This is a genomic window from Citrobacter sp. Cf132 (genome assembly GCF_030333885.1).
Lineage (GTDB): Bacteria > Pseudomonadota > Gammaproteobacteria > Enterobacterales > Enterobacteriaceae > Citrobacter > Citrobacter freundii.
In genome coordinates, this window is sequence record NZ_JAOWFA010000049.1 from 1 (window position 1) to 115343 (window position 115343).

Consider the following 115343-nt stretch of genomic DNA (forward strand, 5'->3'; position numbering starts at 1 on the left):
AACGGAACAGGCTTCAGTGAAATAGCGAATATCCTGGGTTCAAAACCCGGAACGATCTTCACTATGTTAAGGGATACTGGCGGCATAAAACCCCATGAGCGTAAGCGGGCTGTAGCTCACCTGACACTGTCTGAGCGCGAGGAGATACGAGCTGGTTTGTCAGCCAAAATGAGCATTCGTGCGATAGCTACTGCGCTGAATCGCAGTCCTTCGACGATCTCACGTGAAGTTCAGCGTAATCGGGGCAGACGCTATTACAAAGCTGTTGATGCTAATAACCGAGCCAACAGAATGGCGAAAAGGCCAAAACCGTGCTTACTGGATCAAAATTTACCATTGCGAAAGCTTGTTCTGGAAAAGCTGGAGATGAAATGGTCTCCAGAGCAAATATCAGGATGGTTAAGGCGAACAAAACCACGTCAAAAAACGCTGCGAATATCACCTGAGACAATTTATAAAACGCTGTACTTTCGTAGCCGTGAAGCGCTACACCACCTGAATATACAGCATCTGCGACGGTCGCATAGCCTTCGCCATGGCAGGCGTCATACCCGCAAAGGCGAAAGAGGTACGATTAACATAGTGAACGGAACACCAATTCACGAACGTTCCCGAAATATCGATAACAGACGCTCTCTGGGGCATTGGGAGGGCGATTTAGTCTCAGGTACAAAAAACTCTCATATAGCCACACTTGTAGACCGAAAATCACGTTATACGATCATCCTTAGACTCAGGGGCAAAGATTCTGTCTCAGTAAATCAGGCTCTTACCGACAAATTCCTGAGTTTACCGTCAGAACTCAGAAAATCACTGACATGGGACAGAGGAATGGAACTGGCCAGACATCTAGAATTTACTGTCAGCACCGGCGTTAAAGTTTACTTCTGCGATCCTCAGAGTCCTTGGCAGCGGGGAACAAATGAGAACACAAATGGGCTAATTCGGCAGTACTTTCCTAAAAAGACATGTCTTGCCCAATATACTCAACATGAACTAGATCTGGTTGCTGCTCAGCTAAACAACAGACCGAGAAAGACACTGAAGTTCAAAACACCGAAAGAGATAATTGAAAGGGGTGTTGCATTGACAGATTGAATCTACAATGGCGATGATGAACAGGATCTGAATCGTCGCCAGACTGTTAATCAGCGGAACCAGGTCTTTGCGATCGAGGTTGTAGGTCAGATAATAAACAATGGTTGTGGACCGCTGTTGCAGGGCAATCCAGAAGATCAGATTGGCCAGCACCATCAGGATCCATGGCCAGTTACCTTTCATTGCCGTGAAACTTTTTTTCATCGGCAGTTTGGGTTCTTGCTGTATTTTATCCGCATCCATTTCGCGGATATTTTTAAAGGCGAAAAGCGTTAGCGAACAGGATATCACAGCAAACAGAATCGCCGTGTAAATAAATCCGGCATGATCATTTCCGTTACCTAAAAATGCAACCAGGGGTAATGCTGTGGCATTCATTAATAAAACACCAATTTGTCCCCCGGTCATTCTCCAGGAATTTAATACCAGCCGTTCCTTAGGGGACAGAGTCATTAGAGGTAATATTGCGCTGAGCGGTGTGTTGAGTCCGGTAAATAAAATGCTGGCAATCATGTAGGATATTGCTGCATATATGGCTTTTCCTGTCATGCTGATATCTGGAGACCAAAATGACAGCGCGCTGAATACACCAAAAGGCAGCGGTAGCCATAAGAACCAGGGACGACATTTACCGTAACGTGAACGTGTTTTATCGATAATGATCCCCCAGATTGGGGCATCTATACCATCTACGATACGCGCCAACAGCAGGATGACACCTGCTACGGCGAGACTAATACCCGCAACGTCAGTGTAGAAATATAAGATGTAGGTTGAGCCGAAACAGTACAGTAGATTACCTGCCACATCCAAAGAGCCGTAGCTAATACGCTGTAGTAAAGATAATGATGCTGACCCGCAAGACTGGGTATCCTCAATAACAGAACTCATAATAATAACTCCGATATTGGTGCGATACGCCCAGAAAAACAACTTTTACTTTCCAAGCAAGTTTTAAATATTATTTTTTATGTCGTTACTGAATTTAACCTCAGATTAAAATGAGTGAGTAAGGTGTACATGGAAAGTAGTTGACCCTACCGCAGCAATCAATTATCAAATCTTACATCAGGATTGCGTTTATTCGTTTTTGAATGAGAGATGTTTCTATTTGCTAAGGTGGTCACAGTTTTTTTAATAATGAAATAAAAAAAGGAAAACAGTGAAAGAAAATAACTTTCAAGTATTACGCGACGCGACTAACTAAGGGAGGGATAGCTGAAAAAACAGGCTGGTCAGGAAGAGCGTGGGCGAGTGAGAACAACATCAGTGGTTGAAGAGAAAAACGCCAGATAGCAAGCATAAAAAAACCCGCTTTCGCGGGTTTTTTTACAAAGCGTCAACAAGCAGGCGATTAAGCCAGTTTGTTGATCTGTGCAGTCAGGTTTGCTTTATGACGTGCAGCTTTGTTTTTGTGGATCAGACCTTTAGCAGCCTGACGGTCCACGATTGGTTGCATTTCGTTAAATGCTTTCAGTGCAGTAGCTTTGTCGCCAGCTTCGATAGCTGCGTATACTTTCTTGATGAAAGTACGCATCATAGAGCGACGGCTAGCGTTGTGCTTGCGGGCCTTTTCAGACTGAACGGCGCGCTTCTTAGCTGATTTGATATTAGCCAAGGTCCAACTCCCAAATGTGTTCTATATGGACAATTCAAAGGCCGAGGAATATGCCCTTTTAGCCTTCTTTTGTCAATGGATTTGTGCAAATAAGCGCCGTTTAAATTCCAGCACTCGTTGCGTAGTGATGGCGCAGGATTCTACCAGCTTGCGTGGCGTGAATACAGCTTTTCGACGAGAAAAATTGTATTGGTGTACCCGTGAAGGGCGTCAATTTGTTTCATAACAATGAAAACCATCCTCTTTCTGTTTCGTAGAAACAATCGCCGGTTAACCTTGACCGCGGTACAGGGTATACTTTCACGATTTTCACTGTTTTGAGCCAGACATGAAGCTGATACGAGGCATACATAATCTCAGCCAGGCCCCGCATGGGTGTGTGCTGACTATTGGTAATTTCGACGGTGTGCACCGTGGCCACCGTGCGTTGCTGCAAGGCTTACGGGAAGAAGGGCGCAAACGCAATTTACCGGTGGTGGTAATGATTTTCGAGCCACAGCCGCTGGAACTTTTTGCGACGGACAAGTCACCTGCGCGCCTTACCCGCCTGCGGGAAAAACTGCGTTATCTGGCCGAATGCGGTGTGGACTACGTGCTGTGTGTGCGTTTTGACAGGCGTTTCGCCGCATTAACGGCGCAGACCTTCATCAGCGACCTGCTGGTGAAGCGCCTTGGTGTACAATTTCTTGCCGTTGGCGATGATTTCCGCTTTGGCGCTAGCCGTGCGGGCGATTTCTTGTTATTACAGGAAGCGGGCGCTGAGTATGGTTTTGATATCACCAGCACCCAAACCTTCTGTGAAGGCGGTGTGCGTATCAGCAGCACCGCAGTACGTCAGGCGCTGGCCGAAGATAACCTGCAACTGGCCGAAAGCCTGCTTGGGCATCCTTTTACTATCTCAGGACGCGTCGTTCACGGTGATGAGTTAGGGCGCACCATCGGTTTTCCGACGGCAAACTTACCGCTTCGTCGTCAGGTTTCTCCGGTGAAAGGTGTTTATGCGGTTGAAGTGATGGGACTGGGTGACAAACCGTTGCCCGGCGTCGCCAACATCGGCACCCGCCCGACGGTAGCAGGCGTACGCCAGCAGTTGGAAGTGCATCTATTGGACGTTGTAATGGACCTGTATGGTCGCCATATAGATGTAGTACTGCGTAAAAAAATACGCAGCGAACAGCGATTTGCCTCGCTGGATGAACTAAAAGCGCAGATTGCGCGTGATGAGTTGACTGCCCGTGAATTTTTTGGGCTAACAAAACCGGCTTAATGCCTATACGAGTTTTAAATACGGAACCGAGAATCTGATGAGTGACTATAAATCAACCCTGAATTTGCCGGAAACAGGGTTCCCGATGCGCGGCGATCTCGCCAAGCGCGAACCGGGAATGCTGGCGCGTTGGACTGATGATGACCTGTACGGCATCATTCGTGCGGCCAAAAAAGGCAAAAAAACCTTCATTCTGCATGATGGCCCTCCTTATGCGAATGGCAGCATTCATATTGGTCACTCGGTTAATAAGATTCTGAAAGACATTATCGTGAAGTCCAAAGGACTCACGGGCTATGACTCGCCGTACGTTCCGGGCTGGGACTGCCACGGTCTGCCGATCGAGCTGAAAGTAGAGCAGGAATACGGCAAGCCGGGCGAGAAGTTCACCGCTGCTGAGTTCCGCGCCAAGTGCCGTGAATACGCAGCGACCCAGGTTGATGGTCAGCGTAAAGACTTTATCCGTCTTGGCGTACTGGGCGACTGGTCGCATCCGTACCTGACCATGGACTTCAAAACTGAAGCCAACATCATTCGTGCGCTGGGTAAAATCATCGGCAACGGTCACCTGCACAAAGGTGCGAAGCCGGTACACTGGTGCGTTGACTGCCGTTCCGCGCTGGCGGAAGCGGAAGTTGAGTATTATGACAAAACCTCCCCGTCCATCGACGTGGCGTTCCACGCTGCCGATCAGGATGCGGTGAAAGCGAAATTTGGCGTTTCTGACGTCAACGGCCCGATCTCTCTGGTTATCTGGACCACTACCCCGTGGACGTTACCGGCGAACCGCGCAATCTCTCTGGCACCTGATTTTGACTATGCGCTGGTGCAGATTGACGGCCAGGCTGTGATTCTGGCGAAAGACCTGGTTGAAAGCGTCATGCAGCGTATTGGCGCGGCTGAATACACCATTCTCGGCACCGTGAAAGGCGCTGAGCTGGAACTGCTGCGCTTTACCCATCCGTTTATGGGCTTTGACGTGCCGGCTATCCTTGGCGATCACGTTACGCTGGACGCGGGTACCGGTGCGGTCCATACCGCTGGCGGTCACGGTCCGGATGACTACGTCATCAGCCAGAAATACGGTCTGGAAATCGCTAACCCGGTTGGCCCGGACGGCGCATACCTGGCGGGTACCTATCCGGATCTGGACGGTGTGAACGTCTTTAAAGCCAACGACAAAATCGTTGCGCTGCTGAGCGAAAAAGGCGCGCTGCTGCACGTTGAGAAGATGCAGCACAGCTACCCATGCTGCTGGCGTCACAAGTCACCGATCATCTTCCGTGCGACCCCGCAGTGGTTCGTCAGCATGGATCAGAAAGGCCTGCGCGCGCAGTCGCTGAAAGAGATCAAAGGCGTACAGTGGATTCCGGACTGGGGCCAGGCGCGTATTGAATCGATGGTTGCCAACCGTCCTGACTGGTGTATCTCCCGTCAGCGTACGTGGGGTGTGCCGATGTCTCTGTTTGTTCACAAAGACACCGAAGAGCTGCATCCGCGCGCTATCGAACTGATGGAAGAAGTGGCTAAACGCGTTGAAGTTGACGGCATCCAGGCGTGGTGGGATCTCGATCCGAAAGATATCCTCGGCGACGAAGCTGACCAGTATGTCAAAGTCCCGGATACGCTGGACGTGTGGTTCGACTCCGGTTCAACCCACTCATCCGTCGTGGATGTGCGTCCTGAGTTTGCGGGCCATGCGGCAGATATGTATCTGGAAGGTTCTGACCAGCACCGTGGCTGGTTCATGTCTTCCTTGATGATCTCCACCGCCATGAAAGGCAAAGCACCTTATCGCCAGGTACTGACCCACGGTTTCACCGTTGATGGTCAGGGCCGTAAGATGTCCAAATCTATCGGTAACACCGTTTCTCCGCAGGACGTGATGAACAAACTGGGCGCGGATATTCTGCGTCTGTGGGTTGCTTCTACCGATTACACCGGTGAAATGGCCGTTTCTGACGAAATCCTGAAACGTGCTGCCGACAGCTATCGTCGTATCCGTAACACCGCGCGCTTCCTGCTGGCGAACCTGAACGGGTTCGATCCGGTTAAAGACATGGTGAAACCGGAAGAGATGGTGGTGCTGGATCGTTGGGCGGTAGGTTGTGCGCAAGCGGCGCAGGACGAAATCCTGAAAGCCTATGAAGCCTATGACTTCCACGAAGTGGTACAGCGCCTGATGCGCTTCTGCTCCGTAGAAATGGGTTCGTTCTACCTCGACATCATCAAAGACCGTCAGTACACCGCGAAAGCGGACAGCGTGGCGCGTCGTAGCTGCCAGACTGCGCTGTTCCATATTGCAGAAGCGCTGGTTCGTTGGATGGCGCCGATCATGTCCTTCACCGCCGATGAAATCTGGGGCTACCTGCCGGGCGATCGTGAGAAGTACGTCTTTACCGGTGAATGGTACGAAGGTCTGTTTGGCTTAGGCGAAACCGAAGCGATGAACGATGCCTACTGGGACGAGCTGCTGAAAGTGCGCGGCGAAGTGAACAAGGTTATCGAGCAGGCGCGTGCGGATAAGAAAGTCGGCGGTTCTCTGGAAGCAGCAGTGACCCTGTACGCTGAACCTGAGCTGGCGGCGAAACTGACCGCGCTGGGCGAAGAGTTGCGTTTTGTACTGCTGACCTCTGGTGCGACGGTTGCGGATTATGCGGCTGCTCCTGCTGATGCTCAGCAGAGCGAACTGCTCAAAGGTCTGAAAATCGTACTGAGCAAAGCCGAAGGTGAGAAATGCCCGCGCTGCTGGCATTACACTACCGACGTCGGCCAGGTGGCGGAACATGCAGATATCTGCGGACGCTGTGTCAGCAACATCGCCGGTGATGGCGAACAACGTAAGTTTGCCTGATGAGTAAGCCTCTTTGTTCAACAGGACTACGCTGGCTGTGGCTGGTGGTAGTCGTGCTGATTATCGATTTAGGCAGCAAATACCTGATCCTCCAGAACTTTGCTCTGGGGGATACGGTGTCGCTGTTTCCGTCGCTTAATCTGCATTACGCGCGTAACTATGGTGCGGCGTTTAGCTTCTTAGCTGATAGCGGTGGCTGGCAACGCTGGTTCTTTGCCGGTATCGCCATCGGTATTTGCGTCATCCTGATGGTGATGATGTATCGCTCGAAGGCGACGCAGAAGCTGAACAACATCGCGTATGCGTTAATCATTGGCGGTGCGCTGGGCAACTTGTTCGATCGCCTGTGGCACGGTTTCGTGGTTGATATGATTGACTTTTACGTCGGCGACTGGCATTTCGCGACCTTCAATCTGGCCGATACAGCTATTTGTATCGGGGCGGCATTGATTGTTCTCGAAGGCTTCCTGCCGTCGAAAGAGAAAAAAGCCGCATAAAAAAATGCCGGATGGCGCTATGCTAATCCGGCCTACAATTTACTGCGATCCTTGTAGGCCCGGTAAGCGTAGCGCCACCGGGCAGACAGGCGGCAGCAATTTTAAAGAGCAACCTGCATGTCTAAATCAGTACAGAGTAACAGTGCGGTGCTGGTGCACTTCACCCTTAAGCTCGACGATGGCTCCACCGCAGAGTCAACCCGCAATAACGGCAAGCCTGCGCTGTTTCGCCTGGGCGACGGTTCTCTGTCTGAAGGACTGGAGCAACACCTGCTGGGGCTAAAAGAAGGCGATAAAACCACCTTTGCTCTGGAGCCGGATGCCGCCTTTGGCGTATCAAGTCCGGACTTAATTCAGTATTTCTCGCGTCGGGAATTTATGGACGCGGGCGAGCCAGAAATTGGCGCTATCATGCTCTTTACCGCAATGGACGGCAGTGAGATGCCTGGCGTGATCCGTGAAATCAACGGTGACTCGATCACGGTTGATTTCAACCATCCGCTGGCTGGGCATACCGTTCATTTTGATATTGAAGTGCTGGAAGTCGAACCGGCACTGGAGGCGTAAAATGCAGATCCTGTTGGCCAACCCGCGCGGTTTTTGCGCTGGTGTAGACCGCGCTATCAGCATTGTCGAAAACGCGTTGGCTATTTACGGCGCGCCGATTTATGTCCGTCATGAAGTGGTACATAACCGTTATGTGGTGGATAGCCTGCGCGAGCGCGGCGCTATTTTTATCGAGCAAATCAGCGAAGTGCCGGATGGCGCGATCCTGATTTTCTCCGCTCATGGCGTGTCTCAGGCGGTGCGTAACGAAGCCAAAGGCCGCGACCTCACGGTTTTTGATGCAACCTGTCCGCTAGTCACGAAAGTGCATATGGAAGTTGCTCGCGCCAGCCGTCGTGGCGAAGAATCCATTCTGATTGGTCACGCCGGACACCCGGAAGTTGAAGGCACGATGGGCCAGTACAGCAACCCGCAAGGCGGAATGTATCTGGTTGAATCACCAGATGATGTGCTGAAACTGAATGTGAAAAATGAAGGCAAATTATCCTTCATGACGCAGACCACGCTCTCCGTTGACGATACTTCTGACGTTATTGATGCTCTGCGTCAACGCTTCCCGAAAATTGTCGGACCGCGCAAAGACGATATCTGTTATGCCACCACCAACCGTCAGGAAGCGGTCCGTGCGCTGGCGGAACAGGCTGATGTTGTGCTGGTGGTCGGCTCGAAGAACTCCTCTAACTCCAACCGTCTGGCTGAACTGGCACAGCGAATGGGGAAAGCGGCGTATTTGATTGACGATGCGACCGACATCCAGGAAGCGTGGGTGAAAGAGGCGAAGTGCGTAGGCGTGACGGCCGGAGCCTCGGCGCCGGATATCCTGGTGCAAAACGTGATTGCTCGTCTGCAGGAACTTGGCGGTGGGGAAGCTATTCCGCTTGAAGGCCGCGAAGAGAACATCGTTTTCGAAGTGCCGAAAGAGCTGCGTGTGGATGTTCGTGAAGTAGAGTAAGTCTTTCCGGTTACGATTATGAGAAGATGCCAGACTTAACGTCTGGCATTTTTTATGGAGAAACCATGCGCTTACCGATCATTCTTGATACCGATCCCGGCATTGATGATGCCGCCGCCATTGCCGCCGCGCTGTTTGCCCCTGAGCTGGATCTGCAACTGATGACCACGGTAGCAGGCAATGTGTCGGTGGAAAAAACTACCCGTAATGCGTTGCAACTGCTGCACTTCTGGAATGCGGATGTTCCACTGGCGCAGGGAGCATCGATGCCGCTGGTGCGGCCGCTGCGTGATGCCGCTTCCGTGCATGGTGAGTCCGGTATGGAAGGGTATGAATTTGTCGAACACGACCGCCAGGCGATGGCAAAACCCGCCTTCCAGGCGATTCGTGATGCACTGATGCATGCCCCGCAGCCCGTGACGCTGGTGGCAATTGGCCCGCTGACCAACATTGCGCTGCTGCTGACCCATTATCCTGAATGCGTATTCAACATTCACCGTCTGGTGATTATGGGCGGCTCTGCCGGGCGCGGGAACTTCACACCCAACGCCGAGTTTAATATTGCTATCGATCCCGAGGCTGCCGCGAAAGTCTTCCAGAGCGGGCTGGATATTGTGATGTGTGGGCTGGATGTCACTAACCAGGCCATGCTCGCCCCGGACTATCTGGCGACGCTCCCCCAGCTTAACCAGACGGGAAAAATGCTGCACGCGCTATTTAGCCATTACCGTAGCGGCAGTATGAATACGGGGCTGCGAATGCACGATCTGTGTGCCATTGCCTGGCTGGCGCGCCCGGAACTGTTTACCCTGCAGTCGTGTTTCGTGGCGGTTGAAACCCAGGGCGAATATACCTCGGGTACGACGGTGGTGGACATCGAAGGACGTCTGGGGCATCCAGCAAATGCGCAGGTTGCGTTGGGCCTGAACGTTGAAGGTTTCCAGCAGTGGGTGGCAGAGGTACTGGCGCTGGCCCCTTGATCTCCACGCTTTATAACCCGATGACGCTGCTTATTCCGTGGCGTCATGCCTTTTACTGATATCTCTGCCTGTTTATCATTAAATTCTAATTATCGACGTTTTCGGCTGGCGGCGCAGCGTTGCGCTGGTTAATCTGAAAACGATTTACGTAAAATTAACAAAAGAGAATAGCTATGCATGATGCACAAATCCGCGTTGCCATCGCGGGAGCCGGAGGACGCATGGGGCGTCAGTTGATTCAGGCCACTCTCGGCATGGAAGGCGTACAGCTGGGCGCGGCGCTGGAGCGCGAAGGTTCCTCCTTATTAGGAAGCGATGCCGGAGAGTTAGCGGGAGCCGGGAAAACGGGCGTTACCGTACAAAGTAGCCTTGAAGCGGTGAAAGATGATTTCGATGTTTTCATCGATTTTACCCGCCCGGAAGGCACGCTGACGCATCTGGCGTTTTGCCGCCAACACGGTAAAGGGATGGTGATTGGCACCACCGGCTTTGATGACGCGGGTAAACAGGCTATTCGTGATGCCGCGCAGGAGATTGCTATCGTTTTCGCCGCGAACTTTAGCGTCGGCGTGAACGTTATGCTTAAGCTGCTGGAGAAAGCGGCGAAAGTGATGGGCGATTACACTGATATTGAGATTATTGAAGCCCACCACCGCCATAAAGTTGATGCGCCGTCAGGCACTGCGCTGGCGATGGGCGAGGCGATTGCCTGGGCGCTGGATAAAGATCTGAAAGACTGCGCAGTCTATTCACGTGAAGGTTACACTGGCGAGCGCGTACCGGGCACGATCGGCTTTGCCACGGTGCGGGCGGGGGATATCGTTGGTGAGCATACCGCGATGTTTGCTGATATTGGCGAGCGTATTGAGATCACGCATAAAGCGTCCAGCCGCATGACCTTTGCTAACGGTGCGGTGAGATCGGCAATTTGGCTAAAATCAAAGTCAAATGGTCTTTTTGATATGAAAGATGTGCTTGATTTACGTAATTTATAGCTTTTTCTACCCTTCGTGATGTGGTTATTGTAATCATAATTAATTGATTACATGGGGCAATATTTTATTGCCCTTTCATTTTTTCGCTTTTAAATGTGTTTTTTCTTTTAAATGAGTGTTTGTATATATTTTGTTGGGTGTTTATGTTATCTCAATGTAAATTTTGACCAAATGGTCCACTTTTTTCTCTCCCGTATTCTGTTTTTACACTCTTTGCCTACCGCAAGCGTTTTCCACCCCGAGTTAGCTGATCTTTTTGCCTGTTAAATCGTGTGATTTATCCCAGTGGCGCAAAATAATAATAAAAATTACCCTTTTGGGTAGACTTTTACGTGGGCTATCTCTAGAATGCCGCCGTTTGCCAGAAATCCATAGGTAAGCAAATTTGCATTGATTCATGAAGTGTTAATGAATTAATATGCAAATAAAGTGAGTGAATATTCTCTGGAGGGTGTTTTGATTAAGTCAGCGCTATTGGTTCTGGAAGACGGAACCCAGTTTCACGGTCGGGCCATAGGGGCAACAGGTTCGGCGGTTGGGGAAGTCGTTTTCAATACTTCAATGACCGGTTATCAAGAAATCCTCACTGATCCTTCCTATTCCCGCCAAATCGTCACTCTTACTTATCCTCATATCGGTAATGTCGGCACCAATGAAGCCGATGCAGAATCTTCACAGGTACATGCGCAAGGCCTGGTCATCCGCGACCTGCCGCTGATTGCCAGCAACTTCCGCGATACCGAAGACCTCTCTTCTTACCTGAAGCGCCATAACATTGTGGCGATTGCTGATATCGATACTCGTAAGCTGACGCGTTTGCTGCGTGAAAAGGGCGCACAGAACGGCTGCATCATCGCGGGCGATAACCCGGATGCGGCGCTGGCACTGGAGAAGGCAAAAGCTTTCCCTGGCCTGAACGGTATGGATCTGGCGAAAGAAGTGACCACCGCGGAGCCTTATAGCTGGACGCAGGGGAGCTGGACGCTGGCGGGTGACCTGCCGGAAGCAAAATCTGCCGATGAACTGCCGTTCCACGTTGTGGCTTACGATTTCGGCGCTAAACGTAACATTCTGCGTATGTTAGCGGACCGCGGCTGCCGCCTGACGGTTGTACCGGCGAAAACCTCAGCAGAAGACGTTCTGAAGATGAATCCGGACGGTATCTTCCTGTCCAACGGCCCTGGCGACCCGGCGCCGTGCGACTATGCGATTACCGCGATTCAGAAATTCCTCGAAACCGATATTCCGGTATTTGGCATCTGCCTCGGCCATCAGCTGTTGGCGCTGGCGAGCGGTGCGAAGACCATTAAGATGAAGTTTGGCCACCACGGCGGCAACCATCCGGTAAAAGATATTGATAACAACACCGTGATGATCACCGCGCAGAACCACGGTTTTGCTGTAGATGAAGCCTCCATGCCTGCCAACCTGCGCGTGACCCACAAGTCACTGTTCGACGGCACCTTGCAGGGGATTCATCGTACCGACAAACCGGCATTCAGCTTCCAGGGGCACCCTGAAGCGAGTCCGGGTCCGCACGACGCTGCACCGCTGTTCGACCACTTTATCGAGTTAATTGAGCAATACCGTCAGTCCGCGAAATAATCAGGAGTAAAAGAGCCATGCCAAAACGTACAGACATAAAAAGTATCCTGATTCTGGGCGCGGGTCCGATTGTTATCGGTCAGGCGTGTGAGTTTGACTATTCCGGCGCACAGGCGTGTAAAGCCCTGCGTGAAGAGGGTTACCGCGTTATTCTGGTGAACTCCAACCCGGCAACCATCATGACCGACCCGGAAATGGCCGATGCCACCTACATCGAGCCAATTCACTGGGAAGTAGTACGCAAAATTATTGAGAAAGAACGTCCGGACGCGGTGCTGCCAACCATGGGCGGTCAGACGGCGCTGAACTGTGCGCTGGAGCTGGAGCGCCAGGGCGTACTGGCTGAATTCGGCGTGACCATGATTGGCGCAACGGCGGATGCCATTGATAAAGCGGAAGACCGTCGTCGCTTCGATATCGCGATGAAGAAGATTGGTCTCGACACCGCGCGTTCAGGTATCGCTCACACCATGGAAGAAGCGCTGGCGGTTGCCGCTGACGTTGGCTTCCCGTGCATTATCCGCCCTAGCTTCACCATGGGTGGTACCGGCGGCGGTATCGCCTACAACCGCGAAGAGTTCGAAGAAATCTGCGAACGCGGTCTGGACCTTTCCCCAACCAACGAGCTGCTGATTGATGAATCGCTGATTGGCTGGAAAGAGTACGAGATGGAAGTGGTGCGTGATAAAAACGACAACTGCATCATCGTCTGCTCCATCGAAAACTTCGACGCGATGGGCATCCATACCGGTGACTCCATCACCGTAGCACCTGCCCAGACGCTGACCGACAAAGAATATCAAATCATGCGTAACGCCTCGATGGCGGTACTGCGTGAAATCGGCGTGGAAACCGGCGGTTCTAACGTCCAGTTTGCGGTAAACCCGAAAAACGGTCGCCTGATTGTCATCGAGATGAACCCGCGCGTATCCCGCTCCTCGGCGCTGGCGTCCAAAGCTACCGGCTTCCCGATTGCGAAAGTCGCCGCCAAGCTGGCCGTAGGTTACACCCTCGACGAACTGATGAACGACATCACCGGCGGCCGTACTCCGGCCTCGTTTGAGCCGTCCATCGACTACGTTGTGACGAAAATTCCACGCTTCAACTTCGAGAAATTCGTTGGTGCTAATGACCGTCTGACCACGCAGATGAAATCTGTTGGTGAAGTGATGGCGATTGGCCGCACCCAGCAGGAATCGCTGCAGAAAGCGCTGCGCGGTCTGGAAGTGGGCGCGACCGGCTTTGACCCGAAAGTCAGCCTGGACGACCCGGAAGCACTGACTAAAATCCGTCGCGAACTGAAAGACGCTGGCGCTGAGCGTATCTGGTACATCGCCGATGCCTTCCGTGCTGGCCTGTCCGTCGATGGCGTGTTCAACCTGACCAACATCGACCGCTGGTTCCTGGTGCAGATTGAAGAGCTGGTGCGCCTGGAAGAAAAAGTCATTGACCTTGGCATCAACGGCCTCGACGCTGACTTCCTGCGCGTACTGAAGCGCAAAGGCTTCGCTGATGCGCGTCTGGCAAAACTGGCTGGCGTTCGCGAAGCGGAAATCCGCAAACTGCGTGACCAATATAACCTTCACCCGGTCTACAAGCGCGTGGATACCTGTGCGGCGGAATTCGCGACCGACACCGCTTATATGTACTCCACTTATGAAGATGAGTGTGAAGCGAATCCGTCCGTCGACCGCGATAAAATCATGGTGCTGGGTGGTGGTCCAAACCGTATCGGTCAGGGCATTGAGTTCGACTACTGCTGCGTACACGCCTCTCTGGCGCTGCGCGAAGACGGTTACGAGACCATCATGGTCAACTGTAACCCGGAGACCGTCTCTACTGATTACGACACTTCCGACCGCCTGTACTTCGAGCCGGTCACGCTGGAAGACGTACTGGAAATCGTGCGCATTGAGAAGCCGAAAGGCGTCATCGTACAGTACGGCGGCCAGACCCCGCTGAAGCTGGCGCGTGCGCTGGAAGCGGCAGGTGTACCGGTTATCGGCACCAGCCCGGATGCCATCGACCGCGCGGAAGACCGTGAGCGTTTCCAGCAGGCGGTTGACCGTCTGAAGCTGAAGCAACCGGCGAACGCTACCGTAACGGCTATCGAACAGGCTGTTGAGAAGGCGAAAGAGATAGGCTACCCGCTGGTGGTGCGTCCGTCGTATGTTCTTGGCGGCCGCGCGATGGAAATCGTCTACGATGAAGCCGACCTGCGTCGCTACTTCCAGACTGCGGTCAGCGTTTCTAACGATGCGCCGGTACTGCTGGACCGTTTCCTTGACGATGCGGTTGAAGTGGACGTGGACGCTATCTGCGACGGCGAAATGGTGCTGATTGGTGGCATCATGGAGCACATCGAACAGGCGGGTGTACACTCCGGTGACTCCGCATGTTCACTGCCAGCGTACACCCTGAGCCAGGAAATTCAGGATGTGATGCGTCAGCAGGTGCAGAAACTGGCCTTCGAACTGCAGGTTCGCGGTCTGATGAACGTTCAGTTTGCGGTGAAGAATAACGAAGTTTACCTGATTGAAGTGAACCCGCGTGCGGCGCGTACCGTTCCGTTCGTCTCCAAGGCAACTGGCGTACCGCTGGCGAAAGTTGCGGCGCGCGTGATGGCCGGGAAAACGCTGACACAGCAGGGCGTAACCAAAGAAGTTATCCCGCCGTACTACTCAGTAAAAGAAGTAGTGCTGCCGTTCAACAAATTCCCGGGCGTTGACCCGCTGTTAGGGCCAGAAATGCGCTCTACCGGGGAAGTGATGGGCGTGGGCCGTACCTTCGCGGAAGCGTTCGCCAAGGCACAGCTGGGCAGCAGCTCCACCATGAAAAAACAGGGGCGTGCGCTGCTCTCTGTTCGCGAAGGCGATAAAGAGCGCGTGGTTGACCTGGCGGCGAAACTGCTGAAGTTTGGTTTTGAGCTGGATGCAACGCACGGCACGGCGATTGTGCTGGGCGAAGCGGGTATCAATCCACGTCTGGTGAACAAGGTGCATGAAGGGCGTCCGCACATTCAGGACCGTATCAAGAATGGTGAGTACACTTACATCATCAACACCACCGAAGGTCGTCAGGCGATTGAAGACTCTAAGCTGATTCGCCGTAGCGCCCTGCAGTACAAAGTGCATTATGACACTACCCTGAACGGCGGTTTCGCGACGGCGATGGCGCTGAATGCCGATGCCACTGAGAAGGTGACCTCGGTACAGGAAATGCACGCGCAGATCAAAAAGTCATAAACAAAGAGTCCGGTGATAATTGCGTTAACCGGACCTGCAATATAATCTTGAAAGGGTTTCTGTAAAGAAACCCTTTTTTTATCTCTCGTAAGGTCATTCCTGGCCAAATGCAGTTTCATAACCACATTTTCAATGTAATAAGCACGATATTGCTCACACTAATCAACATTCAAGTCGCATACTATCTTTTATATCCACAATTTTAATATGGCTTAGTTTTTATTAATTTGGACAGGCCGTAGCCAGATTTTTAATTTGTGAAATGGTGTGCTTATGTGTGAAAAATATGTTGAAAGACCGCTTTATTTGTTAATTGCTGACTGGATGATGGCTGAAGATCGTTGGATCACCGCAAAAGAAATTTCCCGCCATTTTGATATTGAACACTGCAAAGCAATTAATACGCTCTCTTATATTCTGTCGGAAGTGGGAGAAATTGTTTGTGAAGTTAAGATGATCCCTAATCAGATTGCAGGCCGGGGCTGCCAGTGCCAGCGTCTGGTAAAAGTCATCAGTATTGATTCTCACCTCTACAACCGATTGAGCCACAATTTGCAGGAAAAAAAGGTGAGTGTGGCGAAAACGCCGCGGCTGTCTGCCGTTCCCCCAACAGAGCTCAACCGTGAGCAGAAATGGCAGATGATGCTCTCCAAGAGTATGCGTCGCTAATTGTCAGTTGCCTGATGGCGGCATAAACGGTGGTTGACGCGTAGGCCGGATAAGCGTGAGCGAATCCGGCATCAATTACTGTGCTGATTTGGGTTTTACGTCCGTCGTGCCTTTCAGGCGCGGCCGGTGTTCTTCGACCCGCGTTAATGGCTGCGTTTCGCGTAAACCTGCCCGGCAGCGGACCGCAAGATCCTGATACTCTTTGGTGTTTAACCGTTTCCAGTGCAGTTCCTGGTCCGTGACTTCACGCAATACGCGAGCGGGTGAGCCCACCAGCATCTGCCTTGCCTCCCCCTGAAATCCGGCTTTGACAAAGCTCATGGCGGCGACAATGCTCTCTTCACCAATCACTGCGCCGTCCATAATGACGCTGTTCATGCCGATCAGCGCATCTCTGCCCACCACGCAACCGTGCAGGATTGCGCCATGGCCGATATGCCCATTCTCATGCACGATGGTGTCAGTGTCGCAATAACCGTGCATGATGCAGCCATCCTGCAAGTTAGAACCTGCCTCCAGAATCAGTCGACCATAGTCACCGCGCAGTGAGGCATGCGGGCCGACGTAGACGCCAGCCCCCACGATTACATCACCAATCAACACGGCGCTGGGATGAACATACGCCTCTGGATGCACTACCGGAATCAGGCCTTCAAAGGCGTAATAGCTCATCGGTTATCAGCGTCCTTTCCACTCCGGATCGCGTTTTTCTGCAAACGCCTGCGGTCCTTCAAGCGCATCTTCGGAGTGCAGCACTGACGGATAGTGCTTCAGCACGCCGCTGCGGATGTAGCGGTAGCCTTCTTCCACCGGCATTTCGCTGGTCGCACGATAAATCTCTTTCAGCGCGGCGATCGCCAGCGGGGCGCTATTCACTAGCTGCTGCGCCAGTTCGCGCGCACTATCCATCAGTTCGCTCTGGCTGACAACGCGGTTGACGATACCCCAACGCAGCGCTTCTTCGGCACTCATTCGTCTGCCGGTCATCATCATTTCGTTGACGATAGCCGGTGGCAGTAGCTTCGGCAGACGCAGAACGCCGCCGCTGTCAGGCACGATCCCGAGCTTGGCTTCCGGTAGCGCGAAGCTGGCATTTTCCGCGCAGACGATAAAATCCGCCGCCAGCGCCAATTCAAAACCACCGCCAAACGCATAGCCGTTTACCGCAGCGATGACCGGTTTATTGAGGTCGAAAATTTCGGTTAAACCGGCAAAGCCGCCTGGGCCAAAATCGGCATCCGGCGCTTCACCTTCAGCTGCCGCTTTTAAGTCCCAGCCCGCAGAAAAGAATTTCTCACCGCCGCCGGTGATTATCGCTACGCGTAATTCCGGGTCATCACGAAAATTAAGAAACGCTTCACCCATGGCAAAACTGGTTTTTGCATCAATGGCATTGGCTTTAGGCCGGTCGAGGGTAATTTCCAGAATCGGGCCGTTACGGGTCAGATGTAATGATTCACTCATAGTTCATCTCCAGATAAATAGATTTCCCGGCAGGAGGAATTCCTACCGGGAGGGTTATTTCAGATTTTTTTTGATTATTTTTCCTGAACAATTGCGCGGCAGGTCGGTTCTTATCTCCATAAACGAGGGAACCTTGAATTTCGCCATATTGTTTTCGCAGAAGCTGAAGAACTCGGCTTCGCTTAATGTTTCACCCTCATTAAGGACGATAAATGCTTTAATGGCTTCATCACGGATTGAATCTTTAATACCGACAACCACAATGTCCTGAATTTTCGGATGCGCGGAAATAATATTTTCCAGCTCGACGCAGGAGACATTTTCTCCGCCGCGTTTAATCATGTTGCAGCGTCTGTCGACGAAATAAAAATAGCCATCCGCATCCTGATAGCCCGAATCTCCGGTATGTAACCAGCCTTCAGGTTCCAGCGCTTTGGCGGTAGCCTCCGGCTGGGCATAGTACTCTTTGAAGATTGTTTTGCCCGGCACGCCTTTAATACAGATTTCGCCAATTTCTCCGGCGGGCAGGGGACGGTTGTGATCGTCACGGATTTCGGCTTCATAGCTAAATCCCACGCGGCCAATGGAGGGCCAGCGTCGTTTGTCACCGGGACGGTCGCCGATAATACCGACGATGGTTTCAGTCATACCGTAGGAGGTCAGCAGCCTGACGCCAAAGCGTTCGGTAAAGGCGTCTTTTTCCTGTGCGGATAAATTGAGATAGAACATCACTTCGCGCAGGTGATGCTGTCTGTCGGTTGGCGCGGCAGGTTGTACCATCAGCGTTCTGATCATCATCGGAATGCATTCGGTAACTGTCGCCTTATATCTATGCACCTGATTCCAGAACGCCCTGGCACTGTACTTCTCTAGCAGCACAAAGGTGCTGCCAGCGGAGAATGCGGGCATTGCGGCGGTACACTGACAGTCGATATGAAAAGCGGGCATCACCGTCATGTAGACGTCATCATCGCGCAGAGCGATTTGCCAGGAAGTGTAGTAGCCTGCAAAACGCAGGTTGTAGTGGGTAATCACCACCCCTTTAGGCCGTGAAGTGGTGCCTGAAGTAAACAGAATTTCCGCCGTATCGTCAGTGGATAACGCAGGTGTATAGCACAGCGTGGCGGACTGGCGGGATTGCAGTTGGGTAAAGTGGCTCACGCCGTCGTCAGCCGGAAGCTGTTCGCCAATCAGACAGATATGATTAAGCGGCGTGGTATTTTCCAGCCGTATCTGGCGGTACATAGGATAAAACTGGGCGCTGGTGACCAGCAGGCTTACCTGGCTGTTTTGCAGGATCCAGGCACTTTCTTCGCCCAGTAAGCGGGCATTAATCGGTACCATAATGGCGCCAATTTTTGCCAGCCCAAACCAGCAAAAAATGAATTCCGGACAGTTATCCAGATGCAATGCGACCTTATCGCCCTTGCGGATCCCTAAGGAATGGAACAGGTTTGCCGTGCGGTTAATCTCTTCATTGAGCGAGGCATAGCTAAACTGCCGAACGACTCCTTCGCAGGATTCGAAAATTAACGCCGTTTTATCTCCGTACACCCCGGCCAGGTCGTCCCACATCTGACGTAAGTTTTGTCCGCCAACGATATCCATATTGCTTTATCCACTGAAATCAGGCGTGAGCGCTAACCAATGAGCGGTCAGCGCGTCGCGTTTATTCCTCAACTCTGGCCAGGCCTTTGCCGACCAGCTCATTTATGTCTGCTTCGCTATAACCAATGTTTTTCAGAATGGCGGCAGTATCCATGCCATGTGACGGCATGCCACGCCAGATTTTCCCCGGGTTGTTTTTAAATTTCGGCATGATGTTCGGACCTTTGCAGGTGCGACCGTCCATCGTTTGCCACTGAGTAATGGATTCACGGGCAACGTACTGCGGGTTGCCTTCCAGTTCCGGAATGGTCAGCACCTTCGCGCAGGCGATATTCAGCTCAGCAAAACGCGCCTGGACTTCGGCGATGGTGTGTGTTGCCAGCCACGCGTCCAGTTTCTCTTCCACGAGCGGGCCGTAAGGGCATTCCACGCGATGGATAAGCTGGGTGCCTTCCGGGACTTCCGGTGTGCCAAGAATGTGGGCGAGGCCAATATCTTTGAAGCACTCGTTGATTTGCGTGATGCCGACCAGCTCCATGACGATATAGCCATCGGCGCATTTATACAGGCCGCAGCCAGCGTAATACGGGTCTTTGCCTTTGGTCATACGTGGGCAAATTTCGCCGCCGTTGAAGTAATCCATCATGAAATACTGACCCATGCGCAGCATCACCTCGTACATGGCGATATCGATGCTTTCACCTTTACCCGTTTCGCGGACTTTGTGCAGAGCCGCCAGCGCCGCTGTCGTCGCGGTCATCCCGGAGAAGTAATCGGCGGTGTACGGGAAGGCTGGCATTGGCTGATCCACGTCACCGTTTTGGATCAGATAGCCACTGAACGCCTGTGCGATGGTGTTATACGCCGGAAGATTGGTGTACTCCTCGGTACCAAACTGGCCGAAGCCGGAAAGGTGGGCGATAACCAGTTTCGGGTTATGTTCCCACAGCACTTCATCGGTAATACCGCGGCGGGCAAAGGCCGGGCCTTTACTGGCTTCAATGAAAATATCGGTGGTTTCCATAAGCTTCAGAAACGCTTCCCGGCCTTCATCTTTGAAAATATTCAGCGACAGGGCATGCAGATTACGGCGTGAGAGCTGCGGATAGTTAGGTTGCACACGGATGGTATCGGCCCATGCGACGTTTTCAATCCAGATAACCTCAGCACCCCATTCGGCGAACATCTGTCCGGCGAACGGACCGGCAATTTCGATCCCTGAAAAGACAACGCGTACCCCGGAAAGCGGGCCGAAGGCTGGCATTGGTAAATGATTCATCATTTTTCTCCTGGCATTTTTTTTGTAGGCCCGGTAAGCGCAGCGCCACCGGGCATATTGCCGGATGGTGGCGTAAACGCCTTATCCGGCCTACGAAACGAACGAATCAACGGTATTGCTTCAATACCGCACGACCCAACGTCAGGATCTGCATTTCGTCAGAACCACCAGAAACACGGTCAACGCGCAGGTCACGCCAGAAGCGCGTGATGCGATGGTTACCCGCGATACCCACGCCACCCAACACCTGCATGGCGGTGTCTACCACTTCAAATGCCGCGTTGGCGCAGAAGTATTTGCACATGGCCGCGTCGCCCGAGGTAATAGTGCCGTTATCCGCTTTCCATGCGGCTTCCAGCAGCATGTTTTTCATGGAGTTCAGTTTGATCGCCATGTGCGCGAACTTCTCCTGAATCAGCTGGAAACGGCCGATCGTTTCGCCAAACTGTACGCGTTGGTTGGCATAACGCGCTGCGTCTTCAAAAGCGCACATTGCCGTACCGTAGTTGGTCAGTGCGACGAGGAAGCGTTCATGGTCAAACTCTTCTTTCACACGATTGAAGCCATTACCTTCCCGACCGAACATGTCTTTCTCGTCCAGTTCAACGTCATCAAAGGTGATTTCACAGCAGCTATCCATGCGCAGACCGAGTTTCTCCAGTTTGTTGACCTTGATACCCGCCTTGCTCATGTCAACAAACCACTCGGTATAAACAGGTTTATCCGGCGATGCACCATCTCTCGCCATCACTACGATGTACGGGGTATAGGCGCTACTGGTGATAAAGCACTTACTGCCATTAAGATAAACCTTACCATTTTTGCGTGTATAAGTGGTTTTCAGACTGCCAACATCCGATCCCGCTCCCGGTTCGGTAATTGCAGAGTTCCACATCTGCTTACCTGTTCCCTGGAACGCCATGATTTTATCGATTTGTTCCTGAGTCCCTTCACGCAGGAAGGTGTTAAAACCCCCCGGTAACTGGTACAGCACATAGGTTGGCGCGCCCAGGCGGCCGAGTTCCATCCAGACGGCGGCAACGGTGACAAAACCGGCTTCCAGCCCGCCGTGTTCTTCCGGGATCAACAGGCTATCGATGCCCATATCTGCCAGTGCTTTTACAAAACGCTCAGGGTAGACGCTGTCGCGATCGCACTCGGCAAAATAAGCTTCCCAGTTCTCACTGGCCATCAGTTCACGAATACCGGCGACAAACAGTTCCTGCTCGTCATTTAAGTTGAAATCCATCTTTCAGCCTCTTGATCAATTGGGTTAATAAGAATTACTTGTCTTTCCAGTGCACTTTGGCGTCTTTAATAAAGGACAGCGTCACCATGATGTTGACGAAGAACAGCGGACATCCTCCGGCGATAATTGCGGTCTGAATGGGCTTCAGCCCACCCAGCGCCAGCAGAACGATGCCGATGACGCCGACCAGAACGGACCAACCGATACGCACCAACAGCGGCGGTTCTTCACCATCGCGAACTTCGCGACAGGTGGACATCGCCAGGGTGTAGGAGCAGGCGTTAATTAGCGTGACGGTGGCAATAAAGCAGAGGATAAAGAAGCCCCACATGGTGGCGGTGCTGAATGGCAAGGCGGCCCAGGTTTCGATAATGGCGCGCGCCACGCCGTGTTGTTCAATCAGCTGCGGGATGTTGAGAATGTTTTTATCCATCAGCAGCAGCGTGTTGCTGCCAAGGACTGTCCACAGGATCCAGGTGGAAGCGGTCAGGCCCAGCACCATCCCAAAGCACAGTTCACGTACGGTACGACCTCGAGAAATACGCGCCAGGAAGATACTCATCTGGATGGCGTAAATGACCCACCACGCCCAGTAGAAAACAGTCCAGCCCTGCGGGAATCCGCCTTTGCCGATGGCATCGGTATAGAACAGCATGCGCGGCAGATACATCAGCAGCATGCCGACCGAGTCGGTGAAGTAGTTCATGATGAAGCTGGCGCCGCTGACGATAAACACCCAGCCCAGCATCAGGAAGCTCAGGTAGCTACGCACGTCGCTGGCGATTCTGACTCCTTTTTGCAGGCCACAGGCTACGCAAATGGCGTTCAGAATGATCCAGCAGGTAATGATGATGGCATCTAATTGCAGCGTATGCGGAATACCGAACAGCCATTGCATACACTCGGTTACCAGCGGCGTCGCCAGACCGAGGCTGGTACCCATCGCGAAGATCAGCGCCACCAGGTAGAAGTTATCAACGATGGTGCCGAACAGCCCTTTCGCATGCTTTTCGCCCACTAACGGTACCAGCGTAGAGCTGGGACGGATGACGTCCATCTTGCGCACAAAGAAGAAATAGGCGAAGGCCACAGAAAGGAAGCTGTAGGTTGCCCACGGCAACGGCCCCCAGTGGAACAGGCTGTACGCCAGACCGATCTCTTTCGCACCCGTGGAATTGGGCTCCAAAGCGAACGGCGGGGTAGAGATATAGTAGTAGATCTCGATGGAACCCCAGAACAGCACCGCGGCGGATGTACAGGAGGCGAACATCATAAAAATCCAGCTGGCGGTACTAAACTCGGGTTTTTCGTCGCCTAATTTCTTTTTGGCATACGGGCCAAAGACTAACCAGAACCATCCGAAGAGCATGACGACCATATACCATTCGAATGCCCAACCCCAGACGTTGGTGACATAACTGAATACCGCATTAATAACGACGTTAGCGGCATCAAGATCTCTTACTGTTAGCCAACAAAGTATCCCAACAATTATTAATGGCGGAAAAAAAACCTTCGGTTCAATTCCCGATTTTCTCTTTTCATTTTTCATAAGTGAATTCCAGTGTGAAAACGAAATTTATTTAGCGTGCCCGTATGTGATCGTTTGTTTATTTATTATTAATGATTTGTTGATGACTTTTTAACCTCTGGGGCGCCTCAGTGAGTAACTCATAATGGGTATTCATTTCCGGCTATTCTGTTATCTTTGTCACACTTTTTTATGCTGGTTATTTTGTCTGGAAATCTAGATAATTTCTTTATTAATCATGATATTGGCATTTGTTTTTTAACTTTTTTAAGTGACTGGCGTTCAATATTGTTGAACCAGCAGACAATATTGAAAATTTTCATATTTGACGTGATTCTTTCAATATTGGTGAGGCATGTAACACTATTGAAAGTTACGAATTTCAATGTGTGACATTTTCAATATTGGTGATTAAGGTTTTATTTCCGAATTAAAGAGCGTGATATCTGTATTTAACACCGCCGATATAAATACGTTTCCTTCATGATTTCTGGAGATGCAATGAAGATAATTACTTGCTACAAATGCGTACCTGATGAGCAGGATATTGCGATTAATAATGCTGATGGAACACTCGATTTCAGCAAAGCAGATGGCAAAATCAGCCAATATGATCTGAATGCGATCGAAGCGGCTTGCCAGTTAAAACAGCAGGTGGGAGAGGCTCAGGTTGTGGCCATGAGCGTCGGAGGCAAAGCGCTGACCAATGCAAAAGGGCGCAAAGATGTGCTTTCCCGTGGCCCTGATGAACTGATTGTTGTCATTGACGATCAATTTGAACAGGCGCTGCCGCAACAAACTGCCACTGCGCTGGCTGCCGCCGTGCAAAAATCCGGTTTTGATCTGCTTATTTGCGGCGACGGTTCTTCCGATCTTTATGCTCAGCAGGTTGGTCTGCTGGTGGGCGAAATGCTGGACGTGCCGGCGATAAACGGCGTGAGCAAAATCCTCTCTCTTACCGACAGCACTCTGACGGTAGAGCGTGAACTGGAAGATGAAGTTGAAACCCTGAGTATCCCGCTTCCGGCGGTTATCGCGGTCTCTACTGACATCAACACCCCTCAAATCCCTTCCATGAAAGCCATTCTTGGTGCGGCGAAAAAACCGGTTCAGGTTTGGTCACCTGCAGACATTGGGCTGAACAGCGTGCAGGCGTATTCCGCACAACAGGTTGCTGCGCCGAAACAGCGCGAGCGCCAGCGCGTTGTAATTGAAGGTGACGGTGAAGAACAGATTGCCGCGTTTGTCGAGAATCTTCGCAAAATCATTTAATTATCAGGGGATGTTATGAACAAATTTTCCAGTATCTGGGTATTCAGCGATACCCCTTCTCGTCTGCCGGAACTGATGAATGGTGCGCAGGCTTTAGGTGAAAAAGTTAACACGTTTGTGCTCAGCGATGCGGACAGCGCAACGGCATGTCATTTAGGCGCGGATCATGTCTGGCTGCTCAGCGGCAAACCAGAAGACCGTATGGTTGAAGACTACGCCGATGTGATGGCTCAGACCATTCGTCAGCACAGCGAGGGCGGCGCGGTGCTGCTGCCGAATACACGTCGGGGCAAGCTGTTAGCGGCAAAGCTGGGCTTTCGCTTGTCGGCTGCAGTCTCAAATGACGCCAGCGCAGTCGCGGTGCAGGATGGAATAGCGGCGGTCAAACATATGGTCTACGGTGGCCTGGCGATGGGAGCAGAAACAATCGCTTCACCGTTTGCCGTGATAACTCTCAGTAGCGGAACGTTTGACGCGCAGCAACCGGATACCACCCGCAGCGGCGAGATGCATACCGTACAGTGGCAGGCTCCGGCCATTGTCGTGACCCGTACGGCAACTCAGGCGCGTCAGAGCAACAGCGTCGATCTCGACAAAGCCCGTCTGGTGGTCAGCGTGGGACGCGGTATTGGTAGCAAAGAAAATATCTCGCTGGCAGAAGCGCTGTGCCAGACGATTGGCGCTGAGTTGGCCTGTTCCCGTCCGGTGGCGGAAAACGAGAAGTGGATGGAGCATGAACGCTACGTCGGCATCTCCAACCTGATGCTTAAGCCTGAACTGTATCTGGCCGTGGGGATCTCCGGGCAGATCCAACATATGGTCGGTGCCAACGGCGCACAGACGATTTTCGCCATCAACAAAGACAAAAATGCGCCGATTTTTCAGTATGCAGATTATGGCATTGTTGGCGATGCGCTGAAGATCCTGCCTGCGCTGACGGCTGCCTTAGCGCGTTAAACCATTCGGGCAGGATGCGAAGGTATCCTGCCGCTGACAGGAGTACGTATGTCCGAAGATATCTTTGATGCCATCATCGTGGGTGCAGGTCTGGCTGGTTCGGTTGCGGCGCTGGTGCTGGCTCGGGAAGGTGCACAGGTGCTGGTTATCGAGCGCGGCAATTCTGCTGGCGCGAAGAATGTCACCGGTGGGCGCATGTATGCGCATAGCCTGGAGCGCATCATTCCCGGTTTTGCTGAGCAGGCCCCCATTGAACGCATAATCACCCACGAAAAGCTCGCCTTTATGACCGACAAAGGGGCGATGACCATCGACTATTGCAATGGTGAAGAGGCCGCATCGTCGCAGGTTTCTTATTCCGTCTTACGTAGCAAATTTGACGCCTGGCTGATGGAGCAGGCCGAGGAGGCTGGCGCCCAGCTTATCACCGGTATTCGTGTGGATAACGTTGTGCAGCGCGAGGGTAAAGTCGTGGGCGTGGAAGCCGACGGCGATATTCTGGAAGCCAAAGTGGTGATCCTCGCCGACGGGGTGAATTCTCTGCTGGCTGAAAAGCTGGGTATGGCAAAGCGCGTCGAGGCATCGCATGTTGCCGTCGGCGTAAAGGAGCTGATCGAACTGCCAAAATCGGTAATTGAAGATCGTTTCCAGTTACAGGGGAACGAAGGTGCAGCTTGCCTGTTTGCCGGATCGCCAACCGATGGATTGATGGGCGGTGGCTTTCTCTATACGAATGAAACGACCCTTTCTCTGGGGCTGGTCTGCGGCCTTCATCACCTGAAAGACGCGAAAAAATCGGTTCCGCAAATGCTGGAAGATTTCAAACAGCATCCGGCGGTTGCCCCACTGATCGCCGGTGGCAAGCTGGTGGAATATGCCGCGCACGTGGTACCTGAAGCCGGTATGAATATGCAACCTGAACTGGTGGGGGACGGTGTGCTGATTGCCGGTGACGCTGCCGGAATGTGTATGAACCTCGGCTTTACCATTCGCGGTATGGATCTCGCCATTTCCGCAGGCGAAGCGGCGGCGAAAACGGTGCTTTCAGCGATGAAGCGCGACGACTTTAGCAAGCAGTCGCTGGGTGAATACCGTCAGCATCTGGACGATGGCCCGATTCGCGATATGCGTATGTACCAGAAGCTTCCTGCTTTTCTTGATAACCCGCGCATGTTTACCGCCTATCCCGAAATGGCGGTCAGTATCGCACGCGACCTGTTCACCGTAGATGGTTCCGCCCCGGTGCCAATGCGTAAAAAAATCCTGCGCCATGCGAAGAAAGTGGGCTTCATCAACCTGATGAAAGATGGCCTGAAAGGAGTGACCGTATTATGACATCTCCCGTCAATGTGGACGTCAAACTGGGCGTCAATAAGTTCAATGTCGATGAAGACAGCCCACATATCATTCTCAAAACCGATCCTGATAAACAGGCGCTGGAAGTGCTGATTAAGGCCTGTCCAGCGGGGCTGTATAAAAAGCAGGACGACGGCAGCGTACGGTTTGATTACGCCGGATGTCTGGAGTGCGGAACGTGCCGTATTCTCGGGCTCGATACAGCGCTGGAAAAGTGGGAATACCCGCGTGGGACATTTGGCGTGGAGTTTCGCTACGGTTAATAAGTACGAGGTTGTGCACCCGTAGGCCGGATAAGACGCGCTAGCGTCGCCATCCGGCAATCATGTGACGCCAGTGCCGGATGGGGGCGTAAACGCCTTATCCGGCCTATAGATGACGCTTTGCCCGTGTTGAAACAGGAAGTCGCTATGCAGCAGCCCAGGAACTTTGATGACATCAAATTTACCTCTATTCACCGCCGGATAATGCTGTGGGGAAGCGGTGGGCCATTTCTGGATGGTTATGTGCTGGTGATGATTGGCGTGGCGCTGGAACAGCTCACGCCAGCATTGAAACTGGACGCACAGTGGATTGGTCTGCTGGGCGCCGGCACGCTCGCCGGTCTGTTTGTGGGGACGTCGCTGTTTGGCTACATTTCCGATAAGGTCGGGCGGCGCAAAATGTTCATCATCGATATTATCGCCATTGGCGTGATATCGGCAGCAACCATGTTTGTTTCCTCGCCCGTTGAGCTGTTGGTGATGCGCGTGCTGATCGGCATTGTGATTGGTGCCGATTATCCGATTGCTACCTCGATGATTACCGAGTTCTCCAATACCCGCCAGCGCGCTTTCTCCATCGGTTTTATCGCCGCGATGTGGTATGTCGGCGCCACCTGTGCCGATCTGGTCGGTTACTGGCTGTATGATGTTGAGGGAGGGTGGCGCTGGATGCTGGGCAGCGCGGTGATCCCCTGTATTTTGATCCTGATTGGGCGCTTCGATCTTCCTGAATCGCCGCGCTGGCTGCTGCGTAAAGGTCGGGTGAAAGAGTGTGAAGCGATGATGATTAAACTGTTCGGCGAACCGGTGGTGTTCGACGAAGAGGCGCCGCAGGAGACGCGTTTTCTCCAGCTGTTTAACCGCCGTCATTTCCCGTTTGTCCTGTTTGTTGCCGCTATCTGGACCTGTCAGGTGATCCCGATGTTCGCCATTTATACCTTTGGTCCGCAGATTGTTGGACTGTTGGGGCTTGGTGCCGGGAAAAGCGCCGCGTTGGGCAATGTGGTGATAAGCCTGTGCTTTATGCTGGGGTGCATTCCGCCCATGTTCTGGCTCAATAGCGCGGGTCGCCGACCGCTGTTGATTGGCAGTTTTATTATGATGACGCTGGCGCTGGCTGTACTGGGGTTAATTCCTGATATGGGGGCGTGGCTGGTAGTGCTGGCGTTTGCCGTGTACGCGTTTTTCTCGGGGGGACCGGGAAACCTGCAGTGGCTATACCCAAACGAGCTGTTCCCTACCGACATTCGCGCGTCTGCCGTCGGGGTGATTATGTCCTTAAGCCGCATCGGTACTATTGTTTCAACCTGGGCGCTGCCGGTATTCATCACCAAATACGGTATCAGCAATGTCATGCTGATGGGCGCAGGAATTTCGCTGATTGGCCTGCTTGTGTCCATCGCTTTCGCCCCGGAAACGCGAGGTCTGACGCTGGCGCAAACCAGTCAAATGACGATTCGCAGTAAGCCCGTGACCAGGGCGGGCTATTAGGAGTGTTCTGTATTTTCCCTGCAACTCAGTCAGTTAGCCTACAGTTAACTGGGTATATCACTGAAAACAACTGAAAAGCAGGGAGAACACCATGCAAAAACATATCCTGATCACCTCAATTTTTACCGCAGCAGCACTGTTTACCGTGGTCGGTTGTTCCTCAAACCAGGCGGTTAAAACCACCGATGGTAAAACAATCGTCACTGACGGCAAACCGCAGGTTGATGATGATACTGGTCTGGTGTCGTACAAAAATGCCCAGACGGGTAAGACGGAACAGATTAACCGCGATCAGGTTAAGGATATGAGCGAACTGGACAACTAGTTCAGTTTTCTCCATTCAGCCACTCAATAATATTGACTGTTAGCCTGTGGATTAAGTGACTAAACTCACTGTTATTACAATAATGCAGTGACACAGGCTAATCATGATTCTCATCATTTATGCGCATCCCTATCCGCAACATTCGCATGCGAATAAGCGGATGCTTGAACAGGCAAGGACGCTGGAGGGCGTGGAGATACGCTCGCTCTACCAGCTCTACCCCGACTTCAATATCGATATTGCCGCTGAACAGGATGCGCTGGCGCGCGCTGATTTGATCATCTGGCAGCATCCGATGCAGTGGTACAGCACACCTCCATTACTCAAGCTGTGGATGGATAAAGTCCTTTCGCACGGCTGGGCGTATGGCCATGGTGGTACTGCGCTGCACGGTAAACAACTGCTGTGGGCGGTGACGACCGGCGGCGGTGAAAACCACTTCGATATTGGCTCCCATCCCGGATTTGATGTGCTTTCTCAGCCTTTACAGGCAACAGCGCTCTATTGCGGCCTCAAATGGCTGCCGCCGTTTGCGATGCACTGTACGTTTATCTGTGATGATGAAACGCTGCAAGCGCAGGCGCGTCACTACAAACAGCGTCTGATGGAATGGCAGGAGGCACACCATGGATAGCCATACGCTGATACAGGCGCTGATTTATCTCGGATCGGCGGCGCTGATTGTACCCATCGCCGTACGGCTGGGATTAGGGTCGGTACTGGGGTATCTCATCGCCGGATGCATTATCGGGCCCTGGGGTCTGAGGCTGGTGACGGACGCCGAATCCATCCTGCATTTTGCGGAGATCGGTGTGGTACTGATGCTGTTTGTCATCGGTCTGGAGCTGGATCCGCAACGTTTGTGGAAATTGCGGGCATCGGTGTTCGGCGGCGGTGCGCTACAGATGGTGGTTTGCGGCGGCTTAATTGGTTTGTTCTGTATGTTCCTTGGCCTGCGCTGGCAGGTAGCGGAACTGATCGGCATGACGCTGGCGCTTTCCTCAACGGCGATCGCTATGCAGGCAATGAATGAACGCAACCTGATGGTTTCGCAAATGGGCCGCAGCGCGTTTGCCGTGCTGCTGTTCCAGGATATCGCCGCTATTCCATTGGTGGCGATGATCCCGTTACTGGCGGCGAGCGGCGCATCGACTACGCTTGGGGCGTTTGCATTGTCAGCCCTGAAGGTAGCGGGCGCACTGGTATTAGTGGTGGTATTGGGGCGTTATGTCACACGTCCGGCCTTGCGTTTTGTTGCGCGTTCGGGCCTGCGGGAAGTATTCAGTGCCGTTGCGCTGTTCCTCGTGTTTGGCTTCGGTCTGCTCCTGGAAGAGGTTGGCCTGTCGATGGCGATGGGGGCCTTTCTGGCCGGGGTGCTGCTGGCAAGCTCTGAGTATCGCCACGCGCTGGAAAGCGACATTGAGCCATTTAAAGGATTGCTGCTGGGACTGTTTTTCATTGGCGTGGGGATGTCTATCGACTTTGGTACGCTGATTGATAATCCCTTGCGCATTATCATTTTGCTGGTCGGTTTCCTGGTTATCAAAACCGTCATGCTGTGGTTGATAGCGAAACCGTTGCAGGTGCCGAACAAGCAGCGTCGCTGGTTTGCCGTATTGTTAGGGCAGGGCAGTGAGTTTGCCTTTGTGGTGTTTGGCGCGGCACAAATGGCAAATGTGCTCGATCCTGACTGGGCGAAATCGCTGACGCTGGCGGTGGCGTTGTCGATGGCGGCTACGCCGATTTTGCTGGTGATTTTGACGCGTCTGGAAAAATCGGCGACTTCGGAAGAGCGGGAAGCCGATGAAATCGATGAGGAGCAACCGCGGGTGATCATCGCTGGATTTGGGCGATTTGGCCAGATAACCGGTCGTCTGTTGTTGTCGAGTGGGGTCAAAATGGTGGTTCTTGATCATGACCCGGACCATATCGAAACGCTGCGTAAATTCGGGATGAAGGTTTTCTATGGCGATGCGACCCGGATGGATCTGCTGGAGTCTGCCGGGGCGGCGAAAGCTGAAGTCATTATTAATGCCATTGACGATCCGCAAACCAGCCTGCAGTTAACCGAAATGGTGAAAGAGCATTTCCCGCATCTGCAAATTATTGCTCGTGCGCGCGATGTGGATCATTACATCCGTCTGCGCCAGGCGGGCGTGGATATGCCGGAACGTGAAACCTTTGAAGGTGCACTGAAGACCGGACGTCTGGCGTTGGAAGGTCTCGGGCTTGGGCGCTATGAGGCACGTGAGCGGGCCGACGTATTCCGCCGATTCAATACCATGATGGTAGAGGAGATGGTGAAAGGGGAAAATGACGCGACTTCCCGCGCGGCCGTTTATAAACGCACCAGCGCAATGCTGAGTGAAATTATTGCGGAAGATCGTCAGCACTTATCGTTAATTCAACGCCATGGCTGGCAAGGCACGGATGAAGGTAAGCATACGGGCGACGTCGCCGATGAGCCGGAAGTGAAACCGTCAGCATAGGGTAAAAAATGTGATGTTCTGCAAACTTTACTGCTAATTGGCTGTTTTTGAACTACTGTAATGCTGGCGTACCACCTTAAATAGGTCGGTTCGCCAGCAGAACGGAAAATTTTCCTGTTCATCCTCTTTCCGCCAGTCGACGAAAGATTGCGCTTTCCGTATAGTGGCGACAATTTTTTTGTATCCGGGAAATATTCAATGATCAGTCTGATTGCGGCGTTAGCGGTAGATCGCGTCATCGGTATGGAGAACGCCATGCCGTGGAACCTCCCTGCCGATCTCGCCTGGTTTAAACGTAATACCTTAAACAAGCCGGTTGTCATGGGACGCCACACCTGGGAATCCATCGGGCGACCGTTACCTGGGCGTAAAAATATCGTCATCAGCAGCAAGCCTGGCACTGACGATCGTGTGCAGTGGGTGAAGTCTGTTGATGAAGCCATTGCGGCCTGCGGTGATGAACCAGAGATTATGGTGATTGGCGGTGGGCGCGTGTATGAGCAGTTCCTGCCAAAAGCGCAGAAGCTGTATCTGACGCACATTGATGCTGAAGTCGAAGGGGATACGCATTTCCCGGACTACGAACCGGATGACTGGGAGTCGGTGTTCAGTGAATTCCACGATGCCGACGCGCAAAACTCTCACAGCTACTGCTTCGAGATTCTGGAGCGTCGTTAATCCTGTAAGTGCCGGATGGCGGCGAAACGCCTTATCCGGCCTACTCTTGTGCCAGATGTAGGCCTGATAAGCGTAGCGCCATCAGGCATAAATCTCTCAGGCGTTGACCGCTTCGCCAGGATCCAGATTCAGATGGCGATTTGATGGCTGCACAAAGTACTGTTTGTCTTCCCAGCGCAGACAGGTGAGATCGCCTCCCCAGCAACACCCCGTATCCAGCGCGTAAATACCTTCTGGTGTGCCTTTGCCTTCCAGCGATGCCCAGTGCCCGAATGCAATGCTGTACGCTTCACTGACAGGTCCAGGAATGGCAAACCACGGCTTCAGCGGGGCAGGTGCGTCTTCTGGTGACTCTTTGCTGTACATATCCAGTTGACCGTTGGGGAAGCAGTAACGCATGCGGGTAAAGGCGTTGGTAATAAAACGCAGGCGTGCCAGCCCGGTCAGTTCCGGGGTCCAGTTATTGGGCATGTCGCCGTACATCGCATCAAGGAAGAAGGGATATGAGTCGCTCGACAACACGGCTTCAACATCGCGAGCACAGTCTTTTGCCGTCTGCAGGTCCCACTGTGGGGTGATACCGGCATGTGCCATCACCAGTTTCTTCTCTTCGTCTACCTGCAACAGCGGTTGACGGCGGAGCCAGTTAAGTAATTCGTCGGCATCCGGTGCTTCGAGCAGCGATGTGACCCTGTCTTTAGGTTTATTACGACTGATACCAGCAAATACGGCCAGCAGGTGTAAATCGTGATTACCCAATACCAACCGTACGCTGTCGCCCAGTGATTTCACGTAGCGCAAAACGTCCAGCGAGCCCGGCCCACGAGCGACCAGATCGCCGGTGAGCCATAGGGTGTCTTTTTGGGAATTAAAGTCTACCTGATGCAGCAAGGCTACCAGTTCATCGTAACAACCGTGAACGTCGCCAATAAGGTATGTCGCCATAGTTATTGTTTTAATGAATGAGTGTTGGAACGGCGAGTCGGAATACGGGAATGTCGATGGTAAAGGCGATGCCTTGTTCATCGATCATTTCGTAGTGACCCTGCATGGTGCCCAGCGGCGTTTCAATCACCGCACCGCTGGTATACTGGTACTCTTCGCCGGGTTCGATATGGGGCTGGACGCCAACCACGCCTTCACCCTGGACTTCTGTTTCGCGGCCATGACCATTAGTGATTAACCAATAACGCCCCAACAGCTGCACAGGCGCTCGCCCCAAATTGCGGATAGTTACGGTGTAAGCAAAAACGTAACGTTCATCATCAGGTGAGGATTGCGCCTCAATGTAGACGCTTTGTACCTGAATGCACACTCGGGGCGAATTGATCATGTTTAACTCTCCTTCGATGGCGCGTTTTCTGACAGATAGTTAGCCATCCGGCAGTATTGCGCGACAGAGATATTTTCCGCTCGCATCGCCGGATCAACGCCCAGCTCTGTCAGTACTTCAACGCTAAATAGGTTGCCGAGACTGTTACGTACCGTTTTACGGCGCTGATTAAACGCTTCGGTGGTAATACGGCTCAGCACACGAACATCTTTAACCGGGTACGGCATCGTCGCGTGAGGGACCAGACGCACAACAGCTGAATCAACTTTAGGCGCTGGCGTAAATGCGGAAGGCGGTACTTCAAGTACCGGGATCACATTGCAGTAATACTGCGCCATGACGCTTAATCGACCATACGCTTTACTGTTTGGCCCTGCAACCAGACGATTGACCACCTCTTTTTGCAACATGAAATGCATGTCGGCAATGGCATCAGTATAGGAAAAAAGATGGAACATGAGTGGCGTGGAGATGTTGTACGGCAGGTTGCCGAATACGCGCAGCGGCTGACCCATCGTTTGTGCCAGTTCGCCGAAGTTCATGGTCATGGCATCTTGCTGATAAATCGTCAGCTTCGGCCCTAAAAACGGGTGCGTTTGCAGGCGCGCGGCGAGATCGCGGTCCAGTTCAATGACCGTGAGCTTGTCCAGACGTTCGCCTACTGGTTCGGTCAATGCCGCCAGGCCTGGGCCGATTTCGACCATAGCCTGACCTTTCTGCGGGTTGATAGCAGAGACAATACTTTCGATCACAAACTGATCGTTGAGGAAGTTCTGCCCGAAACGTTTACGGGCTAAATGGCCCTGATGGACTCGATTATTCATTGGTATTAACAATCATTTTGATGGCGAGATTAAGCGCCGTAATAAAACTGCCGACATCTGCTTGTCCACGGCCCGCGAGTTCAAGTGCGGTGCCGTGATCGACGGATGTGCGAATAAAGGGCAGGCCCAGCGTGATATTCACACCGCGACCAAATCCCTGGTATTTTAGCACGGGTAGACCCTGATCGTGGTACATTGCCAGCACGGCATCCGCGTGGTCGAGATATTTGGGCTGAAAAAGCGTATCTGCGGGCAGCGGGCCGTTTAATTTCATCCCCTGCGCACGCAGTTCATCGAGTACCGGAATGAGGGTGTCTATCTCTTCCGTTCCCATATGACCGCCTTCACCAGCATGCGGGTTAAGACCGCACACCAGAATATGTGGATCGGCAATGCCGAACTTAGTGCGTAAATCATGATGTAAAATGCCGATCACTTCCTGAAGTAGGGCGGGCGTAATGGCGTCGGCAACGGCTCTGAGCGGCAAATGCGTGGTTGCCAGGGCAACGCGCAGTTCTTCGGTCGCCAGCATCATAACAACTTTCTTTGCCTGTGAGCGCTCTTCAAAAAACTCGGTATGCCCGGTAAACGGAACGCCTGCGTCATTGATTACGCCCTTGTGAACCGGACCGGTGATCAACGCCGCAAACTCACCTTGCAGGCAACCATCGCAGGCGCGAGCCAGCGTATCCACCACATATTGCCCGTTTTCTACCGCCAACTGACCCGCGACAGCAGGTGCCCGCAGCGCAACCGGTAACAGCGTCAATGTGCCTGCTGATTGCGGTCTGGCTGGGGTATCTGGAGAGTAGGGGAGGAGTGAAAGCGGTAAACCGAGCATTGCTGCCCGGTCACTGAGAAGTCCTGCATCCGCACAGACAACGAGTTCTACAGGCCAATCGCGCTGGGCGAGCTGAACCACCAGGTCCGGGCCAATCCCGGCGGGTTCGCCGGGAGTGATAACAACGCGTTGAGTACGAGCCATTAGTTGCTCAGAACTTTAACGTAAGCGCTGGCGCGCTGTTCCTGCATCCAGGTTGCTGCTTCTTCCGAGAATTTACGGTTCATCAGCATACGGTAAGCTCTGTCTTTCTGCGCCGCGTCAGTTTTATCAACGTTACGCGTGTCCAGCAGTTCGATCAGATGCCAACCGAAAGAGGAGTGCACCGGGGCGCTCATCTGGCCTTTATGAAGTTTGGTCAGCGCATCGCGGAAAGCTGGGTCGAAAATATCCGCTGCAGCCCAACCCAGATCGCCGCCCTGGTTGGCAGAGCCTGGATCCTGAGAAAACTCTTTAGCGGCTGCCGCGAAGGTAGTTTTACCGCTCTTAATATCTGCCGCGATTTGTTCCAGCTTCAGACGCGCCTGCTGATCGGTCATGATCGGCGACGGCTTAAGCAGAATATGGCGGGCGTGAACTTCAGTCACGGAGATGCTCTGGCTTTGGCCACGCATATCATTGACTTTCAGGATGTGGAAGCCGACACCTGAACGAATTGGGCCGATGATATCGCCTTTTTTCGCAGTGCTTAACGCCTGGGCGAAGATACCCGGCAGCTCCTGAATACGTCCCCAACCCATCTGGCCGCCTTTTAGCGCCTGCTGGTCAGCGGAATAAGTAATAGCCAGTTTGCCGAAATCACTACCGTTACGCGCTTCATCAACAACAGAGCGCGCCTGGCTTTCAGCCGCGTTAACCTGCTCGGAAGTTGGGTTTTCCGGTAATGGGATCAGAATGTGGCTCAGGTTCAGTTCGGTGCTGGCATCGTTTTGGTTGCCTACCTGTTGCGCCAGGGCATCCACTTCCTGAGGCAGGATAGTGACGCGACGGCGAACTTCGTTGTTACGCACTTCAGAGATGGTCATCTCTTTGCGGATCTGGCTACGATAGGTCGAATAGCTTAAACCATCCTGTGCCAGACGACTGCGCATCTGATCCAGCGTCATGTTGTTCTGCTTGGCGATGTTGGCAATAGCCTGATCCAACTGCTCGTCAGAGATTTTAACACCCATCTTCTGACCCATTTGCAGGAGGATTTGATCCATGATCAAACGTTCCAGGATCTGATGACGCAGCGTGGCGTCGTCCGGTAACTGCTGACCAGCCTGACCCGCATTAAGTTTTACTGACTGCATTAAGCCATCGACGTCGCTTTCGAGAACGACGCCGTTATTGACGACGGCTGCGACTTTATCGACTACCTGTGGGGCAGCGAAACTGGTATTCGCGATCATGGCGATACCGAGAAGCAGCGTTTTCCAGTTCTTCATACTTTTTCCATTTCAATTAACCGCGATGCGGATTACGTTGTAAATCAATCAGATCATAAAGAGCTTTGATACGGCAAAATGTTTGAACGCAACATTTGGTTGGTGCCGAGACCGTAGTTGGAGCTCAGGCCGCGCAGTTCGATATTAAAGCCGATCGTGTTGTCATAAATCGCGTGTTTCTGGGTGTTATCCCAGCCGTTCAGCTTACGTTCGTAACCGAAGCGAATGGCGTAACAGCAGGAGTTGTACTGCAGCCCCAGCATTGAATCTGCTTCTTTGTTCACGTTGGTATCGAAGTAGTAAGCGCCAACAATCGACCAACGGTCGGCGATTGGGAAGCTTGCCACTGCGCCCACCTGTGAGATCCCGTTTTTATACTGCTCTGCCGTAGAGTAGTAAGACGGCAGAGTAGCCTGGATATACTCCGAGCTGGCATAACGGTAGTTCAACTGCAGCATACGGTTTTCGTCGCGACGATATTCGATACTGCTGCTACTGGTTGCAACGCTGTCCAGACGGGTATCGTACTGGATCCCACTGCGTAAACCCCAGCGATCGGAGATGCGCCAGTAGGTGTCACCCGCCCATACCAGTGAGCCCGTTTTGTCGTCATTCTCCCATTTAATGTTGTCATCGCCGGTGCGAGACTCGGTGAAATAGTAGATTTGACCCACGGATATATTAAAACGTTCAACGGCTGCGTCATCATAAACGCGAGATGTGACCCCAGTCGTGACCTGGTTGGCGGAGGCAATGCGGTCCAGACCGCCATAGGTACGGTCACGGAACAGGCCGCTATAGTCAGATTGCAGCAGGGACGAGTCATAGTTATAGATATGACTTTGGTCGCGATACGGTACGTACAGGTACTGCGCGCGCGGCTCCAGCGTCTGGGTATAACCCGGCGCCAGCATTTGCATGTCACGCTCAAACACCATCTTGCCGTCAACTTTAAACTGCGGCATGACGCGGTTAGCTGAATCATCGAGCTTGGTGGTGTTATTCGCGTTGTACCAATCCAGATTAGTCTGCTGATAGTGCGTTGCCAGCAGTTTTGCTTCGGTATTGATACTTCCCCAGTTGTTCGACAATGGCAGATTGATGGTCGGTTCAAGGTGAACGCGCGTCGCTTCCGGCATGTTGTCGTTGGTGTTAACGAAGTGCACCGCCTGACCATAAATACGGGTATCAAACGGACCAACGTCATTCTGGTAGTAGTTGACGTCTAACTGCGGCTGCGCAGAGTAGCTGTTACTGTTTTGCGCGTCGAAGACCTGGAACTGCTTGGTCGAAACCGTGGCATCAAAGTTCTGTACCGCGTAGCCGACGCTGAATTTTTGCGTGGCGTAGCCGTCGGTACTGGAACCGTATTTGTTATCGAAATCATTAAAGTAGCTGGTGTCGCTGACCTTGGTATAGTCGACGTTGAAACGCCACACCTGGTCCAGTACACCGGCGTGCTGCCAGTAGAACAACCAGCGACGCGAATTGTCATCCTTCGGATGTTCGTCCTCATACACTTTATCGGAGTTCAGATAGTCGAACTCCATCAGGCCCGCACCTGCTTGCGTCAGGTAGCGGAATTCGTTCTCCCACATGATCCCGCCACGACGGTGCATATAATGTGGCGTGATGGTGGCGTCCATGTTGGGCGCAATGTTCCAGTAATACGGCAGGTAGAACTCAAAATAGTTATTGGTGGAATATTTTGCGTTCGGGATCAGGAAACCGGAACGGCGCTTATCGCCGACGGGTAACTGTAAATAAGGACTGTAAAAGACCGGAACCGGACCCAGTTTAAAACGGGCGTTCCAGATCTCTGCGACCTGTTCTTCACGGTCGTGGATCACTTCGCTACCGACGACGCTCCAGGTATCGGAACCTGGCAGACAGGAGGTAAAGCTACCGTTTTCCAGAATGGTATAACGGTTTTCCCCACGCTGTTTCATCAGATCGGCTTTCCCGCGCCCCTGACGGCCCACCATCTGGTAATCACCTTCCCAGATGTTGGTATCTTTGGTATTCAGATTAGACCAGCCCTTCGGTCCCTTCAGAATAACCTGATTGTCATCATAATGGACGTTGCCCAGCGCATCGACGGTACGTATTGGCTCCGGCTGGCCTTCAGCCTGCTTCTGATGAAGCTGTACTTCGTCGGCCTGCAGGCGGCTGTTACCCTGTGCGATGTCCACGTTGCCGGTAAACACCGCGTCATCGGGATAATTCCCTTTAGCGTTGTCGGCATTGATGGTGACGGGTAATTCATTAGTCTCGCCCTGTACCAGAGGACGGTCATAGCTCGGCACGCCCAGCATACACTGTGAGGCGAGATCGGCTGCCAGGCCCTGATGGCTATAGAGGGCACTGGCAATCATGGTGGCCAGAAGAGTGGGAATACGTTTTTTCATACGTTGTATTTATTGTTCCATCATCAGTAGCGTCGCGCGTGACAAACGGTCACAGCCTAACTTATCTCATCTTCACTGCGCTAGTGTTAATCCTGCCCATTTAGGCATCCGTGGTGTTAGGCACGGCATTGAATGACAGGTATGATAATGCAAATTATAGGCGATGTCCCACAATTGACCGCAGCCGTAAATCGGTAAAAGCACCTTATATTGTGGGACATAGCCTGGCTGAGAGCATAAAGATTTGGGGAGTCTATGCAGTATTGGGGAAAGATAATTGGTGTAGCCGTGGCCTTAATGATGGGTGGCGGCTTCTGGGGTGTGGTTCTGGGGCTGTTAGTTGGCCACATGTTCGACAAAGCCCGCATGCGCAAAATGGCGTGGTTTGCCAACCAACGTGAACGCCAGGCGCTGTTTTTTGCCACCACTTTTGAGGTGATGGGACATCTGACCAAATCCAAAGGTCGCGTCACGGAAGCCGATATTCATATCGCCAGCCAGTTGATGGATCGGATGAATTTGCACGGTGACTCGCGAACGGCTGCACAACACGCCTTCCGGGTAGGAAAATCGGATAATTATCCATTACGTGAAAAGATGCGTCAGTTTCGCAGCGTCTGTTTTGGTCGATTCGATCTGATCCGCATGTTTCTGGAAATTCAAATCCAGGCGGCATTTGCCGATGGGTCGTTACATCCTAATGAGCGTGAAGTGCTGTATGTGATTGCTGAAGAGTTGGGGATCTCACGTACCCAATTTGATCAGTTCCTGCGCATGATGCAGGGCGGCGCACAGTTTGGCGGCGGATATCAGCAGCAGTCTGGCGGCGGTGGCTGGCAGCAGGCGCAACGCGGCCCAACGCTGGAAGACGCCTGTAATGTGTTGGGTGTGAAAACGACCGATGATGCGACTACCATAAAGCGCGCTTACCGTAAGCTGATGAGCGAGCACCATCCGGACAAACTGGTCGCGAAAGGTCTGCCGCCAGAGATGATGGAAATGGCGAAGCAAAAAGCGCAGGAAATCCAGAAGGCTTACGAGTTAATCAAAGAACAAAAAGGCTTTAAATAATAATTATGCCGGATGCGGCTAGCGCCTTATCCGGCCTACGGTAATGAATGTAGGCCGGGCAAGCGAAGCGCCCCCGGCATAAATTGGCTCAGAATTTAAAAGTCCGCCGGGACTTTAAACGTCATACTGTTGCCGTATTCGGGATGCGTGATGGTTAGCATCTCGGCGTGCAGCAGCAGGCGGGGTGCCAACGCCAGCGCTTCGGGCGGAGCATAGAAGCGATCGCCGAGGATTGGATGCCCTAACGCCAGCATATGCACACGCAGCTGGTGGGAGCGTCCGGTAATCGGTTTAAGCACGACCCGGGCGGTGTTATCCGCCGTGAACTCCACCACCTCATACTCTGTCTGCGCTGATTTCCCGGTCTCATAACACACTTTTTGCTTTGGCCTGTTCGGCCAGTCGCAAATCAGCGGTAAATCAACCAGACCCTCGGCCGGAGCGGGATGCCCCCAGACGCGTGCAACATACTGTTTTTTCGGTTCGCGCTCGCGAAACTGGCGTTTTAGCTCGCGCTCTGCCGCTTTGGTTAGCGCGACTACAATCACGCCGCTGGTGGCCATATCCAGACGATGGACGGATTCAGCCTGCGGATAATCGCGCTGAATACGCGTCATCACGCTGTCTTTGTGCTCATCCAGACGACCCGGCACAGACAACAAACCGCTCGGCTTGTTGACCACCATAATGTGCTCATCCTGATACAGGATGACCAACCAGGGTTCCTGCGGCGGATTGTAGTTTTCCATCCCCATGTATGGCTCCGTTACTGATGCGTCACGACGATCAGGCGCAGGGCATCCAGACGCCAGCCCGCCTGATCCAGGCTTTCCATCACCTGCTGACGGTTGCTTTCAATTGCGCTGAGTTCGTCATCACGGATGTTCGGGTTAACGGCACGCAGCGCTTCCAGACGGGAGAGTTCCGCAGTCAGTTTTTCGTCCGCTTCTTTACGCGCCGCGTCGATCAGCGCGCGGGCTGATTTTTCCACCTGTGCTTCACCGAGTTGCAGAATAGCATGAACGTCCTGCTGCACGGCGTTGACCAGTTTACTGCCGGTGTGGCGGTTAACGGCGCTGAGCTGACGGTTAAAGGTTTCGAACTCAACCTGTGCAGCGAGGTTATTGCCGTTTTTATCCAGCAGCATACGTACCGGCGTTGGCGGCAGGAAGCGGTTCAGCTGCAGCTGTTTCGGCGCTTGCGCTTCAACCACATACACCAGCTCAACCAACAGAGTTCCGACCGGTAATGCTTTATTTTTCAACAACGAAATGGTGCTACTGCCGGTGTCGCCAGAGAGGATAAGATCCAGACCATTACGGATTAACGGATGCTCCCAGGTAATAAACTGAGCGTCTTCACGCGACAGAGCGACATCACGCTCAAACGTAATGGTGCAGCCATCTTCCGGCAATCCAGGGAAATCTGGCACCAGCATATGATCGGACGGTGTCAGCACGATCAAATTGTCACCACGGTCATCCTGATTAATACCAACGATATCAAACAGGTTCATGGCGAAGGCGATCAGGCTGGTATCATCGTCCTGTTCTTCAATACTCTCAGCCAGTGCCAGCGCTTTTTCACCGCCGTTAGAGTGGATCTCCAGCAGACGATCGCGACCTTGCTCCAGCTGAGCTTTCAGCGCGTCATGTTGTTCGCGACAGGTTTTGATCAGATCGTCAAAGCCATCGGTATTTTCTGGTTCAGCCAGGTAGCCGATCAGATTGTTATAGACCGTGTCGTAGATGGTACGGCCGGTCGGGCAGGTATGTTCAAACGCATCCAGACCTTCATGGTACCAGCGCACCAGCACGGATTGTGCGGTTTTTTCCAGGTACGGAACGTGGATCTGAATATCATGTGCCTGACCAATACGGTCCAGGCGGCCAATACGCTGTTCCAGCAGGTCCGGGTTGAACGGCAGGTCAAACATCACCAGATTGCTGGCGAACTGGAAGTTACGCCCTTCGGAGCCGATTTCAGAACACAGCATTACCTGGGCGCCGCTATCTTCTTCGCTAAACCAGGCTGCGGCGCGGTCACGCTCAATGATCGACATCCCTTCATGGAACACGGCAGCGCGGATACCTTCGCGCTCGCGCAGAACCTGCTCCAGCTGAAGCGCGGTGGTGGCTTTTGCACAGATAACTAATACTTTTTGCGAGCGGTGGCTGGTCAGATAGCCCATCAGCCATTCCACGCGCGGGTCAAAGTTCCACCAGGTGCCGGTATCGCCTTCGAATTCCTGATAAATCTGTTCCGGGTAGAGCATATCGCGCGCCCGGTCTTCCGCGCTTTTACGCGCACCCATAATGCCGGAGACTTTAATCGCCGTCTGGTATTGGGTCGGCAGCGGCAGCTTGATGGTGTGCAGCTCGCGTTTTGGGAAGCCTTTCACACCATTACGGGTGTTACGGAACAGCACGCGGCTGGTGCCATGGCGGTCCATCAGCATCGAAACCAGCTCCTGACGCGCGCTCTGGGCATCTTCGCTGTCGCTGTTTGCCGCCTGCAATAGCGGCTCAATGTCCTGCTCGCCAATCATGTCGCCTAACATGTTCAGCTCACTGTTACTCAGCTTGTTGCCTGCCAGTAACATAGCGACGGCGTCGGCGACCGGACGATAATTTTTTTGCTCTTCAACAAACTGGGCGAAATCGTGAAAACGGCTGGGGTCCAGCAGGCGCAGACGAGCAAAGTGACTTTCCATGCCCAGCTGCTCCGGTGTAGCGGTTAGCAGCAGGATGCCCGGCACACGTTCTGCCAGTTGTTCAATGGCCATATATTCGCGGCTGGGCGCGTCTTCGCTCCACACCAGGTGATGCGCTTCATCGACGATCAGCAGATCCCATTCGGCGTCACACAGATGCTCCAGGCGCTGTTTACTGCGACGGGCAAAGTCCAGCGAGCAGATGACCAGTTGTTCGGTTTCAAATGGGTTGTAGGCATCGTGCTGCGCTTCTGCATAACGCTCATCATCAAACAGTGCAAAACGCAGGTTGAAGCGACGCAGCATTTCGACCAGCCACTGGTGCTGTAATGTCTCCGGGACGATGATCAGCACGCGCTCTGCGGCGCCGGACAGCAGTTGTTGATGCAGGATCATCCCGGCTTCAATGGTTTTACCTAAACCCACTTCGTCTGCCAGTAAAACGCGAGGGGCATGACGACGGCCAACATCATGGGCAATGTTCAGTTGGTGAGGGATCAGGCTGGTACGTTGACCACGCAACCCACTCCACGGCATACGGTATTGTTCGCTCTGAAATTTACGGGCGCGATAGCGCAGAGCAAAGCGATCCATGCGGTCAATCTGGCCGGCAAACAGGCGATCTTGTGGTTTGCTGAATACCAGTTTGCTGTCGAGTAGTACTTCACGCAGCATGACACCGGTTTCTTCGGTATCCAGGCGGGTTCCGATATAGGCAAGCAGGCCGTTTTCTTCTTTTACTTCATCGACATGCAGTTGCCAGCCTTCATGGCTTGTTATCGTATCGCCAGGATTGAACATCACGCGGGTCACGGGGGAATCACTGCGCGCATACAGACGGTTTTCGCCCGTCGATGAGAAAAGTAATGTGACGGTTCGCGCATCCATGGCGACAACGGTACCAAGTCCCAATTCGCTTTCTGTATCGCTGATCCAGCGTTGACCAAGTGTAAAAGGCATATATGTTCGGCTCTATATCTTTAGTTGCAGGCAATACTCACCCTCTGCCAGAGTAAAGTGGCAGCAAGTGTATTGGGGTCCAGGAATGGAAAGGGCGCTATGGTACTGGATGGCGACGGTTTCGTCACGCGTCAAAATAACCCCAGTTGCCCTGTGAGTAGTGTAGCAAAATTATCGTCAATAAAGGGAAGAATTCCCTCGGCAACGGGTTGGATCTGGCGTGTCAGATAATGCTCGTAATCGAGCGCAGATAGCTGATAATCAACAGGTTCTGGGCCATTGACCGTCCAGACATATTTTATGGTTCCGCGATTTTGATACTGCGGTGGACGCCCCAGCTTTACATTCTGCTCATCGGCGAGGCGCGCGGCGCGCACGTGTGGTGGAACATTTCGCTGGTATTCGCTTAACGGGCGGCGCAGGCGCTTGCGGTACACCAGTTGTTCATCCATTTCACCGGCCATCAGACGGTCAATAGTCTCGCGAACAAACTCCTGATAAGGTTCGTTACGAAAAATTCGCAGGTATAGCTCCTGCTGAAACTGTTGGGCCAGCGGCGTCCAGTCGGTTCGTACCGTTTCCAGTCCCTTAAACACCATACGTTGCTCAGCGCCGTCCTGAATCATCCCTGCATAGCGTTTTTTACTGCCGGTATCTGCACCGCGAATGGTCGGCATCAGAAAGCGACAAAAATGGGTTTCAAATTCCAGCTCCAGCGCACTGGTCAGGTTTTGTTGTTTCAGCGACTGCGCCCACCAGTCGTTGACGTAGCTCACCAGCTCACGGCCAATCCGGGCGGCATCATCTTCTGAGTGCGCCTTTTTCAGCCAGACAAAGGTCGAGTCGGTATCGCCATAGATAACGTCGTAACCCTGAGCTTCAATCAGCGCTTTGGTCTGGCGCATGATCGCATGGCCGCGCATGGTAATGGACGAGGCCAGTCTCGGGTCGAAAAAGCGACAGGCGGTGGTTCCCAGCACGCCGTAAAATGCGTTCATGATGATTTTCAGCGCCTGCGAGAGCGGCTTATTGCCGCGGCGTTTTGCTTCATCGCGACCATGCCAGATCCGGGTCACGATTTCCGGCAGGCAGTGCTTTTCACGTGAGAACCAGGCGTCAAGGAACCCTTCGGTGCTGTGCTCCGGATCCGGCTGCGCCATTCCTTCGATAAGCCCCACCGGATCGATTAAAAAAGTACGAATTATTGAGGGGTACAGGCTTTTGTAATCCAGCACCAGTACCGAGTCGTATAAGCCGGGGCGCGAGTCCATCACGTAGCCACCGGGGCTGGCGTGCGCGGGGACTTCACCCAGGTTCGGTGCCACATAACCCGCCCGGTGCATTCGTGGCAGGTAGAGATGTCCGAAGGCGGCAACTGAACCACCGTGCCGGTCGACCGGCAGACCGTTGACCGTGGATCGTTCCAGCAGAAATGGCATGATCTCGGTTTTATGAAAAATACGCGTGACCAACTCACAGTCTTTGAGATTGTAGGTGGCGAGCGCGGGCTTATCCTGGGCAAACCGGCGATCGATTTCGTCCATCCTGTCCCAGGGATTATCAATTGACTTCCCTTCGCCCAGTAGCTCCTGCGACACCGTCTCCAGCGAAAATGACGAGAAATTCCAGAATGCGGATTTGAGCGCCTCAATGCCGTCGATAATCAGGCGACCTTTAGCCTGCGCGAAGAACACGCCGTTTTTGAAGCCATGCTCGCGCCACTCCAGCTCGCTATTGTCACGACCAAAACGCAGGGGAATGCGGTAACGTTCGGCGTGCTTTTGCAGGACGCGTAAATCGAATTGCACGACGTTCCAGCCGATTATCACATCAGGATCGTGACGGGCAATCCAGTCATTGAGCTTTTCCAACAACTGCGGGCGGCTTGCAACGTACTCAAGTTCAAAATCCAGCGCAGAGGCATCACCGTTTGCCGGGCCGAGCATATAGACAATACGCTGCCCACAGCCCTCAAGACCGATGCAGTAGAGTTCGCCGTGGCGCGTGGTTTCGATATCCAGCGATACCCATTTTAGCGGTGGTCGATAGTCAGGGTTCGGCTTCAGGCGGGCATTAACCAGCATGTCGTCATGTCTGTCGCCTTCGACCCAAACAGGGGAGGTGATAAAGCGCTCCATTAGATACCGCTCCGGCGGCCGTACGTCAGCTTCGTAGACGGTGACTGCGTTTTCGCGCAGCAGTTTTTCCAGCCGCATAAGCTGGCGATGTGAGCGGCAATACAGGCCGGAAACGGGCTGGCGGTGGAAGTCTTGCAACTGAAGAGGCGTCAGGCGATAGCCGTTTTCAGTACGTAATAGTGAGGTGACGCGAGGAACCTGACTGGTGGGAATAAACGCGACTGACTCCTGTGGCGCAAGCGTGACCTGCAGCGGCCCATCGTCTGTAGCCAGCCAGAATGAGACCTCAGTTCCCTGCGGAGTGTCCCGCCAGTGTCGGGTTAGAATAAAGCCTGCCTGCGCCACGCTGTGTATCCATTAAAAAACCAGGCATTATTATAGCCTGGTTCTGATAGATTGGCTGTGATTTTATACAGTTGTTATGTGTCAGCAGGGACTATTGCCCGTAGTAGGCTTTAGCACCATGTTTACGCAGGTAATGCTTATCTAACAGGGTTTGTTGCATATCTGGCAATTGCGGCGCGAGCTGGCGACAGAAGATCCCCATGTAGGCGACTTCTTCCAGCACGATGGCGTTATGCACCGCATCTTCGGCATTTTTTCCCCAGGCAAACGGACCGTGAGAGTGCACTAGCACGCCAGGCATCTGCGCGGCGTCAATACCTTGTTTCTCAAAGGTTTCAACGATTACATTGCCGGTTTCCCATTCATATTCGCCGTTGATTTCTTCGTCGGTCATTTTCCGTGTGCAGGGAATCGAACCGTAGAAATAGTCCGCATGGGTGGTACCCGTGGCCGGAATCGACTGACCCGCCTGCGCCCAGATGGTTGCATGACGCGAATGGGTGTGAACAATGCCGCCAATGGTCGGGAATGCCTGATACAGCAGTCGGTGCGTTGGGGTATCGGAAGAGGGCTTCTTCTGGCCTTCGACTACTTCACCCGTGGCGATACTGACTACCACCATATCGTCTGCGGTCATTACGCTGTAATCGACCCCGGAAGGTTTAATCACAAACACGCCGCGCTCGCGATCGACGGCGCTGACGTTCCCCCAGGTCAGGGTGACCAGATTGTGCTTAGGCAACGCCAGATTGGCTTCCAGTACCTGACGTTTAAGATCTTCTAGCATGTTAACTCCTGAATGCCGGATGGCGCTTCGCTTATCCGGCCTACGGTGATTTGTAGGCCCGGTAAATGAAATGCCACCGGGCAATCCGTTTCGACAATTAACGTTTGAACCCGTAATACACTTCGTTCCAGCGCAGCGCGTCCTTAAAGGCCGGCAGGCGGGTATCGTTATCGATCACCGCGATCTCGATATCGTGCATTTCAGCGAACTGGCGCATATCGTTCAGATCCAGCGCGTGGCTGAACACGGTGTGGTGCGCGCCACCAGCCAGGATCCAGGCTTCAGATGCAGTTGGAAGATCCGGGTGAGCTTTCCACAGCGCGTTAGCTACAGGCAGTTTCGGCAGGGAGTGCGGTGTTTGTACCGTGTCGATGCAGTTAACCAGCAGGCGAAAACGATCGCCGAGATCGATCAAGCTGGCAACCACGGCCGGGCCGGTTTTAGTGTTGAAGATCAGACGGGCGGGATCGTCTTTACCACCAATGCCGAGGTGTTGTACGTCGAGGATCGGTTTCTCTTCCACCGCGATGGACGGGCAAACTTCCAGCATGTGCGAACCGAGTACCAGATCGTTGCCTTTCTCGAAGTGGTAGGTGTAATCCTCCATAAATGAGGTGCCGCCCTGCAGACCGGTTGACATCACCTTCATGATGCGAAGCAGAGCGGCGGTTTTCCAGTCGCCTTCGCCCGCAAAGCCATAGCCTTGCTGCATCAGACGCTGTACGGCCAGACCCGGGAGCTGTTTCAGGCCGTGTAAATCTTCAAATGTGGTGGTGAAGGCGTGGAATCCACCCTGTTCCAGGAAGCGCTTCATCCCCAGTTCAATACGGGCCGCTTCCAGGACGTTCTGACGTTTTTCACCGTGGACTTGCGTCGCCGCCGTCATGGTGTAGGTGCTTTCGTACTCATCGATTAGCGCGTTGATTTCGCCGTCGCTAATTGCGTTCACTACCTGCACCAGATCGCCCACGGCCCAGGTGTTTACCGAGAAGCCGAACTTGATCTGCGCAGCGACTTTATCGCCATCGGTGACCGCAACTTCACGCATGTTGTCGCCAAAGCGACAGACTTTCAGGTGGCGGGTATCCTGTTTGGACACGGCCTGGCGCATCCAGGAGCCAATGCGTTCATGCGCTTGTTTATCCTGCCAGTGACCGGTGACCACGGCATGCTGCTGACGCATACGTGCGCCGATGAAGCCGAACTCACGACCGCCGTGCGCAGTCTGGTTCAGGTTCATAAAGTCCATATCAATGCTGTCCCACGGCAGGGCGGCGTTGAACTGGGTGTGGAACTGCATCAGCGGTTTGTTGAGGATAGTCAGGCCGTTAATCCACATTTTGGCCGGGGAGAAGGTATGCAGCCAGACCACCATCCCTGCACAGCGATCGTCGTAGTTAGCGTCACGACAGATAGCGGTAATCTCGTCAGGGGAAGTGCCCAGCGGTTTTAATACCAGCTTACAGGGCAGTTTGGCTTCAGTATTCAGTGCGTTAACGACGTGCTCCGCATGTTGGGTTACCTGACGCAGGGTTTCAGGGCCATACAGATGCTGACTACCAATCACAAACCACACTTCATAGTTATCAAAAATCGTCATTGTCGTGTCCTTAATGTGTCAGGGTTGCCAGGTCTACCGGGGCTTGTTGCGCCGGAGCGGCAGTCGGAAGGTATTGTTGTTCAGCGCTTACCGCCCAGTGCTGATAGCGGCGGTAGAGTTGTTCAAAACGTTGAGCCTGCTCTGGGCGAGGTTGCAGCGTGTTTTCCACGGCGCTTGCCATTTGCTGCTGAGCGGCTGGGATATCGACGTGTACTTTCGCGGCAACGGCAGCGAAGATAGCCGCACCGAGTGCGCAGCACTGGTCTGAAGCGACAATCTGTAGCGGGCGGTTCAGCACGTCACAGCAGGCCTGCATGATGACCGGGTTTTTGCGCGCGATACCGCCAAGCGCCATTACGTTGTTAACCGCAATGCCTTGTTCGGTGAAGCATTCCATAATGGCGCGTGCGCCAAAGGCCGTGGCGGCAATCAGCCCACCGAACAGCGCTGGCGCGTCAGTTGCCAGGTTCAGATCGGTAATTACCCCTTTCAAACGCTGGTTGGCATTGGGCGTACGGCGACCGTTGAACCAGTCGAGCACCACTGGGAGATGCTCCAGTGATGGATTTTTCGCCCAGGCTTCAGTGAGTGCAGGCAGCAGCTGTTTTTGACTGGCTTTAATCTGGGGCTGCAGTTCCGGATGCTGTGCGGCAAGCTGTTCCAGAGGCCAGCTCAGCACGCGGCTAAACCAGGCATAGATATCGCCGAATGCGGACTGGCCAGCTTCGAGGCCAATAAAATCAGGCACTACGCTGCCATCAACCTGGCCGCAAATGCCTTTCACCGCGCGTTCGCCAACGCTGTGTTTGTCGGCAATCAGAATGTCGCAGGTCGACGTGCCGATGACTTTCACCAGCGTGTTAGGCTGTGCGCCTGCGCCAACCGCGCCCATATGGCAGTCAAAAGCACCGCCTGCAATCACCACGCTTTCCGGTAGCCCCAGGCGCTGTGCCCACTCGGCGCATAGGGTGCCAACCGGCAGATCCGCGGTGAAGGTATCGGTAAACATTGGGTATTGCAGATGGCGGTTGAGGATGGGATCGAGTTCGTCAAAGAAACTGGCTGGCGGCAGACCACCCCAGCTTTCATGCCACAGTGATTTATGTCCGGCGCTGCAGCGACCGCGACGAATATCCTGTGGGCGTACGGTGTTGGAGAGCAGGGCCGGAACCCAATCGCATAGCTCAATCCACGAGACCGCAGCTTCGGCTACCGCATGGTCCTGACGAGTTACATGCAGGATTTTGGCCCAGAACCATTCGCTGGAATAAATGCCGCCGATATAGCGGGAGTAATCGATCTTGCCCGGTGTGTGGCACAGGCGGGTGATTTCTTCGGCTTCTTCTACTGAGGTGTGATCTTTCCACAGGACAAACATTGCATTCGGGTTTTCCGCGAACTCCGGACGCAGTGCCAGTACGTTACCGTCTGCATCGATGGGCGCCGGGGTTGAGCCGGTACTGTCAACGCCGATCCCGACCACTTCCGCGCGCTGTTCAGCGCTCAGTTCGGCCAATACGGTTTTCAGCGCCGCTTCCATGGATTCAATGTAGTCGCGCGGATGATGGCGAAACTGGTTGTTTGGGCCATCGCAATACTGCCCTTCCTGCCAACGTGGATACCACTCAACGCTGGTGGCGATCTCTTCGCCGGTGGCACATTCCACCGCCAAAGCGCGTACTGAATCACTACCAAAATCGAGGCCAATTGCAATCGCCATCGTCTTACTCCATCCAAAAATACGGGTATGGATAAACAGTAGTGAGTAGCGATAAAAACCGTCAGGCAGGATCCGCTAATCTTATGGATTAAAATGCTGTGGCATCACAAAGTGTGACGCTGTGCAAATAATCAATGTGGACATTCCTGCCGTAGTTATAGACACTTTTGTTAGCCGATTTTGACGTTGGCGTAGTACATGTTTTTTACAAAGAGCTTTTCACAAGCGGGATTGGTGGTCCATTACCGCAAATACAGCGGCCCGCAGGGGCGACAGCGATGATGTCTGGCGTAATATGGACAAATTGTTTCTTGGCAGGACATAGGGAGTATTGAAATTATGGCTGAAACGCAAAACGATCCCCTGTTGCCAGGTTATTCGTTTAACGCGCATTTGGTGGCCGGATTAACCCCCATTGAGGCGAACGGATACCTGGATTTTTTTATCGACAGGCCGCTGGGTATGAAGGGTTATATCCTCAATCTCACCATCCGTGGCGAAGGGGTTATCAATAATCAGGGCAAGCAGTTTGTCTGCCGGCCTGGCGATATTCTGTTGTTTCCACCTGGAGAAATTCACCACTACGGACGCCACCCTGACGCCAGCGAGTGGTATCACCAGTGGGTTTACTTTCGCCCGCGCGCCTACTGGCAGGAGTGGCTGACCTGGCCAGCCATTTTTGCCCAGACCGGTTTTTTCCGCCCGGATGAAGCGCATCAGCCGCATTTTAACGAGCTGTTTGGGCAGATAATTAACGCCGGGCAGGGAGAAGGTCGTTATTCCGAACTGCTGGCGATTAATTTACTGGAACAATTATTGCTCCGACGTATGGAAGCCATCAATGAATCGCTACACCCGCCCATGGACAACCGCGTCCGCGATGCCTGCCAGTACATCAGCGATCACCTGGCGGACAGCAATTTTGATATCGCCAGCGTCGCGCAGCACGTCTGCCTGTCGCCTTCCCGTTTGTCGCATCTGTTCCGTCAGCAGTTAGGTATCAGCGTATTAAGCTGGCGCGAGGACCAGCGCATCAGCCAGGCGAAGCTATTACTGAGTACCACACGTATGCCCATTGCCACCGTAGGTCGCAATGTTGGCTTTGACGACCAGCTCTATTTCTCTCGTGTTTTCAAAAAATGTACCGGCGCCAGTCCGAGCGGGTTTCGTGCTGGATGTGAATAAAAAGTGAATGATGTATCCTGAAAGTTGTCATAACTCGCAATCTATTCAGACAATTGATGGCTTGACGAAGTTGAGAGGGGTTATCAAAATCCCTGCTTCGTAAATTTGACGGACACATTATGCAAGCATTGCTGGAACACTTTATTCTCCAGTCCGCCCTGTACTCTCTGATCGCCGTACTTCTGGTGGCTTTTTTGGAGTCGCTGGCGCTGGTTGGCCTGATTCTACCCGGGACCGTGATGATGGCGGGGCTGGGGGCGCTGATTGGCAGCGGCGAACTGAACTTCTGGCATGCCTGGCTTGCGGGCATTATAGGTTGCTTATTGGGGGATTGGATCTCTTTTTGGCTGGGCTGGCGCTTTAAAAAGCCATTGCACCGTTGGTCGTTCATGAAAAAGAACAAGGCGTTGCTGGATAAAACCGAGCACGCCCTGCATCAACACAGCATGTTTACTATTCTGGTAGGGCGTTTTGTCGGACCGACGCGTCCGCTGGTGCCGATGGTAGCAGGCATGCTGGATCTGCCTGTCGCTAAATTTATCGTCCCGAATATTATCGGCTGCGTGCTGTGGCCACCGTTCTACTTCCTGCCGGGGATCCTGGCGGGAGCGGCAATTGATATTCCTTCTGATATGCAGAGCGGGGATTTCAAATGGTTGCTGCTGGCGACGGCGGTGTTGCTCTGGGTGGGCGGCTGGTTTTGCTGGCGGCTATGGCGCAGTGGCAAAGCGGCTGTCGATCGCTTAACGGCGTATTTCCCCCGCAGCCGTTTGCTGTATCTGGCGCCGTTGACGCTCGGGATCGGCGTGGTCGCTCTGGTGGCGTTACTGCGCCATCCGCTGATGCCGGTGTATATCGATATTCTGCGCAAAGTGGTGGGTTACTGACGATTCCTTTGCCGGATAAGGCGTTCACGCCGTCATCCGGCAACGCATTATGCTTTAATGCCCAATAGCGCCGAGGCGCTAGCGTTACCGCTTAACAGATCGTCCGTATCGCCCTGCCAGGCGATGCGCCCGTCGGCGACCACAATCGAGCGGGGCGCAATTCGCGCCGCATCTTCTACGCTGTGGGAAACCATCAGTAACGTCAGTTGCTTCTCGCGACAGACTTCGGCCACCAGCGTTAGCATCTCCTGGCGCAGCGCGGGATCAAGTGCAGAGAACGGTTCATCAAGCAGTAAAATAGGTTGTTCCCGCACCAGACAACGCGCCAGCGCCACGCGCTGCCGCTGCCCGCCGGAAAGCTCACCGGGGAGGCGTTCCAGCAGAGAGTCGATCCCCATTTGCTGGGCGATGTGGAGTATTTTCTCCCGCTGCGATGCGTTAAGCTTCAATCCAGGATTCAGGCCCAGGCCGATGTTTTGCTGTACGCTCAGATGGCTGAACAGGTTGTTTTCCTGAAACAGCATAGAAACAGGACGGCGCGAGGGTGGTGTCGTGGTGTGATCTTCACCGTCAATCACCATGTTACCGCTGGCAGGCGTGAGAAAGCCGGCAATCAGATTCAGCAGCGTACTTTTCCCGGCGCCGCTGGGCCCGAGTATCGCTATCTGCTCACCGTGCGCGACCGACAGCGTAAAGCGCATGGGCAGATGGTGATAAAGCCATGTGATATCAATCAGTTTTAACATTTCGACCCGGCAATTTCTCAATAACGGTAAACAGCGTAAAGCACAGGATCAGCAGTAATAACGCCGTAACTGCGCCATCCTGACTGCGATAAGAGCCAATCTGCTGATATAAATAAAACGGCAGGGTGCGGAAATCCTCATTACCAAATAACGCCACTACGCCAAAATCGCCAATCGACAGCACGCAGGCAAACGCCATCGCCTGTGCCAGCGGGCGCTTCAGGGCGCGCAGTTCAACCACTTTCAGGCGCGACCATCCCTCAATGCCCAACGACTGGCACAACATACTATAGCGCGCAGTGACGTCACGCATTGGGTTTTCCAGCACCTTCAAAGCATAAGGGATCGCCATCAGCGCATTGGTAAAAATGACAATGCCGTCGGCAGATTCGGGAAGCCCAATAGTGTTATTGAGCAGCAGAAAGAAGCCGGTTGCCAGCACGATACCCGGCATGGCGAGGATCATCATGCCGCTCAGTTCCAGCATCTGACCTGCCAGCACCTGCTGTCGTGCACGAAGTTCACGGCTGCTCCATAACAGCATCATGGTGAGTATGACGCATAACGCTCCTGCTGCTAATGCGATGCGCAGCGAGGTTCCCAGCGCCTGCCATAGCACTGGCTGCATCAGTACATCCAGAATATGGCGGTTTAAGCCATCGACAATCACCGCCAGCAGAGGCGGCAGCAACAGCAACAGGGCCAGAATAATCAGGATTGCGTCAGTCAGTCGGCTGTGCAGGCGATCGTCAGGATCGCGCCAGCCTTGTACCAGGGTAGCACCGGGAGCAATCGCGCGGCTCAGACGTTGACTGAGGAGCACCAGCGCCAAACAACAAACCATCTGGATCAACGCCAGCATGGCTGCGCGGGCAGGATCGTAATCAAAATTCAGCGCCTGATAGATAGCCAGCTCGATGGTCGTAGCCTGTGGCCCGCCGCCCAGCGACAGAACGGTGGCGAAGCTGGCGAAGCACAGCATAAAGATGAGTGCTGCGACGGGCAGGATCTGACGACGCAGCCACGGCCATTCAACAAAACGGAAGAAATGCCAGCCACGCATACCCAACTGAGCGGCTAACTGCCGCTGTTCGCCGGGAATACTCTCCAGCGATTGTAACAGCAGGCGGCTGGCCATCGGCAGATTGAAAAAGACATGCGCCAGCAGAATGCCCTGTAAACCGTATGGCGAAAACGTCCACTCCAGCCCGAATGTATGCCAGAGTGAGGCCAACCAACCCTGGCGACCGTAGACGCTAAGAATACCGAATACCGCGACCAGCACCGGCAGGATTAACGTCATTGCGCACAGACGCAGCAGCGCCAGACGTCCTGGAAAACGGCGACGATAGAGCGCTCTGGCAAGGAAAATCGCCGGGACAACCGACAGCACAGCGGATAGAAAAGCCTGCCAGAAAGAAAAGCGCACCACGTGCCACAGGTAGTCATCTTGCCACAGCGAGAACCACTCTCCCTGCGGGGCGTTAAACCACAGTGCCAGAAACGCGGCCAGGGCAACGGCCACCATCAGCGTGGCGGCGGTAAGCCCTGGAACCAGCCAGCAGGGGATTAACGGCTGACGGCGCGTTGCCATTCGCTAATCCATGCCTGACGTTGAGTCGCAACCTGCTGCGGCGTAAATTCCAGCGCGGTGGTCGGTTTATTCAGTTGCTCGAATCCTGACGGCAGGGCGACTTGCGTCACGGGATACATCCAGTTGCCGGTCGGAATCGCATTCTGGAATGCCGGAGACACCATGAACTTCAGGAATTTCTCGGCCAGTTCCGGCTGCTTGCTGGCCGCGGTGCGGGCGGCGACTTCCACCTGCAAATAGTGGCCTTCACTAAAATTAGCAGCGGCGTAGTTGTCTTTTTTCTCGGCGATGATGTGATAGGCCGGAGAGGTGGTGTAGCTGAGCACCAGATCGCTTTCACCTTTCAGGAACAGGCCGTAGGCTTCGCTCCAGCCCTTGGTGACGGTGACGGTTTTGGCTGCCAGTTTCTGCCACGCCTCTGGCGCTTTATCACCATAGACTTTCTGCATCCATAGCAGCAGACCCAGACCTGGCGTGCTGGTGCGTGGATCCTGATAAATGACGCGCCATTTTTGGTCGCTCTCTACCAGTTCTTTCAGGCTTTTGGGCGGATTCTTCAGCTTGTTCTTATCATAAACGAAGGCGAAATAACCGTAGTCAAACGGCACGAAGGTATCGTTTTTCCAGCCGCCGGGTACGTTAACGGTGTCGTTGGTTACACCACTTTTGGCAAACAGTTTGGTTTGTGTGGCGGCTTCCAGAAGGTTGTTATCCAGACCCAGCACGACGTCGGCTTTGCTGTTTTTTCCTTCCATGCGCAGGCGGTTAAGCAGCGAGACGCCATCTTCCAGCGCGACCAGTTTCAGCTCGCAATTGCAGTCAGCTTCAAAGGCTTTTTTGATTGTTGGGCCCGGGCCCCAGTCCGCTGCGAACGAGTCGTAGGTATAGACGGTCAGTACAGGTTTGGCGAAGACAGGCGCTGCACACAGCAGTAAAAGCGGAAGACATTTTTTAAACACTTTGCACCTCAAGAGTTGGGTGGCAAAGGACTTGAGATAAGCCTCAAATCCCTTCGCCGGCATTATCCGGATCAGGTTCGACGGGTATCTCTCAGCCCATACGCAGATCGAATGATTTTGTGTATGTTTTTATTTAGCACCCCGTTGAGAACGGCGTTAGTGTAATGATTTTGTTGCTTAGCAGCAATTAAGGATCCGGCGGAGCAAACCACGCCGATTTAAAATCAAACCAGCCGAGGGTATTCATGCGCAGCCCGCGCATACTGCGCTGTCCCTGAATGATCAGCCAGTGGTGGATTAATGGCACAATGGCCTTTGTGGCGAGCAGCTGTTGGCACCATGCTGCCAGGCTCATTTCGCCCGTTCGCCAGCGAGCCGCATCGTTTTCCCAGTCCCGCGAGATACAGTTTTGCAGCAACGGGACTTCGCACAAATGGGCGAACAGTGAGAAGTCGAGCGGTAGGGTAAAGTTGGCGCTGTTGAGCCAGATATCGCTGACGATTTCACCTGCATGCCATTGATCGTAGTCGATCTCCTGAATATTCAACTGCACCTGATGTTGCGCGAGCAATGTCTTCATGATCTGCGCGATAATCCGGTGTTCGATGTGATCGCGATAGTAAGTGATTGTCAGCGTTTCCAGCCCGGCGGGTTTTTCACCATGGCCGGGTTTTGCGTGATGCCAGCGGGGGAGTAAACCATACGCGGGAAACCACAGTCGCTGGTACTGTTCGTCGGCGTGGCAGATTAAATTCGTTGGTGAGAGAATGCGGCTTACCCATTCACGGACCTCCTGGTTAGTGCCACGGTGGCTACGCGCATCAAACAGCAGGTAGTAGCAACCTTCTTCGAGGCGGCTTTCGATCGCCTTTTCATCCTCTGTGGGACCTTTTAGCGTTAACCCGCCGCCAGGCTCTTCTCCGATGTCGGGTAATACCCAAACGTTAACTTCGTCGATCAGGGCCCGGTAGCCAAAGTAATCATCAAATGCATGAATTTTCAGTTGGTTATTGGTGTTTCGTATTACCGCATACGGACCGGTACCAATCGGGTGACTGGAGAAGTTGTTTAGCGTTTCCCATTCCCGCGGCAGGATCATGGCGGGGACCTGCCCCAATAGCCAGGGAAGCCAGCGGTCTGGCTGGGCCAGATGGATATCCAGCGTCCAGGCCGTGGGAGAGACGATCTGCGTGATGTGTGAGTACAGCGGCAGGCTGTTAATGCGCATCAGTGAGGCGATAACATCTGCCATTTCCAGCTCGCGGCCATGATGAAAATGGATCCCCGGACGCAGGAAGAATCGCCAGTGTAAAGGTGAAATTTGCTGCCAGTGATGGGCAATGTCCGCTTCCAGTTCCCCATTTTCCTCATTTACCCGAATTAAGGCGCTGAAGATTTGCCGGGCGATATGGGTTTCGGAGCGGCGTAATGCCGTGCCGGGGAGCAGGTTGTGCATGGGGCGATAATAGAGAACGCGCATGATATGCCGACCCTGGCGAAAGCTGCGACCCAGATGGGAGACCAGCATTTGCCGTACGGCCGTTTTATCACCGACCAGTTGCACCAGTTGATCGATGCGATCCTGTTCCAGTAGGTCTTCCGCGCGCTGCTGCTGGAGCGCCAGCCCGGTATAGAGGAATGTCAGTCGCGAGCGTTTACCTCGTCCAACTTCAGCTTCCCACGTTAACCAGCCGCGATCTTGCATGGTATTAAGCAGCGTACGCATATGGCGGCGCGAGCAGCTCAGCAGATCCGCCAGCTCGTTGAGCGTCGTGTCTTGCGTTTTGCCGTCACAGCATTGCCACAGACGGATGAACTGTTGTTGCAAACGACCAGAAGACATAAAAGGGGAACTCCTGCGGAAAACTCAGCAATTTTATAATCCCTATATTAAGCCAATAATAGATTCCGATGAAGCGATGAGACAACGAAGGGGTCATCTATGCGTCAGTTCTGGTTGAAGTACTTTACCACGACGGAAAAATCGTCCTGGTTGGCTTGCCTGAGCGCACCGCAGCGCTTAAAGATGCTCGAAGAGCTGATGCAGTGGGAGATGACATCTGACTCCTGAATTGGAAATTGCAGACATCATGTGTGACTGAGTATTGGTGCAGGCTGTATCCTGCCATTATATCTGAGCATCGCTGGTGGCTATTTTTTCACATGGCAAGGCGCGAACAGTGAAATTTGATGAACCAAATAAGGTGTGAGCAACACAGCTATGTGAAAAAATGGCCCCAGCCCTCCGGGACGCGTGTAAAAAACGCATACTCTGCGTTGTCAGGCTTGGGAATAGATTTCTATACCCAGCGCCCTCCGCCTGGATTATGCGTTTTTTACCCAGCGTCGATGCCAGATATAATGGCAGGATACAGCCTCGTTCACCCGCCAGCAGGTATTATCTGCTGGCTTTTTTCGTTTCAGCTGCGCTTAAAAGGAAAGATATGCTCTGGATTATGACCATGGGACGGCGCCTCAACGGCGTTTACGCGGCATTTATGCTGGTCGCTTTTATGATGGGCGTGGCGGGGGCATTGCAGGCACCCACCCTGAGTCTGTTCCTGAGCCGTGAAGTCGGGGCGCAGCCATTTTGGGTCGGGCTGTTTTACACCGTCAATGCGATTGTCGGGATCGTCGTCAGCCTTTGCCTGGCGAAACGATCCGACAGCCAGGGCGATCGGCGTAAGTTGATCATGTTCTGCTGTCTGATGGCAATTGGCAATGCGCTGCTGTTTGCCTTTAATCGCCACTATCTCACGCTGATCACCTGCGGTGTGCTGCTGGCCTCGCTGGCGAACACCGCCATGCCGCAGCTGTTTGCGCTGGCGCGAGAATATGCTGATAACTCCGCGCGTGAAGTGGTGATGTTTAGCTCGGTGATGCGTGCGCAGCTTTCGTTGGCCTGGGTGATAGGACCGCCACTGGCATTCATGCTGGCGCTGAATTACGGCTTTACGGCGATGTTTTCCATTGCCGCAGGTATTTTTGCCATTAGCCTGGTGCTGATTGCGCTGATACTGCCGTCTGTCGCGCGGGTGGAGCAGCCTGTAGACGTGCCGCTGGAACAGACCGGCGGTTGGCAGGACAAAAATGTGCGTATGTTGTTTATTGCCTCCACGCTGATGTGGACCTGCAACACCATGTACATCATTGATATGCCACTGTGGATAAGTCTTGAACTGGGCTTGCCGGACAAGCTGGCCGGGATCCTGATGGGGACGGCGGCTGGGCTGGAAATTCCGGCGATGATTCTGGCAGGCTATTACGTGAAGCGCTTTGGTAAACGGCGAATGATGATCGCGGCCGTAGCGGCAGGCGTGCTGTTTTATATTGGTTTGATCTTCTTTCACAGCCGTACGGCGCTGCTGGTGCTGCAACTGTTTAACGCGGTATTTATCGGTATTATCGCCGGGATAGGCATGCTGTGGTTTCAGGATCTGATGCCCGGACGTGCGGGGTCAGCGACCACATTATTTACCAACAGTATTTCAACGGGAGTCATTCTGGCAGGGGTGATTCAGGGGGCAGTTGCGCAAAGCTACGGTCACTATGCCGTCTATTGGGTGATTGCGGTGATTGCGGTGGTTACGCTGTGGATGACCGGGCGGGTGAAGGACGTTTAGTCCGGCGCAGTCCTGGCGTCGCAGTGCCCGGACTGGCGATATTTTGCATTAGTTTTTGTCGTTTTTGTAGGCCGGATAAGGCGTTTACGCCGCCATCAGGCAACCTGTCCCTACGGCCTGAACGCGTTACGCTTATCAGGCCTATCCCTCTTTTTTTATCTTGCACGTAAATGTAACGTTGATCACATAACGATCATTTTCCTCTTCCTGGATCTTCTGTTTTCTACTGTTACGCGTATACAGTTACGCGTAACAGTTATCAAAAAAGGAGTTTTTTATGAAAAACCTATTCGACCTGACAGGTAAACGCGCGCTGATTACCGGTTCCGCTCAGGGCATTGGTAACCTGCTGGCCAGCGGTCTGGCGGCGCACGGTGCTGAGATTGTTATTAACGACATTACCCAACTGCGTGCTCAGGTGGCGGCGGACAAACTGGTGGCCGAAGGCTATCGCGCTGTTGGCTATGGATTTGATGTTACCAACGGGGAAGAGGTGGCGTGCGCCATCGCGCAAATTGAAAAGGACGTTGGGGCCATTGATATTTTAATTAACAATGCCGGAATCCAGCGTCGTTATCCCTTCACCGAATTCCCGGAGGCTGAATGGGACAAAGTGATTGATGTAAACCAGAAATCGGTCTTTCTGGTATCGCAACAGGTTTCCCGCTACATGGTGCAACGCCGCCGCGGGAAGATTATTAATATCTGCTCAATGCAAAGCGAATTAGGACGTAAAACCATTACCCCCTACGCGGCGTCAAAAGGCGCGGTCAAAATGTTAACCCGTGGCATGTGCGTGGAACTGGCGGAATACAATATTCAGGTCAACGGCATTGCTCCCGGCTATTTCGCTACCGACATGACTACCGCGCTGGTCAACGATGAAGCATTCTCCGCCTGGCTGTTCCAGCGCACGCCCGCCGCTCGCTGGGGTAACCCGGAAGAGTTGATCGGCGCGGCGGTTTATCTTGCTGCACCGGCCTCTGACTTTGTGAATGGGCATCTTCTGTTTGTAGACGGCGGCATGCTGGCCGCGGTTTGATCGCTAACGAGGCCGCGGGAAGCGACCTCATCCTTTAATGATAATCCAAGGAGTGAGTATGAATATGCTCGCAAAACTGCCGGCGCGTCGCTGGTGGTATTTAATGCCGATTATTTTTATTACCTACAGCTTAGCTTATCTCGACCGCGCCAATTACGGCTTTGCCGCTGCCGCTGGTATCGAACACGATTTAGGGATTACTCAGGGAACTGCATCGCTGATTGGCGCGCTCTTTTTCCTGGGATATTTCTTTTTCCAGGTGCCTGGCGCCATGTATGCCGTTAAACATAGCGTCCGTAAAATGATTTTCTACAGCCTGATCCTCTGGGGGCTTTGTGCCGCGGCGACCGGCTTTGTCAGCAATATCCCAACGCTGATGGCGATCCGCTTTATTCTCGGCATCGTCGAAGCGGCGGTGATGCCCGCGATGCTGATTTATATCAGCAACTGGTTTACCAAAACTGAACGCTCGCGCGCCAACACCTTTTTAATTCTCGGTAACCCGGTCACAGTGCTGTGGATGTCGATTGTCTCTGGCTACCTGATTGAAGCCTGGGGCTGGCGCGAAATGTTTATCATTGAAGGTATTCCTGCGGTCATTTGGGCATTCTGCTGGGTGATTCTGGTGCGCGATAAACCGGCGGATGCGGGTTGGTTGAGCGAGCAGGAGAAGCAGGCGTTACAGCAGGCGATGGACCGCGAGCAGCGGGACATCAAACCGATGCGCAACTACGGTGAAGCGATGCGTTCACGCAGCGTCATTATGCTTTGCGCGGTGCATGCGCTGTGGAGCATCGGGGTGTATGGCTTCATGATGTGGATGCCGTCGATTCTGAAAAACGCGGCGCAGATGGATATTGTGGCGGTGGGCTGGCTGGCGGCAGTGCCGTATCTGGCGGCGATCTGCCTGATGCTGACGGTTTCCTGGCTATCCGATAAATACCAGAACCGTAAGCTGTTTATCTGGCCGCTGCTGCTGATTGCCGCCATCGCGTTCTTTGCCTCGTGGCTGTTGGGCAACCAGTCCTTCTGGCTCTCTTACGTGCTGCTGGTCGTTGCCGCTGCCTGTATGTATGCGCCTTACGGACCGTTCTTCGCGCTGATCCCCGAACTGCTGCCGCGCAACGTCTCCGGCGTGTCGATGGGAATGATCAACAGTTTTGGCGCGTTAGGGGCATTCCTCGGCGCATGGCTGGTGGGTTACCTCAACGGCGTGACCGGCGGGCCGGGCGTCTCCTACACCTTCATGGCGATTGCTCTGCTGTCATCGGTGGTGCTGATGTACTGCGTTCGTGCGCAAAATGAAACCACGTCGTCGTCGGCTGAGGTGGTAACGCGTTAAGGTTGAGCGAGGAGTGCAGTCGCTAACCGGCTGTGATAAGGTTCTTTGCGAGCATAATGGGATGTTGGTCGTAGAGAACCTCATGAAAAACAATCGGATGACATTACAGGATATCGCTAATCTGGCCGGTCTGAATAAGATGACGGTCAGCCGTTATCTGCGTGACCCGAATCAGGTGTCGCAACGCAGCCGTGAATTGATTTCGAAAGTGATGGAAGAGAACAACTACATTCCTAACCGCGCGCCGGAAATATTGCTCAATGCGCGCAGTAAAACCATCGGCGTGTTGATCCCTTCTTTTCGTAACCAGATTTTTGCCGACGTGCTGGCGGGAATTGAATCCGTCACCTCGGCTTGCCAGTACCAGACGTTGATCGCCAACTACGAATATGACGCCGAGCGTGAAGAACGCGAGGTGCTGAATCTGCTCTCTTACAATATCGACGGCCTGATCCTCACGGGAAAGCTGCATACCGAGCGGATGATCCAGTACGTGCGCGCCAGCGGCGTACCTGTGGCGGAACTGATGGATATTAGCGGCCAGTATCTTGATATTCAGGTTGGGTTTGATAACGAAAAAGCCGCGTTTGAAATGACGCAGGCTTTTATCGACAGTGGAAAACGTCACATTGCGTTCTTTGGCTCGATGGACGACCCTCGCGATTTGAGTCGTTACCGCGGTACCGAGAATGCGCTGGCTGCGCAGGGGCTGGAGGCGTATCACCTGGCGCCAAAAACGATTTCGTCGGTGGCGCTGGGGCGCAAAATGTTCCAGCAAGCGATGGCGGAAAAGCCGGATATTGACGCTATTTTCTGTACCAACGATGACCTGGCGGTTGGCGTGCTGCTGGAGTGTCAGGCACAGCAGTACGATGTGCCGGGAAAAATGGCGATTGCCGGTTTCCACGGGCTGGAAATTGGCCGCGCGCGGCTGCAAAAAATCGCCAGCGTGATTACACCACGCTATGAGATTGGCAAAACGGCGGCAGATATTCTGATTAAGCGTTTGAACGGTAAAGATGCGCCGGGCAGCGTTAACCTCGGTTACCAAATCTATTACGGCGATACGCTGTAGGCGGGAAGAAGAGGCTGGCCACCGTACGGTGACCAGCGGGAGAGATTACTGCATAAACGCTGGCTGCTTGTCTTCGTATTCGGTGATGGCCGCTTCATGCTGCAGCGTCAGCCCGATGCTGTCCAGACCGTTCAGCATGCAGTGGCGGCGGAAGTCGTCGATTTTAAAGCTGTAGGACTTATCGCCTGCTTTCACCACCTGCGCTTCCAGATCCACTTCAAATTTAATGCCCGGATTGGCTTTCACCAGGGTAAACATTTCATCTACTTGCGCGTCGCTCAGAGTCACCGGCAGCAGTTGGTTATTGAAACTGTTGCCGTAGAAGATGTCGGCGAAGCTTGGGGCAATCACCACTTTAAAACCGTAATCGGTCAACGCCCACGGCGCATGTTCGCGTGACGAACCGCAACCGAAGTTTTCGCGCGCCAGCAGAATTGATGCCCCTTTATATTCCGGGAAGTTCAAAACGAACTCAGGATTTGGCTGTTGCCCTTTTTCGTCCAGAAAACGCCAGTCGTTGAACAGATGAGCGCCAAAACCGGTGCGCGTAACCTTCTGCAAAAACTGTTTGGGAATGATTGCGTCGGTATCAACGTTGGCGGCATCCAGTGGGACAACCAGGCCGGTATGTTGGGTAAATTTCTCTGCCATGGTAGTTTCCTTATTTGATGCTGCGAATGTCGGCAAAATGACCGGTAACGGCGGCAGCGGCGGCCATGGCCGGGCTGACTAAATGCGTGCGGCCACCGCGGCCCTGACGGCCTTCAAAATTACGGTTGCTGGTGGAGGCGCAGCGCTCGCCCGGATTCAGGCGGTCATTGTTCATGGCCAGACACATGGAACAGCCTGGTAAACGCCATTCGAATCCTGCTTCGATAAAGATCTTGTCCAGACCTTCTGCTTCCGCCTGCGCTTTCACCGGACCAGAGCCCGGCACCACCAGTGCCTGTACGCCTGGCGCAACTTTACGTCCTTTGGCGATTTCTGCCGCAGCGCGTAAATCTTCAATACGCGAGTTGGTGCAGGAACCAATGAACACTTTATCGATAGCCACTTCCGTTAACGGAATACCTGGCTTCAGCCCCATGTAAGCCAACGCTTTCTCAGCCGATGCGCGTTCTACCGGATCGGCAAATGACGCCGGGTCGGGAATATTATCGTTCACCGAGATGACCTGACCCGGATTCGTTCCCCAGGTGACCTGTGGCGCGATCTCTTCTGCCTGCAGGGTGACGACGGTATCAAAGGTGGCGTTGTCGTCGGTTTTCAGCGTTTTCCAGTACTCAACCGCGTGGGTAAAATCTTCGCCCTTCGGTGCGTGTAAACGCCCTTGCACATAGTTAAAGGTGGTTTCATCCGGTGCGACCAGGCCCGCTTTGGCACCCATTTCAATGGCCATATTGCACAGGGTCATGCGGCCTTCCATGCTCAGCGCGCGGATGGCTTCGCCACAAAACTCAACTACGTGTCCGGTACCGCCTGCACTACCGGTTTTACCGATAATCGCCAGCACAATATCTTTGGCGGTAATGCCAGGGGCTGCTTTACCGTTGACTTCAATCTTCATGGTTTTGGCGCGCCCCTGTTTCAGGGTCTGCGTCGCCAGAACGTGTTCAACTTCAGAGGTGCCAATGCCAAACGCCAGCGCGCCGAACGCGCCGTGTGTAGCGGTGTGGGAATCGCCGCAGACGATGGTCATACCCGGCAACGTCACGCCTTGTTCTGGCCCCATCACGTGAACGATACCCTGATACGGATGGTTCAGGTCATACAGCTCGACACCAAATTCGTTACAGTTCTTAATCAGCTCCTGCATCTGGATGCGTGCCATCTCACCCGACGCGTTGATGTCTTTGGTCTGGGTAGAGACGTTGTGATCCATGGTGGCAAAGGTTTTACCCGGCTGGCGTACCTGACGGCCATGCGCGCGCAGGCCATCAAACGCTTGCGGAGAGGTCACTTCATGCACCAGATGTCTGTCGATGTACAACAGCGGGGTTTCGTTTTGCGCTTCAAAGACGACGTGCGCATCAAACAATTTTTCGTATAACGTTTTGGCCATGATTACACCCCTTCTGCGACGTAACGGGCAATGATGTCGCCCATTTCATCGGTACCGACTGCGGCAGCGCCACGGGCTAAGTCACCGGTGCGGATGCCTTCTTCTAATGCGCGGTTGATGGCGCTCTCAATTGCGGTTGCCGCATCATTGGCATCCAGGCTGTAGCGCAGCAGCAGCGCCAGCGACAGGATCTGGGCGATAGGGTTGGCAATGTTTTTCCCGGCGATGTCCGGAGCGGAGCCGCCAGCAGGCTCGTACAAACCGAAGCCCTGATCATTCAGGCTGGCGGACGGTAACATGCCCATAGAACCGGTGATCATGGCGCACTCGTCAGACAGAATGTCGCCAAACAGGTTAGAGCACAGCAACACGTCGAACTGGGAAGGATCTTTGATCAATTGCATCGTCGCGTTGTCGATGTACATATGCGCCAGTTCAACGTCCGGATATTCATTCGCAATTTCATTGACGATTTCGCGCCACAGAATCGATGTTTGCAGCACGTTGGCTTTATCTATCGACGTGACTTTACGGCGACGCTGGCGAGCGGATTCAAACGCGATACGCGCAATACGCTCGATCTCGAAACGGTGATAAACCTCGGTATCAAAGGCTTTTTCATGTTGTCCGCTGCCTTCGCGGCCTTTTGGTTGACCGAAGTAAATTCCGCCAGTCAGTTCGCGTACGCACAGGATGTCAAAACCGTTCGCGGCAATATCTGCGCGCAGAGGGCAAAACGCTTCCAGACCCTGATAGAGTTTAGCCGGGCGCAGATTGCTGAATAATTTGAAGTGCTTACGCAATGGCAGCAGTGCGCCACGCTCTGGCTGCTGGTTTGGCGGCAGGTTTTCCCATTTCGGGCCGCCAACGGAGCCAAACAGAATGGCGTCAGCTTGTTCACAGCCTTCAACCGTTGCAGGCGGCAGCGGCTGACCGTGGTTATCGATAGCGGCACCACCCACGTCGTAGTGGCTGGTGGTAATGCGCATGTTAAAGCGGTTACGGATTGCGTCCAGTACCTTCAGGGCTTGCGCCATCACTTCCGGGCCAATACCGTCACCCGGCAAAACAGCAATATGATAATTCTTCGACATCACACGGTTTCCTTGTTGTTCTCGTTGTTCTGAGCTTTGCGTTGCAATTCTTTTTCGACTTCTTCGGCGCGCCAGATGTTGTTCAGCACATGAACCATTGCTTTAGCGGAAGATTCGACGATATCAGTCGCCAGACCGACGCCGTGGAAACGACGACCATTATAGTTGGCAACGATATCCACCTGACCCAGCGCATCTTTACCGTGCCCTTTGGCGGTCAGGCTGTATTTCACCAGTTCGACGTTGTACTCAGTTACACGGTTGATTGCCTGATAAATGGCATCGACCGGACCGTTACCGTTCGCCGCTTCGGCTTTGACTTCTTCACCACAGCCCAGCTTGACGGAGGCGGTGGCGATGTCGTTTGAGCCGGACTGCACGCTGAAGTAATCCAGACGGAAATGCTCCGGTTCTTCCTGCTGTTTATTAATGAAGGCCAGCGCTTCCAGGTCGTAATCAAATACCTGACCTTTTTTGTCCGCCAGTTTCAGGAATGCGTCGTACAGATTGTCCAGGTTGTATTCATTTTCTTTATATCCCATCTCGTCCATACGGTGTTTCACCGCGGCACGTCCGGAACGGGAGGTCAGGTTCAGCTGTACCTGGTTCAGGCCGATGGATTCAGGCGTCATGATTTCGTAGTTTTCACGATTTTTCAGTACACCGTCCTGATGGATGCCGGAAGAGTGGGCAAAGGCGCCGCTACCGACAATGGCTTTGTTAGCAGGAATAGGCATGTTGCAGATTTGGCTGACTAATTGACTGGTGCGCCAGATCTCCTGGTGATTGATGCGGGTCTGTACATTCAGGATATCTTTACGCACCTTGATCGCCATGATCACTTCTTCCAGTGAGCAGTTACCGGCACGTTCGCCGATACCGTTCATCGCGCCTTCCACCTGACGCGCTCCGGCGTGAACGGCTGCCAGTGCGTTGCCTACGCCCAAACCTAAATCATCATGGGTGTGTACAGAGATGATGGCTTTATCGATATTTGGTACGCGTTCATACAGGCCAGAAATGATTGCTCCAAATTCGAAAGGCATGGTGTAACCGACGGTATCGGGGATGTTAATGGTTTTGGCTCCCGCGTTAATGGCAGCTTCAACCACGCGAGCCAAATCGGCGATAGGGGTACGGCCTGCATCTTCGCAGGAGAACTCCACGTCATCGGTATAATTACGCGCACGCTTAACCATGTAGACCGCGCGCTCAATGACCTCATCCAGCGTACTGCGTAATTTCGTCGCGATGTGCATCGGCGAGGTGGCGATAAACGTATGAATACGGAAAGCCTCAGCGACTTTCAGAGATTCTGCGGCAACGTCGATATCTTTTTCTACGCAGCGAGCTAAGGCACAAACGCGGCTGTTTTTAACCTGACGAGCGATAGTCTGAACTGACTCAAAGTCGCCCGGTGAAGAAACGGGGAAACCCACTTCCATCACGTCAACGCCCATACGCTCAAGGGCCAGCGCAATCTGCAGTTTTTCTTTCACACTCAGGCTTGCCTGTAACGCCTGTTCACCATCGCGTAAGGTGGTATCGAAAATAATGACTTGCTGGCTCATGGTTTAGGTCCTTGGTTTCTTAGGGCGCCTTGCTTCGAGCATAAAAAAACCCGCGCAACGGCGCGGGTTTTTTGTCTTAACTGGAGCTGACTTAATGCTGAATGTCGTCCACCAGTCTACCGCGCAACGAAGATGCGTTTAGTAGTAGTAGACCGTTGAAACGAGCAATGTAAGTCATCAATTAAGCTCCAGGCGAATGCGATATGCTTTTAGTGGTACTGGATATGAAGACTGATGTCAACCCTCACCCCAGCAAATGCCTCGTTAGAGGGGGGAAGTTTCTGCAAAACTTAAGCGAATTGTGCTGAATTTTTCGGGGTACATAAAATTAATCAGTTGATGGTTGTACATAATTTTCATGGTTTGACATATTTGAGCATAGTTATTTGCATTTATTGTAACGGCGAACTGAAGGAAAAGTCGCTCTTGGGATTTCATATCTTAATGATTTATCTGTTTTTATAGTAATTATGAATGGCTATGGGTAGTGTGACACCACAAAATTGATAAATTAATGTTAACTTTTAATGTATTAATAATATAAACATTTAATTAAAACTTAAATACACATTCACGATACGTATGATTGTATATTCGCCATGCTTATGGTTATATTGTTTTTGAAATTTAAACATATGAATTACCGTGCAGTGACACCAGCCACACTGCGATCGCATTGGTCTTTGTTCATTTAGGTTTGTGCCTTTATGTTTTCCTAATTTTAATGTTTTTTCTTTTTCTCATCTTATATGTATGGTAAATCATATTAACGGAGATTATTTCTTCACTCCGTCTGGGAAAAGGGAGTTTAGAGTGACAGTGGAGTTAAATATGCCAGAAGTAAAAATAACAGATAAAACAAATATTATAGATATTGGGAAACCACAGCTTCGCATGGTTGATCTTAATTTATTAACCGTTTTTGATGCGGTGATGCAAGAACAAAACATTACCCGTGCCGCGCATACTTTGGGGATGTCGCAACCTGCTGTCAGTAATGCGGTCGCGCGCCTGAAAATTATGTTTAATGATGAGCTTTTTGTTCGTTATGGACGCGGTATCCAGCCGACAGCAAGAGCCTTCCAGCTATTTGGTTCTGTTCGCCAGGCATTGCAATTAGTGCAGAATGAACTGCCTGGATCGGGTTTTGAGCCAGCCAGCAGCGAGCGCGTATTCAATCTTTGCGTATGCAGCCCATTGGATAATATTCTGACCTCGTTGATTTATAATAGAGTTGAGCAAGTTGCACCAAACATTCATGTCGTATTTAAATCTTCACTCAATCAAAATACAGAGCATCAATTACGTTACCAGGAAACTGAATTCGTTATTAGTTATGAAGAGTTCCGACGTCCTGAATTTACCAGTATTCCGTTATTCAATGACGAAATGGTGTTAGTGGCAAGTAAAAAGCATCCGCGCATTAGTGGTCCTTTACTGGAAAGCAATGTCTATAATGAACAGCATGCGGTGGTGTCACTTGATCGCTTCGCATCATTCAGCCAACCGTGGTATGACACACCGGATAAACAATCCTGCGTGGCTTATCAGGGCATGGCATTAATTAGTGTTCTAAATATTGTGTCGCAAACGCACTTGGTCTCTATTGCGCCGCGTTGGTTAGTAGAAGAATTTGCCGATTCTTTAGAACTACAGATCTTGCCTTTACCGTTAAAATTGAACAGCCGCACATGCTATCTTTCATGGCATGAAGCCGCAGGCCGGGATAAAGGACATCAATGGATGGAAGAGTTGTTAGTCTCCGTTTGTAAGCAGTAGCATTTAGCAGAGTAAACCGGACGGTGCATCCTGTTTATTCTGCTTTTAACTTTATAACTGAAATTTTATGCTGAACTCTATTTTTTACGTCTGTCCAAAAGTGTCAAAAAATAGAGTAATCGCTGTAAGTCCCCATTTTTAAGCGATTATTTATCATACTGATTGCTTATGCTGGTTTAATTCTCCGTTTATTCGCGTCTTTCCTCCTTTTTATTCTTATTTACTCCAGTGCCACCCCTTCGGAGTCAATTGCCATGCGTCATCGTCAGCGGTTAATGTGTTGTTAAACCGCAATTCATTATAAGAGTGAGGCAAGCCATGGAGATGTTGTCTGGAGCCGAGATGGTCGTCCGATCGCTCATCGATCAGGGTGTGAAGCAGGTATTCGGTTATCCCGGGGGGGCCGTCCTCGATATTTATGATGCCCTGCATACGGTCGGCGGTATTGATCATGTGCTGGTCCGCCATGAACAAGCGGCGGTACATATGGCTGATGGCCTTGCGCGTGCCACGGGAGAAGTGGGGGTCGTATTGGTCACCTCAGGGCCGGGGGCGACCAACGCGATTACCGGGATCGCAACGGCTTACATGGATTCCATTCCGCTGGTGATCCTCTCCGGACAGGTCGCAACGTCGCTGATTGGCTACGATGCCTTCCAGGAGTGCGACATGGTAGGTATATCCCGCCCGGTGGTGAAACATAGCTTCCTGGTCAAACAAACGGAAGATATCCCACAGGTGCTGAAAAAAGCCTTCTGGCTGGCAGCAAGCGGTCGTCCGGGGCCAGTGGTGGTGGATTTGCCGAAGGATATTCTGAATCCGGCGAAGAAACTGCCTTATAGCTGGCCGGACTCGGTGAGTATGCGCTCGTATAATCCGACGACGACGGGACATAAAGGACAGATAAAACGGGCGTTGCAGACGCTGGTCGCGGCGAAGAAACCGGTTGTTTATGTGGGCGGTGGCGCGGTCAATGCCGCTTGCCACGAGCAGTTAGCTCAGATTGCTGAAGCGCTGAATCTGCCGGTTGTCTCCTCGCTCATGGGGTTGGGCGCGTTTCCGGCCACGCATCGTCAGGCGCTGGGCATGTTGGGCATGCACGGTACCTACGAAGCCAATATGACCATGCATCATTCCGATGTGATCTTTGCCGTTGGCGTTCGCTTTGACGATCGAACGACGAATAACCTGGCAAAATATTGTCCGAATGCGACCGTGCTGCATATCGATATCGATCCGACCTCTATTTCCAAAACCGTTACTGCGGATATTCCGATTGTGGGGGATGCCCGCCTGGTGCTGGATCAGATGCTCGAACTACTGGAGCAGGAGAAATCTCAGCAGCCGCTGGATGATAATCGTGACTGGTGGCAACAGATTGAGCACTGGCGTGCCCGTCAGTGTCTGAAATACGACACGCAAAGCGAAAGTATTAAGCCGCAGGCGGTGATTGAAACCATCTGGCGTCTGACGAAAGGGGAGGCGTATGTGACTTCTGACGTTGGCCAGCACCAGATGTTTGCCGCACTTTACTATCCGTTCGATAAACCGCGTCGCTGGATTAACTCAGGCGGCCTCGGCACTATGGGATTCGGTTTACCTGCGGCGTTAGGGGTGAAAATGGCTTTGCCGGATGAAACGGTAGTGTGCGTCACCGGGGATGGCAGCATTCAGATGAATATCCAGGAGCTGTCGACGGCGCTGCAATATGAACTGCCGGTGCTGGTACTCAACCTTAACAACCGTTATCTCGGCATGGTCAAACAGTGGCAGGACATGATCTACTCCGGGCGTCACTCACAGTCTTACATGCAGTCGCTGCCCGATTTCGTGCGCCTTGCTGAGGCTTATGGACATATCGGTATCCAGATTAATCGGCCTGAAGAACTTGAGAGCAAGTTGGGCGAAGCGCTGGAACATGTGCGTAACCATCGTCTGGTGTTTGTCGATGTCACCGTCGACGGTAGTGAACATGTCTACCCGATGCAGATTCGTGGGGGTGGGATGGATGAAATGTGGTTAAGCAAAACGGAGAGGACCTGATTATGCGCCGGATATTATCAGTATTGCTTGAAAACGAGTCAGGTGCATTATCGCGTGTTATTGGCCTCTTCGCCCAGCGTGGTTACAACATTGAAAGCCTGACCGTCGCGCCGACCGACGATCCGACCTTATCGCGGATGACGATTCAGACGGTAGGGGATGAGAAAGTCCTTGAGCAGATCGAAAAGCAGCTCCACAAACTGGTGGATGTTCTGCGCGTTAGCGAGCTGGGGCAGGGCGCTCACGTTGAACGAGAAATCATGCTGGTGAAAATCCAGGCCAGCGGTTATGGCCGGGAAGAAGTGAAACGCAACACGGAAATTTTCCGCGGGCAAATCATCGATGTCACGCCGTCTATCTACACCGTACAACTGGCGGGCACCAGCGATAAGTTGGATGCGTTTCTGGCAACGCTGCGTGAAGTCGCTAAAATTGTGGAAGTTGCTCGCTCCGGCGTGGTGGGGCTTTCCCGCGGCGATAAAATCATGCGTTAATCATGATCGGGTTCTTAATTCGCAAGCCCAACGACTCAGGTTGGGCTTTTTTTTGCGAAATCAGCGGTAACCAGAGACAAAAGCGGTTGCCGGAGTCATTATTCTGCGCTTAGATGTTAATAAATTTAACCCATGCCATCACAAAGGTTATGGTTTGTACATTTTACGCAAGGGGCAATTGTGAAACTGGATGAAATCGCTCGGTTGGCCGGCGTTTCGCGAACGACTGCAAGCTACGTTATTAATGGCAAAGCAAAGCAATATCGCGTAAGCGACAAAACGGTTGAAAAAGTCATGGCGGTGGTGCGCGAGCATAATTACCACCCGAATGCCGTGGCGGCCGGGCTGCGTGCTGGACGCACACGTTCTATCGGGCTGGTGATCCCGGATCTTGAGAACACGAGCTATACCCGGATCGCAAACTATCTGGAGCGCCAGGCGCGTCAACGTGGGTATCAGCTGTTGATTGCCTGCTCTGAAGATCAGCCAGATAACGAAATGCGCTGTATTGAGCATCTTTTACAGCGCCAGGTCGATGCCATTATTGTGTCGACTTCCTTGCCGCCTGAACATCCGTTCTACCAACGCTGGGCAAACAGTTCATTCCCGATTGTGGCGCTGGATCGTGCACTGGATCGCGAACATTTTACCAGCGTAGTGGGTGCAGATCAGGATGATGCGGAAATGTTGGCGGAGGAACTGCGTAAATTCCCTGCTGAAACCGTGCTCTATCTGGGCGCGCTTCCTGAATTATCCGTCAGTTTCCTGCGCGAACAGGGTTTTCGTACCGCGTGGAAGGACGATCCGCGTGAAGTCCATTTCCTGTACGCCAACAGCTATGAGCGGGAAGCGGCCGCGCAGCTGTTTGATAAATGGCTGGAAACGCACCCAATGCCTCAGGCGCTGTTTACCACGTCGTTTGCCCTGTTGCAGGGGGTGATGGATGTGACCCTGCGTCGTGATGGGCAGTTGCCGTCTGATTTAGCGATTGCGACTTTTGGCGATCACGAACTGCTCGACTTCCTGCAGTGCCCTGTACTGGCAGTGGCACAGCGCCATCGTGATGTCGCGGAACGCGTGCTGGAGATTGTACTGGCAAGTCTGGACGAACCGCGTAAACCAAAACCAGGTTTAACGCGTATACGGCGTAATCTGTACCGTCGCGGTATTCTCAGCCGTAACTAAGTTCCCTCAATTGATGACGTCGGCGGGATAAGCCTCTGACGTCTTCAGTTTTTCTATTCTCAGAAATAACCGCATTATATTTAAGAATATTCTTTAGAATTATCTGAAATGTATTCTTGAAATACCCCGAATTAAAAATGCAACTATCCATTTTTGGGTTATTGATACGTAACGACGCGTTACGGTTGTATTATTTTGTTACATGCATGTGTGGATTTGCCGAATTAACAAACACTTTGCTCTCGTATTGCGGCCATCTGGTGCTTACCTTGGTCCTGCGCGGCGTACAGACCGATTAACTGGTACTGTTAACTCGCTGCATATTGTCCTAAAATGCCGCTCGCGTCGCAAACTGACACTTTATATTTTCTTCTGATGATATTCAGTTGTTTTAAACAATGATGAGTTGTTGGATTTTTTTCTTACAAATATTCATGACGTTAATTTGCTTCGTTTGCTGTACGGATTTTGTTCAACGCTGATATTAGCCGTAAACAATGGGTTTTTTGCTCCGCTAAGCGCCGCGACTTGCTTGACAAGGTTTTCCTCCGCTCCGTAAACTCCTTTAAGTGGGAATTTGTGGGATAAAGTGGTAATCGGGGGTGAGACTGGCATGTTCCGGGGAGCAACGTTAGTTAATCTCGACAGTAAAGGGCGCTTATCCGTGCCTACCCGTTATCGGGATCAACTGCTTGAGAGCGCTACCGGTCAAATGGTTTGCACCATTGACATCCATCACCCGTGCCTGCTGCTGTACCCCCTGCCTGAATGGGAAATAATCGAGCAGAAGCTATCGCGTCTGTCGAGCATGAATCCAGTTGAGCGTCGCGTACAGCGCTTATTGTTGGGTCATGCCAGCGAATGTCAGATGGATAACGCTGGTCGATTACTGATAGCGCCTATTCTGCGGCAACACGCAGGGCTAACGAAAGAAGTGATGCTGGTTGGGCAGTTCAATAAGTTTGAGCTGTGGGATGAAACGACCTGGTATCAACAGGTCAAGGAAGATATCGACGCTGAGCAGTCTGTTACTGGCGCGTTGTCGGAACGATTGCAGGATTTGTCTCTATAAAATGACGGAAAATTATAAACATACAACGGTGTTGCTGGATGAAGCCGTAAACGGCCTGAATATTCGTCCAGACGGCATCTACATTGACGGGACATTTGGTCGCGGTGGTCACTCACGTCTGATCCTCTCCCAGCTTGGCGAAGAGGGGCGTTTACTGGCAATCGATCGCGATCCGCAGGCTATTGCCGTTGCTAAAACGATTACCGATCCTCGCTTCTCCATCGTACATGGACCTTTCTCTGCGCTGGCTGACTATGTCGCTGAGCGTGGACTGACCGGTAAGATCGACGGGATTCTTCTCGATCTGGGCGTTTCTTCACCGCAGCTCGATGACGCAGAGCGCGGTTTTTCGTTTATGCGTGACGGTCCGTTAGATATGCGTATGGACCCAACACGCGGTCAGTCAGCGGCCGAATGGCTGCAAACCGCCGATGAAGCAGACATTGCCTGGGTGATTAAAACCTTTGGCGAAGAGCGCTTCGGCAAACGCATTGCGCGCGCCATCGTGGAGCGTAACCGCATCGAACCGATGACCCGCACCAAAGAACTGGCGGAAGTTATTGCGGCGGCAATGCCGGTGAAGGACAAATTCAAACATCCCGCGACCCGTACCTTCCAGGCGGTGCGCATTTGGGTGAACAGTGAACTGGAGGAGATAGAGCAGGCGCTAAAAAGCTCGCTCAGCGTGCTGGCTCCAGGTGGTCGCCTTTCGATCATCAGTTTCCATTCGCTTGAAGACCGCATTGTGAAACGCTTTATGCGTGAACAAAGCCGTGGTCCTCAGGTACCGGCTGGAATACCGATGACCGAAGCGCAGATCAAAAAACTGGGCGGCCGTGAGTTAAGAGCACTAGGCAAGATGATGCCGGGTGAAGAAGAGGTCGCTGAGAATCCTCGTGCCCGTAGTTCAGTTCTGCGTATTGCAGAGAGGACGAACGCATGATCAGCAGAGTGACAGAAGCCCTCAGCAAAGTTAAAGGATCGATAGGAAGCAACGAGCGCCATGCCTTGCCTGGCGTGATCGGTGACGATCTTTTGCGGTTTGGGAAGCTGCCACTCTGCCTGTTCATTTGCATTATTTTGACGGCGGTTACCGTCGTGACAACAGCGCACCATACGCGGTTACTGACTGCGCAGCGTGAGCAGCTGGTCCTGGAGCGAGATGCGCTGGATATCGAATGGCGTAACTTGATCCTTGAGGAGAACGCGCTCGGCGACCATAGCCGTGTTGAACGGATCGCAACGGAAAAGCTGCAAATGCAGCATGTCGATCCCTCACAAGAAAATATCGTAGTACAAAAATAAGGATAAACGCGACGCATGAAAGCAGCGGCAAAAACGCACAAACCAAAACGCCAGGAAGAACAAGCCAACTTTATCAGTTGGCGTTTTGCGTTACTGTGCGGCTGTATTTTGCTGGCACTGGGTTTTCTGCTGGGTCGCGTTGCCTGGCTGCAAATCATCGCGCCGGACATGCTGGTGCGTCAGGGTGATATGCGCTCTCTACGCGTCCAGGAAGTGTCTACATCGCGCGGAATGATTACCGACCGCTCTGGTCGTCCGCTGGCGGTGAGTGTTCCGGTTAAAGCTATATGGGCCGACCCGAAAGAAGTACATGATGCCGGCGGAGTGAGCGTTGGCGAACGCTGGAGAGCGCTGTCAACCGCGCTGAATCTCCCGCTCGATCAACTGGCTTCCCGCATTAACGCGAATCCGAAAGGGCGCTTTATCTATCTGGCGCGTCAGGTAAACCCTGACATGGCTGATTACATCAAAAAACTGAAGCTGCCAGGTATCCATCTGCGCGAAGAATCCCGCCGTTACTACCCTTCCGGGGAAGTGACTGCTCACCTCATCGGATTTACGAACGTCGACAGCCAGGGCATTGAAGGCGTTGAGAAGAGCTTCGACAAGTGGCTCACCGGACAACCGGGCGAGCGTATTGTACGTAAAGACCGGTATGGCCGCGTCATTGAAGATATCTCCTCTACCGACAGCCAGGCGGCGCATAACCTCGCGTTGAGCATTGATGAGCGTTTACAGGCACTGGTCTACCGTGAACTGAATAACGCCGTGGCGTTCAACAAGGCGGAGTCAGGCAGTGCGGTACTGGTGGATGTGAACACTGGTGAAGTGCTGGCAATGGCCAACAGTCCGTCCTACAACCCGAACAATCTCACTGGTACGCCAAAAGACGCGATGCGTAACCGCACCATTACCGACGTGTTTGAACCGGGTTCTACCGTTAAACCGATGGTGGTGATGACCGCGCTGCAGCGCGGTGTGGTACGCGAAAATACGGTCCTCAACACTATCCCTTACCGAATTAATGGTCACGAAATCAAAGACGTGGCACGTTATAGCGAATTAACCCTCACCGGGGTTTTGCAGAAGTCGAGTAACGTCGGTGTTTCCAAGCTGGCGTTAGCGATGCCGTCCTCAGCGTTAGTAGATACTTACTCACGTTTTGGGCTGGGAAAAGCGACCAATTTGGGGTTGGTCGGAGAACGCAGTGGCTTATATCCTCAAAAACAACGGTGGTCTGACATAGAGAGGGCCACCTTCTCTTTCGGCTACGGGCTAATGGTAACGCCGTTACAGTTAGCGCGAGTCTATGCAACGATCGGCAGTTACGGCGTTTATCGTCCACTGTCGATTACCAAAGTTGACCCTCCAGTTCCGGGCGAGCGTATCTTCCCGGAAGCGACCGTACGCACCGTGGTGCACATGATGGAAAGCGTGGCGCTGCCCGGTGGCGGCGGCGTGAAGGCGGCGATTAAAGGCTATCGCATCGCCATTAAAACCGGTACGGCGAAAAAAGTAGGGCCGGATGGCCGCTACATCAACAAATACATTGCTTATACCGCAGGTGTTGCGCCTGCGAGTCAGCCGCGCTTCGCGCTGGTTGTTGTTATCAACGATCCGCAGGCGGGTAAATACTACGGTGGCGCCGTTTCCGCGCCGGTCTTTGGTGCCATCATGGGCGGCGTATTGCGTACCATGAACATCGAGCCGGATGCGCTGACAACGGGCGATAAAAATGAATTTGTGAATAATCAAGGCGAGGCAACAGGTGGCAGATCGTAATTTGCGCGACCTTCTTGCTCCATGGGTGCCGGGTGCACCGGAGCGAGCACTGCGGGAGATGACGCTTGACAGCCGTGTGGCTGCATCGGGCGATCTCTTTGTCGCAGTATTAGGTCATCAGGCGGACGGGCGTCGGTATATCCCGCAGGCGATAGCGCAAGGTGTGGCTGCCATTATTGCAGAAGCGAAAGATGAAGCTACTGATGGTGAAATCCGTGAAATGCACGGCGTTCCGGTCATCTATCTTAGTCAGCTTAACGAACGTTTATCTGCACTGGCAGGCCGTTTTTACCACGAGCCTTCTGAGAAAATGCGTCTGGTCGGTGTGACCGGGACTAACGGTAAAACCACCACCACCCAACTGCTGGCACAGTGGAGCCAACTGCTTGGCGAAACCAGCGCGGTGATGGGAACAGTAGGCAATGGCCTGCTGGGCAAAGTGATCCCGACGGAAAATACCACCGGTTCAGCCGTTGATGTCCAGCATGTGCTGGCGGGGCTGGTTGCGCAGGGCGCAACGGTTGGCGCGATGGAAGTCTCTTCACACGGTCTGGTTCAGCATCGCGTGGCGGCGCTGAAGTTTGCCGCATCAGTATTTACTAACTTAAGCCGTGACCATCTCGACTACCACGGCGACATGGAACATTACGAAGCCGCGAAATGGCTGCTGTATTCCACGCACCATTGCGGTCAGGCCATCGTCAATGCGGATGATGAAGTCGGTCGTCGCTGGCTGGCGAAACTCCCGGATGCGGTTGCCGTTTCGATGGAAGACCACATCAACCCGAACTGTCACGGTCGTTGGTTAAAAGCGGTTGACGTGAAGTATCACGACAGCGGGGCAACGATTCGTTTTACCTCCTCATGGGGCGACGGCGAAATTGAAAGCCGCCTGATGGGGGCGTTTAACGTCAGCAATCTGCTGCTGGCGCTGGCAACGCTGCTGGCACTGGGCTATCCGTTAGCTGATTTACTGAAAACGGCGACACAATTGCAGCCGGTTTGCGGGCGTATGGAAGTGTTCAGCGCGCCGGGTAAAACCACCGTGGTTGTTGATTACGCCCATACGCCAGATGCGCTGGAAAAAGCGCTACAGGCGGCACGTTTGCACTGTACTGGCAAACTGTGGTGCGTCTTTGGCTGCGGCGGCGATCGCGATAAAGGCAAACGTCCGTTGATGGGCGCAATTGCCGAGCAGTTTGCCGATGTTGTTGTGGTGACCGATGACAACCCGCGTACCGAAGAGCCGCGCGCCATTATTAACGACATTCTGGCGGGGATGCTGGATGCCGGACAGGCGAAGGTGATGGAAGGTCGCGCAGAAGCGGTGACAAACGCCATTATGCAGGCGAAAGAAAATGATGTGGTGCTGGTGGCCGGTAAAGGTCATGAAGACTACCAGATCGTTGGTTCACAGCGCCTCGATTATTCTGACCGCGTCACGGCAGCGCGTCTGCTGGGGGTTATCGCATGATTAGCGTAACGCTCAGCCAACTGGCGGAGATCCTCCGTGGCGAATTGAAAGGGGCCGATCTGACCCTTGATGCCGTAACAACCGATACGCGTAAAGTGACGCCGGGCTGCCTGTTTGTGGCACTGAAAGGCGAACGCTTTGATGCCCATGATTTTGCAGACAAAGCGCAAGAGAGCGGGGCCGGTGCGCTGTTGGTCAGCCGCCCGTTGGACACCAACCTGCCGCAGCTGATTGTTAACGATACGCGTCTGGCGTTTGGTGAACTGGCTGCGTGGGTTCGCGCCCAGGTTCCGGCGCGCGTTGTCGCGCTGACCGGCTCATCCGGTAAAACGTCCGTCAAAGAGATGACGGCTGCCATTCTGAGCCAGTGTGGTAACACCCTATATACCGCGGGCAACCTGAATAACGACATCGGTGTACCGATGACGCTGCTGCGCTTAAACAACGATTACGACTATGCCGTGATTGAGCTCGGTGCCAACCATCAGGGCGAAATCGCCTGGACCGTCGGCCTGACGCGTCCGGAAGCGGCGCTGGTGAACAACCTGGCCGCCGCGCACCTGGAAGGCTTCGGCTCTCTGGCGGGCGTTGCGAAGGCAAAAGGTGAGATTTTTACCGGTCTGTCAGCGAACGGTATCGCCATTATGAATGCCGACAACAACGACTGGCTGAACTGGCAAAGCATCATCGGCGATCGCAAAGTCTGGCGTTTCTCCCCGAATGCAGCCAATAGCGACTTTTCGGCGACCAACGTTCATGTGACCTCGCATGGCACGGAATTTTCTCTGCAAACGCCGACCGGAAGCATTGATGTCCTGCTGCCGTTACCGGGTCGCCATAATATCGCTAACGCCCTTGCGGCGGCGGCGCTCTCTATGGCGGTAGGCGCGACGCACGAGGCGATCAAAGCGGGGTTGAAGGATCTGCAAGCGGTACCGGGGCGTCTGTTCCCGATTCAACTCGCGGAAAATCAGCTGCTGCTGGACGACTCCTATAACGCGAACGTCGGTTCGATGACCGCAGCGGTGCAGGTGCTGTCTGAAATGCCGGGCTATCGCGTACTGGTCGTTGGCGATATGGCAGAGCTTGGCGCAGAAAGCGAAGCATGCCATGTACAGGTGGGGGTTGCTGCGAAAGCCGCAGGCATCGACCGTGTATTGAGTACGGGAAAACTGAGTCAGGCAATTAGCGACGCCAGTGGCGTTGGCGAACATTTTGCGGATAAAAGTGCGCTGGCCGCGCATCTTAAAGCATTGATTGCAGAACATCAGGTCATGACGATTTTAGTGAAGGGTTCACGTAGTGCCGCCATGGAAGAGGTAGTACGCGCATTACAGGAGAATGGGACATGTTAGTTTGGCTGGCCGAACATTTGGTCAAATATTATTCCGGCTTTAACGTCTTTTCCTATCTGACGTTTCGCGCCATCGTCAGCCTGCTGACCGCGCTGTTCATCTCTTTGTGGATGGGCCCGCGCATGATTGCCCGCTTACAAAAAATGTCCTTTGGACAGGTCGTACGTAACGATGGTCCGGAATCGCACTTCAGTAAACGCGGTACGCCAACCATGGGTGGGATCATGATCCTCACCGCGATAGTTATCTCCGTACTGCTGTGGGCATATCCGTCGAACCCGTACGTATGGTGCGTGCTGGTGGTATTGATTGGCTACGGCATTATCGGTTTTGTCGATGACTACCGCAAAGTGGTGCGCAAAGATACCAAGGGCCTGATTGCCCGCTGGAAGTACTTCTGGATGTCGGTGATTGCGCTGGGTGTAGCCTTTGCGCTGTACCTCGCCGGTAAAGACACCCCAGCTACCGAGCTGGTGGTGCCGTTCTTTAAAGACGTGATGCCGCAACTGGGTCTGTTCTATGTTCTGCTAGCGTACTTCGTGATTGTGGGTACGGGCAATGCGGTAAACCTCACCGATGGTCTGGATGGCCTGGCGATTATGCCGACCGTGTTCGTAGCAGCGGGTTTTGCGCTGGTGGCATGGGCTACCGGTAACATGAACTTTGCCAACTATCTGCACATTCCCTATTTACGCCATGCAGGCGAACTGGTGATCGTCTGTACGGCGATTGTCGGCGCGGGATTAGGTTTCCTGTGGTTTAACACCTATCCGGCGCAGGTCTTTATGGGTGACGTAGGTTCGCTGGCGCTGGGTGGCGCGCTGGGCATTATTGCCGTGCTGCTGCGTCAAGAGTTCCTGCTGGTAATCATGGGCGGCGTATTTGTTGTAGAAACGCTGTCGGTCATTCTGCAGGTTGGCTCCTTTAAGCTGCGCGGACAGCGCATCTTCCGTATGGCGCCGATTCACCACCACTATGAACTGAAGGGCTGGCCGGAACCGCGCGTCATTGTGCGCTTCTGGATTATTTCGCTGATGCTGGTGCTGATTGGCCTGGCAACGCTGAAGGTACGTTAATCATGGCTGATTACCAAGGTAAAAAAGTCGTCATTATCGGTCTCGGATTGACCGGGCTGTCCTGCGTGGATTTCTTTCTGGCGCGTGGCGTGACGCCGCGCGTGATGGATACCCGTGCGACGCCGCCTGGTCTGGATAAATTACCGGAAGCAGTTGAGCGTCATGTTGGCAGCCTGAATGATGACTGGCTGCTGGCCGCCGATCTCATCGTCGCCAGCCCTGGTATTGCCCTGGCGCATCCTTCGCTGAGCGCCGCCGCTGATGCAGGGATCGAAATTGTCGGTGACATCGAGCTGTTCTGTCGCGAAGCACAGGCGCCGATCGTCGCGATCACCGGGTCCAACGGGAAAAGTACCGTCACTACGCTGGTCGGCGAGATGGCGAAAGCGGCCGGTGTGAACGTGGGCGTTGGCGGTAATATTGGCCTGCCTGCGCTGATGCTGCTGGATGACGAACGCGAGCTGTATGTACTGGAGCTGTCGAGCTTCCAGCTGGAGACAACCTCCAGCTTACAGGCCGTAGCCGCCACCATTTTGAACGTCACCGAAGATCATATGGATAGATATCCGTTTGGCTTGCAGCAGTACCGTGCGGCCAAACTGCGTGTCTATGAGAATGCGAAAGTGTGTGTGGTCAATGCTGATGATGCGCTGACCATGCCGATTCGCGGGGCGGATGAGCGCTGCGTGAGCTTTGGCATCAACATGGGTGACTATCATCTCAATCGTCAGCAGGGTGAAACCTGGCTGCGGGTGAAGGGTGAAAAAGTCCTGAACGTGAAAGAGATGACGCTTACCGGCCAGCATAACTATACCAACGCCCTGGCGGCGCTGGCGCTGGCGGATGCTGCGGGTCTGCCGCGGGCGTCCAGCCTGAAAGCGCTGACTACCTTTACCGGTCTGGCGCATCGTTTCCAGTTGGTACTGAATCATAACGGTGTGCGTTGGATCAACGATTCAAAAGCCACCAACGTCGGCAGCACCGAAGCGGCACTGAATGGTCTGCACGTTGAGGGTACGCTGCACCTGCTGCTGGGCGGTGACGGGAAATCCGCCGACTTTATGCCGCTGCAACGTTACCTGACTGGCGACAACATTCGTCTGTACTGCTTTGGTCGCGATGGCGCACAGCTTGCCGCTCTGCGTCCTGAGGTTGCGGAACACACTGAAACCATGGAGCAGGCAATGCGTCTGCTCGCACCGCGTGTGAAGTCGGGTGATATGGTGCTGCTGTCGCCAGCCTGTGCCAGCCTTGACCAGTTCAAGAACTTTGAGCAACGTGGTGACGTCTTTACCCGTTTGGCGAAGGAGTTGGGTTGATGCGCTTCTCTCTCCCTCGTCTGAAAATGCCGCGCGTACCGGGACTGGGTGTCCTGGCGTGGATCTTCGCGGCACTTAAAGGCTGGGTGATGGCTTCGCGTGATAAAGACGCGGACAGCCTGATCATGTATGACCGCATGCTGCTGTGGCTGACTTTTGGTCTGGCAGCGATCGGTTTTGTGATGGTGACATCGGCATCGATGCCCGTAGGGCAACGCCTGGCAGGCGATCCCTTCCTGTTCGCTAAACGTGACGCGCTGTATATCTTCCTCGCGTTCTGTCTGGCGATGGTGACGCTACGTCTGCCGATGGAGTTCTGGCAAAAGTACAGCACGACGATGCTGATCGCCTCGATCATCATGTTGTTGATCGTTCTGGTGGTGGGGAGCTCCGTTAACGGGGCATCGCGCTGGATCGCGTTGGGTCCACTGCGTATTCAGCCTGCGGAATTCACCAAGCTGTCGCTGTTCTGTTATCTCGCCAACTACCTGGTGCGTAAAGTCGATGAAGTGCGTAACAACCTGCGCGGCTTCTTAAAACCGATGGGTGTGATTCTGGTGCTGGCAATCTTGCTGCTGGCGCAGCCTGACCTTGGTACGGTAGTGGTGCTGTTTGTCACGACGCTGGCGATGCTGTTTCTCGCTGGAGCGAAACTGTGGCAGTTCATTGCCATTATCGGTATGGGGATTTCGGCGGTAGTGCTGCTGATCCTTGCCGAACCATATCGTATTCGCCGCGTAACCTCCTTCTGGAACCCATGGGAAGATCCGTTTGGCAGCGGCTACCAGTTAACGCAATCGCTGATGGCTTTTGGTCGCGGTGAGATTTGGGGGCAGGGGTTAGGTAATTCGGTGCAAAAACTGGAGTATTTACCGGAAGCGCACACCGACTTCATCTTCGCCATCATTGGGGAAGAGCTGGGTTATATCGGTGTGGTATTGGCACTTTTAATGGTATTCTTCGTCGCTTTTCGCGCGATGTCGATTGGCCGCAAAGCGCTGGAAATTGACCACCGTTTTTCAGGCTTTTTAGCCTGCTCCATCGGGATTTGGTTTAGCTTCCAGGCGCTGGTAAACGTAGGTGCGGCAGCTGGTATGCTGCCAACCAAAGGTCTGACGTTACCGCTGATCAGTTATGGTGGTTCCAGTTTGTTGATTATGTCGACGGCCATCATGTTTTTGTTACGTATTGATTATGAAACGCGTCTGGAAAAAGCCCAGGCGTTTACACGAGGTGCACGATGAGTGGTCAACCGAAGCGGTTAATGGTGATGGCAGGCGGTACCGGCGGGCATGTGTTCCCGGGGCTGGCGGTCGCGCATCATTTAATGGCTCAGGGCTGGCAAGTTCGTTGGCTGGGCACCGCCGATCGTATGGAAGCGGACTTAGTGCCGAAGCATGGCATTGAAATTGACTTTATTCGCATCTCCGGTTTGCGTGGCAAAGGTGTCAACGCGCTGCTTGCCGCCCCCGTGCGTATTTTTAATGCCTGGCGCCAGGCGCGCGCCATCATGAAGCAGTTTAAGCCTGATGTGGTGCTGGGTATGGGCGGCTACGTGTCCGGCCCTGGCGGTCTGGCAGCCTGGTCATTAGGCATTCCGGTTGTACTGCATGAGCAGAATGGCATTGCGGGATTAACCAACAAGTGTCTGGCGAAAATTGCCACTACGGTGATGCAGGCTTTTCCTGGCGCTTTTCCGAATGCGGAAGTGGTGGGTAACCCGGTACGCACCGACGTTCTGGCGCTGCCGTCGCCCGAAGTACGTCTGGCAGGGCGTGAAGGCCCGGTTCGCGTGCTGGTCGTCGGGGGGTCTCAGGGAGCACGCGTATTGAACCAGACGATGCCGCAGGTTGCCGCAGAGCTTGGTGACGCGGTGACTATTTGGCATCAGAGCGGCAAAGGTGCGCAGCAAACCGTTGAACAGGCATATGCTGACGCGGGACAACCGCAGCACAAGGTCACTGAGTTTATTGATGATATGGCAGCCGCCTACGCGTGGGCGGATGTCGTAGTTTGTCGCTCAGGTGCGCTGACGGTAAGTGAAATTGCTGCCGCAGGTTTGCCTGCGCTGTTTGTGCCTTTCCAGCACAAAGACCGACAGCAGTACTGGAATGCGCTGCCGCTAGAGAAAGCGGGCGCCGCCAAAATTCTTGAGCAGCCGCAGTTTACTGTGGATGCCGTCGCTAACACCCTTTCCGGGTGGTCGCGAGAAACCTTATTAACCATGGCAGAACGTGCGCGCGCCGCATCCATACCGGATGCCACAGAGCGTGTTGCTAATGAAGTGAGCCGGTCTGCCCGGGCGTAATTGTGGTGATGCCTTTTGCATCGCATGAACTAAGAAGTTAATGGCTAAAGAATGAATACACAACAACTGGCAAAACTGCGTTCCATAGTGCCCGAAATGCGTCGCGTTCGGCACATTCACTTTGTCGGCATCGGTGGTGCTGGTATGGGCGGTATTGCCGAAGTTTTGGCCAACGAAGGTTATCAGATCAGCGGCTCTGACCTGGCGCCGAATCCGGTGACTCAGCAGTTGACGAATCTGGGCGCCACGATTTTCTTCAACCATCGCCCGGAAAACGTGCGTGATGCGAGCGTGGTGGTGGTATCCAGCGCCATTTCTGCGGATAACCCGGAAATTGTTGCGGCGCATGAAGCACGTATTCCGGTGATCCGTCGTGCTGAAATGTTGGCTGAATTAATGCGTTTTCGTCACGGTATCGCCATTGCCGGGACGCACGGTAAAACCACGACCACAGCGATGGTCTCCAGTATCTACGCGGAAGCGGGGCTGGATCCGACGTTTGTCAACGGCGGTCTGGTGAAGGCTGCAGGCGTCCATGCGCGTCTGGGTCATAGCCGTTATTTAATTGCGGAGGCAGATGAGAGCGATGCGTCGTTCCTACATTTGCAGCCGATGGTGGCGATTGTTACCAATATCGAAGCCGATCATATGGATACCTACCATGGCGACTTCGAAAATTTAAAGCAGACGTTTATTAATTTCCTGCATAACTTACCGTTTTATGGTCGTGCGGTGATGTGCGTTGACGATCCGGTGATCCGCGAGTTGTTGCCGCGGGTCGGTCGTCAAACCACAACCTATGGTTTCAGCGATGATGCTGATGTGCGCGTTGAAGATTACCAGCAGATTGGTCCACAAGGGCACTTCACGCTGCTGCGTCTGGGGATGGCCGATTTACGTGTGACATTGAACGCACCGGGCCGCCACAATGCGCTGAACGCGGCGGCGGCGGTGGCAGTTGCAACAGAAGAAGGCATTGAAGACGACGCAATTCTGCGCGCGCTGGAAAGTTTCCAGGGCACCGGACGCCGTTTTGACTTCCTCGGCGAATTCCCGCTTGAGCCGGTAAACGGTAAAGTCGGGACGGCGATGCTGGTTGATGATTATGGCCATCATCCAACGGAAGTGGATGCCACGATTAAAGCTGCACGCGCGGGCTGGCCGGACAAAAATCTGGTAATGCTGTTCCAGCCGCACCGCTTTACGCGTACACGCGATCTGTATGACGACTTTGCCAACGTGCTGACTCAGGTCGATGCGCTGTTGATGCTGGATGTATACGCCGCGGGTGAAGCCGCGATTCCGGGGGCTGACAGCCGTTCGCTGTGCCGTACGATCCGTGGTCGCGGTAAGATCGACCCGATTCTGGTATCCGATCCGGCTCAGGTGGCAGACATGCTGGCGCCGGTATTAACCGGCAATGATCTGATTTTGGTGCAGGGCGCTGGAAATATCGGCAAAATCGCGCGTTCCTTAGCTGAAATCAAACTGAAGCCGCAAAACCCGGAGGAAGAACAACATGGCTGATAAAATCGCGGTCCTGTTAGGAGGAACCTCCGCAGAGCGTGAAGTTTCGCTGAATTCCGGCGCGGCCGTACTGGCAGGGTTACGCGAAGGTGGTGTCGATGCCCATCCGGTTGACCCTAAAGATATTGATGTCACTCTTCTGAAATCTATGGGTTTTCAGAAGGTGTTTATTGCGCTGCACGGTCGTGGCGGGGAAGATGGCACGTTGCAGGGCATGCTGGAGCAAATTGGCCTGCCATATACCGGCAGCGGCGTCATGGCGTCCGCAATTTCGATGGACAAACTGCGTAGTAAGCTGCTGTGGCAGGGCGCAGGTTTACCCGTCGCGCCCTGGGTTGCATTGACCCGCTCTGAGTTCGAAAAAGGTCTTAGCGATGAAGCGGTTACAAAAATCTCTGCGTTAGGTTTGCCGCTGATTGTGAAGCCAAGCCGTGAAGGCTCCAGCGTAGGGATGTCAAAAGTTGAAGAAGAAAATGCTTTGCAGGGTGCATTAGCATTGGCTTTTCAGCATGATGAAGAAGTACTGATCGAAAAATGGCTCAGTGGCCCGGAATTTACAGTTGCGATACTTGGTGAAGAAATTTTACCGTCAATACGTATCCAACCCGCGGGAACCTTCTATGATTATGAGGCGAAGTATCTCTCTGATGAGACACAATATTTCTGCCCTGCAGGTCTGGAAGCTGAACAAGAGGCCCGTTTGCAGGAATTAGTCCTGAAAGCATGGACCGCATTGGGCTGTAAAGGTTGGGGTCGCATTGACGTCATGCTGGACAGCGATGGCCAGTTTTATCTGCTGGAAGCGAATACCTCTCCGGGTATGACCAGCCACAGCCTGGTGCCGATGGCGGCACGTCAGGCTGGCCTGAGCTTCTCGCAGTTGGTGGTAAGAATTCTGGAGTTGGCGGACTGATATGTCGCAGGCTGCGCTGAACACGCGAAACGGTGATGAAGAAGAAGTAAACTCCTCACGCCGCAATAATGGAACGCGTCTTGCAGGAATACTGTTCCTGCTGACAGTGCTGTGCACCGTGTTTGTCAGCGGCTGGGTAGTGTTGGGGTGGATGGAAGATGCGCAGCGGTTGCCATTGTCAAAGCTGGTGTTAACCGGCGAACGGCATTACACGCGCAATGACGATATTCGTCAGTCCATTCTGGCTCTGGGCGCTCCGGGAACCTTTATGACTCAGGATGTGAACATCATTCAGAGTCAAATTGAACGTCTCCCCTGGATTAAACAGGCGAGCGTCAGAAAGCAATGGCCCGATGAATTGAAGATTCATCTGGTTGAATATGTGCCCATTGCGCGTTGGAATGACCAGCATATGGTGGATGCCGAAGGCAATACGTTCAGCGTCCCAACCGGTCGGGCCAATAAGCAGGTATTACCTATGTTGTACGGACCGGAAGGCAGCGCAAGTGAAGTGTTGCAAGGGTTCCGTGATATGGGGCAGGTGCTGGCTAAGGATAGATTCACCCTGAAGGAAGCGGCGATGACCGCTCGTCGTTCCTGGCAGTTGACGCTGAATAACGATATTAAGCTCAATCTGGGCAGGGGCGATACGATAAAACGTTTGGCTCGCTTTGTGGAACTCTACCCGGTTTTACAGCAGCAGGCGCAAACCGATGGCAAACGGATTAGCTACGTTGATTTGCGTTATGACTCAGGAGCGGCAGTAGGCTGGGTTCCCTTGCCTCCTGAGGAATCTAATCAGCAACAGAATCAGGCACAGGCAGAACAACAATGATCAAGGCGACGGACAGAAAACTGGTAGTTGGACTGGAGATTGGCACCGCGAAGGTAGCCGCTTTAGTAGGGGAAGTTCTGCCCGACGGTATGGTCAATATCATTGGCGTGGGCAGTTGCCCATCGCGAGGTATGGATAAAGGCGGGGTGAATGACCTTGAGTCAGTGGTGAAGTGCGTACAGCGCGCCATTGACCAGGCTGAACTGATGGCAGATTGCCAGATTTCCTCGGTGTATCTGGCACTTTCCGGTAAACATATTAGCTGTCAAAATGAAATTGGTATGGTGCCCATTTCCGAAGAGGAAGTGACGCAGGAAGATGTGGAAAACGTGGTACATACGGCAAAATCCGTACGCGTTCGCGATGAACATCGTGTTCTGCACGTTATTCCGCAGGAATACGCCATTGACTACCAGGAAGGCATTAAAAATCCGGTAGGTCTTTCCGGCGTACGTATGCAGGCAAAAGTCCACCTTATTACCTGCCACAACGACATGGCGAAGAACATTGTCAAAGCTGTTGAACGTTGTGGTCTGAAAGTTGACCAACTGATTTTTGCCGGGTTGGCAGCCAGTTATTCCGTGTTGACGGAAGATGAACGTGAGCTGGGTGTCTGCGTGGTGGATATTGGTGGTGGTACAATGGACATCGCCGTTTATACTGGCGGGGCGTTGCGCCACACTAAAGTTATCCCTTATGCAGGGAATGTAGTGACCAGTGATATCGCGTATGCCTTTGGTACGCCGCCGAGCGATGCTGAAGCCATTAAAGTGCGCCATGGCTGTGCGCTGGGGTCCATCGTGGGTAAAGACGAAAGCGTTGAAGTGCCAAGCGTAGGTGGTCGTCCACCGCGCAGCCTGCAACGTCAGACCCTGGCAGAAGTCATTGAGCCGCGTTATACCGAGCTGCTCAACCTGGTCAACGAAGAAATTTTGCAATTACAAGAACAGCTTCGCCAGCAGGGTGTGAAACATCATCTGGCGGCGGGGATTGTGTTAACCGGTGGTGCTGCGCAAATTGAAGGTCTGGCGGCCTGCGCACAGCGCGTGTTCCATACGCAAGTACGTATTGGCGCGCCGCTGAATATCACTGGTCTGACGGATTATGCTCAGGAGCCGTATTATTCAACGGCAGTGGGGCTGCTTCACTACGGAAAAGAATCCCATTTGAGTGGTGAGGCTGAAGTAGAAAAACGCGTAACGGCATCAGTTGGCTCGTGGATCAAACGACTCAATAGCTGGCTGCGAAAAGAGTTTTAATTTTTAAAGAGACCATCGCACATTAACGGTCTCAGGCGACAGGCACAACGGAGAGAGAAACTATGTTTGAACCTATGGAACTTACCAATGACGCGGTGATTAAAGTCATCGGCGTCGGCGGCGGTGGCGGTAATGCCGTTGAACACATGGTGCGTGAGCGCATCGAAGGTGTTGAATTCTTCGCGGTGAATACCGACGCTCAGGCGTTGCGTAAAACGGCGGTTGGACAGACCATTCAGATTGGTAGCGGCATCACCAAAGGTCTGGGCGCGGGTGCGAACCCGGAAGTCGGCCGTAATGCGGCAGACGAAGATCGTGAAGCTCTGCGTGCAGCGCTTGACGGGGCAGACATGGTGTTTATCGCAGCAGGCATGGGCGGCGGTACCGGTACCGGTGCAGCGCCAGTGGTTGCTGAAGTAGCAAAAGATTTAGGTATTCTGACCGTTGCTGTCGTGACTAAGCCTTTCAACTTTGAAGGCAAGAAGCGTATGGCATTCGCGGAGCAGGGTATCACCGAGCTGTCCAAACATGTGGACTCTCTAATTACTATTCCGAATGACAAACTGCTGAAAGTACTGGGCCGCGGTATCTCCCTGCTGGATGCGTTTGGCGCAGCGAACGACGTACTGAAAGGTGCAGTTCAGGGTATCGCTGAACTGATTACTCGTCCGGGCCTGATGAACGTCGACTTTGCAGACGTGCGCACCGTGATGTCCGAAATGGGCTACGCGATGATGGGTTCTGGCGTGGCGAGCGGTGAAGACCGTGCAGAAGAAGCGGCTGAAATGGCTATCTCTTCTCCGCTGCTGGAAGACATCGATCTGTCCGGCGCACGCGGCGTGCTGGTCAACATTACTGCGGGCTTCGACCTGCGTCTGGATGAGTTCGAAACCGTGGGTAACACCATCCGTGCCTTTGCATCGGATAACGCGACCGTGGTAATCGGTACCTCTCTGGACCCGGATATGAACGACGAACTGCGTGTGACCGTTGTTGCGACTGGAATTGGTATGGACAAGCGTCCTGAAATCACTCTGGTAACCAACAAGCAGGTACAGCAGCCGGTAATGGATCGTTACCAGCAACATGGCATGGCGCCGTTGACGCAAGAACAGAAGCCGGTAGCGAAAGTGGTTAACGACAATACGCCGCAAACCACTAAAGAGCCGGATTATCTGGATATCCCTGCATTCCTGCGTAAGCAAGCTGATTAAGAATTAGCTGGAATTTGGGAATCTGCGCTCTTTGTGCTAAACTGGCCCGCCGAATGTATAGTACACTTCGGTTGGATAGTTAATTTGGCGAGATTATACGATGATCAAACAAAGGACACTTAAACGTATCGTTCAGGCGACTGGCGTCGGTTTACATACCGGCAAAAAAGTCACGCTGACGCTACGCCCTGCGCCGGCCAACACCGGGGTCATCTATCGTCGCACCGACTTGAATCCTCCGGTAGATTTCCCGGCCGATGCCAAATCTGTGCGTGATACCATGCTCTGTACGTGTCTGGTCAATGAGCATGATGTGCGGATTTCAACCGTAGAGCACCTGAATGCTGCTCTGGCGGGCTTAGGTATCGATAACATTGTTATTGAAGTTAATGCCCCGGAAATCCCGATCATGGATGGTAGTGCTGCTCCGTTCGTATACCTGCTGCTCGATGCGGGTATTGAAGAACTGAACAGCGCGAAGAAATTTGTTCGCATCAAAGAGACTGTTCGTGTCGAAGATGGCGATAAGTGGGCTGAATTCAAACCGTTTAATGGTTTCTCGTTGGATTTTACCATCGACTTTAACCATCCGGCGATTGATGCCAGCACGCAGCGCTACGCGATGAACTTCTCTGCAGATGCGTTCATGCGCCAGATTAGCCGTGCGCGTACTTTCGGCTTCATGCGTGATATCGAATATCTGCAGTCCCGTGGCCTGGCCTTGGGCGGCAGCTTCGATTGTGCCATCGTTGTTGACGATTATCGCGTATTGAACGAAGACGGTCTGCGTTTTGAAGACGAATTCGTTCGTCACAAAATGCTCGACGCGATTGGTGACTTGTTCATGTGTGGTCACAACATTATTGGTGCATTCACCGCGTATAAATCCGGTCATGCATTGAATAACAAACTGTTGCAGGCGGTCCTGGCAAAACAGGAAGCCTGGGAATATGTGACCTTCCAGGACGATGCAGAACTGCCTCTGGCGTTCAAAGCACCTTCGACCGTACTGGCATAACGACATACGCTGTCGTATAAATTCGACTGGTAAATCTGGCACTCTCTCCGGCCAGGTGAGCCAGTCGTTTTTTTATGTACTCATTAACGCAGCCTTTTCCAACGCAAATATTTCCCTGCCACTAGGTTAAAATAGTGTGCGATCGCTGCTTTCTTGAGCATATTTACCCATGGCCGGTTGTCATTACTGCTGTGGAGCGTACGCTTTAATGATAAGATTCGTGCGCAAAAAAAATGTTTTGCATTCGTAACCCCAAACGCAGGGTATATCAGGTGGCAAAAACGTGAGTGGAATACTGACGCGTTGGCGACAGTTAGGCAGACGGTACTTCTGGCCGCATCTCCTGTTGGGGATGGTCGCGGCGAGTTTTGGCCTGCCCGCGCTCGGTAATGCTGCTGAACCCAATACCCCCGCGAAGGCGACCGCCAGCAATCACGATCAATCCGCTAAAGTTAACTTTAGCCAGCTTGCTTTGCTGGAAGCGACTAATCGCCGCCCAAATTTTACCGTCGATTACTGGCATCAACATGCCATTCGTACGGTTATCCGCCATCTTTCTTTTGCCATGGCGCCTCAGGCGTTGCCTGTTGCCGAAGAGCCGTTGCCAATCCAGGCACACCATCTTGCGTTACTGAATACGCTCAGCGCGATGCTGACGCAAGAAGGCACTCCGCCCGCGACAGTAAGTCGCGTGACATACGCCCACTTTACTTCTCAGGCCGCGTTTAGCGTTCCGGTCTGGATCAGCCAGCTGCAGGGTATCCGCGCTGGTCCTCAACGCCTCAGCTAAAAAAGAACCTTCCAACTTATAATTTTTGACTCCGCATCGCGGGGCGTTTGAGATTTTATTATGCTAATCAAATTATTAACCAAAGTATTCGGTAGCCGTAACGAGCGTACGCTGCGTCGTATGCGTAAAGTGGTCAATGTCATCAACGCAATGGAACCGGAGATGGAAAAACTCTCCGATGATGAACTGAAAGCAAAGACCGCTGAATTCCGCGCCCGTCTGGAAAAAGGTGCCAGCGTTGAGAGCCTGATCCCGGAAGCGTTCGCAGTGGTGCGTGAAGCGAGTAAACGCGTGTTCGGTATGCGCCACTTCGATGTTCAGCTGCTGGGCGGTATGGTGCTTAACGATCGCTGCATCGCGGAAATGCGTACTGGTGAAGGTAAAACCCTGACCGCGACGCTGCCAGCCTACCTGAACGCATTAAGCGGGAAGGGCGTACACGTGGTTACCGTGAACGACTACCTGGCTCAGCGTGATGCCGAAAATAACCGCCCGCTGTTTGAATTCCTCGGCATGACCGTTGGTATCAACATGTCTGGCCTGCCAGCGCCAGCCAAGCGTGAAGCCTACAACGCCGATATTACTTACGGTACCAACAACGAATACGGCTTTGACTACCTGCGCGATAACATGGCGTTTAGTCCGGAAGAACGTGTTCAACGTAAACTGCACTATGCGCTGGTCGATGAAGTTGACTCCATCCTGATCGATGAAGCGCGTACGCCGCTGATCATTTCCGGCCCGGCTGAAGACAGCTCGGAAATGTATAAAAAAGTGAACAAAATCATCCCACACCTGATCCGTCAGGAGAAGGAAGATTCCGACACGTTCCAGGGGGAAGGCCACTTCTCTGTTGATGAGAAAGCGCGCCAGGTTAACCTGACCGAACGTGGTCTGGTACTGATTGAAGAGTTGTTAGTTAACGAAGGCATTATGGATGAGGGCGAGTCTCTGTACTCTCCAGGCAACATTATGCTGATGCACCACGTGACTGCCGCACTGCGTGCGCACGTGCTGTTTACCCGCGATGTTGACTACATCGTGAAAGACGGCGAAGTTATCATCGTTGATGAACACACCGGCCGTACCATGCAGGGGCGTCGCTGGTCCGATGGTCTGCACCAGGCTGTTGAAGCTAAAGAAGGCGTAGAGATCCAGAACGAGAACCAGACGCTGGCATCTATTACCTTCCAGAACTACTTCCGTTTGTACGAAAAACTGGCCGGTATGACCGGTACAGCAGATACCGAAGCCTTTGAATTTAGCTCCATCTACAAGCTGGATACCGTAGTTGTACCAACTAACCGTCCGATGATCCGTAAGGATTTACCGGATCTGGTGTACATGACCGAAGCGGAAAAAATTCAGGCGATCATTGAAGATATTAAAGAGCGTACCGCAAATGGCCAGCCGGTGCTGGTGGGTACTATCTCCATTGAAAAATCTGAAGTGGTCTCTAACGAGCTGACCAAGGCAGGCATCAAACATAACGTTCTGAACGCCAAGTTCCATGCCAGCGAAGCGGATATCGTCGCACAGGCGGGTTACCCGTCTGCCGTGACAATCGCTACTAACATGGCGGGTCGTGGTACCGATATCGTGCTGGGCGGTAGCTGGCAGGCAGAAGTTGCCGAGCTGGAAAACCCAACTCCGGAACAAATCGAGCAGATCAAAGCCGAGTGGCAGGTTCGCCATGACGCGGTATTAGCTGCTGGTGGTTTGCATATTATCGGTACTGAGCGTCACGAATCTCGTCGTATCGATAACCAGCTGCGTGGTCGTTCGGGTCGTCAGGGGGATGCGGGTTCTTCTCGTTTCTATTTGTCGATGGAAGATGCGCTGATGCGTATTTTTGCCTCTGACCGCGTGTCCGGCATGATGCGTAAACTGGGTATGAAGCCTGGTGAAGCCATTGAACACCCATGGGTGACCAAAGCAATTGCTAACGCGCAGCGTAAAGTGGAAAGCCGCAACTTCGATATTCGTAAGCAGTTGCTGGAATATGATGATGTTGCCAACGACCAGCGTCGTGCTATCTACACCCAGCGTAACGAACTGCTGGACGTAACTGACGTTAGCGAAACCATTAACAGCATTCGCGAAGACGTCTTCAAAGCGACGATTGATGCCTATATTCCGCCGCAGTCTCTGGAAGAAATGTGGGATATTCCGGGTCTGCAGGAACGTCTGAAAAACGACTTCGATCTGGATATGCCGATTTCAGAGTGGCTGGATAAAGAACCTGAGCTGCACGAAGAAACGCTGCGCGAACGTATTCTGGCAAATGCAGTAGAAGTTTATCAGCGCAAAGAAGAAGTTGTGGGCGCGGAGATGATGCGTCACTTCGAAAAAGGCGTGATGCTGCAAACGCTCGACTCTTTGTGGAAAGAGCACCTGGCTGCGATGGATTACCTGCGTCAGGGTATTCACCTGCGTGGTTATGCGCAAAAAGATCCGAAGCAGGAATACAAGCGTGAATCCTTCTCTATGTTTGCATCAATGCTGGAATCACTGAAGTACGAAGTGATCAGCACTCTGAGCAAAGTTCAGGTGCGTATGCCTGAAGAAGTGGAAGCGATGGAGCAGCAGCGTCGCGAAGAAGCTGAGCGTTTAGCGCAGATGCAGCAGTTGAGCCATAAAGGTGATGATTCTGCTGCGGCAGAAGAGCTGGCGGCACAAACCGGCGATCGTAAAGTGGGTCGTAACGATCCGTGTCCTTGCGGTTCCGGCAAGAAATACAAACAGTGTCATGGCCGTCTGAGCTAAGAAAATAACTTATTGAAAAGGCGCAGACTTCTGCGCCTTTTTTATGGACGATGAAAATGAAAATATTGCAGATCGCCGTCGGGATTATTCGTAATCAGCACAATGAAATTTTTATCACCCAGCGTGCGGCTGATGCCCACATGGCCAATAAGCTGGAGTTCCCCGGCGGGAAAATTGAAGCGGGCGAAACGCCGGAGCAGGCGCTGATTCGCGAACTACAGGAAGAAGTAGGGATCACGCCGACTAAAAGTTCATTGTTCGAAAAGTTGGAGTATCAGTTTCCGGACAGGCATATCACTCTGTGGTTCTGGCTGGTTGAAAGCTGGGAAGGCGAGCCGTGGGGAAAAGAGGGGCAACCGGCGCAGTGGATTGCGCAATATGCTCTGAATGCGGAAGATTTCCCGCCGGCGAATGCACCGGTCATTGAAAAGCTGATTACTGGATAATGGTGTTCGTAGGCCGGATAAGGCAACACCGCCATCCGGCAAATTATGGCGGGGGTGCTACGCTTGCCCGCCCTACGTATTAGCACAATTACTTCTGCTCCTCACTCCAGTCGTCGCTTTCCGACAGATCGCCTGAGCTTGGGATGCGTTTCTCTTCTGCAGCCCACTCTCCCAGATCGATTAACTGGCAGCGCTTGCTGCAGAATGGGCGAAACGGACTGACTTCAGCCCATACTACAGGCTTGCCACAGGTTGGGCAGTTGACGATGGTTTGTTCAGACATGTTGACTCCTTAACAGCACGCCAGTTCAAAATCGAGGCGCTCAGGCACCTGACCATTCTCGCTATCCAGCGGCATAAAGCGGATGGCAAAACGGCTCTTATGACCAGAAATTTGCGGATAAAGCTGCGAATCTAGCGGCAGCTGCAAGCGCAGCAGATCTGCATCTTCGCCGTTGTCCTGATAAAAACCATTCAGGCTGGTTTGCTTACGAAACGGCGCTGAGTTGCGAATTAAATCCAGCACCAGCGACAGCGCTTGATTGAGCGGATTCAGGCTGGCAAGCCAGGTTTCAACCTGCGCGTCACGATACGATTGCGCCAGGTGTAACCAGATATGCAGAGTCGGCAGATCGAAACTGCAGCACCCGCCAGGAATACTTAAACGTTGACGTACGAGACCAATCAGACGATCTTCGCGCAGCGTCTGTCCAATACGCGGGGCAGAAATCAGAATGCTGCCTGCACTTTTTAACTGCTGGCGCAAAGAGTCGATTCTGCTTTGATCGACGCCGGGAACTTCGACCCAGGCCTGGAGTTTACGCTGCTGTCGCTCCAGTTCTTTGAGGAGTTCGGTACGGACTTCGCCGCGTTCAAATACATCCAGTAAATCTCCGATATTGCGGAAAAAATGCAGAGCGCCGGCATGGTCAGCAATGGGTAAATTAACGGAGAGCTGTTGGATTAAAAACTCAATGCGCAGCCATGTACGCATCTTCTCATTGAGAGGGTGTTCAAAAAGGACCTGGGTGTGCATTACGGTTTTTCCTGTGAGACAAACTGCGACGCGCATTGCAAATAGAGCGCGTGCAGGCGGGCGACATCCGAGGCGATGGCTTCCGGTGCGCCATTATTATCAATAACATCGTCTGCCACGGCCAGCCGCGCTTCACGCGTTGCCTGGGCAGCAAGAATTTGTTCAACATGCTCACGTGTGACGTCATCACGCTGCATGGTGCGTCTGAGCTGGGTTTCGGGCGTGACATCCACCACGAGTACGCGGTCGGCTTTTTTATACAGCGAATTTTCCACCAGCAAAGGGACAACCCATAACAGATAAGGTGAGGTCGCTTGCTGAAACTGGCGCTGCGTTTCCTGCTGAATAAGCGGATGGAGCAGGGCATTCAGCCAGCTTTTCTCCTCTGGGGCGGAAAAAATGCGTTCGCGTAAAATGCGCCGCTGCAACGATCCGTCTGCGGCGATAACCTCGGAACCAAAATGTTCTTCGATCGCCTTAAGAGCAAGTGTGCCGGGTTCAACCACCTGGCGCGCAATAATATCTGCATCAATGATGTTTATTCCGAGGTCAGCGAACGCATTTGCAACGGTGCTTTTACCACTGCCAATGCCGCCGGTTAAGGCTACCGTATACCTCATAGATGCCGATCCTGGAGTTTAAGTTTGATTATCAAACAGTTAAAAGTTAAGCGTGCGAAGGCGAGGCTGTTGCAGGATTAACCTACTATTCGCCAGGTAAATTTATGGGATTGTAGCGTAAAAAAAGAGAATTTCGCAGTCTTGCGCGGCATTGATTAGTGCGTATGATAGCGTCACTGGAGTTGTGAGTTTCGATTTTTCGCCATTAACCCCAGGAATCCGCACATGCGTATCGAAGAAGATCTGAAGTTAGGTTTCAAAGACGTTCTTATCCGCCCTAAGCGTTCTACTCTCAAAAGCCGTTCCGATGTTGAGCTGGAACGTCAATTTACCTTTAAGCATTCAGGTCAGACCTGGTCCGGCGTACCTATTATTGCCGCGAACATGGACACTGTCGGGACGTTTGCCATGGCAACGGCGCTGGCATCCTTCGACATCCTGACCGCTGTGCACAAACACTATTCTGTTGAAGACTGGGCCGCCTTCATCGCAGAGAGCTCTGCCGATGTACTCAAACACGTAATGGTTTCAACTGGCACGTCTGACGCAGACTTCGAAAAAACCAAACAGATTTTGGCGCTCAACCCAGCGCTGAATTTTATCTGCATTGATGTGGCAAATGGCTACTCAGAGCATTTTGTTCAGTTTGTGTCGAAAGCGCGTGAAGCATGGCCGACAAAAACGATTTGTGCGGGCAATGTGGTCACCGGTGAAATGTGTGAAGAGCTGGTGCTCTCCGGTGCTGATATTGTCAAAGTAGGTATTGGCCCAGGTTCTGTATGCACCACGCGTGTAAAAACCGGCGTTGGCTATCCACAGCTTTCTGCGGTTATTGAATGTGCGGATGCAGCCCACGGTCTGGGCGGCATGATTGTCAGCGACGGCGGCTGCACAATGCCGGGTGACGTTGCAAAAGCGTTTGGCGGCGGCGCAGACTTCGTTATGCTCGGCGGTATGTTGGCCGGTCACGAAGAAAGCGGCGGCAAAATTGTTGAAGAAAACGGTGAGAAATTCATGCTGTTCTACGGTATGAGCTCAGAATCTGCCATGACGCGTCACGTTGGTGGTGTTGCACAGTACCGCGCTGCAGAAGGTAAAACCGTCAAGCTGCCACTGCGCGGCCCGGTTGATAATACCGCTCGCGATATTCTCGGCGGTTTGCGTTCTGCTTGCACCTATGTAGGCGCATCCCGTCTGAAAGAGCTGACCAAACGTACAACGTTTATTCGTGTACAGGAACAAGAGAACCGCGTATTCAATAGCCTGTAAAACAGGTCGTTCTGTGAAATGCCGGATGGCGTTACGTCGCCATCCGGCATTTGAATTTATCCCACTCCGCTCATCGCATCTCCCAAATGGAAAATCGGTAAATACATCGCGACAACCAGCGTACCGATGATAAGCCCCGTGATGACCAGCAACGCAGGCTCAAGTAATGCAGCCAAATTCTCAGCTTGAGCCAGGGTTTTCTCACCATGGTGATGCGCGAGATTGCGCAGCATTGCATCCAGCGAGCCGGAAGCTTCACCAGTTCGGACCAGCTGTATGCACAATGGGCTAAATTCACCGCTATTTTTAAGCGCTAACCAGACCGGCTTTCCGGCGCTAATGTCGTGCTGAACCAGCGCTAAACGCTGCGACCAGAAAGGGTTAGCCAGCGTTTCGGTAACGCTCTCAAGACCCTGCAAAAAGGGAATGCCCGCATTTTGCGTTAACGCCAGAACGGTGAAGATCTGCGTGAGCTTTTGCCCTCTCACCATCGGCCCTATGACCGGGAGGCTGAGCAGCAATTTCTGGCGCAGAACGAGCCAGTACGGTTTCTGATTTATCAAATGATGTGCCGCAACCGCTACCAGGCCAAGTGCTACCGCCAGCCATCCCCATTGGCTGCTATAGTGTGCGATGGTAATAATCCACTGAGTGAGGGCCGGTAGCGGGGTGTTGAATGTCTGGTAGATGGCGGCAAACTCAGGGAGTACAAACTGCAACATCGCAAATACGACCAACACCGCCATTGTGATGATGATAAGCGGATAACGCAGGGCTTTTTTAACTTTATCAGCAAGTTGCTGTTGTTTCTTTTGCTGGTAGGCGAGTTCAAAACAGCAGTCGTCCAGCTTACCCGTAAGCTCTCCGGTGCGGATCATTGCCTGGTAAAGGGGCGGAAAAACGTGTTGCCATTGTGATAGCGAGGTGGAGAGGGTAATGCCCTGTTCCATATCGTAAGCCAGCGTACGCAGTAGCGCCTGCCATTGACTGCTGGGATGCTGTTCAGCAAGCAGAGCTAGCCCTGCTGAGAGCGTTAACCCTGCTTTTAGCAATGTCGCCAACTGGTGTATGGTTTCGGCACTTCTTGTACGGCTCCAGTGCGAGGTTTTGACACGCATACGCTTAATGCGTAGCGGCGTAATCTGTTGTTTCTCAAGAGCCAGCATTAATGACGGTCGGGTATCGGCCCATAGTGTACCTTCCAGCGATTTACCTTTGTTGTTAATGCCTTGCCAGCGCCAAAGCTGTTTAGCGGACATGAGGCATGCCCAGTACACGAATCAGCTCTTCAAATGTCGTTAATCCTTGCTCGACGGCCTGACAGCCATTCTCGAAAAGCGTTCTCCCTGATAGCTGAGCATCAGGTTCCACTCCGTCTACGGGGGCGTCACTGGCAATACTCTGACGTAATGCCGGAGTAACAGGGAGTACTTCAAACAATGCCGTATGGCCATAAAATCCGTGATAACAATGTTTGCAGCCAGGGGCCTGCCAATTCGGTAGTGGTGTAGGCCAGACAGCTTTCGGGAGTGTGATAGGCGTACTCTGACGTTGTCGGCAATGGGGGCACAACTTTCTGACCAATCGCTGTGCAATGACGAGCGTCAGCGCGGAGGCGATCATCCAGCGTGCAACCCCCATTTGTTGCAGACGCACCAGCGTTTCACTGGTGGAATTGGTATGCAGCGTAGAAAGAACCAGATGACCGGTTTGTGCGGCTTTAAGGGCTATTTCTGCTGTTTCACCATCGCGGATTTCACCCACCATGATAATGTCGGGATCCTGGCGCAACAGAGCACGTAAGACTCCCTGAAAAGTCAAACCGGCGCGTGGGTGAATTTGCGTCTGGTTGATGCCTGTGATCGGGATCTCTACCGGATCTTCCACGCTACAGAGATTAACATCTGGCGTGTTTCGGGTTTGCAGCGCACTGTACAGTGTGACCGTTTTACCGCTTCCGGTAGGCCCGGTAACCAGAATCAGCCCCTGAGGCTGCTGCAAGGCTTGCGAAAATGCGGCCAGCTGCGCGTCATGCATTCCCAGTGCGGCGATCTCCAGTGACTGCTCGACCTGATGAAGTAGCCTCAACACGACTTTTTCGCCGTAGCGACAGGGCAGGGTGGCGATGCGAAACGAGATAGGTTCTCCTGAAATCTCAACGGTAAATTGTCCGTCTTGTGGAAGCCGATGCTCGGCAATATCCAGACTGCCTAATACTTTTAACCTCGCGGTGATGGCAATGCCCATCTCGGTCGTGACTTCCGGTAAAGCGTGGAGTACTCCATCCACACGTAATCTGATCCGATAGTGATTTTCCGCTGGCTCAAAATGAATATCAGAAGCCCGTTTCTCCAGAGCGGAATGAAACGTCTGATTCAGCAAGTCTGCTGCGCTGGCGCTGCTTTTTGTGACTACTGCAGGGAGCATTTTCTGCGGTGTATGCGTGTGGCCTTCCATTTGCTGACGTGTCCAGCAGACAATGTCGATGCGCCGGGGGGTGGCAAAATGCAGTGCATCCAGCAGTTCGTGTGATGGGGCGTCTACGACGGCGATATGCACCACTTCATTGTCTGCATCCAGTAATATTCCCTGATAACGTTGGCATAGCGCTGTAAGCTGGGTGGTATTCATCTCTGTTCCTTAGTGGGTATTGAAGCGGAAAACATCTTCACAGGCCTGCTGCAATGCGCTGTCGTTCTGGATGATGCAGTTACGGTTCCAACCGGTAATGCCGTTGGCATTGTCCCAAGCCGGCGTCATGGTGATGCTTAACCCGTTCAGGCTTTCCTGCCCACTAAGGCTGACAACGCCTTTTTCAATGCTCATGGCTGAGACGTAACGGGTAGTTGTTGGCGTGGGAATACCATTCGTTCCGGCATCGCAGGTATCTGTTCCTCCATGCTCCAGTGCACAGAGCTCAACCGCTGTGCGATAGGGGACAAAGGTTTGCAGCATGTCTGTCAGCGCGGCCTTGCGCAGATAGTTTTGATATGCCGGAATACCGATGGCGCTAAGAATGGCAATAATGCCAATCACCACCATGAGTTCGATAAGCGTAAAGCCTCGTTGCTTGTTCATTGTTCACTCCTTGAGTTTGCTGGCGCTACTTTGGCAAACCGACGGGAGGACGGCGAGAGACAAAAAACAGAATGGGAAGGCGGATTCCGAGGACTTTTACGAAATTACAGAATCAGACAATGTATTTGCTAAGAGGCTCGCAGAAACTGCCGGATGGCGGCGTAAATGCCGTATCCGGCTTACAGAATAAACCTGTGTAGGATGCCCGATAAGCGAAGCACCATCGGGCAATACAATCAGCAATTAGCGAAAACGCATGGAGAGATCGAGTGCGCGAACATGTTTGGTCAGCGCGCCAACAGAGATGAAATCCACGCCGGTTTCGGCAAATTCGCGCAGCGTTTCATGGGTGACATTGCCCGAGACTTCCAGACGCGCCTGGCCGTTTGTGCGTTTTACCGCTTCGCGCATTTGGTCGGTTTCGAAGTTATCGAGCATGATGATGTCGGCTCCGGCTTTCAGCGCGTCGTCCAGCTCATTCAGGCTTTCTACTTCGACTTCAACCGGCACATCTGGGTGCAACCAGAATGCTTTTTCTACGGCCTGACGTACCGAGCCGGAAGCAATAATGTGGTTTTCTTTAATCAGGAAAGCGTCGGACAGCCCCAAACGATGATTCGCACCGCCGCCGCACAATACGGCGTATTTTAGCGCGGTACGCAGCCCTGGCAGGGTTTTACGCGTATCCAGCAGTTGGGTCTTGGTCCCCGCTAACAGGTCGACGTATTTACGCACCTCGCTTGCTACACCTGAAAGCGTCTGCACAAAATTAAGCGCGGTACGTTCACCGGTCAGTAACACGCGGGAAGGGCCGTCCAGTTCAAACAGTGGCTGATTAGCCTTAATGCTGTCGCCATCTTCGACATGCCAGGTGATGTTTACATCATCGCCAGCCAGTTGAATAAAGACCTCTTCCACCCAACGTTTCCCACAAAAAACGCCATCTTCGCGGGTAATTACGGTAGCGTGGGAGCGCATGTCTTCGGGTAAAAGCTGTGCGGTGATATCGTTATTGGCATCAACTTCTCCGCCTAAATCTTCACGCAGCGCCTGAGCGACAGCGGCAGGGATATCGAGATTTATGCGTTCCAACAGCGCGTCACGTCGGTAGTCAGGGTTATAGCGGCGAGGCGGCATGATAAAACTCCAAATTGCTAACGAATCATAAGGTGGAAACATGCTACCCTGAACCTGATATGAGCACCACCAATAAGGAGATTCTGCATGTTGTTAGACGAGGGCTGGCTGGCAGAGGCGCGACGCGTTCCCTCTCCGCATTACGATTGCCGCCCGGATGACGAAAACCCTTCTCTGCTGGTGGTGCATAATATCAGCCTGCCGCCCGGCGAGTTTGGCGGCCCGTGGATAGACGCGCTGTTCACTGGCACGATTGATCCCAACGCCCATCCTTATTTTGCCGGAATCGCCCATTTGCGCGTTTCGGCCCATTGTTTAATTCGCCGTGATGGTGAAATCGTGCAGTATGTCCCCTTTGATAAACGCGCCTGGCATGCCGGCGTCTCGAGCTATCAGGGCCGTGAACGCTGTAATGATTTCTCAATTGGTATTGAGCTGGAAGGGACGGATACGCTGGCCTATACCGACGCGCAGTACCAGCAACTAGCAGCCGTGACCAATGCCCTGATTACGCGTTATCCGGCTATTGCTAACAATATGACAGGACATTGCAATATTGCGCCCGAGCGTAAGACCGATCCCGGGCCCTCATTTGACTGGGCAAGGTTTCGCGCCCTGGTCACCCCCTCGTCGCACAAGGAGATGACATGACGCTGTTTACAACATTACTGGTGTTGATTGTTGAACGCCTGTTTAAGCTGGGTGAGCACTGGCAGCTTGATCACCGGGTTGAAGCTTTTTTCCGCCGGATTAAGCATTTCTCGATGATGCGTACGGTAGGCATGACTCTTATTGCGATGGGAGTGACGTTTCTGCTACTGCGCGCACTTCATGGGCTGCTGTTTAACGTTCCGTTGCTGGTGGCGTGGATCTTAATTGGCTTGCTGTGCATCGGCGCAGGCAAGGCACGCCTTCACTATCACGCTTACCTGAACGCGGCTGCTCGCGATGATGCTCACGCTCGTGAGGCGATGGCCAGCGAGCTGACGCTTATCCATGGTGTTCCGCCGGACTGTGATGAGCGTGAGTTCCTGCGTGAACTGCAGAACGCGCTGTTATGGAACAACTTTCGCTTTTACCTGGCGCCGTTATTCTGGCTGATTGTCGGTGGCCCGTGGGGACCTGTGACGCTGGTTGGTTATGCCTTTTTACGTGCCTGGCAGTCCTGGCTGGCGCGTTACCAGACACCGCACCAGCGTCTGCAATCGGGTATTGATGCGATCCTGCATGTGCTGGACTGGATCCCGGTGCGTCTGGCGGGCGTGGTCTATTCGCTGCTGGGACACGGCGAGAAGGCGTTGCCAGCCTGGTTTGCGTCGCTTGCTGATCTGCACACGTCGCAATATCAGGTGCTTACGCGTCTGGCGCAGTTCTCGCTGGCGCGCGAACCTCATACCGATAAAGTCGAAACGCCAAAAGCGGCTGTTTCGATGGCGAAGAAGACCTCGTTTGTGGTGGTGGTGATTATTGCGTTGCTGACCATTTATGGGGCATTAGTATAGCGTTGTGCCGGATGGCGCTAACGCTTATCCGGCCTACAATTGAAAAACGTGTAGGCCCGGTAAGCGTTAGCGCCACCGGGCAGTGCAACGGTTTAGTTCGTATCAGCAGGCGGGATGCCAAAATCTGGCATGCCGTTTTCGTCCCAACGCACGAGCTTCAGACGAGTGTGGCGGTTTGGGTCGTACAGCGGATCGCCCTCGATTTCGGTGTAATTTCTCGCGTGATACACCAGCACATCTTCACCTTCTGGCGTTTGCGTAAAGCTGTTGTGTCCTGGCCCAAACTGGCGGTTTTCATAGCTGGTGGTAAAGACCGGGCGCGGTGATTTGTGCCAGTTCTGCGGGTTGAGCGGATCTGCGTCTAAGTCAATCCACAATAATCCCATACAGTAGTTCTCATCAGTAGCGCTGGCGGAATAGCTGATAAACAACTTGTCGCCGTGAACCATGACGGCAGGACCTTCGTTGACCCAAAAACCCCGGCATTCCCAGTCATATTCAGGATGGCTTAGCATGACCGGCTCGCCTTTAATCGTCCATGGATTTTCCAGTTCTGCGAGATAGATATTGGAGTTTCCGGCGATATCGGGCGATTTCTGCGCCCATAGATACCACTGTTTTCCCTGATGGTTAAAGGTGGTGGCATCGAGCGCAAAGGTATCAAACTGCGTTTTAATCTGACCTTTCTCCGTCCACTTTCCGGTCAGCGGATCGGTGTCGGCACATTCGAGCGCAAACATGCGATGCTGGAACATCCCCAGCTTGTCGAGCGACTGTGTGTGGGTGGCGGCAAAATAGATGTACCACTTGCCTGCCAGATGATGGATTTCGGGCGCCCAGATGAGTTGGCTCATGGGGCCGCTTTCTGGCTTGCGCCAGATGATAACCGGGGCGGCGGTGCGCAACCCTTCCAGCGAGTCGGCCCGGCGTATCTCCAGCCGGTCATATTCAGGTACTGAAGCAATGAAATAGTAGTGGCTACCGTCACGTAAGATAAACGGATCGGCACGCTGTTCAATAAAGGGATTTGGCCACTGATTCATTAGGCTTTCCTTACGGTTTCAGTCGTTTTTATATCGTGGTATTCATTCAGTTCACGGTAGTTGGCGCGGCGCTTTTCTAAATCTGTCTGGATTTGCTGCATAAACTCGCGGTCAACTTTCAGCAGACGAACCACGCCTGCAGTAATCAGGTAGCCTGCGCCAGGTATGATGGTAAACAGCAGCATAATACCGTTAATGGCGGAGTCGCTTTGCGCTTTCGCCCCAGCGTCGTAGCCGTACCAGGAGAGCAGGAAGCCGACCATCGCTCCGGCAATCGCCAGACCCAGTTTCAGGAAGAACAGGTTACCGGAGAAGCTGATTCCGGTGATACGTTTACCGGTTTTCCACTCGCCATAGTCATCGACATCCGCCATCAGCGACCAGTGCAGCGGGGATGGGATCTGATGCAGGATGTTGAGCAGGAAGTAGAGCACCATAATCATCATGGTGGCTTTCGGATCGAAGAAGTAAAACGCGGCGGAGAAAATCGCCAGGATGATATTGGTCCAGAAGAACACTTTCAGTTTGCACCAGCGATCGGTTAACACCTTCGCCAACATGCTGCCGATCATCATGCCTACAACGCCAAGGCTGATAAACAACGTCGCAAATTGTGTACTCTGCTGCATAACCCAGGTCACGTAGTACATGGTGGCAGCCATGCGAATAAAACCCGGACAGACGTTGCACAGGGTTAACAGCAGAATTTTTACCCACTGATCGTTCTTCCACACGTCTTTTAGATCGGCTTTTAAATCGTCACTGGTCTGGACAGCAGGGCGTACACGTTCACGGACGGTTGCAAAGCAGAACAGGAACATACACATGCCGATGAAGGCCAGTACCGCCATCGCCATTTGATACCCTTTGGCTTTGTCTTCCCCGCCGAACCAGTCGGCCATGGGGAGCAGGGTGAGTGACAGCAGCAGAGTTGCAATGCCTACCAATACAAAGCGATATGACTGGCAGGCGACGCGTTCTTGCGGATCGTTGGTGATGACGCTGCCGAGAGAGCAATAGGGGATATTGATCGCCGTATAGGTGATAGAGAGCAGGAAGTAAGTGACAAAAGCATAGATAACTTTGCTGTTATATGTCCATTCTGGGGTGGTAAACATCAGTACGCTGAATAATGCGTACGGGAAAGCCATCCACAAAAGCCATGGACGAAATCGACCATATTTGCTGCGCGTACGGTCGGCCATTGCGCCCATAATGGGATCAGTAACGGCATCAATAACGCGTACTGAGAGCAGTAATACGCCGACCAGAGCAGGCGCCAGACCAAAAATGTCTGTGTAAAAATAGTTAACAAACAACATGATGGCGCCAAAGATGATGTTGCATCCGGCGTCGCCCATTCCATAGCCAATCTTTTCTTTCACCGTGAGCTTACTGGTTTCCATCAACTGCACTCCATGAATGAGATATGGAGAGAATTATTGTCTGGCACCGGTGTTTTTGCGTTGCAGGATAACGCCGCTGATATGGACTAAACAGTCGTGAGTGGGAAAGTGTGAGGCAGGTAACAACCCCCACCTGGCGTAGGTGGGGGAGGAAAAATTAATGTGCTTTAACCGTGCCGGCCGTTTTCTGTTTGAACAGGTAACCAATGCCAAGAATAGCAATCCATACCGGGATTAAGTACACCGAGATCGCCATGCCCGGCGTCATCAGCATAATCACCAGTACTGCAGCCATGAAAATCAGGCACACCCAGTTACCCAGCGGATAGAGCAGCGCCGGGAAGCGGGTGGTAACACCCTGCTGCTGTTTGGCTTTGCGGAACTTCATGTGCGCAAGGCTAATCATTGCCCAGTTGATCACCAGTGCGGAAACTACCAGCGCCATCAACAGGCCAAAGGCAGATTCTGGCGCCAGGTAGTTGATAAGCACGCACAGAGCCGTCACCAGTGCGGAAACCAGAATGGTGTTCACCGGCACGCCGCGTTTGTCGACGTTCATCAGCGCTTTCGGCGCATTGCCCTGCTGTGCCAGACCGAACAGCATACGGCTGTTGCAGTACACACAGCTGTTATAGACAGAAAGGGCAGCAGTCAGCACCACGATGTTCAGGGCATTAGCAACAAACGTGTCGCCCAGTTCGTGGAAAATAAGGACAAACGGGCTGGTATCAGCCGTAACGCGCGTCCACGGCATCAGGGAAAGCAGAACCGCCAGCGAACCCACATAGAAAATCAGGATACGGTAGATAACCTGGTTGGTTGCTTTGGGAATGCTTTGCTCCGGGTTATCCGCTTCTGCTGCGGTGATCCCAACCAGCTCCAGTCCACCGAAAGAGAACATGATAATCGCCATCATCATCACCAGACCGGTGAAACCATGCGGCAGGAAGCCCCCCTGGTTCCACAGGTTGCTGACGCTGGCCTGCGGCCCGCCGTTGCCGCTGAACAGCAGCCAGCCGCCGAAGATGATCATCGCGACGACAGCAATGACTTTAATAATGGCGAACCAGAACTCCATCTCACCAAACACTTTCACGTTGGTCAGGTTAATGGCGTTGATAATCACGAAGAAGGCTGCAGCAGAGGCCCAGGTTGGGATCTCCGGGTACCAGAACTGGATATATTTACCGACTGCAGTCAGCTCAGCCATGGCAACCAGCACGTACAGTACCCAGTAGTTCCAGCCAGAGGCGAAACCCGCGAAACTGCCCCAGTATTTATAAGCAAAGTGGCTAAAGGAGCCTGCTACCGGCTCTTCAACCACCATTTCACCTAACTGACGCATAATCAAAAAGGCGATAAAGCCGGCAATAGCGTAACCCAGAATAATACCCGGTCCTGCAGACTGGATAACGGATGCGCTACCGAGGAATAACCCGGTACCAATCGCGCCACCCAGCGCGATTAGCTGTATATGGCGGTTCTTAAGACCGCGCTTGAGCTGATCGCCATGCTGTTGACTTTCCATCATGAAACCTCGTGTGTGGTTTTACTCTTCATATTTCGAGTACTTATTTTTTGAACTACGCAGCAATGCGTGTGTAAGTTTGCAATTCCGTTTGTTGTATTAATTTGTTTACAGATGCTTTTAATGAAATGTTGCCTTAATGCTTTTGTCTTGATCAGAATAATGATATGTGAGCGCGAATGCACCTGCTTTATGCGGGGGAGATGACGAGTTGAATAAAAAGAAACCATTTGTAAATGCGAGTTTATCTACCACAAAATTTCTATTTTGAATTTCTATTCATTAATAGTGATTTAAGTATCGATAAATAAGCAGGTGAATCGGTTCAGATGAGATAATTTTTCGTTTCAATTCCGTTAAAACTACCTCGAGGTGGGTAAATTTAACATTTGTGCATAGTTACATGTTTGAAACGTTATTTCTGTAATGTTGTTAAAATATGCCTCCTTTACTGATTTCAATCAAAACCTGTATGGACAGAAGGTGAATACTTTGTTACTTTAGCGTCAAGAACATGAAATTGGTAAGACCAATTGACTCCGGGCAAATGGCTTAAGACAGGAAATCATGGCCTACAGCAAAATCCGCCAACCAAAACTCTCCGATGTGATTGAGCAGCAGCTGGAGTTTTTAATTCTTGAGGGGACACTTCGCCCCGGAGAAAAACTCCCACCGGAACGCGAGCTGGCAAAACAGTTCGACGTCTCCCGCCCCTCCTTACGCGAGGCGATCCAACGCCTTGAAGCGAAGGGGTTACTGCTTCGTCGTCAGGGCGGTGGCACTTTTGTTCAGAGCAGCCTGTGGCAGAGCTTTAGCGACCCACTGGTAGAGCTGCTCTCCGACCATCCTGAATCCCAGTTTGACCTGCTTGAGACGCGCCATGCGCTGGAAGGTATTGCAGCTTATTACGCTGCACTGCGCAGCACGGATGAAGACAAAACGCGTATCCGTGAACTCCACCATGCGATCGAGCTTGCTCAACAGTCCGGCGATCTTGACGGTGAATCTGATGCAGTACTCCAGTATCAAATTGCTGTCACCGAAGCGGCACATAATGTGGTGCTGCTCCATTTGCTAAGGTGTATGGAGCCGATGCTGGCCCAGAACGTTCGGCAAAACTTCGAATTGCTGTATGCGCGTCGTGAAATGCTGCCACTGGTTAGCAGTCACCGTACCCGTATTTTTGAAGCAATTATTGCCGGGAAGCCGGAAGAGGCGCGTGAAGCGTCCCACCGTCACCTGGCGTTTATCGAAGAGATTCTGCTGGACAGAAGCCGTGAGGAAAGCCGTCGTGAACGCGCCTTACGCCGTCTGGAGCAACGAAAGAATTAGTGATTTTTCTGGCAGAACGTTAACCAGAAGATGTTGTAAATCAAGCGCCATATAAAGTGCGCGGCAACTAAACGCAGAACCTGTCTTATTACGCTCTCTGGCGAGAACGTAATGGGACAGGTTCCAGATAACTCAACGTATTAGATAGATAAGGAATACCCCCATGTCAGAACGTTTCCCAAATGACGTGGATCCGATCGAAACTCGCGACTGGCTACAGGCGATCGAATCGGTCATCCGTGAAGAAGGTGTTGAGCGTGCTCAGTATCTGATCGACCAACTGCTTTCAGAAGCCCGCAAAGGCGGCGTGAAAGTAGCGGCAGGTGCAGGGGCCAGCAATTATGTAAACACTATTGCCGTTGAAGATGAACCGGAATACCCGGGCAATCTGGAGCTGGAACGTCGTATTCGTTCTGCTATCCGTTGGAACGCCATCATGACCGTACTGCGCGCGTCTAAAAAGGACCTCGAGCTGGGTGGCCACATGGCATCCTTCCAGTCCTCCGCAACGGTATATGATGTTTGCTTCAACCACTTCTTCCGTGCACGCAACGAGCAAGATGGCGGCGATCTGGTGTACTTCCAGGGTCACATCTCTCCGGGCATCTACGCACGCGCATTCCTGGAAGGTCGTCTGACTGAAGAGCAGATGAACAACTTCCGTCAGGAAGTACATGGCAAAGGTCTGTCTTCCTACCCGCACCCGAAACTGATGCCAGAATTCTGGCAGTTCCCGACCGTATCTATGGGTCTGGGCCCAATCGGTGCTATCTACCAGGCTAAATTCCTGAAATATCTGGAACACCGTGGTCTGAAAGATACCTCTAAACAAACCGTTTACGCCTTCCTGGGCGACGGCGAGATGGATGAGCCAGAATCAAAAGGTGCGATCACCATCGCGACCCGTGAAAAACTGGACAACCTGGTCTTTGTTATCAACTGTAACCTGCAGCGTCTTGACGGCCCGGTAACCGGTAACGGCAAGATTGTTAACGAACTGGAAGGCATCTTCGCGGGCGCTGGCTGGAACGTTATCAAAGTCATGTGGGGCGGTCGTTGGGATGAGCTGCTGCGTAAAGACACCAGCGGTAAACTGATCCAGCTGATGAACGAAACCGTTGACGGCGACTACCAGACCTTCAAATCCAAAGATGGCGCATATGTACGTGAGCACTTCTTCGGTAAATACCCGGAAACCGCAGCACTGGTTGCTGACTGGACTGATGAGCAGATTTGGTCTCTGAACCGCGGTGGTCACGATCCGAAGAAAGTTTACGCTGCACTGAAAAAAGCGCAGGAAACCAAAGGCAAAGCAACTGTAATCCTCGCCCATACCATCAAAGGTTACGGCATGGGTGACACCGCTGAAGGTAAAAACATCGCTCACCAGGTTAAGAAAATGAACATGGACGGCGTGCGTTATATCCGCGACCGTTTCAACGTTCCTGTGACCGATGAGCAGGTTGAAAACCTGTCTTACATCACCTTCCCGGAAGGTTCTGAAGAGCACACTTATCTGCACGCTCAGCGTCAGAAACTGCATGGCTACCTGCCAGCTCGTCAGCCGAACTTCACTGAGAAGCTGGAACTGCCGGCTCTGGAAGACTTCGGTGCGCTGCTGGAAGAGCAGAACAAAGAAATCTCCACCACTATCGCTTTCGTTCGTGCCCTGAACGTGATGCTGAAGAACAAGTCGATCAAAGATCGTCTGGTTCCGATCATCGCTGATGAAGCACGTACTTTCGGTATGGAAGGTCTGTTCCGTCAGATCGGTATCTACAGCCCGAACGGTCAGCAGTACACCCCGCAGGACCGTGAGCAGGTTGCTTACTATAAAGAAGACGAGAAAGGTCAGATCCTGCAGGAAGGTATCAACGAACTGGGTGCTGGCGCATCCTGGCTGGCTGCTGCGACCTCTTACAGCACCAACGATCTGCCGATGATTCCGTTCTACATCTACTACTCCATGTTCGGGTTCCAGCGTATCGGTGACCTGTGCTGGCAGGCAGGCGACCAACAGGCTCGTGGCTTCCTGATTGGTGGTACTTCCGGTCGTACGACGCTGAACGGTGAAGGTCTGCAGCACGAAGATGGTCACAGCCATATTCAGTCTCTGACTATCCCGAACTGTATCTCTTACGATCCGTCTTACGCGTACGAAGTTGCGGTCATCATGCACGATGGTCTGGAGCGTATGTACGGTGAGAAACAAGAGAACGTTTACTACTACATCACCACGCTGAACGAAAACTACCACATGCCGGCAATGCCAGCAGGTGCCGAGGAAGGTATCCGTAAAGGTATCTACAAACTCGAAACCCTCGAAGGTAAGAAAGGTAAAGTTCAGCTGCTGGGCTCCGGTTCTATCCTGCGTCACGTCCGTGAAGCAGCACAGATCCTGGCGAACGACTACGGTGTAGGGTCTGACGTTTACAGCGTAACCTCCTTCACTGAACTGGCGCGTGATGGCCAGGATTGTGAGCGCTGGAACATGCTGCACCCGATGGAAACTCCGCGCGTTCCGTACATCGCTCAGGTGATGAACGACGCTCCGGCAGTAGCATCTACTGACTATATGAAACTGTTTGCCGAACAGGTTCGTACTTATGTACCGGCTGATGATTATCGCGTACTGGGTACTGACGGTTTCGGTCGCTCTGACAGCCGTGAAAACCTGCGTCACCACTTCGAAGTTGATGCTTCCTACGTGGTTGTAGCGGCCCTGGGCGAACTGGCTAAACGTGGCGAAATCGATAAGAAAGTGGTTGCAGACGCAATCACCAAATTCAACATCGATGCAGATAAAGTTAACCCGCGTCTGGCGTAAGAGGTAAAAGAATAATGGCTATCGAAATCAATGTACCGGACATCGGGGCTGATGAAGTTGAAATCACCGAGATCCTGGTCAAAGTGGGCGACAAAGTTGAAGCTGAACAGTCGCTGATCACCGTAGAAGGCGACAAAGCCTCTATGGAAGTTCCGTCTCCTCAGGCTGGTATCGTTAAAGAGATCAAAGTCTCTGTTGGCGATAAAACTGAGACCGGCAAACTGATCATGATTTTCGATTCCGCCGACGGTGCAGCAGCAGCTGCACCTGCTCCGGCAGAAGAGAAGAAAGAAGCGGCTCCGGCAGCAGCATCTGCTGCTGCGGCGGCGAAAGACGTACACGTACCGGACATCGGCGGCGACGAAGTTGAAGTTACCGAGATCATGGTTAAAGTGGGCGACACCGTTGCGGCTGAACAGTCTCTGATCACCGTTGAAGGTGACAAAGCGTCAATGGAAGTTCCGGCACCGTTCGCGGGTACCGTTAAAGAGATCAAAATCAACACCGGCGACAAAGTGTCTACCGGTTCCCTGATTATGGTCTTCGAAGTAGCGGGCGCAGCGCCTGCTGCTGCACCGGCTCAGGCGGCTGCTCCAGCAGCAGCGGCGGCTCCGGCTGCTTCCGGCTCGAAAGAAGTTAACGTACCGGATATCGGCGGTGACGAAGTCGAAGTCACTGAAGTGATGGTTAAAGTGGGCGATAAAATTGCCGCTGAGCAATCACTGATCACCGTTGAAGGCGATAAAGCGTCAATGGAAGTTCCGGCACCGTTCGCGGGCACCGTGAAAGAAATCAAAATCAGCACCGGCGACAAAGTTAAAACCGGTTCTCTGATTATGGTCTTCGAAGTCGAAGGCGCAGCACCTGCAGCCGCTCCAGCACAAGCAGCTGCTCCGGCTCCGGCCGCAGCACCAGCGCCTGCGCAAGCCGCAGCTCCGGCCGCGAAAGCGGAAGGCAAATCTGAGTTTGCTGAAAACGACGCTTACGTTCATGCAACACCGCTGATTCGTCGCCTGGCGCGCGAATTCGGTGTGAACCTGGCGAAAGTGAAAGGTTCTGGCCGTAAAGGTCGTATCCTGCGTGAAGACGTTCAGGCTTACGTGAAAGACGCTATCAAGCGTGCTGAAGCGGCTCCGGCTGCAGCAGCAGGCGGCGGTATCCCGGGCATGCTGCCTTGGCCGAAAGTGGACTTCAGCAAGTTTGGTGAAATCGAAGAAGTGGAACTGGGCCGTATCCAGAAAATCTCTGGTGCTAACCTGAGCCGTAACTGGGTGATGATCCCGCACGTTACTCACTTCGATAAGACCGATATCACCGATCTGGAGGCGTTCCGTAAACAGCAGAACGCCGAAGCTGAAAAACGTAAACTGGACGTGAAATTTACCCCAGTAGTCTTCATCATGAAAGCCGTTGCCGCAGCTCTGGAACAGATGCCGCGCTTTAACAGCTCCCTGTCTGAAGACGGTCAGCGCCTGACCCTGAAGAAATACATCAACATCGGTGTAGCGGTTGATACTCCGAATGGTCTGGTTGTTCCGGTCTTCAAAGACGTGAACAAGAAGAGCATTACCGAGCTGTCTCGTGAACTGACCGTGATCTCCAAGAAAGCGCGTGATGGCAAGCTGACTGCTGGCGAAATGCAGGGCGGTTGCTTCACCATCTCCAGCATCGGTGGCCTGGGTACTACCCACTTCGCGCCGATTGTGAACGCGCCGGAAGTGGCTATCCTCGGTGTCTCCAAGTCCTCTATGGAGCCAGTGTGGAACGGTAAAGAGTTTATGCCGCGTCTGATGATGCCGATTTCGCTCTCCTTCGACCACCGTGTAATTGACGGTGCGGATGGTGCGCGCTTTATCACCATCATCAACAACATGCTGTCTGACATTCGCCGCCTGGTGATGTAAGCGAAAAAGCCGGCCCGACGGCCGGCTTTTTTCTGGTAATCTCATGAAGTCAGTGAGGTTATTGTGCGAAAGACAAATCGGTTGCCGTTTGTTGTTTCAAAATTGTTAACAATTTTGTAAAATACGGGCGGATAGAACGACCCGGTGGACGACGGGTATAAATTAAGAGGTCATGATGAGCACTGAAATCAAAACTCAGGTCGTGGTACTTGGGGCAGGCCCTGCAGGTTACTCTGCTGCCTTCCGTTGCGCAGATTTAGGTCTGGAGACCGTCATAGTAGAACGTTACAGCACCCTCGGTGGTGTTTGTCTGAACGTCGGCTGTATCCCTTCTAAAGCGCTGCTGCACGTAGCAAAAGTTATCGAAGAAGCCAAAGCGCTGGCTGAACACGGTATCGTTTTTGGCGAGCCGAAAACCGATATCGACAAGATTCGTACCTGGAAAGAAAAAGTTATCACTCAACTGACTGGCGGTCTGGCTGGTATGGCCAAAGGCCGTAAAGTGAAAGTGGTTAACGGTCTGGGTAAATTTACTGGGGCGAACACCCTGGAAGTTGAAGGCGAAAACGGCAAAACCGTAATCAACTTTGACAACGCGATCATCGCGGCGGGTTCCCGTCCGATCGAACTGCCTTTCATTCCGCACGAAGATCCGCGCGTGTGGGACTCCACTGACGCGCTGGAACTGAAAACTGTTCCTAAGCGCCTGCTGGTTATGGGCGGCGGTATTATCGGTCTGGAAATGGGTACCGTGTACCATGCGCTGGGTTCAGAGATCGACGTGGTTGAAATGTTCGACCAGGTTATCCCAGCTGCCGACAAAGACGTGGTTAAAGTCTTCACCAAGCGTATCAGCAAGAAATTCAACCTGATGCTGGAAACCAAAGTGACCGCCGTTGAAGCGAAAGAAGACGGTATCTACGTTTCCATGGAAGGCAAAAAAGCCCCTGCCGAAGCTCAGCGTTACGATGCTGTGCTGGTAGCTATCGGTCGTGTACCGAACGGTAAAAACCTCGATGCGGGCAAAGCTGGCGTTGAAGTT

At 53.0% G+C, this 115343-nt stretch carries 96 protein-coding genes, 2 pseudogenes and 1 riboswitch (1 of these 99 running past the window's edge); of the genes and pseudogenes, 59 read left to right on the top strand and 39 right to left on the bottom strand.

The features are described from left to right. The coding region (locus OGV85_RS07625; RefSeq protein WP_074526864.1) for an IS30-like element IS30 family transposase at positions 1 to 1098 on the top strand (1098 nt) is incomplete at its 5' end. Between the two features lie 6 nt (positions 1099 to 1104). On the opposite strand, the pseudogene OGV85_RS07630 reads toward OGV85_RS07625, so the two are convergent. Both OGV85_RS07630 and rpsT read right to left on the bottom strand, forming a co-directional pair. Beyond that, positions 1105 to 1989, bottom strand: a pseudogene (locus tag OGV85_RS07630) (MFS transporter); the annotation flags it as partial. 463 nt (positions 1990 to 2452) lie between these two features. Continuing rightward, complete coding sequence (gene rpsT / locus OGV85_RS07635; protein ID WP_003018940.1) at positions 2453 to 2716, bottom strand: 30S ribosomal protein S20; 264 nt, start codon at positions 2714 to 2716, stop codon at positions 2453 to 2455. A 117-nt stretch (positions 2717 to 2833) separates the two neighbouring features. On the opposite strand from rpsT, the pseudogene OGV85_RS07640 reads away from it, so the two are divergent. From OGV85_RS07640 to caiF, 11 genes and pseudogenes are all read left to right on the top strand, one after another. After that, positions 2834 to 3037, top strand: a pseudogene (locus OGV85_RS07640) (DUF2575 domain-containing protein). 7 nt (positions 3038 to 3044) lie between these two features. After that, positions 3045 to 3983: a bifunctional riboflavin kinase/FAD synthetase gene (gene ribF / locus OGV85_RS07645; protein ID WP_003837336.1), complete on the top strand. Its 939-nt coding sequence runs from the start codon at positions 3045 to 3047 to the stop codon at positions 3981 to 3983. A 37-nt stretch (positions 3984 to 4020) separates the two neighbouring features. Continuing rightward, a complete protein-coding gene (ileS, locus tag OGV85_RS07650) occupies positions 4021 to 6837 on the top strand; it encodes an isoleucine--tRNA ligase (protein ID WP_016149528.1) in 2817 nt (938 codons plus the stop codon). Then, complete coding sequence (gene lspA / locus OGV85_RS07655) at positions 6837 to 7334, top strand: signal peptidase II (RefSeq protein WP_003018932.1); 498 nt, start codon at positions 6837 to 6839, stop codon at positions 7332 to 7334. Before ileS ends, lspA begins: the two co-directional genes overlap by 1 nt. A 117-nt stretch (positions 7335 to 7451) precedes the next feature. Further along, complete coding sequence (fkpB, locus tag OGV85_RS07660; RefSeq protein WP_003018929.1) at positions 7452 to 7901, top strand: FKBP-type peptidyl-prolyl cis-trans isomerase; 450 nt, start codon at positions 7452 to 7454, stop codon at positions 7899 to 7901. A 1-nt stretch (position 7902) separates the two neighbouring features. Beyond that, a complete protein-coding gene (gene ispH / locus OGV85_RS07665; protein ID WP_003018925.1) occupies positions 7903 to 8853 on the top strand; it encodes a 4-hydroxy-3-methylbut-2-enyl diphosphate reductase in 951 nt (316 codons plus the stop codon). Positions 8854 to 8918: 65 nt separating this feature from the next. Beyond that, on the top strand, positions 8919 to 9833 hold the full coding sequence (rihC, locus tag OGV85_RS07670; RefSeq protein ID WP_061548371.1) for a ribonucleoside hydrolase RihC: 915 nt from the start codon (positions 8919 to 8921) through the stop codon (positions 9831 to 9833). A 173-nt stretch (positions 9834 to 10006) separates the two neighbouring features. Further along, positions 10007 to 10828 carry a 4-hydroxy-tetrahydrodipicolinate reductase gene (gene dapB / locus OGV85_RS07675; protein ID WP_061548370.1) on the top strand — a complete coding sequence of 274 codons (822 nt, stop codon included), beginning with the start codon at positions 10007 to 10009 and terminating at the stop codon, positions 10826 to 10828. 456 nt (positions 10829 to 11284) lie between these two features. Next, positions 11285 to 12433: a glutamine-hydrolyzing carbamoyl-phosphate synthase small subunit gene (gene carA, locus OGV85_RS07680; RefSeq protein ID WP_003018918.1), complete on the top strand. Its 1149-nt coding sequence runs from the start codon at positions 11285 to 11287 to the stop codon at positions 12431 to 12433. A 17-nt stretch (positions 12434 to 12450) separates the two neighbouring features. After that, complete coding sequence (carB, locus tag OGV85_RS07685; protein ID WP_048216847.1) at positions 12451 to 15678, top strand: carbamoyl-phosphate synthase large subunit; 3228 nt, start codon at positions 12451 to 12453, stop codon at positions 15676 to 15678. A 273-nt stretch (positions 15679 to 15951) separates the two neighbouring features. Beyond that, entirely contained in the window at positions 15952 to 16347 is a 396-nt protein-coding gene (gene caiF / locus OGV85_RS07690) for a carnitine metabolism transcriptional regulator CaiF (protein WP_003018912.1), read from the top strand. A 75-nt stretch (positions 16348 to 16422) separates the two neighbouring features. Here caiF and caiE read toward each other — a convergent pair whose 3' ends face one another. The 6 genes from caiE to caiT form a co-directional block, all read right to left on the bottom strand. Then, positions 16423 to 17019, bottom strand: a complete 597-nt coding sequence (caiE, locus tag OGV85_RS07695; RefSeq protein ID WP_032937507.1) for a carnitine operon protein CaiE — start codon at positions 17017 to 17019, stop codon at positions 16423 to 16425. Between the two features lie 6 nt (positions 17020 to 17025). After that, the gene (caiD, locus tag OGV85_RS07700) at positions 17026 to 17811 is read right to left on the bottom strand and encodes a crotonobetainyl-CoA hydratase (RefSeq protein ID WP_048233926.1); all 786 of its coding nucleotides are present in this window, start codon (positions 17809 to 17811) and stop codon (positions 17026 to 17028) included. Between the two features lie 54 nt (positions 17812 to 17865). Then, the gene (gene caiC, locus OGV85_RS07705; protein WP_032948492.1) at positions 17866 to 19419 is read right to left on the bottom strand and encodes a crotonobetaine/carnitine-CoA ligase; all 1554 of its coding nucleotides are present in this window, start codon (positions 19417 to 19419) and stop codon (positions 17866 to 17868) included. Between the two features lie 61 nt (positions 19420 to 19480). After that, complete coding sequence (gene caiB, locus OGV85_RS07710; RefSeq protein WP_003018901.1) at positions 19481 to 20698, bottom strand: L-carnitine CoA-transferase; 1218 nt, start codon at positions 20696 to 20698, stop codon at positions 19481 to 19483. 106 nt (positions 20699 to 20804) lie between these two features. Further along, a complete protein-coding gene (gene caiA, locus OGV85_RS07715; protein ID WP_003018898.1) occupies positions 20805 to 21947 on the bottom strand; it encodes a crotonobetainyl-CoA dehydrogenase in 1143 nt (380 codons plus the stop codon). Between the two features lie 34 nt (positions 21948 to 21981). Next, positions 21982 to 23499, bottom strand: coding sequence for an L-carnitine/gamma-butyrobetaine antiporter (gene caiT, locus OGV85_RS07720; RefSeq protein ID WP_003018896.1), 1518 nt, complete (start codon positions 23497 to 23499; stop codon positions 21982 to 21984). 480 nt (positions 23500 to 23979) lie between these two features. Here caiT and OGV85_RS07725 point away from each other — a divergent pair, with 480 nt between their 5' ends. The 9 genes from OGV85_RS07725 to folA all read left to right on the top strand — a co-directional run bounded on the left by OGV85_RS07725 (position 23980) and on the right by folA (position 32309). Next, positions 23980 to 24750 carry an electron transfer flavoprotein FixA gene (locus OGV85_RS07725; protein WP_003018893.1) on the top strand — a complete coding sequence of 257 codons (771 nt, stop codon included), beginning with the start codon at positions 23980 to 23982 and terminating at the stop codon, positions 24748 to 24750. Between the two features lie 15 nt (positions 24751 to 24765). After that, positions 24766 to 25707 (top strand): electron transfer flavoprotein subunit alpha/FixB family protein, encoded by a 942-nt coding sequence (locus OGV85_RS07730; protein WP_003837367.1) that lies wholly within the window; start codon positions 24766 to 24768, stop codon positions 25705 to 25707. A 48-nt stretch (positions 25708 to 25755) separates the two neighbouring features. Continuing rightward, positions 25756 to 27042 (top strand): FAD-dependent oxidoreductase, encoded by a 1287-nt coding sequence (locus OGV85_RS07735; RefSeq protein WP_061548369.1) that lies wholly within the window; start codon positions 25756 to 25758, stop codon positions 27040 to 27042. Continuing rightward, on the top strand, positions 27039 to 27326 hold the full coding sequence (gene fixX / locus OGV85_RS07740; RefSeq protein ID WP_000203736.1) for a ferredoxin-like protein FixX: 288 nt from the start codon (positions 27039 to 27041) through the stop codon (positions 27324 to 27326). Before OGV85_RS07735 ends, fixX begins: the two co-directional genes overlap by 4 nt. Positions 27327 to 27473: 147 nt before the next feature. Further along, positions 27474 to 28817 carry an MFS transporter gene (locus OGV85_RS07745; protein ID WP_003845694.1) on the top strand — a complete coding sequence of 448 codons (1344 nt, stop codon included), beginning with the start codon at positions 27474 to 27476 and terminating at the stop codon, positions 28815 to 28817. 91 nt (positions 28818 to 28908) lie between these two features. Next, positions 28909 to 29142: a YgdI/YgdR family lipoprotein gene (locus OGV85_RS07750; RefSeq protein WP_003837373.1), complete on the top strand. Its 234-nt coding sequence runs from the start codon at positions 28909 to 28911 to the stop codon at positions 29140 to 29142. 103 nt (positions 29143 to 29245) lie between these two features. Then, the gene (gene kefF / locus OGV85_RS07755) at positions 29246 to 29776 is read left to right on the top strand and encodes a glutathione-regulated potassium-efflux system oxidoreductase KefF (RefSeq protein ID WP_003018878.1); all 531 of its coding nucleotides are present in this window, start codon (positions 29246 to 29248) and stop codon (positions 29774 to 29776) included. After that, positions 29769 to 31631 (top strand): glutathione-regulated potassium-efflux system protein KefC, encoded by a 1863-nt coding sequence (gene kefC / locus OGV85_RS07760; RefSeq protein WP_003018875.1) that lies wholly within the window; start codon positions 29769 to 29771, stop codon positions 31629 to 31631. Before kefF ends, kefC begins: the two co-directional genes overlap by 8 nt. A gap of 198 nt (positions 31632 to 31829) precedes the next feature. Then, positions 31830 to 32309 (top strand): type 3 dihydrofolate reductase, encoded by a 480-nt coding sequence (gene folA, locus OGV85_RS07765; RefSeq protein WP_003018873.1) that lies wholly within the window; start codon positions 31830 to 31832, stop codon positions 32307 to 32309. Between the two features lie 96 nt (positions 32310 to 32405). Here the strand turns inward: folA and apaH are convergent, their stop codons facing one another. From apaH to lptD, 6 genes are read right to left on the bottom strand one after another with little or no spacing between them, the layout of a single operon-like run. Further along, complete coding sequence (gene apaH, locus OGV85_RS07770; protein WP_016149534.1) at positions 32406 to 33254, bottom strand: bis(5'-nucleosyl)-tetraphosphatase (symmetrical) ApaH; 849 nt, start codon at positions 33252 to 33254, stop codon at positions 32406 to 32408. 10 nt (positions 33255 to 33264) lie between these two features. Further along, on the bottom strand, positions 33265 to 33642 hold the full coding sequence (apaG, locus tag OGV85_RS07775; protein WP_003018867.1) for a Co2+/Mg2+ efflux facilitator ApaG/CorD: 378 nt from the start codon (positions 33640 to 33642) through the stop codon (positions 33265 to 33267). Positions 33643 to 33644: 2 nt separating this feature from the next. Beyond that, complete coding sequence (rsmA, locus tag OGV85_RS07780) at positions 33645 to 34466, bottom strand: 16S rRNA (adenine(1518)-N(6)/adenine(1519)-N(6))-dimethyltransferase RsmA (RefSeq protein ID WP_003018865.1); 822 nt, start codon at positions 34464 to 34466, stop codon at positions 33645 to 33647. Further along, positions 34459 to 35451 carry a 4-hydroxythreonine-4-phosphate dehydrogenase PdxA gene (gene pdxA, locus OGV85_RS07785; RefSeq protein ID WP_032948498.1) on the bottom strand — a complete coding sequence of 331 codons (993 nt, stop codon included), beginning with the start codon at positions 35449 to 35451 and terminating at the stop codon, positions 34459 to 34461. Before pdxA ends, rsmA begins: the two co-directional genes overlap by 8 nt. Further along, complete coding sequence (surA, locus tag OGV85_RS07790) at positions 35451 to 36737, bottom strand: peptidylprolyl isomerase SurA (RefSeq protein ID WP_032948500.1); 1287 nt, start codon at positions 36735 to 36737, stop codon at positions 35451 to 35453. The genes pdxA and surA overlap by 1 nt, the downstream gene beginning before the upstream one ends. 53 nt (positions 36738 to 36790) lie before the next feature. Beyond that, the gene (gene lptD / locus OGV85_RS07795) at positions 36791 to 39145 is read right to left on the bottom strand and encodes an LPS assembly protein LptD (protein WP_032948502.1); all 2355 of its coding nucleotides are present in this window, start codon (positions 39143 to 39145) and stop codon (positions 36791 to 36793) included. Between the two features lie 255 nt (positions 39146 to 39400). On the opposite strand from lptD, the gene djlA reads away from it, so the two are divergent. Beyond that, positions 39401 to 40216: a co-chaperone DjlA gene (gene djlA / locus OGV85_RS07800; RefSeq protein WP_003845702.1), complete on the top strand. Its 816-nt coding sequence runs from the start codon at positions 39401 to 39403 to the stop codon at positions 40214 to 40216. Between the two features lie 95 nt (positions 40217 to 40311). Here djlA and rluA read toward each other — a convergent pair whose 3' ends face one another. The 6 genes from rluA to araB all read right to left on the bottom strand — a co-directional run bounded on the left by rluA (position 40312) and on the right by araB (position 50479). Next, positions 40312 to 40971, bottom strand: a complete 660-nt coding sequence (gene rluA, locus OGV85_RS07805) for a bifunctional tRNA pseudouridine(32) synthase/23S rRNA pseudouridine(746) synthase RluA (protein ID WP_032948503.1) — start codon at positions 40969 to 40971, stop codon at positions 40312 to 40314. 11 nt (positions 40972 to 40982) lie between these two features. After that, a complete protein-coding gene (gene rapA, locus OGV85_RS07810) occupies positions 40983 to 43889 on the bottom strand; it encodes an RNA polymerase-associated protein RapA (protein ID WP_003837386.1) in 2907 nt (968 codons plus the stop codon). Positions 43890 to 44020: 131 nt separating this feature from the next. Then, a complete protein-coding gene (gene polB, locus OGV85_RS07815; protein WP_048219732.1) occupies positions 44021 to 46372 on the bottom strand; it encodes a DNA polymerase II in 2352 nt (783 codons plus the stop codon). A gap of 91 nt (positions 46373 to 46463) precedes the next feature. Then, positions 46464 to 47159 carry an L-ribulose-5-phosphate 4-epimerase gene (araD, locus tag OGV85_RS07820; protein WP_003018841.1) on the bottom strand — a complete coding sequence of 232 codons (696 nt, stop codon included), beginning with the start codon at positions 47157 to 47159 and terminating at the stop codon, positions 46464 to 46466. 97 nt (positions 47160 to 47256) lie between these two features. Continuing rightward, positions 47257 to 48759: an L-arabinose isomerase gene (gene araA / locus OGV85_RS07825; protein ID WP_032948509.1), complete on the bottom strand. Its 1503-nt coding sequence runs from the start codon at positions 48757 to 48759 to the stop codon at positions 47257 to 47259. Positions 48760 to 48769: 10 nt separating this feature from the next. Next, positions 48770 to 50479: a ribulokinase gene (gene araB / locus OGV85_RS07830; RefSeq protein ID WP_061548368.1), complete on the bottom strand. Its 1710-nt coding sequence runs from the start codon at positions 50477 to 50479 to the stop codon at positions 48770 to 48772. 339 nt (positions 50480 to 50818) lie between these two features. On the opposite strand from araB, the gene araC reads away from it, so the two are divergent. Together araC and OGV85_RS07840 are read left to right on the top strand one after the other, a co-directional pair. Beyond that, complete coding sequence (gene araC / locus OGV85_RS07835; protein ID WP_061548367.1) at positions 50819 to 51664, top strand: arabinose operon transcriptional regulator AraC; 846 nt, start codon at positions 50819 to 50821, stop codon at positions 51662 to 51664. A gap of 119 nt (positions 51665 to 51783) precedes the next feature. Then, the gene (locus OGV85_RS07840; RefSeq protein ID WP_003837398.1) at positions 51784 to 52551 is read left to right on the top strand and encodes a DedA family protein; all 768 of its coding nucleotides are present in this window, start codon (positions 51784 to 51786) and stop codon (positions 52549 to 52551) included. A gap of 47 nt (positions 52552 to 52598) precedes the next feature. On the opposite strand, the gene thiQ is transcribed toward OGV85_RS07840, so the two are convergent. The 4 genes from thiQ to sgrR all read right to left on the bottom strand — a co-directional run bounded on the left by thiQ (position 52599) and on the right by sgrR (position 57693). Next, positions 52599 to 53297 carry a thiamine ABC transporter ATP-binding protein ThiQ gene (gene thiQ / locus OGV85_RS07845; protein ID WP_003018829.1) on the bottom strand — a complete coding sequence of 233 codons (699 nt, stop codon included), beginning with the start codon at positions 53295 to 53297 and terminating at the stop codon, positions 52599 to 52601. After that, positions 53281 to 54891, bottom strand: coding sequence for a thiamine/thiamine pyrophosphate ABC transporter permease ThiP (thiP, locus tag OGV85_RS07850; protein WP_061548366.1), 1611 nt, complete (start codon positions 54889 to 54891; stop codon positions 53281 to 53283). The genes thiQ and thiP overlap by 17 nt, the downstream gene beginning before the upstream one ends. Continuing rightward, on the bottom strand, positions 54867 to 55850 hold the full coding sequence (gene thiB / locus OGV85_RS07855) for a thiamine ABC transporter substrate binding subunit (RefSeq protein WP_003018823.1): 984 nt from the start codon (positions 55848 to 55850) through the stop codon (positions 54867 to 54869). Before thiB ends, thiP begins: the two co-directional genes overlap by 25 nt. Positions 55851 to 55880: 30 nt before the next feature. After that, positions 55881 to 56004: riboswitch (TPP riboswitch) on the bottom strand. Between the two features lie 33 nt (positions 56005 to 56037). Continuing rightward, the gene (gene sgrR, locus OGV85_RS07860; RefSeq protein ID WP_003837406.1) at positions 56038 to 57693 is read right to left on the bottom strand and encodes an HTH-type transcriptional regulator SgrR; all 1656 of its coding nucleotides are present in this window, start codon (positions 57691 to 57693) and stop codon (positions 56038 to 56040) included. Positions 57694 to 57792: 99 nt separating this feature from the next. Here sgrR and sgrT point away from each other — a divergent pair, with 99 nt between their 5' ends. The 5 genes from sgrT to idnR all read left to right on the top strand — a co-directional run bounded on the left by sgrT (position 57793) and on the right by idnR (position 62932). Beyond that, entirely contained in the window at positions 57793 to 57921 is a 129-nt protein-coding gene (gene sgrT / locus OGV85_RS07865) for a glucose uptake inhibitor SgrT (protein ID WP_003018817.1), read from the top strand. Between the two features lie 373 nt (positions 57922 to 58294). Beyond that, complete coding sequence (locus tag OGV85_RS07870; RefSeq protein WP_057063555.1) at positions 58295 to 59473, top strand: sugar efflux transporter; 1179 nt, start codon at positions 58295 to 58297, stop codon at positions 59471 to 59473. A gap of 277 nt (positions 59474 to 59750) precedes the next feature. Then, a complete protein-coding gene (gene idnO / locus OGV85_RS07875) occupies positions 59751 to 60515 on the top strand; it encodes a gluconate 5-dehydrogenase (protein WP_003018813.1) in 765 nt (254 codons plus the stop codon). A 58-nt stretch (positions 60516 to 60573) separates the two neighbouring features. Then, a complete protein-coding gene (locus OGV85_RS07880) occupies positions 60574 to 61857 on the top strand; it encodes an MFS transporter (RefSeq protein ID WP_061548364.1) in 1284 nt (427 codons plus the stop codon). A gap of 82 nt (positions 61858 to 61939) precedes the next feature. After that, positions 61940 to 62932, top strand: a complete 993-nt coding sequence (idnR, locus tag OGV85_RS07885) for a DNA-binding transcriptional regulator IdnR (protein WP_061548363.1) — start codon at positions 61940 to 61942, stop codon at positions 62930 to 62932. Between the two features lie 45 nt (positions 62933 to 62977). Here the strand turns inward: idnR and leuD are convergent, their stop codons facing one another. The 5 genes from leuD to leuL all read right to left on the bottom strand — a co-directional run bounded on the left by leuD (position 62978) and on the right by leuL (position 67837). Continuing rightward, complete coding sequence (leuD, locus tag OGV85_RS07890) at positions 62978 to 63583, bottom strand: 3-isopropylmalate dehydratase small subunit (RefSeq protein ID WP_003837416.1); 606 nt, start codon at positions 63581 to 63583, stop codon at positions 62978 to 62980. Positions 63584 to 63593: 10 nt separating this feature from the next. Continuing rightward, positions 63594 to 64994 carry a 3-isopropylmalate dehydratase large subunit gene (leuC, locus tag OGV85_RS07895; protein ID WP_003845726.1) on the bottom strand — a complete coding sequence of 467 codons (1401 nt, stop codon included), beginning with the start codon at positions 64992 to 64994 and terminating at the stop codon, positions 63594 to 63596. Positions 64995 to 64996: 2 nt separating this feature from the next. Further along, entirely contained in the window at positions 64997 to 66088 is a 1092-nt protein-coding gene (gene leuB, locus OGV85_RS07900) for a 3-isopropylmalate dehydrogenase (protein ID WP_003845728.1), read from the bottom strand. Next, the gene (gene leuA, locus OGV85_RS07905; protein ID WP_061548362.1) at positions 66088 to 67659 is read right to left on the bottom strand and encodes a 2-isopropylmalate synthase; all 1572 of its coding nucleotides are present in this window, start codon (positions 67657 to 67659) and stop codon (positions 66088 to 66090) included. Before leuA ends, leuB begins: the two co-directional genes overlap by 1 nt. 91 nt (positions 67660 to 67750) lie before the next feature. Next, entirely contained in the window at positions 67751 to 67837 is an 87-nt protein-coding gene (gene leuL / locus OGV85_RS07910; RefSeq protein WP_048998978.1) for a leu operon leader peptide, read from the bottom strand. Between the two features lie 653 nt (positions 67838 to 68490). On the opposite strand from leuL, the gene leuO reads away from it, so the two are divergent. The 23 genes from leuO (at position 68491) to mutT (ending at position 95619) form a co-directional block, all read left to right on the top strand. Further along, positions 68491 to 69438 carry a transcriptional regulator LeuO gene (gene leuO, locus OGV85_RS07915; RefSeq protein ID WP_032948523.1) on the top strand — a complete coding sequence of 316 codons (948 nt, stop codon included), beginning with the start codon at positions 68491 to 68493 and terminating at the stop codon, positions 69436 to 69438. A gap of 318 nt (positions 69439 to 69756) precedes the next feature. Beyond that, a complete protein-coding gene (ilvI, locus tag OGV85_RS07920) occupies positions 69757 to 71481 on the top strand; it encodes an acetolactate synthase 3 large subunit (protein WP_003845729.1) in 1725 nt (574 codons plus the stop codon). Positions 71482 to 71483: 2 nt separating this feature from the next. Further along, on the top strand, positions 71484 to 71975 hold the full coding sequence (gene ilvN / locus OGV85_RS07925; RefSeq protein ID WP_003829566.1) for an acetolactate synthase small subunit: 492 nt from the start codon (positions 71484 to 71486) through the stop codon (positions 71973 to 71975). 180 nt (positions 71976 to 72155) lie between these two features. Beyond that, complete coding sequence (cra, locus tag OGV85_RS07930) at positions 72156 to 73160, top strand: catabolite repressor/activator (RefSeq protein ID WP_003018794.1); 1005 nt, start codon at positions 72156 to 72158, stop codon at positions 73158 to 73160. Positions 73161 to 73773: 613 nt separating this feature from the next. Next, a complete protein-coding gene (mraZ, locus tag OGV85_RS07935) occupies positions 73774 to 74232 on the top strand; it encodes a division/cell wall cluster transcriptional repressor MraZ (protein WP_003018792.1) in 459 nt (152 codons plus the stop codon). 1 nt (position 74233) lies between these two features. Then, on the top strand, positions 74234 to 75175 hold the full coding sequence (gene rsmH / locus OGV85_RS07940) for a 16S rRNA (cytosine(1402)-N(4))-methyltransferase RsmH (RefSeq protein WP_003018789.1): 942 nt from the start codon (positions 74234 to 74236) through the stop codon (positions 75173 to 75175). Further along, on the top strand, positions 75172 to 75537 hold the full coding sequence (gene ftsL / locus OGV85_RS07945) for a cell division protein FtsL (RefSeq protein ID WP_000625651.1): 366 nt from the start codon (positions 75172 to 75174) through the stop codon (positions 75535 to 75537). The genes rsmH and ftsL overlap by 4 nt, the downstream gene beginning before the upstream one ends. Positions 75538 to 75552: 15 nt before the next feature. Continuing rightward, the gene (ftsI, locus tag OGV85_RS07950; protein WP_003018783.1) at positions 75553 to 77319 is read left to right on the top strand and encodes a peptidoglycan glycosyltransferase FtsI; all 1767 of its coding nucleotides are present in this window, start codon (positions 75553 to 75555) and stop codon (positions 77317 to 77319) included. Beyond that, positions 77306 to 78793 (top strand): UDP-N-acetylmuramoyl-L-alanyl-D-glutamate--2,6-diaminopimelate ligase, encoded by a 1488-nt coding sequence (murE, locus tag OGV85_RS07955; RefSeq protein WP_003018780.1) that lies wholly within the window; start codon positions 77306 to 77308, stop codon positions 78791 to 78793. The genes ftsI and murE overlap by 14 nt, the downstream gene beginning before the upstream one ends. Beyond that, positions 78790 to 80148, top strand: coding sequence for a UDP-N-acetylmuramoyl-tripeptide--D-alanyl-D-alanine ligase (murF, locus tag OGV85_RS07960; RefSeq protein ID WP_003018777.1), 1359 nt, complete (start codon positions 78790 to 78792; stop codon positions 80146 to 80148). Before murE ends, murF begins: the two co-directional genes overlap by 4 nt. Continuing rightward, on the top strand, positions 80142 to 81224 hold the full coding sequence (gene mraY, locus OGV85_RS07965; protein ID WP_003018774.1) for a phospho-N-acetylmuramoyl-pentapeptide-transferase: 1083 nt from the start codon (positions 80142 to 80144) through the stop codon (positions 81222 to 81224). The genes murF and mraY overlap by 7 nt, the downstream gene beginning before the upstream one ends. 2 nt (positions 81225 to 81226) lie before the next feature. Continuing rightward, a complete protein-coding gene (murD, locus tag OGV85_RS07970; protein WP_016149555.1) occupies positions 81227 to 82543 on the top strand; it encodes a UDP-N-acetylmuramoyl-L-alanine--D-glutamate ligase in 1317 nt (438 codons plus the stop codon). Continuing rightward, entirely contained in the window at positions 82543 to 83787 is a 1245-nt protein-coding gene (gene ftsW / locus OGV85_RS07975) for a cell division protein FtsW (protein ID WP_003018770.1), read from the top strand. The genes murD and ftsW overlap by 1 nt, the downstream gene beginning before the upstream one ends. Next, a complete protein-coding gene (murG, locus tag OGV85_RS07980) occupies positions 83784 to 84851 on the top strand; it encodes an undecaprenyldiphospho-muramoylpentapeptide beta-N-acetylglucosaminyltransferase (RefSeq protein WP_061548361.1) in 1068 nt (355 codons plus the stop codon). Before ftsW ends, murG begins: the two co-directional genes overlap by 4 nt. 51 nt (positions 84852 to 84902) lie before the next feature. Further along, positions 84903 to 86378, top strand: coding sequence for a UDP-N-acetylmuramate--L-alanine ligase (murC, locus tag OGV85_RS07985; protein ID WP_061548360.1), 1476 nt, complete (start codon positions 84903 to 84905; stop codon positions 86376 to 86378). Further along, entirely contained in the window at positions 86371 to 87291 is a 921-nt protein-coding gene (locus OGV85_RS07990; protein ID WP_003018760.1) for a D-alanine--D-alanine ligase, read from the top strand. Before murC ends, OGV85_RS07990 begins: the two co-directional genes overlap by 8 nt. Before the next feature lies 1 nt (position 87292). Continuing rightward, positions 87293 to 88126 carry a cell division protein FtsQ gene (ftsQ, locus tag OGV85_RS07995; RefSeq protein WP_003018758.1) on the top strand — a complete coding sequence of 278 codons (834 nt, stop codon included), beginning with the start codon at positions 87293 to 87295 and terminating at the stop codon, positions 88124 to 88126. Further along, positions 88123 to 89385: a cell division protein FtsA gene (ftsA, locus tag OGV85_RS08000; protein ID WP_003018755.1), complete on the top strand. Its 1263-nt coding sequence runs from the start codon at positions 88123 to 88125 to the stop codon at positions 89383 to 89385. The genes ftsQ and ftsA overlap by 4 nt, the downstream gene beginning before the upstream one ends. Before the next feature lie 62 nt (positions 89386 to 89447). Beyond that, positions 89448 to 90599: a cell division protein FtsZ gene (ftsZ, locus tag OGV85_RS08005; protein WP_003018753.1), complete on the top strand. Its 1152-nt coding sequence runs from the start codon at positions 89448 to 89450 to the stop codon at positions 90597 to 90599. Between the two features lie 100 nt (positions 90600 to 90699). Beyond that, positions 90700 to 91617, top strand: coding sequence for a UDP-3-O-acyl-N-acetylglucosamine deacetylase (gene lpxC, locus OGV85_RS08010; protein WP_003018750.1), 918 nt, complete (start codon positions 90700 to 90702; stop codon positions 91615 to 91617). Between the two features lie 283 nt (positions 91618 to 91900). Further along, positions 91901 to 92407: a secA translation cis-regulator SecM gene (gene secM / locus OGV85_RS08015; protein WP_003018748.1), complete on the top strand. Its 507-nt coding sequence runs from the start codon at positions 91901 to 91903 to the stop codon at positions 92405 to 92407. A gap of 60 nt (positions 92408 to 92467) precedes the next feature. Next, entirely contained in the window at positions 92468 to 95173 is a 2706-nt protein-coding gene (gene secA, locus OGV85_RS08020) for a preprotein translocase subunit SecA (protein ID WP_061548359.1), read from the top strand. A 56-nt stretch (positions 95174 to 95229) separates the two neighbouring features. Further along, complete coding sequence (mutT, locus tag OGV85_RS08025) at positions 95230 to 95619, top strand: 8-oxo-dGTP diphosphatase MutT (protein ID WP_032950785.1); 390 nt, start codon at positions 95230 to 95232, stop codon at positions 95617 to 95619. Positions 95620 to 95707: 88 nt separating this feature from the next. Here mutT and yacG read toward each other — a convergent pair whose 3' ends face one another. From yacG to coaE, 3 genes are read right to left on the bottom strand one after another with little or no spacing between them, the layout of a single operon-like run. Continuing rightward, positions 95708 to 95902, bottom strand: coding sequence for a DNA gyrase inhibitor YacG (gene yacG / locus OGV85_RS08030; RefSeq protein WP_003018740.1), 195 nt, complete (start codon positions 95900 to 95902; stop codon positions 95708 to 95710). Positions 95903 to 95911: 9 nt separating this feature from the next. Beyond that, the gene (gene zapD, locus OGV85_RS08035) at positions 95912 to 96655 is read right to left on the bottom strand and encodes a cell division protein ZapD (RefSeq protein WP_003837445.1); all 744 of its coding nucleotides are present in this window, start codon (positions 96653 to 96655) and stop codon (positions 95912 to 95914) included. Beyond that, positions 96655 to 97275, bottom strand: a complete 621-nt coding sequence (coaE, locus tag OGV85_RS08040) for a dephospho-CoA kinase (RefSeq protein WP_016149556.1) — start codon at positions 97273 to 97275, stop codon at positions 96655 to 96657. Before coaE ends, zapD begins: the two co-directional genes overlap by 1 nt. Before the next feature lie 225 nt (positions 97276 to 97500). Here coaE and OGV85_RS08045 point away from each other — a divergent pair, with 225 nt between their 5' ends. Then, positions 97501 to 98544, top strand: coding sequence for a GMP reductase (locus OGV85_RS08045; RefSeq protein WP_003829510.1), 1044 nt, complete (start codon positions 97501 to 97503; stop codon positions 98542 to 98544). 56 nt (positions 98545 to 98600) lie between these two features. Here OGV85_RS08045 and hofC read toward each other — a convergent pair whose 3' ends face one another. The 4 genes from hofC to nadC all read right to left on the bottom strand — a co-directional run bounded on the left by hofC (position 98601) and on the right by nadC (position 102759). Continuing rightward, complete coding sequence (gene hofC / locus OGV85_RS08050; protein ID WP_003845748.1) at positions 98601 to 99803, bottom strand: protein transport protein HofC; 1203 nt, start codon at positions 99801 to 99803, stop codon at positions 98601 to 98603. Then, complete coding sequence (gspE, locus tag OGV85_RS08055) at positions 99793 to 101175, bottom strand: type II secretion system protein GspE (RefSeq protein WP_061548358.1); 1383 nt, start codon at positions 101173 to 101175, stop codon at positions 99793 to 99795. Before gspE ends, hofC begins: the two co-directional genes overlap by 11 nt. A 9-nt stretch (positions 101176 to 101184) precedes the next feature. Continuing rightward, complete coding sequence (gene ppdD, locus OGV85_RS08060) at positions 101185 to 101622, bottom strand: prepilin peptidase-dependent pilin (RefSeq protein ID WP_061548357.1); 438 nt, start codon at positions 101620 to 101622, stop codon at positions 101185 to 101187. 243 nt (positions 101623 to 101865) lie between these two features. Continuing rightward, a complete protein-coding gene (gene nadC, locus OGV85_RS08065) occupies positions 101866 to 102759 on the bottom strand; it encodes a carboxylating nicotinate-nucleotide diphosphorylase (RefSeq protein ID WP_032948531.1) in 894 nt (297 codons plus the stop codon). Between the two features lie 87 nt (positions 102760 to 102846). Here nadC and ampD point away from each other — a divergent pair, with 87 nt between their 5' ends. Then, a complete protein-coding gene (ampD, locus tag OGV85_RS08070) occupies positions 102847 to 103410 on the top strand; it encodes a 1,6-anhydro-N-acetylmuramyl-L-alanine amidase AmpD (protein WP_003018719.1) in 564 nt (187 codons plus the stop codon). Then, positions 103407 to 104261: a beta-lactamase regulator AmpE gene (ampE, locus tag OGV85_RS08075; RefSeq protein ID WP_016149558.1), complete on the top strand. Its 855-nt coding sequence runs from the start codon at positions 103407 to 103409 to the stop codon at positions 104259 to 104261. Before ampD ends, ampE begins: the two co-directional genes overlap by 4 nt. Before the next feature lie 92 nt (positions 104262 to 104353). Here ampE and OGV85_RS08080 read toward each other — a convergent pair whose 3' ends face one another. The 3 genes from OGV85_RS08080 to aroP all read right to left on the bottom strand — a co-directional run bounded on the left by OGV85_RS08080 (position 104354) and on the right by aroP (position 108241). Continuing rightward, complete coding sequence (locus tag OGV85_RS08080; RefSeq protein WP_044712919.1) at positions 104354 to 105304, bottom strand: glycoside hydrolase family 43 protein; 951 nt, start codon at positions 105302 to 105304, stop codon at positions 104354 to 104356. Next, a complete protein-coding gene (locus OGV85_RS08085; protein WP_061547749.1) occupies positions 105304 to 106710 on the bottom strand; it encodes a glycoside-pentoside-hexuronide (GPH):cation symporter in 1407 nt (468 codons plus the stop codon). Before OGV85_RS08085 ends, OGV85_RS08080 begins: the two co-directional genes overlap by 1 nt. Positions 106711 to 106867: 157 nt before the next feature. Continuing rightward, positions 106868 to 108241 carry an aromatic amino acid transporter AroP gene (gene aroP / locus OGV85_RS08090; RefSeq protein WP_085951556.1) on the bottom strand — a complete coding sequence of 458 codons (1374 nt, stop codon included), beginning with the start codon at positions 108239 to 108241 and terminating at the stop codon, positions 106868 to 106870. Between the two features lie 564 nt (positions 108242 to 108805). Between aroP and pdhR the strand changes: the two genes are divergently transcribed. The 4 genes from pdhR to lpdA all read left to right on the top strand — a co-directional run. Then, positions 108806 to 109570, top strand: coding sequence for a pyruvate dehydrogenase complex transcriptional repressor PdhR (pdhR, locus tag OGV85_RS08095; protein WP_003018699.1), 765 nt, complete (start codon positions 108806 to 108808; stop codon positions 109568 to 109570). A 163-nt stretch (positions 109571 to 109733) separates the two neighbouring features. Next, positions 109734 to 112397, top strand: a complete 2664-nt coding sequence (gene aceE, locus OGV85_RS08100; RefSeq protein ID WP_003837462.1) for a pyruvate dehydrogenase (acetyl-transferring), homodimeric type — start codon at positions 109734 to 109736, stop codon at positions 112395 to 112397. Between the two features lie 14 nt (positions 112398 to 112411). Beyond that, on the top strand, positions 112412 to 114301 hold the full coding sequence (gene aceF / locus OGV85_RS08105) for a pyruvate dehydrogenase complex dihydrolipoyllysine-residue acetyltransferase (protein ID WP_061547750.1): 1890 nt from the start codon (positions 112412 to 112414) through the stop codon (positions 114299 to 114301). Between the two features lie 175 nt (positions 114302 to 114476). Continuing rightward, positions 114477 to 115343, top strand: partial view of a dihydrolipoyl dehydrogenase gene (gene lpdA, locus OGV85_RS08110; RefSeq protein ID WP_003018686.1) — the 5' portion only. Its footprint extends 558 nt past the window's final position; only the first 867 of its 1425 coding nucleotides appear in the window; the start codon lies at positions 114477 to 114479; its stop codon lies off the right edge, out of view.

Excerpts from the sequence above, each read along its gene's own strand:
- OGV85_RS07870 (WP_057063555.1), top strand. The coding sequence starts at position 58,295 with ATGCTCTGGATTATGACCATGGGACGGCGCCTCAACGGCGTTTACGCG.
- murG (WP_061548361.1), top strand. The coding sequence starts at position 83,784 with ATGAGTGGTCAACCGAAGCGGTTAATGGTGATGGCAGGCGGTACCGGC.
- leuO (WP_032948523.1), top strand. The coding sequence starts at position 68,491 with ATGCCAGAAGTAAAAATAACAGATAAAACAAATATTATAGATATTGGG.
- surA (WP_032948500.1), bottom strand. The coding sequence starts at position 36,737 with ATGAAGAACTGGAAAACGCTGCTTCTCGGTATCGCCATGATCGCGAAT.
- aroP (WP_085951556.1), bottom strand. The coding sequence starts at position 108,241 with ATGATGGAAAGTCAACAGCATGGCGATCAGCTCAAGCGCGGTCTTAAG.
- lpxC (WP_003018750.1), top strand. The coding sequence starts at position 90,700 with ATGATCAAACAAAGGACACTTAAACGTATCGTTCAGGCGACTGGCGTC.
- leuL (WP_048998978.1), bottom strand. The coding sequence starts at position 67,837 with ATGACTTACATTGCTCGTTTCAACGGTCTACTACTACTAAACGCATCT.
- carB (WP_048216847.1), top strand. The coding sequence starts at position 12,451 with ATGCCAAAACGTACAGACATAAAAAGTATCCTGATTCTGGGCGCGGGT.
- sgrR (WP_003837406.1), bottom strand. The coding sequence starts at position 57,693 with ATGTCTTCTGGTCGTTTGCAACAACAGTTCATCCGTCTGTGGCAATGC.
- yacG (WP_003018740.1), bottom strand. The coding sequence starts at position 95,902 with ATGTCTGAACAAACCATCGTCAACTGCCCAACCTGTGGCAAGCCTGTA.
- thiQ (WP_003018829.1), bottom strand. The coding sequence starts at position 53,297 with ATGTTAAAACTGATTGATATCACATGGCTTTATCACCATCTGCCCATG.
- OGV85_RS08085 (WP_061547749.1), bottom strand. The coding sequence starts at position 106,710 with ATGGAAACCAGTAAGCTCACGGTGAAAGAAAAGATTGGCTATGGAATG.
- caiE (WP_032937507.1), bottom strand. The coding sequence starts at position 17,019 with ATGAGCTATTACGCCTTTGAAGGCCTGATTCCGGTAGTGCATCCAGAG.
- thiP (WP_061548366.1), bottom strand. The coding sequence starts at position 54,891 with ATGGCAACGCGCCGTCAGCCGTTAATCCCCTGCTGGCTGGTTCCAGGG.
- ftsI (WP_003018783.1), top strand. The coding sequence starts at position 75,553 with ATGAAAGCAGCGGCAAAAACGCACAAACCAAAACGCCAGGAAGAACAA.
- fixX (WP_000203736.1), top strand. The coding sequence starts at position 27,039 with ATGACATCTCCCGTCAATGTGGACGTCAAACTGGGCGTCAATAAGTTC.
- caiC (WP_032948492.1), bottom strand. The coding sequence starts at position 19,419 with ATGGATATCGTTGGCGGACAAAACTTACGTCAGATGTGGGACGACCTG.
- ribF (WP_003837336.1), top strand. The coding sequence starts at position 3,045 with ATGAAGCTGATACGAGGCATACATAATCTCAGCCAGGCCCCGCATGGG.
- sgrT (WP_003018817.1), top strand. The coding sequence starts at position 57,793 with ATGCGTCAGTTCTGGTTGAAGTACTTTACCACGACGGAAAAATCGTCC.
- rapA (WP_003837386.1), bottom strand. The coding sequence starts at position 43,889 with ATGCCTTTTACACTTGGTCAACGCTGGATCAGCGATACAGAAAGCGAA.
- rluA (WP_032948503.1), bottom strand. The coding sequence starts at position 40,971 with ATGGGGATGGAAAACTACAATCCGCCGCAGGAACCCTGGTTGGTCATC.
- rihC (WP_061548371.1), top strand. The coding sequence starts at position 8,919 with ATGCGCTTACCGATCATTCTTGATACCGATCCCGGCATTGATGATGCC.
- dapB (WP_061548370.1), top strand. The coding sequence starts at position 10,007 with ATGCATGATGCACAAATCCGCGTTGCCATCGCGGGAGCCGGAGGACGC.
- aceF (WP_061547750.1), top strand. The coding sequence starts at position 112,412 with ATGGCTATCGAAATCAATGTACCGGACATCGGGGCTGATGAAGTTGAA.
- folA (WP_003018873.1), top strand. The coding sequence starts at position 31,830 with ATGATCAGTCTGATTGCGGCGTTAGCGGTAGATCGCGTCATCGGTATG.
- caiT (WP_003018896.1), bottom strand. The coding sequence starts at position 23,499 with ATGAAAAATGAAAAGAGAAAATCGGGAATTGAACCGAAGGTTTTTTTT.
- leuD (WP_003837416.1), bottom strand. The coding sequence starts at position 63,583 with ATGGCAGAGAAATTTACCCAACATACCGGCCTGGTTGTCCCACTGGAT.
- ampE (WP_016149558.1), top strand. The coding sequence starts at position 103,407 with ATGACGCTGTTTACAACATTACTGGTGTTGATTGTTGAACGCCTGTTT.
- secA (WP_061548359.1), top strand. The coding sequence starts at position 92,468 with ATGCTAATCAAATTATTAACCAAAGTATTCGGTAGCCGTAACGAGCGT.
- fkpB (WP_003018929.1), top strand. The coding sequence starts at position 7,452 with ATGTCTAAATCAGTACAGAGTAACAGTGCGGTGCTGGTGCACTTCACC.
- apaG (WP_003018867.1), bottom strand. The coding sequence starts at position 33,642 with ATGATCAATTCGCCCCGAGTGTGCATTCAGGTACAAAGCGTCTACATT.
- gspE (WP_061548358.1), bottom strand. The coding sequence starts at position 101,175 with ATGAATACCACCCAGCTTACAGCGCTATGCCAACGTTATCAGGGAATA.
- OGV85_RS08045 (WP_003829510.1), top strand. The coding sequence starts at position 97,501 with ATGCGTATCGAAGAAGATCTGAAGTTAGGTTTCAAAGACGTTCTTATC.
- OGV85_RS07750 (WP_003837373.1), top strand. The coding sequence starts at position 28,909 with ATGCAAAAACATATCCTGATCACCTCAATTTTTACCGCAGCAGCACTG.
- OGV85_RS07730 (WP_003837367.1), top strand. The coding sequence starts at position 24,766 with ATGAACAAATTTTCCAGTATCTGGGTATTCAGCGATACCCCTTCTCGT.
- apaH (WP_016149534.1), bottom strand. The coding sequence starts at position 33,254 with ATGGCGACATACCTTATTGGCGACGTTCACGGTTGTTACGATGAACTG.
- mraY (WP_003018774.1), top strand. The coding sequence starts at position 80,142 with ATGTTAGTTTGGCTGGCCGAACATTTGGTCAAATATTATTCCGGCTTT.
- caiF (WP_003018912.1), top strand. The coding sequence starts at position 15,952 with ATGTGTGAAAAATATGTTGAAAGACCGCTTTATTTGTTAATTGCTGAC.
- caiB (WP_003018901.1), bottom strand. The coding sequence starts at position 20,698 with ATGAATCATTTACCAATGCCAGCCTTCGGCCCGCTTTCCGGGGTACGC.
- leuB (WP_003845728.1), bottom strand. The coding sequence starts at position 66,088 with ATGTCGAAGAATTATCATATTGCTGTTTTGCCGGGTGACGGTATTGGC.
- OGV85_RS07725 (WP_003018893.1), top strand. The coding sequence starts at position 23,980 with ATGAAGATAATTACTTGCTACAAATGCGTACCTGATGAGCAGGATATT.
- mutT (WP_032950785.1), top strand. The coding sequence starts at position 95,230 with ATGAAAATATTGCAGATCGCCGTCGGGATTATTCGTAATCAGCACAAT.
- caiA (WP_003018898.1), bottom strand. The coding sequence starts at position 21,947 with ATGGATTTCAACTTAAATGACGAGCAGGAACTGTTTGTCGCCGGTATT.
- pdxA (WP_032948498.1), bottom strand. The coding sequence starts at position 35,451 with ATGGCTCGTACTCAACGCGTTGTTATCACTCCCGGCGAACCCGCCGGG.
- rsmA (WP_003018865.1), bottom strand. The coding sequence starts at position 34,466 with ATGAATAATCGAGTCCATCAGGGCCATTTAGCCCGTAAACGTTTCGGG.
- ilvI (WP_003845729.1), top strand. The coding sequence starts at position 69,757 with ATGGAGATGTTGTCTGGAGCCGAGATGGTCGTCCGATCGCTCATCGAT.
- ftsZ (WP_003018753.1), top strand. The coding sequence starts at position 89,448 with ATGTTTGAACCTATGGAACTTACCAATGACGCGGTGATTAAAGTCATC.
- nadC (WP_032948531.1), bottom strand. The coding sequence starts at position 102,759 with ATGCCGCCTCGCCGCTATAACCCTGACTACCGACGTGACGCGCTGTTG.
- OGV85_RS08080 (WP_044712919.1), bottom strand. The coding sequence starts at position 105,304 with ATGAATCAGTGGCCAAATCCCTTTATTGAACAGCGTGCCGATCCGTTT.
- ispH (WP_003018925.1), top strand. The coding sequence starts at position 7,903 with ATGCAGATCCTGTTGGCCAACCCGCGCGGTTTTTGCGCTGGTGTAGAC.
- aceE (WP_003837462.1), top strand. The coding sequence starts at position 109,734 with ATGTCAGAACGTTTCCCAAATGACGTGGATCCGATCGAAACTCGCGAC.
- caiD (WP_048233926.1), bottom strand. The coding sequence starts at position 17,811 with ATGAGTGAATCATTACATCTGACCCGTAACGGCCCGATTCTGGAAATT.
- ileS (WP_016149528.1), top strand. The coding sequence starts at position 4,021 with ATGAGTGACTATAAATCAACCCTGAATTTGCCGGAAACAGGGTTCCCG.
- ampD (WP_003018719.1), top strand. The coding sequence starts at position 102,847 with ATGTTGTTAGACGAGGGCTGGCTGGCAGAGGCGCGACGCGTTCCCTCT.
- OGV85_RS07735 (WP_061548369.1), top strand. The coding sequence starts at position 25,756 with ATGTCCGAAGATATCTTTGATGCCATCATCGTGGGTGCAGGTCTGGCT.
- idnR (WP_061548363.1), top strand. The coding sequence starts at position 61,940 with ATGAAAAACAATCGGATGACATTACAGGATATCGCTAATCTGGCCGGT.
- kefF (WP_003018878.1), top strand. The coding sequence starts at position 29,246 with ATGATTCTCATCATTTATGCGCATCCCTATCCGCAACATTCGCATGCG.
- murF (WP_003018777.1), top strand. The coding sequence starts at position 78,790 with ATGATTAGCGTAACGCTCAGCCAACTGGCGGAGATCCTCCGTGGCGAA.
- ftsW (WP_003018770.1), top strand. The coding sequence starts at position 82,543 with ATGCGCTTCTCTCTCCCTCGTCTGAAAATGCCGCGCGTACCGGGACTG.
- lptD (WP_032948502.1), bottom strand. The coding sequence starts at position 39,145 with ATGAAAAAACGTATTCCCACTCTTCTGGCCACCATGATTGCCAGTGCC.
- OGV85_RS07880 (WP_061548364.1), top strand. The coding sequence starts at position 60,574 with ATGAATATGCTCGCAAAACTGCCGGCGCGTCGCTGGTGGTATTTAATG.
- lspA (WP_003018932.1), top strand. The coding sequence starts at position 6,837 with ATGAGTAAGCCTCTTTGTTCAACAGGACTACGCTGGCTGTGGCTGGTG.
- idnO (WP_003018813.1), top strand. The coding sequence starts at position 59,751 with ATGAAAAACCTATTCGACCTGACAGGTAAACGCGCGCTGATTACCGGT.
- araB (WP_061548368.1), bottom strand. The coding sequence starts at position 50,479 with ATGGCGATTGCAATTGGCCTCGATTTTGGTAGTGATTCAGTACGCGCT.
- OGV85_RS07840 (WP_003837398.1), top strand. The coding sequence starts at position 51,784 with ATGCAAGCATTGCTGGAACACTTTATTCTCCAGTCCGCCCTGTACTCT.
- ppdD (WP_061548357.1), bottom strand. The coding sequence starts at position 101,622 with ATGAACAAGCAACGAGGCTTTACGCTTATCGAACTCATGGTGGTGATT.
- araC (WP_061548367.1), top strand. The coding sequence starts at position 50,819 with ATGGCTGAAACGCAAAACGATCCCCTGTTGCCAGGTTATTCGTTTAAC.
- araA (WP_032948509.1), bottom strand. The coding sequence starts at position 48,759 with ATGACGATTTTTGATAACTATGAAGTGTGGTTTGTGATTGGTAGTCAG.
- leuC (WP_003845726.1), bottom strand. The coding sequence starts at position 64,994 with ATGGCCAAAACGTTATACGAAAAATTGTTTGATGCGCACGTCGTCTTT.
- djlA (WP_003845702.1), top strand. The coding sequence starts at position 39,401 with ATGCAGTATTGGGGAAAGATAATTGGTGTAGCCGTGGCCTTAATGATG.
- ilvN (WP_003829566.1), top strand. The coding sequence starts at position 71,484 with ATGCGCCGGATATTATCAGTATTGCTTGAAAACGAGTCAGGTGCATTA.
- ftsA (WP_003018755.1), top strand. The coding sequence starts at position 88,123 with ATGATCAAGGCGACGGACAGAAAACTGGTAGTTGGACTGGAGATTGGC.
- pdhR (WP_003018699.1), top strand. The coding sequence starts at position 108,806 with ATGGCCTACAGCAAAATCCGCCAACCAAAACTCTCCGATGTGATTGAG.
- OGV85_RS07745 (WP_003845694.1), top strand. The coding sequence starts at position 27,474 with ATGCAGCAGCCCAGGAACTTTGATGACATCAAATTTACCTCTATTCAC.
- murD (WP_016149555.1), top strand. The coding sequence starts at position 81,227 with ATGGCTGATTACCAAGGTAAAAAAGTCGTCATTATCGGTCTCGGATTG.
- araD (WP_003018841.1), bottom strand. The coding sequence starts at position 47,159 with ATGCTAGAAGATCTTAAACGTCAGGTACTGGAAGCCAATCTGGCGTTG.
- coaE (WP_016149556.1), bottom strand. The coding sequence starts at position 97,275 with ATGAGGTATACGGTAGCCTTAACCGGCGGCATTGGCAGTGGTAAAAGC.
- ftsL (WP_000625651.1), top strand. The coding sequence starts at position 75,172 with ATGATCAGCAGAGTGACAGAAGCCCTCAGCAAAGTTAAAGGATCGATA.
- leuA (WP_061548362.1), bottom strand. The coding sequence starts at position 67,659 with ATGAGCCAGCAAGTCATTATTTTCGATACCACCTTACGCGATGGTGAA.
- zapD (WP_003837445.1), bottom strand. The coding sequence starts at position 96,655 with ATGCACACCCAGGTCCTTTTTGAACACCCTCTCAATGAGAAGATGCGT.
- rsmH (WP_003018789.1), top strand. The coding sequence starts at position 74,234 with ATGACGGAAAATTATAAACATACAACGGTGTTGCTGGATGAAGCCGTA.
- mraZ (WP_003018792.1), top strand. The coding sequence starts at position 73,774 with ATGTTCCGGGGAGCAACGTTAGTTAATCTCGACAGTAAAGGGCGCTTA.
- OGV85_RS07990 (WP_003018760.1), top strand. The coding sequence starts at position 86,371 with ATGGCTGATAAAATCGCGGTCCTGTTAGGAGGAACCTCCGCAGAGCGT.
- murC (WP_061548360.1), top strand. The coding sequence starts at position 84,903 with ATGAATACACAACAACTGGCAAAACTGCGTTCCATAGTGCCCGAAATG.
- kefC (WP_003018875.1), top strand. The coding sequence starts at position 29,769 with ATGGATAGCCATACGCTGATACAGGCGCTGATTTATCTCGGATCGGCG.
- ftsQ (WP_003018758.1), top strand. The coding sequence starts at position 87,293 with ATGTCGCAGGCTGCGCTGAACACGCGAAACGGTGATGAAGAAGAAGTA.
- hofC (WP_003845748.1), bottom strand. The coding sequence starts at position 99,803 with ATGTCCGCTAAACAGCTTTGGCGCTGGCAAGGCATTAACAACAAAGGT.